This is a genomic window from Streptomyces sp. NBC_01463 (genome assembly GCA_036227345.1).
In the GTDB taxonomy this organism is placed as follows: Bacteria; Actinomycetota; Actinomycetes; order Streptomycetales; family Streptomycetaceae; genus Streptomyces.
Genome location: CP109468.1, coordinates 1441244 through 1555867, shown reverse-complemented (window position 1 = coordinate 1555867; position 114624 = coordinate 1441244). Strand labels below are relative to the sequence as shown.

Genomic DNA, 114624 nt, shown 5'->3' with positions numbered 1-114624 from the left:
GAGAGCGCGCCTGTGGGGGCGGGCCGCCCGGTCGGCCGAGCAGCCCGCCCCAGCCCGCCTCCCGGTCAGCGGCGGGCATATTCGCGGAAGCCGCGCCCCGTCTTGCGCCCGAGGCAGCCGGCGGCCACCAGATGCTCCAGGAGCGGGGACGGAGCGAGGCCCGGATCGCGGAACTCGCTGTGCAGCACCTTCTCGATGGCGAGCGAGACGTCGAGGCCGACGACGTCCAGGAGCTCGAAGGGCCCCATCGGGTAGCCGCCGCCCAGCTTCATCGCCGCGTCGATGTCGTCGAGGGTCGCGTAGTGCGACTCGACCATCTTGATCGCGTTGTTGAGGTACGGGAACAGCAGGGCGTTCACGATGAACCCGGCCCGGTCCCCGCAGTCCACCGGGTGCTTGCGCACCTTGCCGCAGACCTCGCGGACCGTGGCGTGCACGTCGTCCGCGGTGAGCACCGTACGGACCACCTCGACCAGCTTCATCGCCGGCGCCGGGTTGAAGAAGTGCATCCCGATGACGTCCTCGGGCCGCGTGGTGGCCCGGGCGATCGACACGACGGGCAGCGAGGAGGTGGTGGTGGCGAGCACCGCGCCCGGCCGGCACACCTTGTCCAGCGTGGCGAAGAGCTGCTGCTTGACCACCAGGTCCTCGGCGACGGCCTCGACCGCGAGGTCCACGCCGTCGAAGGAGTCCAGCGAGCCGGCCGCGGTGATCCGGGCGAGGGTCTCGTCCCGGGCCTCGGCCGTCAGCCGTCCCTTGGTGACCGACCGGTCGAGGGACTTCGCGATCCGGTTCTTGGCGAGGTCGGCCTTCTCCTGGCCGCGACCGGCCAGCACCACGTCGTATCCGGCCTTCGCGAAGACCTCCGCGATCCCCGAAGCCATCGTCCCGGAGCCCGCGACGCCCACCGAGCGCACGGTGCGTCCGCCACCCGTCCCGGCGTCCGCGGCCGGGGTCAGCGCGTCCGGCACCACACTCTGGCTGCCCGGCTCCGCGTACGTGTAGAAGCCGCGGCCCGACTTGCGGCCGGTCAGCCCGGCCTCGCTGAGCTGGCCGAGGACCGGCGCGGGGGCGTGCAGCCGGTCGTGCGAGGCGGAGTACATCGCCTCCAGGACGGTGCGGGCGGTGTCGATGCCGATCAGGTCGAGCAGCGCGAGCGGCCCCATCGGCAGACCGCAGCCGAGCTGCATCGCCGCGTCGATGTCCTCGCGGGAGGCGTAGTTCGCCTCGTACATCGCGGCGGCCTGGTTGAGGTAGCCGAACAGCAGACCGTCGGCGACGAACCCCGGCCGGTCACCGACCGCGACCGGCTCCTTGCCCAGCTGCCGGGCGAGCGCGGTGACGGCCTCGACGGCCGGCGGCGCGGTCAGCACGGACGAGACCACCTCGACCAGCTTCATCGCCGGCGCCGGGTTGAAGAAGTGCAGGCCGAGGACGCGCTCCGGGTGCTGCGACTCCGCGGCCAGACGGGTCACCGACAGGGCGTTGGTGCCCGTGGCGAGGATCGCGGTGGGCGAGACGACCGCGTCGAGCTCCCGGAAGACCTGCTGCTTGATCTCGTACGTCTCCGGAACCACCTCGATGACCAGCTCCGCGTCCGCGGCGGCCTGGAGGTCGGAGAAGGTACGGAACCGGGCGAGCACGTCGCGCCGCTCCTCCTCGGTGATCCGCTCGCGCTGCACGGCGCGGGCGGTGGAGGCCTCCAGGGAGGCGACGGCCTGGCGGGCGGCCGCTTCGCTGACGTCGATACCGATGACCTCGCGGCCGGCGCGGGTCAGGACCTCGGCGATGCCGGTGCCCATCGTGCCGAGGCCGACGACGGCAATGGTGCTGAACGGGGTGTCCATCACGGGACTCCAGGGATGAGTGACGGCTGAGGGACGCACGCGGGGCGCGGCCGATGAGAGGGGCCGAAGGGCCCGACCGGCGCATGGCGTACGGGAATTGCCTGTCGTGGTGCTCGGGTCCCGGGCGCGAACCGCACGCCGGGGACGGGAAGGGGCGACGGACTCTGTCCCGGAGTCTCGTCTCGCAAAGCTGCCGAACCGACAAACACTCCGGGTGGCTGCGTCACCAGGCCACCGGAGCCGGCGGGGGAGTGTCCCGCTCACATGAGGTTAACCGACGGGTAATGAGCGCGCCAGCCCCCGATTGTTGTGGCCCCCCTCACACCGAACGCCCCCGTCGGCACGCTGTGTGTCCACCGATACGCTGACGGTCATGGATGAGGAGTTCCGGTCACTGGCCCACCGGCTCGCGGACGAGTCGGGGGAGTCGGATGCCTACCGAAGACTGCTGGCCACCGATGACGACGAGGAACTGGCCCGGGTGCTCACCGAGCGCGAACGCCCGCTGTGGGCGCGCGAGATCGCCGCGTTCCGGCTGGGCTGCGGCGGCGACCGCCGCGCCTTCGAGCCCCTGGTGCTCCTGCTGAACCACCGCGACCCGGAGCGCTGCGTCGGCGCCGCCCACGCCCTGGCCCGCCTCGGCGACCCGCGCACGCCCCGCGCCGCGGCCGCCCTCGCCACCAACTCCCTGCGCACCGCCTACGCCCTGCACCCGGTCCGCCTGCTCACCGAACTGCGGGCCCCCGAATCCGTACCCGCCCTGATGTGCACGCTCTCCCGGCTGCTGGGACCGGACGAACCGCACTGGCGGGTGGCCCTGGCGTGTGTGGAGGGCCTGGGGCAACTCGGCGACACCCGGGCCCGTCCGGTCCTGGAGGCGGCACTGCCGCACCCCCGCCTCGGCGGCGCGGCCGAGGACGCGCTCAGCCGGCTGCCGTCGGGCTGAGGGGGCGTCAAGGCGCGTCCCCGTCGAAGGGGCCTCGGCACCCTTCGGCGCGCAAGCCCGCGCGTGCGTACGCAGAGCGGAGGGGCGTGCGCCGGAGCGGCCGTGACGGCCGGCCTCGCGCACGCCCCTCATGAGGTCACCGCCTCCGTCAGCCCCGGAACCCGAGCAGGCCGTGCAGCGTGCCGCCGCTCGCGTCCGTGCGGGATGCCGGTCGTGCGGACTTGGCCGTCACCGGCTTCGGGTCCGGCGTCTTCGCGCATACCGCGTCCACGTCCCCGCTACCGCCGCGCGGCACCGTCCCCTTGGCGAGATAGGCCGCCAGGTGGCGGTCCAGGCAGGCGTTGCCGCTCAGGGTGACGCCGTGGTTGCCGCCGCCCTCCTCGACGACCAGGCTCGAACCGGCGAGCTTGCGGTGCAGGGTGACTCCGCCCTCGTACGGTGTGGCCGCGTCCTCCGTCGCCTGGAAGAGCAGCACCGGCGGCAGCTTGTGGTTGGAGACCCGGACCGGGTTCAGCGGCTCCACCGGCCAGTCGGCGCAGGGGGCGTTGTACCAGGTGTTGCCCCAGGTCATGAAGGGCGCCTTGGCGTGGATGCGCAGGCTGTCGTTGCGCCAGACGTTCCAGTCGCGCGGCCACTGGGCGTCGCGGCACTGGACGGCCGAGTAGACCGAGTAACCGTTGTCGCCCTCGGCGTCGACCGCGCCGAAGCGCTCGTACGCCTTGACCAGGGCCTTCTCGTCCTTGTCGTTGACGTAGGCGGCGAACGCCCCGGCCAGGGCGGGCCAGTAGCCGTTGTAGTAGCCGCCCGGCAGGAAGGTGTCGTCCAGTTCGCCGGGGCCGACCTTCTTGCCCGCGGGATGCTTCCTGACCGCGTCCCGCATCCGGTACCAGGCCGCCTCGACCTTCGCCGGGTCGCTGCCCAGCTCGTAGGTGCTGTCGTACTTCGCCACCCAGGCCGCGAACGCCTTGTGGCGGCTGTCGAACGCGTAGTTCTGGGCCAGGTTGTCGTCGTACCAGACACCGTCCGGGTCGACGTTCGAGTCGAGGACCAGGCGCCGGACGCGGTCCGGGAACAGCTTGGCGTACACCGCGCCCAGGTAGGTGCCGTAGGAGTAGCCGAAGTAGTTCAGCTGCCGCGAGCCGGTCGCGCGCCGGATCACGTCGAGGTCCTTGGCCGCGCTGACCGTGTCCATGAACGGGAGCAGGTCCGGGTACTTCTCGCCGCAGGCGGCCGCGAAGTCGCGGGCGCGGTTCCGGTTCACCTGCTCGTCCCGCACGGAGTGCGGCACCGGGTCCGGCCGCACCGGGTCGAAGTACTTCGGCACGCAGTCCAGCGCCGGCCGGCTCTTCCCGACGCCCCGCGGGTCAAAACCGATCACGTCGTACTGGGCTGCCACCGCCTTCGGCAGCGAGGCGGCGACGAAACCCGCCATCGACAGACCGCTGCCGCCGGGGCCGCCCGGATTGACCAGCAGCGGCCCCTGGAAGGTCTTCGCCGTGTGCGGGACCCGCGACAGGGCGAGGGTGACCTGGCGGCCCGACGGGTCGTCATGGTCGAGCGGGGCGCGGACCGATCCGCACTGGAGCGTGGGGTACGACTCGGTGCCGCAGTCGGTCCACTTGACCGATGCGGCGCGCTGCGCGGCGGTGCCGGCGCTCGCCGGGGACGGCGCGGCGGTCACCAGACCGGCGACCGTCGCCCCGACGGCGAACAGAATTCCTGAACGGTTCGTCATATGGCCTCCCGTGGTGGGGGAACACGGCTGCGCGTGGCGCAGCCCCCGCCGGATGCTCCCCGCATTCGGAGGCGGAAGGACCTGTTCCGGTGAGAGATGACCCGTTTGCCCCGGGGCGTCACGCCCAGGTCAGAGCAGCGTCAGCTGAGTGGGCTCCGGACCGGCCGGCGGGGTCCGCTCCTCGCCGCGTTCCGGGAAGCCGCGCGGCGTGCCGTGGTGCGAGGGGCCGATGCCGTACTCGGCCGCCAGCTCGTGCACGTACCGGGTGATACGGCGCTGGTACCAGGTGGGGGCGTAGGCGCCGTCCGCGTAGAGCCGCTCGTACCGCCGGACCAGATGCGGATGGTGCAGGCCGAGCCACTCCATGAACCACTCGCGGGCACCGGGCCGCAGATGGAGGACGAGCGGGGTGACGGACGTGGCGCCCGCGGCGGCGACCGCGCTGACCGTGGCCCGCAGCTGGTCCGGCCGGTCGCCGAGGTAGGGGATGACGGGTGCCATGAGCACCCCGCATCCGATGCCGTGCTCGCTGAGGGTGCGGACGACGTCGAGGCGCCGCTCGGGGGAGGGCGTGCCGGGCTCCACGGTGCGCCACAGCTCCGGGTCGGTGAAGCCCACCGAGACCGAGACGCCGACCTCCGTGACCTCGGCCGCCTGTCGCAGCAGCTCCAGGTCGCGCAGGATCAGCGTGCCCTTGGTGAGGATGGAGAAGGGGTTCGCGTGGTCGCGGAGGGCGGTGAGGATGCCGGGCATCAGCCGGTAGCGCCCCTCCGCCCGCTGGTAGCAGTCGACGTTGGTGCCCATCGCGATGTGCGCGCCGTGCCAGCGGGCGGCGGAAAGCTCGCGGCGCACCAGCTCCGGGGCGTTGATCTTGACGACGATCTGCGAGTCGAAGCCGAGCCCGGTGTCGAGGTCCAGATAGCTGTGGGTCTTGCGCGCGAAGCAGTAGACGCAGGCGTGCGTGCAGCCCCGGTAGGGATTGACGGTCCATTCGAACGGCATCCGGGACGCACCGGGCACCCGGTTGACGATCGAGCGGGCCCGTATCTCGTGGAAGGTGATGCCCCGGAACTCGGGGGTGTCGAAGGTACGGGTCGTCACCGCGTCGGCGGCGAAGAGCGCGCCGGTACCAGGTGTGGTGGTCTTGGCGGGGTTATCGGCCAGATTGTCCCAGCGCATGGACGCCTCCTCGGTAGCACTGGTCCGAGAATAGAACACTTGTTCCCTTGATCGTTTTCTCCCCTTCGTCCCGGACCGGATTTTGAGCCGGGCTGCCGAGGTGGTTGGCTCAGCACACCCCGAACAACCGAGTGCTGGAGGAACAGCCATGGCGCAGGTCGAGGCCACGACAGAGCGGATCATCGCGGCGGACGCGGAAGCGGTGTTCGACGCGCTGGCCGACTACAAGGAGGTCCGCGGCAAGGTGCTGCCCGGCCACTTCAGCGAGTACGAGGTCCGTGAGGGCGGCGACGGCGAGGGCACCCTCGTCCACTGGAAGCTGCAGGCCACCAGCAAGCGGGTGCGCGACTGTCTGCTGGAGGTCAGCGAGCCGACCGACGGCCAGCTCGTCGAGAAGGACCGCAACTCCTCGATGGTCACCACCTGGACCGTCACCCCGGCCGGCGAGGGGAAGTCGCGGGCCGTCGTCTCCACCGTGTGGAACGGCGCCGGCGGCATCGGCGGATTCTTCGAGAAGACCTTCGCGCCCAAGGGACTTGGGCGCATCTACGACGAACTCCTCCAGAACCTCGCCACCGAGGTGGAGAAGTAGCGTCCGGTCCCGGCTTCCGGCCTCACCGGTTCGGGTGGTCTTTCCGGCCGGTCGGTTGTGCGCCGTAGTGGCTCTCACCGGGGGATAAGCCCCTGAATGCGCCCTCAGCGCCCCCTCGTCACGTTTGCCCTTGCTTGTTGCCCAATGCGCAAAATGGGCGGCGGCAGCGCGACGAGGGGAGCGGCACGTGGTGGGTGGCATCACTCTGGTGGAGGACGAGCCCGGCGGTACGGGGAGCGTCGAGGCGCGGCCCGCGGCCGCCCCGCCCCCGCCGCCCGCCGCGACGGGGTCCGTCGCCCCGGCCCCGCCCGGCGACGGTGCCGCGGACCGCCGCCGGATCCGCCTCGTCTTCATCGGTCTGATGCTCACGCTGCTGCTCGCGGCGCTCGACCAGATGATCGTGGCGACCGCGCTCCCGAAGATCGTCGGCGAGCTGCACGGCCTGGAGAAGATGTCCTGGGCGGTCACCGCCTATCTGCTCGCCTCGACGATCGGTCTGCCGATCTACGGCAAGCTCGGCGACCTCTTCGGCCGCAAGAGCGTCTTCCAGTTCGCCATCGTCGTCTTCGTCGTCGGCTCCGCGCTGGCCGGCTGGTCGCGCACCATGGACGAACTCATCGCCTTCCGGGCCATCCAGGGCGTCGGCGGCGGCGGGCTGATGATCGGCGTCCAGGCCATCATCGCGGACGTCGTGCCGCCCCGGGAGCGCGGCCGGTTCATGGGGCTCATCGGCGCGGCCTTCGGACTCGCCTCCGTGGCGGGCCCGTTGCTCGGCGGCTTCTTCACCGACCATGCCTCCTGGCGCTGGTGCTTCTACATCAACGTGCCTTTCGGCCTGGTGACGTTCGTCGTCATCACCGTCGTGCTGAAACTGCCGAAGCCCACGGTCCGGCCCCGGCTCGACATCCTCGGCGCCGTGCTGCTGGCCGCCGCCTCCACCTGTCTGGTGCTGCTGACCAGCTGGGGCGGTACGGAGTACGCCTGGGGCTCGCGCACCATCCTGGGGCTGGCCGCCGGAGCTGCCGGAACGACCCTGCTGTTCATCGCCGTCGAGCACCGCGCGCCCGAACCCATCATCCCGCTGCGGCTGTTCCGCGACTCGATCTTCAACGTCACGGCCCTGGTCGGCGCGGTCGTCGGGGTGGCGCTGTTCGGCGCGGCCAGCTATCTGCCGACCTTCCTGCAGATGGTCGACGGGGCCACCGCCACCGAGTCCGGCCTGCTGATGCTCCCGATGATGGGCGGCATCGTCGGCGCGTCCGTCGTCTCGGGCCAGCTGATCTCCCGTACCGGGCGCTACCGCGTCTACCCGATCGCGGGCAGCGCGGTCTCGGCGGTGGGCATGTGGCTGCTGTCCCGGCTGGAGACGGACACCCCGCGCTGGGAGTACAGCATCGCGCAGGCCGTCCTCGGCCTCGGGATCGGGCTGATCATGCCGGTGCTGGTCCTCGCCGTGCAGAACTCCGTGCGCCCCGCCGACCTCGGCACCGCGACCAGCGCCAACAACTACTTCCGGCAGATCGGCGGCAGCGTCGGCGCCGCCGTGTTCGGCACCCTGTTCGCCGGCCGGCTGGCCGACGCGCTCGCCGTCCGGCTGCCCTCCGGGGCCGGTCTGCCCGACCCCGAGTCGATCACTCCGCAGCTGGTCCACGCCATGGAGCCCGCGCTGCGTGACGCCTACATCCAGGCGTACGCCGACGCGATGCCCCGGATCTTCCTCTATCTCGTGCCGGTCCTCGTGCTCGGCCTGTTCTTCGCCTTCTTCCTCAAGGAGAAACCGCTGGTGTCCCACCACAGCCCCGAAACCGCAGCCGAGCCCGCGTCGATCCCCTCCGCCCGCACGGACCAGGGCCCCCCGCCGGCCGGATACCTCTCGGGCGTGCCGGTCTGCGGCAGCGTCCAGCATCCCGACGGTACGAAGGTCCCGCGCGCCGCCCTCACCCTCATCGACGTCCAGGGCCAGCAGGTCGGCCGGGGCGCCAGCGGGGACGAGGGACGGTACGCGCTGAGCGTGCCCGGGGCGGGTTCGTACGTCCTCATCGCCGCCGCCGGGGGCCACCAGCCGCAGGCGGTCAGCGTCACCGTGGGCGAACGGCCCGTGGAACTCGACGTGGTGCTCGGCGGGGCGGGCCGGCTGGCCGGGACCGTCGTGACGGCGGACGGTGTTCCCGTACGGGACGCGGCCGTCACCCTGACCGACGTACGCGGCGAAGTGGTCGCCTCCACCCGGAGCGGGCGGGAGGGCGGGTACGTCATCTCGGAGCTGGTCGCGGGGGAGTACACCCTCGCCGCCTCCGCGCCCGCGTTCCGGCCCGCCGCACTGCCCGTCAGCGTGCAGGCGGCCAGGGAGACCCGGCAGGACGTCGAGCTGGCCGGTGGCGCGGTGCTGCGCGGGATCGTCCGGGCCAGTGGCGGGCGGCCCGTCGAGGACGCCCGGGTGACGCTCCTGGACGCGGCGGGCAACGTGGTCGACACGCTGACCACCGGACCCGACGGGGCGTTCCGGTTCGTCGACCTGTCCACGGGTGAGTACACCGTGATCGCCGCCGGATACCCGCCGGTGGCGACCGTCCTCCAGGTCGCGGGCGGCGGGCGCACCGAACGGGATCTCCAGCTGGGGCACGAGGACTGACGCCAGGGGGGGGGCTGTCCCGGACGGTCCCCGGGTGTGGGTGGTGCGCCGGAGTGCGTGGGGCGCACCACCCCTGGGGGTGATTCCGTCGATGACCGGCGGACGCCGGACGGGGCGCCGTACCGTGGACGCACGGACCGCGGAACCTCGCGGTGAGGAAGGAGCCTTCCGCCCATGGACCTCGGTGTGCCGCCGCAGAGGACACCACAGCCGCGTGACGCCGCGGCGGGCCGCGTGCCGCTCGCCGTGGTCGTCGTCGACGCGGACGGACGGGTCTCGCACTGGTCGGCCGGTGCGAGGAGACTCTTCGGGGTCGCCAGGGAGGACGCCGTAGGGTGCCAAGCGGGTGAACTCCTGCCGGTGTCCGGGGCGTTACGGCAGCGGGGCGACCCGCTGCCGGACGGGGCGTACGAGGAGTTCGGTCCCGGCCCCGACAGCTCGCCGCCGATCGGCACCATCGGCTATCCGACGGCCGGCCGGGCCCGCGTGGACGACGCCGGCCGGGGCCGCCTCGACGTGCTGTGGTGGGCCTACCCGCTGGTCGGTCCCGGCCCCGAGCGGCTGCTCGTGCTCGCCGCCGACTCCGGGCCCCTGCGGCGTGGCGGAACCGACGGGGACACCGAGACGATCGCCCCCGGATTCGCCCTGCACACCGACTTCCCCGGCTACCGGGAACTCTCCGGGCGGCTGCCCGAGATCCTGCCCAGCATGAGCGTCCGGGAAGCCACCAGGATCGTCTCCCAGGTCCTCGAACTCGGCTATCCGGTACTGGAGTTCAGCCATCGCGACCGGATCCCCGTGACCCCCGACTGGGGAGTGCCGCGGCGCACCGGACACCGCGCGGCCGACGGCCCGCGGCACACCGGCCCGGAGACGCCCGCCCCGCACACCGCGCCCCGCCCCGAGCTGGACCTCGAATACGCGGCGGTCCGCGAACGGCTGGAGTTCCTCAACGAGGTCAGCGGCCGCATCGGCACCTCCCTCGACCTGGAACGCACCATCCGTGAGGTCACCAGCGCCGCCGTGCCCCGGTTCACCGACTTCGCGGGCACGCATCTGCGCGCCGCGGTCCTGGCCGGCGAGGGCTTCCCGGACGGGCCGCCCGACGTCACCACGGTCTGGCACCGCGTCTGGGTCGAGCACAACGACGAACCGGGCCGCTGGGACGACACCGTGCCCGTCGGCGAGTCCATCGCCTTCCCCGAGCACACGCCGTTCTTCCAGTGCATGGTCACCGGCGAACCCGTCATCGTCCCCCATGTCAGCGAGGAGTTGAGCAACCGCATCTCGGGCGAGTTCGAGAAGCGCGACCTGCGCCCGCTGATCACGCACCGCTCGCTGCTCATCGTGCCCCTCAAGGCCCGTGACGTGGTGCTGGGCTTCATGGTCCTGATGCGCCGCCCCGGCCGCGAACCCTTCGACGACATGGACCGCACCACCGGCGCCGAACTCGCCGCCCGGGCCGGGCTCGTCCTCGACAACGCCCGCATGTACACGTACCAGGAGAACGTCGCCGAGACCCTCCAGGACAGCATGCTGCCGCAGATCGAACCGCGCATGGCGGGCTGCGACATCGCCACCCGCTATCTGCCCGGAGCACGGCTCGGCAGGGTCGGCGGCGACTGGTTCGACTCGGTGAAGCTCCCCGGCTCCCGGACCGCCCTCGTCGTCGGCGACGTGATGGGGCACGGGCTCAACTCGGCTGCGATGATGGGCCAGTTGCGCACCGCCGTGCTGACGATGGCGACCATGGAGATGCCGCCCGCCCGACTCCTGCGCAACCTCGACGACCTGGCCCAGCGGCTCGGCGAGCAGTACCTCGCCACCTGCCTCTACGCGGTCTACGACCCGATCCGCTCCGAGCTCCAGATCGCCAACGCCGGACACATCCCACCGGTGCTGGTCCGCGCCGAGGACGGCCGGGCGGAGCTGCTCGACCTGCCGACCGGTGCGCCGGTCGGTGTCGGCGGGGTCGCCTTCGAGACCGCGACCGTGAAGGTGCGGCCCGGTGACCGGCTGGTGCTCTGCACCGACGGCCTGGTGGAGGTGCGCGGCCAGGACATCGGGGCAGGTCTCGCCGCCCTCTGCGCCTCCGCGGCCCACCCGGCCGCGTCGATGGACGACGCCTGCGACACGATCATCCGGGCCCTGAACCCCAGCGGCGGCCGGAAGGACGACGTCGCCCTGCTGATGGCCCGGCTCAACGGCATCCCCGACGGTGACGTCGCCGAGTGGCAACTGGCCCTGGACCCGCGCGAGGTGTCCCGGGCCCGCCGGCTCGTCCGTGGCAGGCTCCTGGACTGGGAGCTGCCGGACGCGGCCGAGGCAGCCGAGCTGATGGTCAGCGAGCTCGTCACCAACGCCGTGAAGCACGGCCGCACCCATCACATCGGCCTCCGGCTGGTCCGCACCGGCGCCCTGCTGTGCGAGGTCAGCGACGACGAGCCGGCCCCCGCCACACTCCTGGGCACCACCGCACAGGACGAGTCCGGCCGCGGACTGGTCGTGGTGAGCGGCCTCGCCAGGGAATGGGGCACGAGCGCCACGGCGCACGGCAAGACCGTCTGGTTCGAACTTGCGCTCCCCCGTCTCGCGCACCCCCAGTCGAACGCCCGGTGAAATGCCCCTTCACCAGGCCGCGGATCCGGTGCGGCCCCTTGCCCCGCGCCGCCGCGACCGGTAGTCCGGTGCGGGGCGAAAAGCCTCGGGACGGCCTGACTCGGGAGTGCGCATGGATGTGTCACAGGGATACCGCGAGGCGTGGGAGGGGTTCTGGTCGACGACCTCGGACACCCCCGGCGAGGCCATCTGGGACGCCGACCCCTCGCTGAGCGCCGTGCCGCACAGTGAGCGGCTCCTGCCGTACGCCGACGCCTCACTGCCCGTCGTGGACCTCGGCTGCGGAAACGGCACCCAGACCCGCTACCTCGCCACCCGCTTCCCCCGCGCCATCGGCGTCGACCTCTCGCACGCCGCCATCGGCCACGCCCGCCGGGCGGACCCCGACGGCGTCGCCGAGTTCGCCCAGCTGGACCTCGTGGACGGCGCAGCGGTGCGCGCCCTGCACGAGCGGACCGGCGATGTGAACGTCTACATGCGTGCGGTGATCCACCAGAGCGAACCCGAGGCCCGGCCGGCCGTGGCCGCTGCCGTGGCGACGCTGATCGGGCAGCGGGGCCGGGCGTTCGTCGCGGAGCTGACCCCGTCGTCCAAGACGGTGCTCCAGCAGGCCGCGCAGGGTCCGGACGGGCCGCCGGCGAAGCTGCGCCGGGTCTTCGAGCACGGGCTGAAGCCGGCGGGCGCCACCGATGAGGAGGTGCCGGACCTGCTGCGGGCGGCCGGACTGGCCACCCTGGACAGCGGCGACACGGTGCTCCCGCAGACCGAGTACCTGCCCGACGGAACCCGGATCGACCTGCCGGCGCGTTGGTTCGTCCTGGCCGCCGGCTGATCCGAGGACACCGGCCGGCCCCGACGGGGAACCCCGTCGGGGCCGTGCCGCCCCGGCGCACGTCAGCGCGCGGAGTCGTCCCGTACCAGGGCCATCAGCGCCCGCGCTCCCGGACTCATCGCCTGCGCGGCCGGAAGCACCATGACGCTCTCGTAGTACGGCTGGTCCGCCCCGTCGAGCGTGACCGCGACCAGCCCCCGGGCCTCGGGCTTGCGGGAGAAGTGGTGCGGCACCACCGCGATCCCCAGCCCCTCGTGCACCAGCTCCAGCAGGCTGTGCACGTCGTTGACCTCCAGCGCCACCGTGCGGCGCACCCGCGCCGCCGCGAACGCCTCGTCGGCCGCGCGGCGCGGGCCGAAGTCCGGATGGAAGTCGATGAACGCCTCGCCGGGCAGCTCGTCCCAGCCCGCCCGGTCCGCCGCCGCCAGCCGGTGGCCGGGGGCGCACAGCAGGACCATCGGTTCACGGGCCAGCGGGACCAGTTCGCCGCGCCACTCCACGGAGGACACCGTCGCCGCGAAGGCGATGTCCAGACGCCCGCCGGCCACCCCGTCCACCAGATTCGTCGTGCCCTCCTGGCGGAGCCGGATCTCCATGTGCGGGTGCGCGCGGTGGAAGGCGGCGAGCAGCCGCGGCAGGCTCACCCCGGCCACGCACTGCTCCACGCCCACCGACAGGGTGCCGCGCAGCAGCCCCCGTACGGCGTCGACGGCGTCCTTGGCCGCCCGCGCGCCCGCCAGCGTGCGCTCGGCCTCCACCAGCAGGGCGCGCCCGGCCTCGGTCAGCCGCACGCTTCGCGTGGTCCGGCTGAACAGCGGCGTCCGCAGCTCCTGCTCCAGGGCACGGACGGAGGCGGAGAGACCCGACTGGGACACCGCGACGCGCTCGGCGGCCCGGGTGAAATGCTGCTCCTGAGCGACGGCGACGAAATGTTCCAGCTGGCGCAACTCCATGATTGAGAAATATAGACGCTGAATCCAAGCGGAATCTCCTGTTGGACTACTGGATCGTTCTGCGCGAGCCTGGACCCCGCACGGCGTACCCGCACCTCGTCGTGAACCGGAACGAACGATCCCTCCCGTGGAGTCCCGCATGTACATCCCGTCCGCCGACCGCTACCAGGACATGCCCTACCGGCGCACCGGGCGCAGCGGTCTGAAGCTGCCCGCCCTCTCGCTCGGCCTGTGGCACAACTTCGGCGGTGACCGGACACCGGAGTCGCAGGGGCAGATCCTCCGCCGCGCGTTCGACCTCGGCATCACGCACTTCGACCTGGCGAACAACTACGGCCCGCCGCCCGGCTCCGCCGAGACGGCGATGGGCCGCGCGCTGGGCACGGACTTCGCCCGGCACCGGGACGAGATCATCGTCTCCACCAAGGCCGGCTACCTGATGTGGGACGGTCCGTACGGGGAGTGGGGCTCGCGCAAGAACCTCCTGTCCTCGCTGGACCAGAGCCTCACCCGCCTCGGCCTCGACTACGTCGACATCTTCTACTCCCACCGGCCCGACCCGGAGACCCCGCTCGAGGAGACGATGGGCGCCCTCCACTCGGCGGTGCAGCAGGGCAAGGCGCTCTACGTGGGCGTCTCCAACTACTCGGCCGAGCAGACCCGGGAGGCCGCCCGGATCCTGAAGGACCTCGGCACCCCGCTGCTCATCCACCAGCCGCGCTACTCGATGCTGGACCGCTGGGTCGAGGACGGTCTGCTGACGGCCCTGGACGAGCTGGGTGTCGGCTCCATCGCCTACTCGCCGCTGGAGCAGGGCATCCTCTCGGACCGCTACCTCCGCGGCATCCCGGAGGGCTCGCGGGCGGCGGGCAGCAGCCCCTTCCTGTCGGCCGCCGCGGTCACCCCCGAGCTGGTGGGCCGGCTGCGCGAGCTGGACCAGCTGGCATCCGAGCGCGGTCAGTCGCTGGCCCAGCTGGCACTGGCCTGGGTGCTGCGCGGCGGCCGGGTCACCTCCGCCGTGGTCGGGGCGAGCAGCGTGACCCAGCTGGAGAACAGCGTGGAGGCGATCCGTAACCTCGACTTCAGCGACAAGGAGCTCGCGAGGATCGAGAAGCTGCTGAAGGGCGCGAAGCGCCGCTGAGGCGAGGGAAGGCGCACGTACATGAAGATTCTGGTCGTAGGGGCAGGAGCCACCGGTGGCTACTTCGGAGCCCGTCTCGCGCAGGCGGGCAGGGACGTCACCTTCCTGGTCCGGCCGGGCCGCGCCGCCGCCCTCCGGGAGCGCGGCCTGCGCCTCACCGGGGTCGGGGAGACCGAGACCGTCACCCCGCGGCTCGTCACCGCTGACCAACTCTCCGGCCCCTACGACCTGGTGCTCCTCTCGGTGAAGTCCACGGCCCTGGAGCCGGCTCTCGACGACATCGCGCCGGCCGTCGGACCGGGGACCGCGATCGTGCCCCTCCTCAACGGCATGGCGCACCTGGCACGGCTCAACGAGCGGTTCGGCGACGAGGCGGTCCTGGGCGGCGTCGCCAAGATCATGAGCACGCTGAACGCCGAGGGCGACATCGTCCGCCTCGCCCCGCTCGCCGCGCTGGCGATCGGCGAGCAGCAGGGCGGGAGCTCCGCACGGGTCGAGGAGATCGCCGCCGTCCTCACCGACGCGGGCATCGACACCCAGCTGCCCAAGGACATCATCTCGGCCATGTGGAGCAAGTGGGTGCTCATCAGCACCCTGGCCGGGCTGACGTGCCTGATGCGCGGCACCACCGGCGACGTCGTGGCCGTACCCGGCGGGCGCGGCTTCGTCACCGCCCTGCTGGCCGAGTGCGCCGCCGTCGCGGCGGCCGCCGGCCACCCCGTGCGGGAGAAGGAACTCGCCGGTGTGTCCGCGATGCTCACCACGGAGGGCTCGGCGCTCACCGCCTCGCTGTTCCGCGATGTGAGCCAGGGCGCCCCGACCGAGGTCGAGCACGTCTTCGGTGACCTGGTGGACCGGGCGCGGCTCCTGTCCGTCGACACGCCGCTGCTCGATCTCGTCACGCTGAACCTGCGCGTCCACGGCCACCGCACCGCCTCCGCCGCCTGAGACTTGCGGGGCCGTACGCCAGGAGCCGCGGCCTTCAGTGGATTGGACCTCTGGAGGTCTCGGCGGCCCTGGCCTGCGCGTTCATCGGCGCGTACCGTGTGGCCGCATGAAGATCCTCGTCAGCGCCGACATGGAAGGCGCCACCGGTGTGACCTGGCCGGCGGACGTGCTTCCCGGCACGCCACAGTGGGAGCGGTGCCGCTCCCTGTTCACCTCGGACGTCAACGCGGCCGCCCTCGGCTTCTACGACGGCGGCGCCGACGAGGTGCTGATCAACGAGGCCCACTGGACCATGCGCAACCTGCTGCTGGAGCGGCTCGACGACCGGGTCCAGATGCTCACCGGCAAGCACAAGTCGCTGAGCATGGTGGAGGGCATCCAGCACGGTGACGTCGACGCCGTGGCCTTCGTCGGCTACCACACCGGCGCCGGCACGGAGGGCGTCCTGGCCCACACCTATCTGGCCAACTCCATCACCGGGGTCTGGCTGAACGGGACCAGGGCCAGCGAGGGACTCCTCAACGCCCATGTGGCCGCCGAGTACGGCGTCCCCGTCGTCCTCGTCACCGGCGACGATCTGACCTGCGTGGACGCCAAGGGGTACGCCCCCGACGCCCGCACGGTCGCCGTGAAGGACTATGTGTCGCGCTACGCGGCGGTCTGCCGCACCCCGGCCCGTACCGCCGCCGACATCCGTGCGGCGGCCAAGGAGGCGGTCGCGCTCGCCGGGCGGTACACGCCCGTCGACGGCGGCCCGTTCACCGTGGAGCTGGAGTTCGACGCCGAGCACCTGGCCGCGGCGGCAACGGTCGTGCCCGGCGTGGCGCCCTCCGGCGAGAGGCGTGTCGCGTACACGAGCGCGACGATGTACGAAGGTATCCGCACGTTCAAGGCGGTGACGACCATCGTGTCGTCCGCCGTGGAGGAGCAGTATGGCTGAGGCGAGCACCCCCCAGGACGGCGACGGCGTCGATGACCTCGCGCTCGACGAATCGGTGACGTTCACCTCCGAACTGATCCGCATCGACACCACCAACCGGGGCGGCGGCGACTGCCGCGAACGCCCGGCCGCCGAGTACGTCGCCGAGCGGCTCGCCGCCGCCGGGCTCGAACCGACGCTGCTGGAACGCACCCCCGGCCGCACCAACGTGGTCGCCCGCATCCCGGGCACCGACCCGGCCGCCGACGCGCTCCTGGTCCACGGTCACCTGGACGTGGTGCCCGCCGAGGCGGACGACTGGACCGTGCACCCCTTCTCGGGCGAGGTGCGCGACGGAGTCGTCTGGGGCCGCGGTGCCATCGACATGAAGAACATGGACGCGATGGTCCTGTCCGTCGTCCGGTTCTGGGCCAGGGCCGGTATCCGCCCCCGCCGCGACATCGTGATCGCCTACACCGCCGACGAGGAGGCCAGCGCCGACGACGGCTCCGGCTTCCTCGCCGATCAGCACGCGGCCCTCTTCGAGGGGTGTACGGAGGGCATCAGCGAGTCGGGCGCCTTCACCTTCCACGCCGGGCCGGCCATGCCGCTCTACCCCATCGCGGCCGGCGAGCGCGGCACCGGCTGGCTCAAGCTCACCGCCCACGGCAAGGCGGGCCACGGCTCCAAGGTCAACCACGCGAACGCGGTCAGCGCACTGGCCGCCGCCGTCGCCCGGATCGGTGAGCACGAGTGGCCGGTGCGCCTCACTCCGACGGTCCGCGCCGCACTCACCGAGATCGCCGCACTGCACGGCATCCACCCCGACCTCGACGCCCCCGGCTTCGACGTGGACGAACTCCTCGGCAAGATCGGACCGGCCGCCGAGCTCGTCGCGCCGACCGTCCGCAACAGCTCCAACCCGACGATGCTGGACGCCGGTTACAAGGTCAACGTGATCCCGGGCCACGCCACCGCCTACATCGACGGCCGGATGGTGCCCGGTGGCGAGGACGAGTTCCGCGCCACCCTGGACCGGCTCACCGGCCCCTCCGTCGACTGGGAGTTCCACCACCGCGAGGTGCCGCTCCAGGCACCGGTCGACTCGCCGACGTACGCCAAACTGCGCGCCGCCGTCGAGCGGTTCGACCCGGACGGGCATGTCGTGCCCTACAGCATGTCGGGCGGTACCGACGCCAAGCAGTTCTCCCGGCTCGGCATCACCGGATACGGCTTCTCGCCGCTGAAGCTGCCCGTCGGCTTCGACTACCAGGCCCTCTTCCACGGCGTGGACGAACGCGTCCCCGTCGAGGCCCTGCACTTCGGTGTCCGGGTCCTGGACCACTACCTGCGCACCGCCTGAACCACTCGGGGGAAACTCATCATGGAATCCACAGCGGCCTACGGAAGCTGGCCGTCGCCGATCGACGCCGCGCTCGCCGCCTCCCGCGACGGCCGCCCCGAGTACGTCGGAGCGGTCGGCGACGAGCTGTGGTGGACGGAGCCGCGCCCGGCCGAGGCCGGCCGCCGCGCCCTCGTCCGCCGGCTGGCCGACGGGACCACCACGGCGCTGCCCGCCCCGTGGAACGCCCGCAGCCGCGTCATCGAGTACGGCGGCCGGCCCTGGGCCGGCACCGAACGCGCCGAGGGCGGGCCGCTGATCGTCTTCGTCCACTTCGACGACCAGCGGCTGTACGCGTACGAGCCCGACGGCCCGCGCGCACCGTGGCCGCTCACCCCCGTCTCCGCCGTCGGTGGGGGACTGCGCTGGGCCGACCCGCGGCTGCACCCGGACCGGGGCGCGGCGGGCGAGGTCTGGTGCGTCCTTGAGGAGTTCACCGGCGAGGCGCCCACCGAGCTGCGCCGGGTGATCGCCGCCGTGCCGCTGGACGGATCGGCGGCCGGCGACCGGTCGGCGGTACGCGAACTCTCCGACGACCGGCACCGGTTCGTCACCGGCCCCGAGGTCTCGCCGGACGGGCGGCACGCGGCCTGGATCGCCTGGGACCACCCCCGCATGCCGTGGGACGGCACCGAGGTGATGCTCGCCGGTATCGGCGACGACGGCACCTTCCACGACGCCCGCACCTTCGTGGGCGGCCCGGAGGAATCCGTACCGCAGATCCACTGGACCGCGGACGGCCAGCTGCTGTTCGCCAGTGACCGCAGCGGGTGGTGGAACCTCTACCGCGCCGATCCGAACGGCTCCACCGTCGAACTCTGCCCGCGCGACGAGGAGTTCGCGGGGCCGCTGTGGAAGATCGGCCTCAACTGGTTCCGCCCGCTGGAGAACGGCCTGATCGCCGCGCTCCACGGCAAGGGGTCCACCACACTCGGCGTCCTCGACCCGGAGACGGGCGACCTCGTCGACATCGCAGGCCCCTGGACCGAATGGGCCGAGACCCTCGCCGTGCAGGGCAGCCGGGTCATCGGGATCGCGGCCGGCCCGCGCAGCGCGTACGAGATCGTGGAGCTGGACACGGCGACCGGGCACAGCCGCATCATCGGCGCACCCCACGAGGACGCGGTCGACCCGGCGTACTACCCCGAGCCCGTCGTCCGTACCTTCACCGGACCCGGCGGCCGCGAGATCCACGCCCAGGTCTACCCGCCGCACAGCCCCGACCGCACCGGCCCGGAAGGTGAGCTGCCGCCCTACGTGGTGTGGGCCCACGGCGGGCCGACCGGTCACGCCGCGCTCGTACTCGACCTGGAGATCGCCTACTTCACCTCGCGCGGCATCGGCGTCGCCGAGGTCAACTACGGCGGCTCCACCGGCTACGGCCGTTCCTACCGCAACCGGCTGCGCGAACAGTGGGGCATCGTCGACGTCGAGGACTGCGCCGCCGTCGCCGGGGCGCTCGCCGCCGAGGGCACCGCCGACCCGGACCGGCTCGCCGTCCGGGGCGGCAGCGCCGGCGGATGGACCACCGCCGCCTCCCTGACCGGCACGGACGTCTACGCCTGCGGCACGATCATCTACCCCATCCTCGACCTGACCGGCTGGGGCACCGACGAGACCCACGACTTCGAATCCCAGTACCTGGAGTCGCTCGTCGGCCCGCTCGCCGAGGTCCCCGACCGCTACCGCGAGCGGTCGCCGATCAGCCGCACCGACCGGCTCACCACACCCTTCCTGCTCCTCCAGGGCGAGGACGACCCGATCTGCCCGCCCGTGCAGTGCGAACGGTTCCTGGCCGCCGTCGAGGGACGCGGCATCCCGCACGCCTACCTCACCTACCCGGGCGAGGGGCACGGTTTCCGGCGCGCCGAGACCATGATCAGTGCGCTGGAGGCCGAACTCTCCCTGTACGCGCAGACCTTCGGCATCGACCGGACCGACGTGCCGCGGCTGGAGCTGGAGAAGTGACCCTCGCCCCCCTGACCCGTCCCGCCCGGCTGCGCGCGGGCGCCAGGGTCGCCGTCGTCTCGCCGAGCGGGCCCGTGCCCGCCGAACGGCTGGAGCCCGGTCTCGGCCTCCTGCGCGAGTGGGGTCTCGAACCGGTCGTCATGCCGCACGTGCTGGACGTGCACCCGGAGCTGGACTACCTCGCGGGCGCGGACGCCGTGCGGGCCCGCGACCTCCAGGACGCCTGGTGCGATCCCTCCGTCGACGCGGTGATCTGCGCGCGCGGCGGATACGGGGCGCACCGCATGGTCGACCTGGTGGACTGGGCGGCGATGCGCGCCGCCGGTCCCAAGGTGTTCGTCGGCTACAGCGACATCACCGTGCTCCACGAGGCGTTCGCCCTGCGGACGGGGCTCGCCACCCTGCACGGTCCCATGGTGGCGACGGAGACCTTCCAGAAGGACCCGCGGACCCAGGAGTCGCTGCGGGCCACGCTGTTCGAGCCGGAGACGGTGCTGACGCTGGGTCTCGAGGACGCGCGGGCCCTGGTGCCGGGCCGGGCGCGCGGTGTCACCTACGGCGGCTGCGTGAGTCTGCTCGCCGCCGACCTGGGCACCCCGCACGCCCGGACACCGGCCCGCGGCGGGCTGCTGGTCATCGAGGACACCACCGAGGACCCGTACCGGCTCGACCGCATCTTCACCCAGTTGCTGCGGGCCGGGGCCCTGGCCGGCGTGACCGGTGTGGCCTGCGGCTCCTGGGCGGGGTGCGAGCCGTACGCGGAGGTGCGGGCCGTACTCGCCGACCGGCTGGGGCCGTTGGGCGTTCCGGTCGTCGAGGAGCTCGGCTTCGGGCACGGGCCCACCGGGCTGACGATTCCGCTCGGCGTGCCCGCCTTGCTGGACGCTCCGGCGGACGGCGGACCGGCCACGCTCACGGTCGAGGGGCCCGCGCTGGTCTGAGCGCGCGGCCGGCGGCGCGGCCGGGGCCGGGCCGTGATGCGAAGAAGCTGAACAACTCTCAGGAAACGCTGTCCCGAGCGTTGACATCGCCATGACCTGTGTCACAGCATGAGCGCGGCCCAATACTTACCGGTCGGTAAGGTGTCCTCGGTGTGGAGGTCCTCGTGTCGCGTGCTGTCTCCGGTTCCCGCTTCCGTTCCCGGTCGAAGTCACTGTCCCGCAAACCGCTCGCCCTCGTCGCCGGAGCCGCGCTCGCCGCGCCCCTCGCACTCGCCGGCACCGCCCAGGCGGGAACAGCGGCCGCGGCGTCCGAATACACCGTCACCGCACTGAAGTTCACCGTGTCGGCGGGCGGGCGGTCCTGCACCGTGGACGCCGACCTCTACCGCCCGGCCGGGGCCGACGCCGCGCATCCGGTCCCCGCCGTCCTCGCCACCAACGGCTTCGGCGGCAGCAAGTCCGACGGCTCGACCGACGGCATCGGCAAGGCGTTCGCCTCGCGCGGCTACGCCGGACTCGTCTACTCCGGCCTGGGTTTCGGCAAGTCCGGCTGTCTCATCAGCCTCGACGACCCGCAGACCGACGGCAGGGCGGCCGCCGCCCTCGTCGACTTCCTCGGCGGGACCCGCGCAGCCGACGACGGCACGAAGGCCGACTTCGTCACCCAGGACGCCCCCGGTGACCCCACGGTCGGCATGATCGGCGGCTCGTACGGCGGAGCCATCCAGATGGCCACCGCGGCCGTCGACCCCCGCGTCGACGCCCTCGTCCCGCTCATCACCTGGAACGACCTCGCCTACGCGCTGGCCCCCAACAACGCCGGCCCGGCCACGGGTGTCTCGTCGGACACCCCGGGCGTCTTCAAGTGGCAGTGGACCAACGGCTTCTACCTGATGGGGGAGGGGCAGACGATCCTCAGCCCCAGCCTCGACCCGTCCCGCTTCGGCAGCCTCACCTGCCTCCACTTCGCCCCGCAGGCCTGCGACACCATCCGGCTGCTCAACTCCGGCCGCTACCCCGACGACAAGTCGGCCGCGATGCTCGACTACGCGCGCAGCGTCTCGCCCGTCTCCTATCTGAAGCGCGTCAAGGCGCCGACCCTCCTGATCCAGGGGCAGGCCGACAGCCTGTTCAACCTCAACGAGGCGACGGCCACGTACCGGACGCTCAAGGAGCAGGGCACCACCGCCAAGATGATCTGGCAGGCCTGGGGCCACAGCGGCGGCCAGGCGGAGGGCGAACTCGACCTGGCCCAGGGCAATCTGGAGAGCAGCTACGTCGGCGGGCGCATCCTCGCCTGGTTCGACCGCTACCTCCGCCACGAGACGAGGACCGACACCGGCCCCGAGTTCGCCTACTACCGCGACTGGCAGAGCGGCTACGGCACCGCGGCCGCCGTGCCCGGCCCGACCAGGAAGATGTACCTCTCCGGCGACGGCAAGCTCGTCGACAACCGCGCCAAGGTGGCCCGCGGCAGCCGCCAGTACACCAACTGGCTGGTGCCCACCAGTCATTCGGAGAGCTCCCTCGCGGGTCTCATCGGACTGCCCGACCCCAAGCCGTACGACACGAAGGGCACCTACCTCGGCTGGAGCAGCGACCCCCTGACCTCGGCCGTCGACGTCGTCGGCGCCCCGAAGGCCACCCTGAAGGTCGTCTCGCCGAAGACCGAGCGCGTGCAGAACAGCGGCGACGCCGCCGACAAGCTCGTGCTGTTCGCCAAGGTGTACGACGTGGCGCCGGACGGCTCCAGGACGCTGGTGAACCGGCTCGTCTCACCGGTCAGGGTGCCCGACGTGACCCGGCCCTTCACCGTGCAGCTGCCCGGCATCGTCCACCGGTACGAGACGGGGCACCGGCTCGAATTCGTGATCGCCGCCAGCGACACCGCCTACTTCGGCAACCGCGGCATCAAGCCGGTCACGGTCGTGAGCGCACCCGAGGACACCGGAGTGCTGGAGCTGCCGGTGGTCGGCGGTACGGCCGACTGACGCGGCACACCCCCCCGGGCCGTCACCCGAATGGCGGTACAGCACCGCCCCCCGGCCCCCGGATGGAGCCATCCTGGGGCTCCGGGGGCAGTGGTGCACCCGGTCGAGGGAAGGGGCCGCTTCATGAGCCCGAAGGATGTGTCGAGCGGTGGCAGGGGCAGTTCGGGCGCGTTCACACCGGCCCGCATCCTGGTCCTCGTCATCGCGGTCCTGTCGATCGTGTTCATCGCCGAGAACACCGACGAGGTCGAGGTCCGCCTCATCGTCCCGCTCGTGACCGCGCCGCTCTACGTGTGGCTGATCGTGATGTTCCTGGCCGGGATGGCGTGCGGAGCGTACGTCTTCCGCAGGCGGACCAAGTGACCTGCCCGGCGCCTCCCGGAACCGTGTGAGAGCGGGATCGGCCGCCCTGTCGTTTCGTCCGTTCGGCCTGGGCCTCTTCGAGGCTCAGGCCGCTTCGGCGGTCTGCGCCTCCAGCGCCGCGAACAGCCAGTCGTGTGCGGAGCCCGGCGTCGGCTCGGGCCGGCCGCCGGGCGGGGTGATCACCTCGGTGACCAGTTCCCAGTACCGGTCGATCCGCGGATCGTCGGCGAGCTGGCCGGCCAGCAGCCGGCGGAAGCCGGGGGTGTCACGGCCGCCGTACGCGCTCGCGTACGCGTCCACGAAGCTGTCCAGCTCCTCGCCGGGAACCGGCTCCAAGCCCTGGCGCAACGGGGCGCCCGCCAGTTCGTAGGCCTGGGCGAGGCCCGCGTACAGCACGGCGGGACCGCGGGACCCCGGGGCCTTGTGCGCCTCGGGCTGGCACGGTCCGGAGCCCGTGCACGGCTGGGTCACGAGCGCGTACAGCCGGGCGAAGGCCAGCACCTGGGCCGGTGCCGGGTCGCCGGGCGGCTGGGGCACCGCCGCCTCCAGGAACGCGGCCGTCGCCCGGGCCGGCATCCGCGGCGGCAGCCAGGCCCGCCAGAACCGGGCCAGCGCAGCGGTGTCCGGCGGGGCGCCCACCGCCCCGATCAGGCGCAACCGGTCGGCCCGGTCCCCGGGCGGGCACTCCAGCACCAGCCGCAGCCCGGCCTCCCGCCAGCGCAGGGCCGCGAGCTCCGAGCCCACTTCGCGCAGCTGCCCCGCGACGGCGTCCTCCAGCACGCGGTCCGCCGCGTCCTCCTCGTCCAGGACGCGCCGCACCTCGCGCACCGGCAGGCCGAGAGCGCGCAGGGAGCGGAGAAGGCGCAGCCGGCCGAGCGCGTCGGGGCCGTAGCGGCGGTGTCCGCCCGCGCTGCGGGCGGCCTCCGGCAGCAGGCCCCGGTCGGAGTAGAAACGGACGGTCTTGACGGTGAGGCCGGCGCGCTCCGCGAGCTCGCCGATGCTGCACAGTCCGTCGTGCGACAGGAACACTTGAACCTCCCTCCGGGGGAGCTTCTACCGTACCGGCGAGGGCGGCCGGAGCGTGTGACCGGTCCGCCGACCACGGATCGCGGAGGAGCGGACCATGACCGAATTCGTCCTGGTGGCAGGGATGTTCACCGGTGCACACGTGTGGGAGGAGACCGCCGCACACCTGGTCTCGGCGGGCGCCGGGGTGCACACGGTGAACCTGGCCGGTCTCGACGGGCGCCCGGGCGACGCCGTCGGCCTGGAGACGCACATCGAGGACGTGCTCGCGGTGATCGACTCGGTGGGCGCCGGGCCCGGCCGGGACGGGGGAATCGTCCTGGTCGCCCACGGCTACGGCACCTACCCGGTGCTGGGCGCCGCCGACCGGCGCGCGGAGCGCATCGGCCGGATCGTCTGCGTGGACACGGGCCCGGGCCAGGACGGGGTGCCGGCCCTGGCCACCGTGCCGGACCCGGCCCTGCGCGAGGAACTGGTCGCCCGGGCCGGTGCGGAAGGCGCTGGCGGGGACCTGGATCCTCCGGCCCGCGACGCGTGGCAGCGCTGGGGCAGCACCGCGGGCATCCCCGAAGCGGCGCTGGACCGGCTCACCGGCCTGGCCTCCCCGCAACCCCTGGGCACCCTCCTCCAGCCGCTGCGGCTGACCGGGGCGGTCGGCGCACTGCCCGTCACCGGGGTGCTGTGCGACGCGAACGGTTCGAGCATCGCGATGGTCCAGCAGCGGGTCGACTTCGGTGACCCGGCTCTGGTTCCGCTGGCAGGCCCCCTGGTGTCGTTCTTCGATCTCCCCACCGGACACTGGCCGATGCTGTCCCTTCCGGCCGAGCTCGCCGACGTACTGCTGCGGGCCGCCGCGGGCGAGGGACACCACCTCGTGCCGCCCGGCTCCGCCGAACCGCCCACCCACCTGCGGCCGTTCGTGCTGGACGTGCCGCAACTCCCGTCCGAGCGGCACGGGAACGTCGACCTCTGTCTGCCGGGCGCCGACGGCCCCCGGCCGGCCGTGGTGTTCGTGCACGGCGGACCGGTGCCCGCCGGGGTCGAGCCGACCCCGCGGGACTGGCCGCTCCTCCAGGGGTACGCCCGGTACGCGGCCTCGGAGGGGGCGGTCGGTGTGACACTCGATCACCGGCTGCACGACATGGCCGGCTATCCGCGGGCCGCCGCCGACGTGGCCGCGGCGGTGGAGCTGGTCCGGGCCGATCCACGGGTGGACCCGGACCGGATCGCGCTCTGGTTCTTCTCGGGCGGCGGCCTGCTGGCGGCGCACTGGCTGCGGGAGCCCCCGGCCTGGCTGCGCTGCCTGGCGGCCTCCTACCCGGTCCTGGTCCCGCTCCCCGCCTGGGGACCGGTGGACGCCAGGTTCCGCCCGGAGGAGGCGGTGGCGGGAGCGGGCACGCTGCCGCTGGTCATCACCCGGGTGGGGCGCGAGATGCCCGGGATCGCGGCCACGGTCGAGGAGTTCCTGACCGCGGCCACGAAGTACGGGGCGGACGCCGAGGTGATCGATGTACCGAACGGCCGTCACACCTTCGACGCCCTCGACCGGACGGAGGAGTCACGCGAGGCCGTGCGCCGCGCGATGCGCTCGGTGCTGGGACACCTGACGGGCTGAGCGCGCACCGGTGACCGAGGCGGTCCCGCGGTCACCGGGCCCTGCCCGTAGGCTCGTTGGTCATGCGTATGACGAGACCCGCACCCCGCACCCGGCGCCGTCTGGCGGCCGCCGCCGTCCTGGCCGCCGTGTTCGCCGCCGGCTGGTACCTGGGGCAGCCCGTCACTCCCGCACAGTGCGAGCGGGAGGCGGCGCGGGTGCGGTACAGCGATCACCTGGCGGCCGACCGGTTCACGGCCTGCGCGGACCGGCCGCGCCTGCGGGCCTGGTTCGCGGGCGACTGGCGTGGCTGAGGGACGCATACGTGGGCCGGACCGTCCGACGACGGTCCGGCCCACGTACGGGTACCCGGATCAGGGATTCCGGCGCAGCGCCACCACGTCGATCTCCACCAGGATGCCCATCAGCTCGGAGCCCACCGTGGTGCGCACCGGGCGCGGGTCACCGAAGTGTTCCCGGTAGACCTGATCGAAGCCCGCGAAGTCACGGTGCACGTCCTGGAGATGGACGGTCGCCTTCACCACGTCGTCGAGCGTCAGCCCGTCCGTGGCGAGCAGGGCGCTCACGTTCGCGAGGACCTGGCGGGTCTGCTCCTCGATGGTGTCGCCCAGCGCGCCCGTGACCGGGTCCTGCGGGCCGAACCCGGAGGTGAAGAGGTACGGACCCGCCGCGATGCCCTGGCTGTACCCGCCGATCGGCGCGGGCGCGCCGGCCGTCGTGACGGCGCGGCGTCCGGGGCGGAGGTGGTCCGTCGTCACTTGGTCAGGTCTCCTTCGCGTGCGTTGACCTCCGCGTAGTGGCGGAGCTTGTCCTCGTCGACGGTGACGCCGAGACCCGGTCCGTCCGGCACCCGCAGGCTGCCGCCCGCCAGGGTGAGCGGCTCGATGATGTCGTCCGCGTGCAGGTAGTACATGGAGTCGATGGCACGCGACAGCACCGGGGTGCTGGCGACGACCGCGAGGTGTGCGGCGGTCGCGATGCCCAGCTCGCCGCCGCTGTGCAGGTTCATGCCGAGGCCGAACGTCTCGCAGTGCGCGGCCAGCGCCTTCGTCGCCGCGATGCCGCCCCACTTGTAGACGTCACCGTGGATCACGTCGACCGCGTTGAGGCGCATCGCGGGCGCGAAATCCTCGAAGCGGACCACACACATATTGGTGCACAGCGGGATACGTACCTTCTGGCGGACCTGGCTCATCCCCTCGATCCCCACGCACGGGTCCTCCAGGTACTCCAGGTCCAGCTCCTCCAGGGCGATGCCGGCACGTATCGAGTCCGGCACCGACCAGGCGGCGTTCGGGTCGACGCGCAGATTCACCTCGGGCAGCGCGGTCCGTACCGCCCGCAGGATCGCGACGTCGCCCTGGACGTCCTTGGTGCCCTTGAGCTTCACGGCGGTGAACCCGCCCTCGGCCACCACCCGCACGGTGTGCTCGGCGAGCGCCCCCGGCAGGTCGCCCGCGGCGGCACCCGGTGCGTCGGCGCGGGTGATCAGCGCGGTCAGCGGCACCTCGTCGCGGACCGGGCCACCCAGCAGATCGGTCACCGACTGCCCGGTGGCCTTGCCCATGGCGTCCCAGCAGGCGACATCGATCGCGGCCAGGGCGGCGTAACCGAGGTACCCGTAGAAGAACGGCACCATGTGGTGGCGGCGGTGGAAGGACTCCAGGGCGAACGGGCTGGTGCCGATCAGGTCCTCGGCGAGGTCACGCACGATCGCGGCGACCGGCCGACCCCACATCGTCTCGCCCCAGCCCTCCACCCCGGAGTCCGTCCTGATACGCACCACGGTGCGCGTCTCCCCGGTCTTCGTCTCGAAGGAGCTGGTGAAGGGGTTGACCAGCGGCAGATTGACGACGTGGACGTCGACCTCGGTGATCTTCATGAACGGTTCCTTACGTGTGAAATCTGGGGGGACGGTCACGCGAGGGGGCGCGACGCGGCGTCGAAGGCCAGGACGGCGCGGGCGAGGCCCCGGGCGCGCCGGTCGAGCAGGCGCTCACCGTGCGCTGCGTCGGCGCCGGCAGCGTCGTCGGTGGCGCCGCCCACCCGCTCCCACTCGCCGTGCCGCTCCACGGTCAGCCCGGGATACGGCGGCTTGTCGAACAGGGGCGGCGGCTCGACCGGTGCGTGCCGGGCCCGCTCGGTGCGTACCAGGGCCGGCTGCGCGGCCAGCATCAGCGAGGTCTCGAACCAGCCGGCGTGCCCGGGCACCAGCTCGGCATGCCGCTCGTCCGCCGCGTCCGCCTCGGCGTCGGCCCCGGGCTCACCGGTGTCCGTGAGCGTCCAGTACGAGCAAGCGGCCGCCGTCACCTCGGCGCGCAGAGCGAACCGCTTGACCGCGAGCCGCATGATCTCGTCGTTGCCGCCGTGCCCGTTGACGACGAGCACCCGGCGGTAGCCACAGGCGGCCAGCGAGTCCAGGAGCTCGTCCAGGACCATGCCGAGGACCGGCGCGGACAGGGTCAGCGCCGCGGCGAACAGATGGTGCGGGCTGTGCCCGTACGGCAGCGTCGGCAGCCGGACGAGGCCGGGCACGTCCTCACCGGCGGCGGCCCGCTCCTCCAGCAGGGCCAGGGCCCGGGAGACGACGGCGTCGGCGAGCATCGTGTCCGTGCCCATCGGCAGGTGCTCGGCGTGCTGCTCCTGCGAACCGATCGGCAGCACGGCGATCGAGCCGGCGGCCGCGGCCCGCGTCTCGCGCCAGGTGGCCTCGGTCAGATTGCGGTGGGTCATGCCGCTGTCTCCCCGGTCCGGGGGCATGACAGAGTCGGCGCATGGCGCATGAACGTATTCCTTTGCGGTTGGTACCCGATCCGCAGCCGGACGAGCCGGCCGGGCGGGGCGTCGGTGTGCTGGGCGCCGTCGAGGTGCTGCCCGGACTGGTGCGTGCCGCGCTGCTCACCCGCGCCGGAGCCGTCCGTGAGCGGACGCAGGCCCGCTTCGACGCGGGCAGCGCCGACCCGGCCGCCGTCGACGCGGCGCTGCGGGAGGCGGCCGCGGTGTTCGCCGGCCAGGACCTGCTCGGCGTCGGTGTGGCCGCGGCCGGTGTGGTGGACCCGGTGGCGGGCCGGATCATCGAGGTGAACGACGCCCCGGCGCTGCGCGGCTACCCGGTCGCCGACCGGCTCGCGGAGCTGGCCGGTGCGCCCGTGCGGATCGAGCACCGGGCCCGGGTGCAGGTGCTCGGCGACCGCTGGTTCGGCGCGGGACGCGGCCGTCGCTCGTTCGCCTCCGTCGCGACCGGTGAGGTGCTCGGCGTCGGCATCCTGTACGAGGGTGAGGTGCTGGCCCCGGCTGGTGGCCGCAGCGGCGCCCATATGACGGTCACCGCGAGCGGCGAGCTCTGCACCTGCGGCCGGCGCGGCTGCTGGAAGACCGTGGCGACGACCCGCTGGCTGCGCGAGCGCGCCGCCGAACAGGGCTTCGCCCCCGAGGCGGCGACGCTCGCGGCCCTGACGGCTGCAGGCACCCCGGCCGCCGCCGGTCTCGTCGCGCGGTACGCGGAGAACCTGGTGCTCGGCCTGGCCACCGTCCAGCAGCTCTTCGCGTGCGGACTGTTCGTGCTGCACGGTGAGGCACTGGACGGCGGTGAGCCGTTCCGGGCCCTGGTCGAGTCCCGGCTGCGCGCCGATGTGCTCGGCGGCGGCGAGGTCCCCACCGTGGTCCTCGGCGAGCCGGCGGACACCGGCGCGCTGCTGGGAGCGGCGGGCCTGGTCCTGTCGGGGCCCCGGCCCTAGGGCGTGTTTCGGGAGTCCCGTCTGCTCGGCGACGCCTGGCAGGCACGCTCGCACCGCGCTCATGCCGGGACGCTCCCCAGGATCCGGCGGCCGGGGTCCGGCACCGGCACGGCGTCCAGCAGCCGCCGGGTGTACGGGTCCTCGGGCGCGGTGAACACCTGGTCGGCGGTGCCCGACTCGACGATGCGGCCCTGGCGCATCACGGCCACCCGGTCGGCGATCCGGCGGACGACGGCCAGGTTGTGCGAGATGAAGAAGTAGGTCAGGCCGAGCCGGTCCTGGAGCTCTGCGAGCAGGTCGAGGACGCGGGCCTGCACGGACACGTCGAGCGCGCTCGTCGGCTCGTCGAGCACGACCAGCCGCGGCTCCAGGGCCAGGGCCCGTGCGATGGAGATGCGCTGGCGCTGCCCGCCGGAGAACTCGTGCGGATACCGGTCCAGGATGCTCTCGTCCAGACCGACGGAGTCCAGCAGTTCGCCGGCCCGCTCCCGCACCTTCGCCCGGCCGCGCCGCCCGCGCGCCCACTCCTCGTGGGTGACGAGCGGCTCCCCGACGATGTCGGCGATCCGCAGCCGTGGGTTCATGCTGGAGTAAGGGTCCTGGAGCACGACCTGCATCTGCCGGCGCAGCGGCCGCAGTTCGGCGCCCTTCAGGGCCAGCAGGTCGGTGCCGTCGAACCGGACGCTGCCCGCGGTGGGTTCGAGCAGCCGCAGCAGCAGCCGGGTCAGTGTGGTCTTGCCGCAGCCGGACTCGCCGACCAGGGCGAAGGTCTCGCCCTCCATCACGGACAGGGAGACGTCGTCGACGGCGACGCTCGGCGGGCGGCCGGGGAACTCCTTGCGCAGGCCGTCGATCTCCAGCAGCGGTTTCGTGGTCATGCGACGGGCTCCAGTCGGGGAGTGGCGGCCAGCAGATCGCGGGTGTACGGGGCTGCGGGGCGGGTGAAGACCTGCTCGACACCGCCGGTCTCGACGACCTCGCCGTGCCGCATGACGACGACCCGGTCGGCGGTCTCGGCGACGACGCCCAGGTCGTGGGTGATCAGCAGGACGGCCATGCCGTGGCGTCGCTGGAGGCCCACCAGGAGCTCCAGGATCTGCCGCTGCACGGTCACGTCCAGGGCCGTGGTGGGTTCGTCGGCGATCAGGACGCGGGGCCGGGCCACGAGCGCGGAGGCGATCATGACGCGCTGGCGCAGGCCGCCGGACAGCTCGTGCGGGTACTGGCCGTAGCGCCGTTCCGGGTCGGGGATGCCGACCTCGTCCAGTGCGGTCAGCGCCGCCCGGCGGGCCTCGGCGCGGGAGTGGCCGCCGTGCAGCCGAAGCACCTCGGACACCTGGTCGCCCACCCGCTGCAAGGGGTCGAGGCTGGTCATCGGGTCCTGGAAGACCATGGAGATCTGCCCCCCGCGGACCTTGCGCAACTCCTTCTCGCGCAGGGCGAGTACGTCGCCGCCGTCGAGCAGTACCTGCCCGCCGGCGTACACGCACGGAGGCTCGGGGTTGAGGCGCAGCGCGGACAGCGCGGTGGCCGACTTGCCGCTGCCGGACTCGCCGACGACGGCGAGGGTCTCGCCGGCGTGCACCGCGAAGCTCACCCCGCGCACCGCGTGCACGGTCGAGGCGGCGAGGGCGAAGTCGACGCGCAGGTCCCGGAATTCGAGGACGGGTACGGACGGAGGGGTCTGTGCGGAGTCGGTCATCGGCGGTACGCCTTCGGGTCCGCGACGTCGCGCAGCGCGTCGCCCAGGATGTTGATGGACAGCGAGGTGAGCATGAGCGCGATGCCGGGGAAGACGGCGATCCACCAGGACGTGCCGAGGTAGAGCTGCCCGTCGGAGAGCATGCCGCCCCAGGTCACCGTCTCCTTCGGGACGCCGAGGCCCAGATAGCTCAGGGACGCCTCGGCGACGATGGCCGACGCGATGTGCAGGGTGCCGATCGTGGCCAGCGGGGCCATCACGTTGGGCAGCAGGTGCCTGCGCATGATCGCCATGTCGCCGACGCCGATCGCTCGGGCCTCGGTGATGAAGTCGCGGGTGCGCAGCGACAGCACCTCGGAGCGCACCACTCGGGCGTACGACACCCAGCCGGTGATGCCGATCACGAGGATGACGTAGCCGAGTCCCGAGCCGACGAAGCCGACGACGGCGAGCGCCAGCAGGATCGCGGGAAAGGCGAGCTGGACGTCCGCGACCCGCATGACGACGCGGTCGGTCCAGCCGCCGAGGTACCCGGAGGCCAGGCCCGCGATCGTCCCGATGACCCCGGCGAGCAGGGCCGCCCCGGCGCCGACGAGCAGCGAGACCCGGGTGCCGTAGACCACCCGGGAGAGCAGGTCGCGGCCGAGCTGGTCGGTGCCCAGGAGGTGGTCCGCACTGCCGCCGGACTGCCAGGCGGGGGGCTGGAGCCGGCCGAGGAGGTTCTGGGCGGCCGGGTCGGCGGGAGCGATCAGGGGCGCGAACAGGGCGCACACGATGATCAGCAGGAGGAAGAGGAGTGCGATCGCGGCCAGCCGGTTGCGCAGCAGCGAGCGCAGCACGGACGGCTGGGACGGTGCGGGGGCGGTTGCGGCGGTGGCCGCGGGGGCGGTGGTGATGGTCATCGGGAGTTCCTCACCCTCGGGTCGAGGAGGCCGTAGGACAGGTCCACGAGCAGGTTCACCGCGACGAACGTGGCGGCGAACAGCAGCACGGTGCCCTGTACCAGGGGGAAGTCGCGGTTGGCGATGGCCTGCACGGTCAGCTGGCCGACGCCCGGCCAGGAGAAGACCTGCTCGGTGAGGATCGCGCCGCCGAGCAGGCTGCCGACCTCCAGACCGACGACCGTCACCACGGGCAGCGACGCGTTGCGCAGGCCGTGCCGCAGCACCGTGCGCACCGGGCCGAGACCGCGGGCGCGGGCCGTGCGGATGTGGTCGGAGCCGAGCACATCGATCAATGAGGACCGCAGCAGCCGCGCGACGACGGCGACCGAGTAGACGGCCAGTGTGATCGACGGCAGGACGAGGTGGGCGAACGTGCCGTAACCGGAGGCCGGGAGCGCGTGCAGACCCACGGCGAACACCAGGATGAGCAGGATGCCCACCCAGAAGGCGGGCGTCGACTGGCCGATCAGCACGGCGGTGATGACACCGCGGTCCGCGGCCTTGCCGCGGCGCATCGCCGCGATCGTGCCCGCGGGCAGCGCGATCACCAGCGTCACCACGAGGGCGCCGGCCGCGAGCAGCAGGGTGGCCGGGATGCGGTCGGCGAGGACCGAGCGGACCGGCTGGTTGTAGAAGAGGGAGTTGCCGAAGTCGAAGCGCGGCAGGCCCCACAGGTAGTCCAGGTACTGCGTGACGAGCGGCCGGTCCAGGCCGAGGCTGTGCCGGAGCACCGTCTCCTGCTGGGCGGTGGCGTCCGGCGGCAGCATCACCTTCACCGGGTCGCCGGACAGGCGGACCAGGAAGAATGCGACGGTCGCCGTGCACAGCAGGACCAGCAGCGCGGTGCCCAGCCGCGCGGCGGCGGGCCGCAGCACGGTCCAGGCACGGCCGGGACCGGTGACGGAGGTGGCGGGCGCGGCGGGGGCGGTCAGGGTCCGGCTCATCACAGGGCCACCTTCGCGCTCGCCATGTCCAGCACTCCTGCCGCGCCGGGTGTCCAGCTCGGCCGGGTGTTGTGCACGTAGATGTTGTCGATCTGGTAGAGGGGCACGAACGGCGCCTCGTCCTTGATCAGTTGCTGGAGCTCGGAGAAGGCGCGGCGGCGCACGGCCGGGTCCACCGACAGCTCCTCGCGGTCCACGAGCTGGTCGGCGCGCTTGTGGTGCCAGCGGCTCTGCCGCCGGTCGCTGCGCACGTTCGACTGGAGCATGCTCTCGCCGTCCATGGTCCAGACGGTGGACGCGGCCAGGTACATCGGGCCGAGCGCACCGTGGTTGGAAGAGGTCAGGCGCTGGGAGTACGTGCCCGGGTCGAGCAGGTTCACCTTGGCGCGGATACCGGCCCGGGCCAGCAGGCCCGAGATCGCCTCGGCGACGTTCGCGTCCAGGTTGGACGCGGTGATCGACGTGGTGATGCCGTCGGGATGTCCGGCGTCGGCAAGGAGCGCGCGGGCCTTGGCGAGCGAACGCTGATACGGCTTCACGGAGGCGTCGAATCCGAAGGCGCCGCGCGGGATCATCGCCGGGACCTCGGTGGCGTTGCCGCCGAGCACCGCCTTGATGAGCAGTGGCACGTCGACGGCGTGGTTGAGCGCCTGCCGTACCCGCCGGTCGCGCAACGGCCCTTCGGTCAGGGTGTCGAGGGACAGGTACGAGGTGCGGATACCGGTGTGGTGGTCGATCCGCACGCCCGGGTATCCGGCCAGCTGCTCGGCGGCGTCCGGGGTCATGCCCGCCACGATGTCGACACCGCCGCTCTGCAAAGCGGCCAGCGCGGACGAGGAGTTGGGGGCGGGCACGAAGACGAGCTCGTCGACGTGCGGGCGGCCCTGCCAGTGGTGGTCGTAGGCGGCGAGGCGCAGTTCGTGGTCGCGCTGCCAGCGCCGGAACGTGAACGGGCCGGTGCCCACCGGGTGCGCGGCGAAGCCCTCGTCCCCGACCTTCGCCAGATAGCGCGGAGGCACCACCACGCCGCCGAACAGGGACAGTTTCGCGGGCAGGATCGGGTCGTGCACCGAGGTGCGGACGTCCACCGTGTACCGGTCGACGACGCTGACCGACTCGACGTAACGCAGCTCCACGATGGGCGACTTGGTGGCGGGGTCGAGCAGCCGCTCGATGCTGAACCGGACCGCCTCGGCATCGCACGGCTCGCCGTTGTGGAAGGTGACGCCGCGGCGCAGTTCGAACCGCCACACCTTCGGCTCGACGGCCTTCCAGGACAGGGCGATCCGCGGCTGGAGGGAGTTGTCGCGGCCCCGCGTGGTGAGCGTGTCGAACATGTTGATCAGGGCGTTCATCGACGTCATGTCGCCCTGTTTGTGCGGGTCCATCGTCTTGGGATCCCCGGTCTGGGAGACCCGCAGTACGTTGCCGGCGGAGGCCGCCGACGGGGCTCCGCACCCGGTCAGCAGGGCCGGGGCGGCGAGGGCGGGCACCGCGAGGCCACCCAGGCGCAGGGCCGAACGGCGGGAGTACCCGACGCGCGGGCCGCCTCCCCCTTCACATATTCGTTCCATTGGACAACACGCTCGTTCCGGTGAATGGAATGCAGTTCGGGTAAGGTAGGCCACATGGGGAAACCGGTCAACAGTCGTTCGCAGAAGCAGGCCTCCGCCGCAGCGCCCATCGGCGCCTCCGGAGGCCCGGGAGGGGACGCCGCGCCGCCCGTTCCCGGACCGGTCGACAAGGCGATGGAGGTCCTGGCGGCTCTCGCCGGGGCGGGTGCGCCGCACCGCCTCGCCGACCTCGCCCGCCGGACGGGCCTCGCCAAGCCCACCGTGCACCGGCTGCTGCGCTCGCTCGCCGCGACGGGGTACGCGGAAGCGGCGTCGGGCGGCAGCTACCGGCCGGGTCCCCGGCTCCTCGGGCTCGCCGCGGGCGCGCTCGCCGACGATGCCGCGATGCGCAGGGTCGGCCCGGTCCTGGACGAACTCCGCGTACGCACCGGCCTGTTCGCCTCGTACGCGGTGCGCGACGACCGCACCGTCATCCACCTGGACGTCCGCGCGCCCGCCCAGGGCCTCGGGCTCGACCTGGCCCCCGGCTTCCATGAACCGGTGACCGCGGGCGCGGCGGGCCTCGCCCTGCTGGCCGCCCTGCCGCCCGAGGAGAGCGAGCCGCTGTCGGCAGGACCCGACGGCACACCCGCCGATGACGCGACGCGCGCGGCCCTGACCGCCGCGGCCCGTGACGGCTACGCCTTCGACGGCACGGACGCCTGGCTCGACCGGCGCGCGCTCGCCGCCCCGGTGCGCGACGCGACGGGCCGCGCGGTCGGCGCCGTCGTGCTGACCGGCCTCGCCTTCACGCTCGACGAGGCCGCGGCACAGCTGTACGGACCGATGGTGCGCTCCGCCGCGGCCGCGGTGTCGGCGAGCCTGGCCGCGCAGCCCGGCGCCCGGCTCGGACTGGTCGCCGGCGACGGCGCCCCATGGGGCACAGGCGGAGCCGAGGCGGCCGGGGCGGGGGAGGCGCGATGAGCGCCGAAAGCCCGCGGACAACCTCCGCCGCCGCCCGTCGCCGCCTGCTGGAGGACGGCCGGGCGTCCGGCCTCTACTCGGGCGCCGCCTGGTCGCTGGGCGACGCGGCAGGACCGTACGACCGAGGCTGGACCGGCACCCGCGCACTCGAAGGGCCGGCGCTGGACGGCCACGACCTGTGGGACCTCGCGTCCGTGACGAAGCCGATCGTCGGTCTGGTCGTCATGGCACTCGTCGACCGGGGCGTCCTCGGTCTCGACGACACGGTGGCCCACCACCTGCCCCGCTACTCGGACAGTCCGCACGCCGCCCGCACGGTCGCCCAGCTCCTCGACCACACCGCGGGCCTGCCCGGCGGCGTCCCGCTCTACCGGGACCACCCCACGCGCGCGTCACTGCTCCGGGCGCTCGGCCCGCTGCCGCGCAACGCCGAGCCCGGCACACGAGTGACGTACTCCTCCCAGGGGTTCATGCTGCTCGGCCTCATCGCCGAACAGGCCGCGGGCCAGGGCCTGGAGCAGCTGATGGCCGACCTCGTCGGCGCGCCCCTCGGCCTGACCGGCACCGGTTTCCGCCCCGGACCGGCCGACCGGAGCCGCGCGGTGGCCACCGAGGATTGCCCGTGGCGCGGCCGGACCGTCGTCGGCGAGGTGCACGACGAGAACGCCGTGGTCCTCGGCGGAGTCGCCGGGCACGCCGGCCTCTTCTCCACCCTCACCGACCTGGAGCTCCTGGCCCGCTGCCTGCTCGACGGGGGCGCACCGCTCCTGGAGCCGGACACCCTCACCCTGATGACGACACCCCGCACGGACCACCTCAACCTGCGCCGGACACTGGCCTGGCAGGGACAGGACCCGGTCGGCTCACCGGTGGGCGACACCTTCGGCCCGGCCTCGTACGGCCACACGGGCTTCACCGGCACCAGCCTGTGGATCGACCCCGAGGCCGGCCGCTACGCGATCCTGCTCACCAACCGGGTCCACCCCAGCCGCGAGGAGCGCGGATTCGTGGCGCTGCGGCGGGAGTTCCACACGATCGGAGGGTGACGGACGGATTCCTCTCCTGCGGATGAGGCGGCCCCCTGCGCCGGGGGCCGCCTCATCCACCGTGGGCTACTGCTACTGCTACTGCTACTGCTGCTGAGCCGGCCAGTCCGCGAACCGGGCGCCGCCGACACGGGCGCCGGGGCCGGGGAGGCGTGGAGACGGAACCACGGGTGCCCGGCCGGTCCGGGTGGCTCCGTCAGCCGAACTGGCCGGGCTGGTAGCTCCCGGCGGGCTGCTGGTTGATCACGTTGATGCGGTTGTAGGCGTTGATGACGGCGATCAGCGAAATCAGCGCGACGAGCTGGTCCTCGTCATAGTGCTTGGCGGCGTTCGCCCAGGCCTCAGCCGTGACGCCACCAGAGGCATCGGCGATCCTGGTGCCCTGCTCCGCCAGCTCCAGGGCCGCACGCTCGGCCTCGGTGAAGACGGTGGCCTCCCGCCAGGCGGCGACCATGTTGAGGCGCGCCGGTGTCTCCCCGGCGGCGGTGGCGTCCTTGGTGTGCATGTCGGTGCAGAAGCCGCAGCCGTTGATCTGGCTGGCGCGGATCTTCACCAGTTCCTGGGTCACGGACGGCAGGCCCGAATCCGAAACGATCTTGCCCGCCGAGTTGATGTGCTTCAGCACCTTGCCCGCGAGGGGATTCCCGAAGTAGTCGAGACGCGATTCCATGGTCTTCTCCTGGCCGAGTTGCAGATACGCACTACTGACAGCGCGGGCCGCGGAAATGTGACAGGGGCCCGCGGCCGGTGCCGCGCATGCCGTCGTCGTCGCCGTCGGAGAGGGAGCCGGCCGACGCCGGCCTGTGGTTCCCGCCGTGACCGGAGGCGGCTGTGTCCCGGTCGGGAGCGAGCCAGGGTGACGGCCCTCATGACACGTGTCCGTGCGGCACGTGTCCGGACACGTCAAGCGGTCAAGGAGGCGGCGTAGGGCGCCAGCTTGGCGGGGTTCATCACCCACATGATCCGGTCGATCCCCTCTGCCGACACATCGAGGGAGAGCAGGGCCACGGGCTCCCCGCCGACCGAGACGAGAGCGGCCTGCTGCCCGTTGGCCTCGACCCACCGCACCTGCGCCGGGGGCCAGAAGCGCGGCGCGAAGGCGACCAGGTACCTGGAGACGTGGGGGAGTCCGACGACCGGGATCCTGGAGGCGCCTCGTATTCCGCCGCCGTCGGAGATGCTGACGACATCAGCCGTGAGCACGTCTTCCAGCGCCGCCAGATCGCCCGTCTGCGCGGCGTTGAGGAACACGGTCAGGAGCCGTCGGTGCTTGGCCGGGCTGACGCGGTCCCGGCGCTCGGCGGCCAGGTGCTTGCGCGCACGGCTGACCAGTTGGCGGGTGTTGGCCTCACTCGTCTCCAGGATGTCCGCGACCTGCTTGTACGGGTAGTCGAAGGCCAGCCGCAGGACGTAGGCGGCCCGCTCCGGCGGGTTCAGCTTCTCCATCAGCAGGAGCAGGGCCAGTTCGAGCGCCTCTGCCCGCTCGGCGCCCAGATACGGGTCGGCCAGGGTGCTGACCGGTTCGGGGAGCCACGGACCTGCGTACGACTCCCGCCGCACCCGGGCGGACTGGGCGACGTTGATGGCCAGACGTGTCGTGACCGTGGTCAGGAAGGCCGCCGGTTCATGGACGTCGGCGCGGTCCGCCTTCTGCCACCGCAGCCAGGCTTCCTGGACGATGTCCTCGGCCTCGGTGACGCTGCCGAGCATGCGGTACGCGATACCGAAGAGCCGCGGGCGTACCGAGAGGAAGTCCTTCGTCGCCCGCTCGAGGGAGTTGGCATCGGCGCCGTCGTGCATGGTCGTCCTTCCGGCCGCGTCCGCCTGATGCTACAAGTCCGCCCGCGGAAGGTACGGCCTCGACCGGCCGACCGGACGCAACCATTCAAGGGCGGGGGATCCGGTCGCGAGCGAGGAACCTGCGGGTGACGGCGCCCCGGATGAGCGTACGAACGTGTTGTGCCGTACTGCCGACGCCATGCAAGCGGACGACCGGACTCCGGCGTCCGTGCGGGGCGATTCTCGTCCCATCAGCGGGAACCCGGCGGTCGTGCGGTGAAAGCGGAATGTTTCTCGAACATTGAATGATCATGAATGCGCACATTTTTAGTTGAAGATACCAACTAATCGGGTCTTAACCTTCACAACTCCGGGGAACGTTTAGGGGTCCGCCCGCGTGATGCGGGTCCTGGGCGACCTTGACCTCCTGGATTCCGTGCGGCAGGGTATCCCGGGGTCGGAACGCACATTGGAGTTGTGTGTTCCCGTACCCGCACTGCTGAAATGCCCGCAGAACTGCTGCTTTTGATCGCCATGTGACGTCAAGGGAGCTTTGGTGAGTTCAGTGCACGACGAAACCGCGATGGATAAGAAGCAGTCGCTTGCGGGCATGCTGGCACGTGCACGTGCCAAGATCACTGAAGGACCCCGGCCGCGCCAGGACCGGAACAATATTCCGCTCTCGCATTCGCAGAATACCCTGTGGTTCGTCGACCGGTTACGGACCGGGATGTCGACCTATAACGTCGCATTCCTGTTCCGGCTGGAGGGTGATCTCGATGTCGAGGCCCTCACCGGGGCACTCACCAGTATCGTCATGCGCCACGAGGCGCTGCGGACCTATGTGCTCGTGGAGAACGACGAGTACTTCCAGGGCATCGTGGATTCCCCCGAGATCGTCATCGAGAGGACGACCGCGGAATCCGAGAGCGAAGCCGGCCGGCTCATGGACGAACTCGCCGCGACCGCGCTCGACCTGACGGAGTTTCCGCTGTGGCGGGCCACTCTGGTCACCGTCGGTCCCGGCCTCCACTACTTCGGCTTCCTTGTGCACCACATCATCTTCGACGGTGTGTCGACGTCGATCTTCTTCGAGGAACTCGAGCGGGAGTACAACGCGCGGCGGATCGGCGCCCAGCCCAAGATCGAGCCCCCGACCGTTCAGTTCGCCGACTTCAGCGTGTGGCAGCGCAAGCGCATGAGCGCGGGGGCCTGGCAGGAGAGCGTGGACTACTGGGCGGGCGCACTCCGAGGCGTAGATGTCATGGACATACCAGGTGACCGGCCTCTCCCGCCCGAGACAACGTACGCCGGCTCCGCGGAGGTGGACACCTGGCAGGGTCTGGCGGCGCAGGTGAACGATCTCGCCTCGTCCCTGTCGACCACGCCGATCACCGTCTATGCGACGGCGATGGAATGCCTCTACAACAGATACTCCGGATCCGAGGACGTCATCTTCGGAATGCCGACGGCCAACCGTACCGAAGCCGAATGTGAGAGAACCATCGGCTTCTTCATCAACATGCTGCCATTACGCTGCCGGATCGACCCCAACGCGACGTTCCGGGAATGCCTGTCGGACGTACAGCGGCGCTTCCGTGAGGCACAGTCCCACGGGCAGCTCCCGCTCGAAGAGGTCATAGCGGGAGCCGGCGTCAAACGTGAGTCATCGCGCTCCACCTTGTTCCAGTACACGCTGACGATGAACGAGTGGGCCGAACCGCTCAGGCTCGACGGACTTACCGCGACCGAGAACGAGCCCGACACCACGCACGCGAAGTTCTTCCAGTCCTGGACGGTCACGCAGCACGGTGCGGATCTGGAGATCCATACCGCGTACAACACCGATATCTTCGACGCGGCGACGATCGCCACCATGCAGCGCGTATTCGTCGGAATACTGCGCAGGGCCGTTTCCCTGCCGGATATCAGTATCAAACAGTCGTGGGCCCATGACGAGGAATCCCGTGCGGTGCAGGCGGTTGTCGGAAAGGGCCGCGTGGCGCCGTCGCCCACCGGAAACGTCTTCACGCATTTCTGTGCCGTCGCGGACGAGCACGCCGAGCGCCCGGCCGTGAGCACCCCCGACGCGACGTTGACCTACGGTGCCCTGCGGCGCCGGGCGGAGGCGCTCCGTGCCCACTTCGCCTCGCTCGGCATCGGTGCCGGCGACCGGGTGGGCGTCGCGCTCGAACCGTCCCCCGACTTCCCCGCGACCGTGCTGGCACTGATGGCCCTGGGCGCCGCGTACGTCCCGATCGACGCGATGAACCCGCCGGGCCGCATCGAGTCGATCGTCGGCAACGCCGGGCTGCGGAGCGTGGTCTGCGACGCGACGACGGCCGGTGTCGCCCCCGCGCTGGAGTTCCGGCTGCCCCCGGACCTCCCGGACGCGGCGCCCGCGCCCGCGGAGAGCCCCGGCAAGGACGCCGTCGCCTATCTGATGCACACCTCGGGAAGCACCGGCACACCCAAGGGTGTGCTCATCACCCACGACAACATCCTGGGGTTCATCCGCAACGTACGCACACTCTTCGAGCTCACTCCGGAGGATCGTTTCCTCGGCTATGCCTCGTGCGGGTTCGACGTGTCGGTCTTCGAGATGTTCGGCGCCCTGCTGACGGGTGCGTCGCTCCACTTCGTACCGTCCGCGACACGCCTCGACATGGCGGGCGTCCAGCGGTTCCTGGAGGAGCACCGCGTCACGGTGACCGACCTGCCGCCGTCGGTCATGAAGCTGCTCGATCCCGCCCCGCTCAGTGACCTGCGCATCGTGTTCGTCGGCGGCGAGGCCTTCTCGCACGAACTCGTACGGGCCTGGGGCAAGGGCCGCCGCATCTTCAACGGATACGGCGTCACCGAGTGCACCGTCACCAGCATCGTCGAAGAGCTGAAGGAACCGCTGTCGCCCGCCGCCCTGCCCATGGGCGGACCGATGGACAACCACGTGGCGTACGTGCTGGACGCACAGAACCGGCCCGTGCCCCAGGGCGTCATCGGGCAGCTGGCCATCGGCGGGGTCGGGCTCGCCGCGGGGTACTGGAACCGTGACGAGGACAACCGGCAGCGTTTCATCCCCGACCCGGTGGGCGACGACCCGTCGGCGCGGCTCTACCTGACCGGCGACCTGGCACGGCACAACGGTGACGGCCGGCTGGTGTACGTCGGACGGGCCGACAAACAGGTCAAGATCAACGGTGTGCGCATCGAGATCGGTGAGATCGAGAGTGCCATCCGCGCCGCCCGCGGAGTGCGCAACGTGTTCGTGCAGGTCCAGCAGGACGAGGACCACAAACGTGTGGTCGCCTACTGCGCGACCGGCGGAGCGCCCGACGTCTCCGAATCGGCGCTGCGTGACCACTGCCGCAGGCACCTGGTGTCCACGATGGTGCCCAGCAGGTTCGTCCTGCTGGACGAACTCCCCATCAACGGGAGCGGCAAGATCGACGAACGCGCGCTGCCGGGGGTCGGAGCCGCCGCGGAGCCGGAGCCGACGGACCGGCTCACCGATGTCGAACGCAAGATGATGACCCAGGCCTTCGGCGCGATCCTCGGCAGGACCGACTTCGCGAAGAACGTCAGCTTCTTCGACCTGGGCGGTACGAGCCTCCAGGCCGCCCAGCTGGTGTCCAAGATCAAGAAGATCTTCGCGACCGACATCTCGCTGGCGGCGTTCTTCGCGGACTCCAGCGTGCAGAGCCTGGCCCTGGAGGTCGAACGCTCCAGGCTGGCCAGTCTGTCCCCCGATGAACTCCAGCAGGCCATCGATCAGATGACAGAAGAGGACGTCACCCGGCTGCTGTCCGAGTGAGTACCCCAGGACATGGATCGCGACGGCAGCAGGGAACGTGTGATGCAACGTGAAGGCGAGCGCCTGAACGCCTATCTCCGTACGAGGTCGGCGACGGCGGAATCATCCTCTCTCATCGAACTGAGCCGCTCGGCGGCCTCCGGCCGGGTGCTCCTGTTCGCCCACCCGGTGGGCGGCAGCCTGCTGGCCTACCAGCCCCTGGTCCGCAGACTCGGCGACCACCGGTGCTTCGGCATCGAGGCGTCGTCGCGGACGCTCGCCGACGGCGGGCCCGCCGAGTCGGTGCAGGAGCTTGCCCGGCGCTATGTCGAGAGCCTGGGCGAGGACTGCCCCGAGGTCGACGTGGTCTGCGGCTGGTCCTTCGGCGGCGCACTCACCTGGGAGATCGCCTGCCTGCTCGCGGCACGCGGGAACCGCCCGAAGGTGGTGCTCCTCGACTCCACCTGGGCGACCGGGAAGGTCCCGGAGTGGACGCCCGCCGAAGCGGTGCAGGGCTTCCTGCACGACGCGTTGAGGCTCAGCGGGCGCGACGACGAGGTCACGGCGGACACGAGCGACGAAGCCGCCGCGGTGCTCGACATGGACCCGGAGACGTTCGCCGAACGGCTGGAGATCTTCGCGCACAACCGGCGGCTGGTCGGCCGGTGGCGGCCCACACCGGGGGACCTCGACGTCGTCTCCGTACGGGCCGTGGAGTCCCTCATCTCCGACTGGCACACGGCGACCACGGGCGACGTCCGCCTCCACGATCTGCCCGGTGACCACTACAGCCTGCTCGGCGACGCCGACAACGTCGCCGTGATCGAGCAGATCATCAGGGACGAGCGACCCGTCACCGCCCCGGGCGAGCCGGAACGGCGCGCCGAGGAACGGGAGTTCGACGCGTCAGATCTACACGCGTCATTGGCGAAACTCGTGGACACCCCGCGCTGGCGTGATCTCGTGATCCGCGCCAGGCGGATGGACCCGGAAGCCATCTCCGAGGCCTACCGTGAGCTCGGCCGGCGCGGACTGCTCACGCCCGACTGGCCCCGGGAGTCCGGCGGCGGGGGCATGCCGACGCGCGTTGCCATCGAGCTGTTCGAGGGCTTCTGCGCGACCGGACTGCCGGACCTCGTCCACGCGCTCACCGTGCAGATCGTCGGCAACTTCGTCCTCAAGTCCGGTTCGGACCGGCTGAAGCGCGAACTGCTCCCGCGCATCAGCAGGGGCGAGGAGTTCTCCACCGTCCTCTACAGCGAGCCGCGCGCCGGCAGCGACCTCGCCGCGCTCCGCACCAGGGCCGAGCGGCGCGGCGACCGCTACGTCCTCAACGGCGTCAAGGTGTTCAGCATCTACAGTGACCTCGCGGGCTCCGCCCTGGTGGCCGCGCGCACCGGACAGGGCGGGAACAAGTACGACGGCATCACGCTCTTCGTCATCGACCTGGCGGCCGACGGCGTGAGCGTCGAGCTCGTCGAGACGGTGCAGCGCGAACGGATGTGCCGGGTACGCCTCCAGGACGTCGAGGCCGAGAGCTGGCGCCGGGTGGGCGAAGAGGGCCGCGGATGGGCCCTGCTGGACGGGGCCCTGGCCATCGAACGCACCGGCATCGACCACGTCGTCAGGGCGGCCCGGTGGCTGAACGCCCTGCGCGGGGCGACCGGACTGCCCCGGGACCTCGAACGGCTCGAAGGGCAGGTCGAATGCGCCACCACCCTGGCCCGCTCGGCGACCGAGGTCTTCCTGCGGGACGACGTCAGGGCGATCGACACCGCCGTCGCCAAGCTGTACACGAGCGAGACGTGCCAGCAGGTCGGGCACGAGGTGCTGCGCCGCTGGAGCTCGCTCGGCAGGGCATCCGGCACCGATGAGCTGGTCCACGAGGAGCTGTTCTCGGCGCTGACGGAGTCGCCCGGCCTCACCCTGTCCGCCGGTACCTCGGAGATGATGCTGTCCACCATCTCGGCGGATCTCAAGGAGGAGTTCTCCGGGCGCTGTCTGGGGATCCTGAACCGCTTCGGCGGCGAGGTGGCCGACACCGTCCTGGAGGTCCTGGAGCCCGTCGGCGCCGGCGTCAGGGTGGAGCCCCTGTTCGCCGATTCACCGGCCCGGCGCGCGGCCCTGGCGAAGACCCTGTCCGACCTCGGCTTCGACGGGATCGAGCGCCCCGAGGACGAGGGCGGTCTCGGTCTCGGCCTCACGCTCGGCTGCGCGATCAGCCTGAGCACGGGCTACCTCGGCTACGAGAACGCCTACCGGCCGTGCCGCCCGCCGGAATCCGGCGACACCTCCCACGGCTGCGGGGAACCCGCGTGCCGGCTGCGTCACGCGGCCTACGTGCTGGGACTCGGCATCGGGCTGTTCCGTTGTGCGTGGGAACACGCATGTGCCCGCGAGCAGTTCGGCCGGCAGCTGGTGGAGCTCGACGCGCTGATGTTCCCGCTGATCCGCGGCTACGCCGAGCTGAACGCCCTGAGTGTGCGGCTCCGGGAACTCGCGGACAACGTGGCGGACGTGGACGAGGCTGCCGTGCGGCGGTTCGAGCTCGTGGAACAGGACGCCATGGTGCGCGTCGTCCGCGGCGCGATGCAGGTGCTGGGTGCCCAGGGCATCACCGAATGGTCGGTCGCCTCGCGTTTCTACATGAAATGCGCGGAGAACATCGGCCTGCTCGACCGCGAAGGCACGGTGACGGACGGATAACCCGGACTGCGGTTCCGGCGGCAGCGCCGCCGACGATCCCGGCCCCCACCGGATCGTACGAGTGTTGTTCGAGTGTCGTGCATTCCCTGCGAAGGCGGTCTTTCGATGCGAGTTTCTCTCACGGGTCCTGAACCCTCGGACATGATGACGGCTGACCTCTACGAGGAGTCGCAGTACGCGACACGGAACATGCATTCCGTGTGGCGGGATCTGCGCAAGAGCGACGGACTCCAGCCGCAGCGGACCCCCGACGGCCAGGAATTCCTCGCGGCCCTGCGCTACTCCGACGTCCGCGAGATCCTGGGCGACCACAAGGCCTTCTCCTCCGCGTACAGCACCATGCTCACGGTGCGCGGGGACGGCGACGTGGCGGCGGGGGCGGCGATCCACCTCACGGACCCGCCGCTGCACGCCGGCATCAAACAGCACTTCACCCCGCTGATGACGGTGCAGGCGACGCAGCGCCTCCAGCAGGGCATCACGGACCGCATGGCCGAGCTGTTCGAGACGGTCCGCGGCCGTGAGACGTTCGACTTCTGCGAGGCCATGATCACCCTGCCCATGACGATCACCGGGCTGCTGATGGGCATTCCGCAGCAGGAGTGGGCCGTCACGGGCCGGGCGACGGTGCGTGCGATGGGCGGAGTGGACACGGACCGGTCGGAGTACCAGCGCCGGTTCGACCTCTTCGAGGCGCACACGACCATCATGTCCGTACTCGGAGGCGTCCTGGAGGACTCCCCGCCCGCCGACTCGGTGAGCGGCCGCTGCCCGGCCACGGCCCAGGTGGTGGGGGACACGGACCGGGACGTGCCGCTGCTGAACGCGTACGCGTTCCTCATGGGCGCCAATCCGACCGTGCCCCAGACGATCAACCAGACGCTGATCCTGCTGGCCGGCGACGACGAGCTGTGGTCCTGGTTCGCACGCCAGGAGGAGACGGACCAGAGGTTCATCGACGAGGCGCTCCGCTGGGCGAGTCCGGTCAACCATGTGCTGCGGCGCGCCACCGCGGACACCGTGATCGCCGGGACCGAGGTGCCGGAGGGGGCCCTGGTCTCCGCCTGGATCGGCTCGGCCAACCGGGACGAGGAGGTGTTCGCCGATCCGTTCCGGTTCATTCCGGACCGCTCCCCGAACCGCCATCTGGCATTCGGACTCGGCGTCCACCGGTGCATCGGACAGCACGTCGCCGCACTCGGCATGAGGATATTCTTCGATCTCTGGCGAAAGAACGTGCGATCCGTGTCTCTCGACGGTGATCCCCGGCATCTCATTTCGAACTTCCTGAACGGCGTAACCTGTCTGCCGCTGGCAGTGACCTGGAAGTAACCGGCCCCGGTGAAAAAGGTCGACGATTGCATACGCGGAAGGCAGAACCGATGAGCGATTTCGAAACCAAAGTGGTCGGACCGAATGACTGGCCCGAGGTCGGCACGTTCTTCCGGCCGAAAGGTCTCGTGGAGAACTGCTGGTGCACCTACTTCCGCATGACCGCCAAGGAACGCTCCTCCTGCGGATCCGCGGCACGCGAGGAGAAGCTGCGCGACCTGGTCGAGTCCGGTGAACGGGTGGGCGTCATCGGCTCGGTCGACGGCGTGCCCGTCGGCTGGATCGGAGCCGGCCCCCGGCCGGCCTTCCCGAGGCTGCGCACGTCCCGTGCGGCGAAGCTCTTCAAGGGCGAGGACCCGGAGCGGATCTGGTCCATCGTCTGTCTCTACCTGGCCCGCGAGCACCGGCACCAGGGACTGGCCAGGGTGCTCATCGACCGGGCGGTGGAGTGGGCCCGGGACGAGAAGGCCGAACTCATCGAGGCGTACCCCGAGGACGACCGGAAGCCCGAGTTCGAACGCGGCAGCTTCCACGGCAGGGTCAGCACCTTCGAGTCCTGCGGATTCACCGTCGTCGAGCCCCGCCTGCAGCGCAGAGCGCTCGTACGGAAGGAACTGCGTTGACCGTTCACCAGATACTCGCGCTCGACCCCTTTCTGAACAACCAGGCGGCGACCACACCGGAGAACCTCACCGAAGGCCGGCTGAACGTCTGGCGCAACTCGCTCCCGGCCCAGCCCGCGCCCCTGGACATCGTCGTGGACGACGTCCCGCTGCGCAGCGCCCCGCTCGACGGCCGCGGACCGGACAACGTCGTGTGCTCCGGCCAGCGGATCGAGGTCCCGGAGCGGCGGTGGGACTGGCTCTACGTCATCGGATGCGGCGAACGCCGGGTCAGGGACGTCGTCACCTGGCACTTCTCCAACGGCACGGTGGACCGGGACCAGTTGGCGCTCTCCGACCTGTGGGAGGGCCGCTCGGACTTCGGTGAGGATCTCGCGCTGCGCACCGACGTCATCCACTACCCGCACCACGTGCAGGAACGCATCGGGATCACCCTCTGGTGCCAGCGCGTCCCGGTCACGTCGCGAAAACCGCTCGGCGCCATGTCGCTGCCCAGGAATCCGGCCGTGCACCTCTTCGCCATGACGCTCGTCGGCCGGCAGGCGGGCGTCGACTCCGCAAGTGATCCGCAGATACGGGGGAGCCGGCCGTGAACGCAGGCACTACGACCGAAGCGACAGCGCGCCCGGCCCGGTGGGACGGCGTCACCGGTACCTACCCGCAGTGGTACGAGGACCCGTTGAGCTGCCTGCACACCACGCTGGGCAGCGTCCTGATGGAACACGGGCTGGAGCCGGTCGACGTGCTCGGCGCGGCCTGCGAGTTCGCGTTCGCGCCCGGCGATGTCATGTGCGAGGAGTTCTACCGTCCCGCGCAGAGCAGCCGCGGAGTGGCGGCCGACCTCTGCCCGTACCACGACGTGGAGTCCGCCTGGACGACGGGATCGGACGCGGACGACCTGATCCGCCTGATCGAGACGCACTCCGGCGTCATCGTGGCGGTGGACAACTACCACCTGCCCTTCCGTCCCGCCTTCCACGACGTGCACGCCGCGCACCTCGTCGTGGTGCCGGGCTGGCGCCGGACGCCCGCGGGCGACGTGGAGTTCTACGTCTCCGACGCGCAACCACCCGGATTCCAGGGATGGTTGTCCGCGGAGCACTTAGTGAACAGCTGGACGTCCGGCAATCCGTCGGACACCCAGGACGTGTTCTTCTCCAGCCGGGAGATCGGCGGCCGCGTCCTGACGACGAAGGTGCGCCCGCAACCGGACGGATCCGGCACCGTCCCGACCGCGCAGGCGGTCCGGGGCAACCTCGACCGCTGGACCAACGGTACGGCCGGCCCCTCGGACCGGGTGTGGACCGGCCGGGCCGGACTGCGCCGCTTCGTGGAGCGCCTGCAGGACAGCTGCGGCGATCCGGAGGCACTCCGCAGCGCCTACACGTTCGGCTGGACGATGCAGGCGCAGGCCTTCCTGCACGGCCGGTTCGCTCAGGAACGCGCGCACCGGACACGGCAGTCCCCCCTCCTCGAAGTGGCCGCGTCCGCGGACCGGGTCGTGTCGGCGTGGTCCAACGTGCGGCTGCTCAGCGCCCACGCGGCACGGACGGACGGCATCACCGAGCTGATCCCGCGTCGCGGCGCCGAGCTGGTGCTCGCCTACGAACAACTGGCCGCCGACTGGCGGCTCGTCCTCGCGGGTGAAGGGGCGGACCCCCGATGAACAGCGGACCGACGGGCGAACTGGCCCTCACCGGAGGCGAACCGGTCCTGGGCGAGCTCGCGCCGGTGCACTGGCCGAGAACGACGGACGCGGACCGCGCGGCGGTGCTCTCCGTGCTGGACTCGAACGTCCTGGTCTCCGACCGGACGGCCCAGGAGACCGCCGTCGAACGGCTGGAGCGGTCCTGGGCGCACTACCTGGGCGTGCGGCACTGCGTCGGCGTCAGCAACGGAACCACGGCCATCGAACTGGCCCTCCTCGCACACGGGGTGGGCCCCGGCGACGAGGTCGTGGTGCCCGCCCTCACCTTCGTCGCGACGGCGATGGCCGTGGTGCACGTGGGGGCGACCCCGGTGTACGCCGACGTCGACCCGGTCACCTTCACCATGACCCCGGACAGCCTGGCCGCCGAGATCACGGAACGGACCAGGGCCGTCGTCCCGGTCCACCTGCACGGTCTCAGCGCCGACCTGGTCGCGATCGGCGACATCGCGCGCCGCCACGGCTGCGTGGTGATCGAGGACGCCGCGCAGTCCCAGGGAGCCCGCTACCTGGGCGTCCCGTCCGGCGCGTCCGGCAACACGGCCACGTTCAGCCTGCAGATGACGAAGAACCTCCCCACCTGCGGGGAAGGGGGACTCGTCGTGACCGACGACGAGCGCGTCGCCGAACGGATGCGCCAGCTGCGCCAGTTCGGGGAGACGATCCGCCCGGACCGTCCGCGCCGCTACGTGAGTCACCGGCTGGGCTTCAACGCGAAACTCAACAACGTCCAGGCGGCGTACACATCGAGCCAGCTGGAGCGGTTCGACGCCTACCGCGCGGCCCGCCGGTCCAACGTCACGGCCTTCCTGTCCCGGCTGCGCCCCCTCGACGGACTGACCTGCCCGTCGGAGCCGGACGGATACGAGCACGCGTGGCACATCCTGCGCTTCGTCGTCGACTTCGGGCGGCTGCTGCCCGGCGTGGACACCGCGACGGCACGGAACCTGCTGATGCGGGCCCTGCGCGCGGAGGGGATGCCGGTCACCAGGTACCAGATGATGCCGGTCCCCGAGCAGCCGGCGCTGCGCACCCTGTGCCGCCAGACGCCCGCCTCATGGCCCGTCACCCAGGACGTCATCGACCGCAGTTTCACCCTTCAGCAGCGGCATCTTCCGCCCGACGCGGGCCCGTTGCTCCAGAGCTTCGCCGATGCCGTCGAGAAGGTCTGGTCGCACCGGGAGATCCTGGCGAAGCTCGCGGAAGGTGCGGACCGCTGACCGGGACCGAGCACCTTCCGAGCATCGCGCAGATGGAAGTCCGCGCACGCGCCGTCCGTGAGCACATCGTCGACATGTGCACGGGCCCCGAAGGCGGACACCTGGGCGGTTCGATGTCCGCCGTCGAGATCCTGGTCGCGCTCTTCTTCCACACGATGAACATCGACTCCGACGACCCCGAGTGGAAGCAACGGGACGTCTTCGTGCTGAGCAAGGGCCATGCGGCGATGGCCCTCTACGCCACCCTCGCCGAGCGGGAGTTCATCACCCGCGAGGAGGTCTCCACCTTCTGCCGGCCTGGCAGCAGGCTCGCCACGCACGGCAACGTCACCGTCCCCGGGGTCGAGTTCGCCACCGGCTCCCTCGGACACGGGCTCGCGCTGGCCAACGGCACGTCCTGGGCGCAGCGCCAGGCCGGCCCGGCACCCGCGCACACGTTCGTGCTCCTCGGTGACGGAGAACTCCAGGAAGGGACGGTCTGGGAGGCGGCCCAGGTGAGCCGTGCCCTGGACGCGACCAACCTCGTCGCGGTGATCGACGTCAACCGCTTCCAGCAGACCGGGGCCGTGCACGAGGTGAGCGACGGCGCACCGGTGGCCGACCGCTGGGCCGGCTTCGGCTGGCACACCGTCGAGGTGGACGGCCACGACCTGGCGGCACTCTGCTCGGTCCTCGACGATGCGGTCCGTACGCAGGGGCCGACGGCGGTGGTCTGCCGCACGGTCAAGGCCAGGGGCGTGGGAGCCCTCGCGGGCCGGGCCTCCTCCCACTTCGTCCGGCTCGACACCGAGAGGAAGCGGGCGCGCGTCAGGGCCAGCATGAGCCCCGCCGCTCCAGCGGCGACCGCGACCGCGAAGGGGGAGCCCGGCCATGCCTGAGATCACGCCGGAACGGGTGAGCACCCGGGCGGTCTTCGCGGACGCCCTGCCGGAACTCGCCGTACGCCACAACGTGCTGGTCGTCGACACCGACACGGGCAGCATCAAGCCGACACCCGAGATGGACTACCTCAACGTCGGCATCGCGGAGAACGCCGCCATCGGGCTCGCCGCCGGTGCCGAGCACTGCGGACGGCGCGCCCTGGTCTGCACGTTCGCCGCCTTCTCGGTGAGCCGGGCGTTCGAGTTCATCAAGCTCGACATCGCCTATCCGCGGCGCCGGGTGTGCATCGTCGGCACCCACGGAGGCGCCAGCGGCGGCTGGCTGGGGCCGACGCACCACGCCACCGAGGACCTGGCGCTGATGAACGCCCTGCCGCACATGCGGGTGGTCGTCCCGGCCGACGCCCGCCAGGCCGTCGCGCTGCTGGAACAGTGCCTGGAGTACGACGGCCCGGCCTACCTGAGACTCGGACGCAAGGCCTCGCCGGTCTTCGCCGACCTGCCCGCACCGGAGCTCGGCATCCCCCAGGAGGTCCGCCCCGGCAGCGACATCGCCCTGGTGGCCACGGGACCGGAGATCCTGGCCACGGCCCTGGAGGTCGCACAGGGGCTCGCCGGGGCGGGCTACAGCGCCCAGGTCATCAACGTCCACACCGTCGACCCGGAATCCGCCGGAGCCGCCGGCCGGGCCGTGTCCGAGCAGTGCCGGTGGCTGGTCACGCTGGAGGAGGCGTGGACATCCGGCGGCATGGGAGCGCAGGTCGCCGCGGCGGCCGGAGCCCGCGGCATCCCGTGGCTCCCGGTCGGCGTGACCGGCTTCCTCCCGCCCGGCAGCCACACGTCCTTGCTGGAGGCGAGCGGACTCACCACCGAATCCGTTCTCCGCCAGGTGCTGAGTTTCGTCACCCACCCGAAGTGATCGAGAAAGGACCGAAGAGATGGATACGGAGTGCGTCAGCTGCACCGGCACACTGCAGATACCGGCGGACAGCTATCAGGGGGAGATAGTGAGCTGCCCCGGGTGTTCGGCCGAGCTGGAGATCCATTCGACGCAGCCGCTGCAGCTGGCGATTGCGCCCGAGCCCGAAGAGGACTGGGGTGAATGAGCCGGGGAGAGCGCCGATGCCGGTCGGGGTCCTGCTGTCGACCGTCCGCTACGAGGAGCGGCGGCTCCTGTCCGAGCTGGAGCGCCGCGATGTCACGGTGCTCCGGCTGGACGCCCGCGCCATGTCGTTCGGACCGAAGGACACCGAGGGGCTGCGGGGGATGACGGTCCTCAACCGTGAGATCTCCAGCCAGCGTGCGGCGCTCGCGGCGGAGTCGCTGGAGGCCTTCGGAGCCCGGCCGCTGAACGACGCGTCGGCGACCCGGGTCTGCGGCAACAAATGGTCCACCTACCTGCGGTTGACGCAGTGCGGTGTGCCGACCCCGGTGACCCTGCTGGCGCCGACACCGGAGACCGGCAGGGAGGCCATCGCCTCGATCGGCTACCCCGCCGTGATCAAACCCCTGAGCTCGTCCTGGGGGAACCGGGTCGGTCTGATCACCGACCAGTACGCGGCCGACGCCGTCCTGGAGACCTGCGCCGCGCTGCCGTCGGCGGTCGCGAGAACGGTGATCGTCCAGGAGGCGGTCCGGCCCGGTTCGCCGGACATCCGGGGGATCGTGGTCGACGGCGTCTGCCTGGGCCTGATCACCCGGTCGGGCGGCGACTGGCGGAACAACGTGGCCAGGGGAGCGACGGTCGAGCAGCACGCACCGGACGAGGAGCTCGGGCGGCTGTGCGTGCGGGCCGCCGCAGCCGTGGGCGCGAGGATCGCCGGTGTGGACCTGGTCGAGCGCGCGGACGGGGCACACACGGTGATCGAGGTGAACTCCCGGGTGGAATTCCAGGGATTCGAGCGGGCGACGGGTGTCGACGTCGCCGCACGCATGGTCGAGGCCTGCACAGCCGAGATGATCGAGGTGAAGGAACCGGTATGAAGCGCATCGCAGTTGTGGGCGGCAGGGGGTTCGTGGGAGGTGAGCTGCTGCGCCTGCTCGTCCACCACCCCGGGGTCGAGGTCGCCGCGGTGACCTCCGACACCCACGCCGGCCGTGCCGTGGAGAACGCGCACCCACCGCTGCGCGGGAGCGGTCTCCGGTACAGCAGGCGCGAGGACCTGGAGCCGGTCGACCTCGTGTTCCTCGCCGGTGTCCACGGCTCCACGGCGAAGATCCTCGACGGCATGGCGGCGCTCGCCCCGAAGATCGTCGACCTGACGGCCGACTTCCGGATCGAGGACGCCGCGCTCATGGAGCGCTACTACGGCTGGAGCCGTCAGGGCGAGCAGGCGAAGGCGTTCGTCCGCGGTCTGCCCGAACTGCACCGCAAACAGATCGTCGACGCGGACCGGGTCGCCGTCCCGGGCTGCATGGCCACCAGCGCGATCCTGAGCCTCGCACCGCTCGCGGCCCGGGGCCTCCTGACGGACGTGCAGGTCGACGCGCGGACCGGCAGCAGCGGCGGCGGCGCCTCGGGAGGCGACGGCAACTCCCACGCCCTGCGCAGCGGAGTGATGCGGGTGTTCGCACCCTTCGACCACCGTCACGAGGCCGAGGTGTCCGAGGCGCTCCGGGTGGACGCGTCGATGACGGTCACCGCGACCCCGCAGGTGCGCGGCGTGCAGACGCTGACGAAGGTCGCGGTCGGCGAGGTGAGCGAGCGCGAGCTGCTCACCATGTACCGCGAGGACTACGGCGCGGAGCCGTTCGTCCGCCTGGTCAACAGCCCGCGGGGGACGTACCGCTACCCGGACCCGAAGGTCCTGCTCGGCTCGAACTACTGCGATGTCGGCATCGTCGCCGACCACCGCGGCAAGGCCCTCGTGATGGGGAGCCTCGACAACCTGATGAAGGGGGCCGCGGGCGGCGCGGTGCAGTGCATGAACCTCATGCTCGGTCTGCCGGAGACGTCCGGGCTGACCTTTCCCGGTCTGCACCCGGTGTGACCATGACGAGAATCGTGGTGAAGTGGGGCGGCAGCCTCCAGGAGAACAGCGGGGCGATCGCCGACGACATCGCCTCCCTGTGGCGCGAGCACGACATCATCGTGGTGCACGGCGGCTCCCGGGACATCGACGACACCGTCAGGGAACTCGGGCTGCCGCGGCGCACCTTGAGGTCACCGGACGGCATGGTCACGCGGTACACCGACGCGCCGACCCTCACCGCTCTCATGATGGCGATGCGGGGGCGGACCCAGCCGCGGATCATCGCGGAGCTGGCGGCGCGCGGCGTCGAGGCCGTGGGGCTGTCGGGCATGGACGGGGGACTGATCCGCACCGAACGCAAGACGGCGGTCCGTGCGGTGTTCGGTGACAGCGTGCGCGTGGTGCGCGACAACTTCGCCGGCCGCGTCGTCGGTGTGGACACACGTGTCCTGGAGGCCCTGCACACCTGCGGCATGGTTCCCGTCGTGTGCCCGCCGGGCATGACGGCCGACGGGCAGGCGACCAACGTGGACGCGGACCGGATGGCCTGCGCGATCGCGGCGGCGTGGCGCGCGGACCGGCTGCTGCTCTTCACGGACACACCGGGGGTGCTCGCCGACCGCGACGATCCCGCCTCCACCATCGCCTCACTGAGCCGGGACGACGCCCGGAAGCTGGTGCCGGAACTGAGCGGCGGCATGCGGATGAAGGTCGCCGCCGCGGTGGAGGCACTGGGCGGGGGCGCACAGGCGGTTCAGGTCTGCGACGGCCGGGTCCACGCCCCCGTCGCGGCGGCTCTACGAGGGAGCGGAACCCTGATCGGGAAGGGCCGGGACACATTATGACGACTCATCATGCGAGACCCGAGGAAGGACAGCTGACCGACCACGACGCGGTCGCGCTGCTGGCCGAGGTGGTGGCGATACCGTCCGTCTCCGGCAGCGAGCAGAAGCTGGCGGAGCGGCTGCGGGACTTCGCCGCCGGGTACGGCGCGGAGAGCTACCTGGACGACGCGGGGAACGTGCACGCGCTGGTCGGGCACGGAACGCGCACGGTGATGCTGCTCAGCCACCTGGACACCGTGCCGGGCGAGGTTCCCTTCGAGCACGGCGAGAACCTCATCCGCGGCCGCGGGGCCGTCGACGCCAAGGGCCCGCTGACGGCCATGCTCGTCGCGGCGCTCACCAGCCGTCACCTCGGCATCCGGATCCACTGGGTGGGCGTGGTCGAGGAGGAGACGCTGTGGTCGCGGGGCGCGGAGCACGTCCGTACGACCGTGCCGGTCCCCGACGCCGTGATCGTGGGGGAGCCGAGCGGGGCCTCGTCGGTGACCATCGGCTACAAGGGAATGGTCGAACTCGAGGCGCGCTGCGATGTCCCGCGTACACACACCGCGACCCCCGGACCGAAGGCCAGCGAGATCCTGGTACGCGCTCTGGCCCGGCTCTTCGACACGTACGGGACGCGGGGGAACGACCATTTCAAGGACGTGGGAATGGTCGTCAGGGACGGCCGTTTCGAACCGTTCTCCAGTGTGTGTTCGCTGGTGTTCCGCACCCCGCCCGGAACAACGGCCGAGGGGCTGCGGCGCGACGTCTCCGCGGTGCTCGGCGAGGCGGTCGACGTGTCGGCCGTGTACGAGGTGCCCGCCGTCATGGTGGCGCGGAGTTCGGTGTGCGTACGGGCACTGTCCCGCGCCATCGTCCTCGAAGGGCTGCGGCCCAACCACAAACTCAAGACCGGCACGAGCGACATGAACACGTTGAGCAGGACCTGGAACGTGCCGATGGCCACGTACGGGCCGGGGGACTGCCATCAGGACCACACCGACAACGAACACATCCTGATCCAGGAGTACCTCGACGGAATGCACATCCTGCGGACCGCCCTGAGCGAACTGGACCGAACTCTCCCGGAGGCAGCCTCATGACGGATCAGCCGAGTCTTCTGGCGCTGTGGTGTGTTCCGCGCTCGCGGTCGACCGCCTTCGAGCGTGCGATGTACGAGCGCGGTGACTTCCTCGTCGTCCACGAACCGTTCTCACGGGTGTGCGACTTCGGTGAGGCGGAAGTCGCGGGCCGTACGTGCACGAGCCAGGAGCAGGTGATGGCAGCGCTGGCCGAAACGGCGGCGGACCGGCCGGTCTTCTTCAAGGACACGACCGACTTCCGCCTCGACCGGCTCGGCGCGAGCCCGGACTTCCTGCGGCGGTGCCGCCACGCCGCGATGGTCCGCAACCCCCGCGACACCGTGCGCTCGCACCTCGTCATGCAGTCCGACGCCACGTCACCGGCCATGGGGTTCGGGCACCTGTGGGACATCGTCTCCACGGTGACGTCCGCCGGGCATCCGATGCACCTCGTCGACGGCGACCGGGTGGCCGGTGACGCCGAGGCGGAGATGCGGCGCTACTGCACTGCCATGGGGATCGACTTCCTCGCCGAGGCGCTCGACTTCAAGAAGGAGCCGCCGGCGAGCTGGAAGACGACGGAACGCTGGCACGCCGGTGCCAGCGAGTCGAACGCCCTCGGCGTCGCCCCGGCCGGGAGGAAGCAGTTCCCGGAGAACCTGGAGCAGACCGCTCTCGCCTTCGAGCAGGATCAACTGCCTTACTACGAACGGATCACGGCGACCCTGGGCGGAGGCGGCGCCTAGTGCCACGCGCCGCCTTCCGGCCGGTCGGGCCGATCCCGGCAAGCGCCGAACGGTGTACGGGCCAGGACATTAGGTTGTCATGAGCGCTGAAGCCCGACGGCCCGGTCCGGACCGGGCCGACGGCCGCACGCGTCCGCCGGTCACGGCGGACCGCCGAATGGTGCTCGACCCCACAGAGCAATGCGTAAGCGCAAGGACGACAGAGGAGCGGACATGACGTTGGGCCGTAGTTTCACCAAACTGTGGTGGTCTCAGGGGCTGTCCAACCTGGCCGACGGCCTGGTGCTGGCGGCTGTGCCTCTTCTCGCCGTGACGATGACCCGGGACCCGCTGCTGGTCTCGGGCATGACGGTGGCGCAGTTCCTGCCGTGGCTGATCTTCACCCTGCCGGCCGGGGCGCTCGCCGACCGCATCGACCGGCGTCTCATCATGGTGTGGGGAAACGCGATCCGCGCCGTCGGTTTCGGTCTGCTCGTCCTGACGCTCGTGGCCGATCTGCGCAGCATCCTCATCCTGTACCTGGCCGTGTTCCTCGCGGGAACGGCCGAGACACTGGTGGACAACGCGGCGCTGACGGTGCCGCCGCGGCTGGTCAAACGCAGCGACCTGGAGCGGGCCAACGGCCGCCTGTTCGCGACCCAGTCGGCCATCAACAACTTCATCGGGCCGACGGCGGGCGCCGCCCTGTTCGCCATGTCGGCGATCATGGTCTTCTCCTCCACCGCGGGGCTCTTCGCCCTCGGCGCCCTGGCCGCGCTCACCCTGCCGCGGATGCTGCCCACCGCGAGTGACACCAGCGGTTCCAAGCACACGCCAGGAGAGGTCGTCCGCAGCATCCGGGAGGGCTGGTCCTACTTCTGGAACCACCGGCTGCTGCGACGGGTGGCGTTCATCTCCGGCTCGATCAACCTGTTCTCCTCGGCGACCGGTGGTCTGCTCGTCCTGCTGGCGACGGGTCCCCTGGGCGTCTCCGAATCCTGGTACGGCATCTTCATCGCGGTGCCGGCCGTGGGCGCCGTCATCGGTTCGCTGATCGCGGCGAGGGTCGTCCCGGTCATCGGCGGCGGCCCGGTCACCTGGCTCGCCGCGCTCGTGCCCGCCGCCAGCTTCGTCGTCCTCGGCCTCAGCGGCAGCATCATCCTGTCCGAGGTCATCATGTTCTTCGCGGCCATCGCCACGGCCCTGAACCAGATCGTGGTCAGCACGCTCCGCCAGGCCGCGGTCCCCGACGAACTGCTCGGCCGGGCCACCGCCGGATACCGCCTGATCGTGCTCGGCGCCGTGCCGGTCGGCGCGGTGCTCGGCGGCGGGCTGGGCCGCTGGCTGGGCCCGGAGTCCACCTTCGTCGTGTGCGGCATCGGACTGACCCTCGCCGCGTTCGTGTTCGCCTCACGGGTGTCGACCCGGGCCCTGCGGGAGGCCGAGCGCGATGCCGAGCCCACGACCACGACCGCCGAACAGATCTCCTGAACACCGCCCGCACGTCCGGAAAAGAGCGCACCCCGATGAGCCTGACCCTGTCCCACACGACCGTTGACTCACGTGACCCGTACGCCCAGGCCCAATGGTGGTGCGAGATGGCGGAGTTCACCCCGAAGGAGGGGGTGCGGCCGGGGTCCGACGAGTGCTACGTCGTCACCGAGCACGGGTACACGGTCCTCTTCATCCTCGTGCCCGACGGCAAGCAGGTGAAGAACCGCATGCACTTCTGCATGCGCCCCGAGGGCGATGCCCAGGACGCGGAGGTGGCACGCGCGCTCGCGCTGGGCGCGAGTGTCGTCACCGACTTCCGCTCGTCGGACGGCTGGGTGGTCATGGCCGATCCGGAGGGCAACGAGTTCTGCATCCTGGCCGGCCGGTAGAAGACCGGCGGACCCCGCGCGACGACAGGCCGAACAGCCACGACCGGCCGAACAGCCACGACAACCCGAGCAGACGAGAACAGGAGATCCCGTGACCGAGAACCGCGATGTCGTGTGCAAGGCCGCGTACGAGCAGCCGGCCGACGAACTGGAGGAGCAGGTCGCCGCCGTCATCGCCGAGGTGCTGGACGTCGACCTGGTGGGCCGGCGCGACAGCTTCTACGACTTCGGCGGCACGTCCCTGGCGGCCATCCGCATCTGCGCCCGCATCGAGCGCCGTCTCGGACTGCGTGTCGACCCGGCCTGGCTGCTCGAACACGACGAGCTGGCCGACTTCGCCGAGCAGATCCGGCTCGGTGCGGCGTGACCGGGCCGCAGCAGCTGCCGCCGCTGCGCACCGTGCACGCCGCGGTGGCCGCGTACGCCGAGCAGGCACCCCACGACCTCGCCCTGGTCCAGGGCGAGGAACGCGTCGACTACCGGACACTCACCACGGCGGCGAGGGTGGTGGCCGGCCGTCTCGCCGCCTGGGGTGTGCGGCCGGGAGACATCGTCCCGCTGCTGGTCCCGCGCGGCGTCCACCTGATAGCCCTCCAGCTCGGCGTCCTGATGAGCGGCGCGGCGTACGCCACCCTCGACCCGCGCTGGCCGGCCGGCCGTATCGCGTCCATCCTCGCCCAGCTCGACGACCCGGTCGTCGTGGGCCTGTCCGGCGGCGAGCCGCCCGGTGTCACCCGCACGCTCGACGCCGTGCCGCTGTCCGGGATCGCGGACAGCGCGGGACCCGCGCTCTTCGAACCGGTGCGGACCGCGCTGGACGATCCGGCCATGGTGTTCTTCACCTCCGGCAGCACCGGTGTCCCCAAGGGGGTGCTCATCCCTCACCGCGCGGTCACCCGGATGTTCGGCCCGGGCGGACTGGACGGATTCGGGCCGGGGCACATCACGGCTCAGGTCGCGCCCGGGGCCTGGGACATGTACGCCTTCGAGCTGTGGGGCCAGCTCACCACCGGCGGCGCCTGCGTCGTGGTCGACGAGAACCACCTGATGCCCAGCCGGTTACGCACCCTCGTCGCCGGCCAGGGCGTCGACACGGTGTGGCTGACGACCTCGCTGTTCAACCTGATCGTCGACGAGGACCTGGGCGCGTTCGAGGGACTGGGGACGCTGTACGTCGGGGGCGAGAAGCAGTCCCCGCGGCATGTGGCGCTGTTCCTGGAGCGCTTTCCCGGGCTGCCGCTCTGGAACGGGTTCGGCCCGGCCGAGAACTGCATGCTGACGACCGTGCACCGGATGGGCCCGGCCGACAGCGCGGCGCCCGCCGGCATCCCGGTGGGCGTGCCCGTACCCCACACCACGGTGCTGCTGCTGCGGGAGGACGGATCACCCGCACCCCGCGGCGAACGCGGCGAGATCGTCGCGGCCGGCCCCGGCGTGGCCCTGGGATACCTGAACAACGAGACACAGACGCGCGAGCGGTTCCCGGTCCTGGAGATAGCGGGCGAGAAGCGCCGCGTCCTGCGGACCGGCGACATCGGCATGGTCGACGACGACGGGATTCTGCACTACTACGGCCGTCGCGACCGGCAGATCAAGCTCAGCGGGAACCGGATCGAACTCGGTGACGTCGAGGCGGCCGCGTCGGCGATCCCGGAGATCCGGACCTGCGCCGCCGTCGCCCGCACCGACCCCGGCGGGACCGTCGCGCACATCCTGCTCGTCTACACCCTGGTCGACGGCGCCGGACCGGCTCCCCGGGACATACGCAAGGAACTCACCACGAGACTTCCCGCGTACGCCGTCCCCGGCAGGTTCGAGCAGGTGGACGAGCTGCCGCTGCGCGACAACGGCAAGGTCGACCTGCAGGCTCTGGAGAGGCGCACCGCCTGATGCGTGAGTACCCGCAGACCTTCGAGCAAGAGGCGCTCTGGATCGCCGACCAGTTCATGGGGGACCCCTCCCCGTTCCTGGAGACCTGGGCCCAGTACATCGTGGGGCCGCTCGACGTCCCCGCGCTGGAACGGGCCCTGGCCTCGCTGGTCGAACGGCACGCGGTGTTCCGCACCGGGTTCACGCTCGGCGAGCAGGGCGCGGTGCAGTGCGTCGACCCGGCCGGTGCGGTCCCCCTGGAACGCCTCCCGTGGCCCGGCGGCGAACTGCACGAGACCTTGCGGCGGGCCGGGCAGCGACCGCTGGACCTGACCGTGTCACCGGCCCGGCTGACCCTGTACGACCTGGCGCCGGACGAGTACGTGCTGCTGCTCCAGATCCACCATGTCGCCGTCGACGACGCCTCCCTGGTGCTGCTCGACCAGGAACTGTCGGCCCTGTACGCCGAGGAGGCCGGGGGCGGTCCGGCCGGACTTGCACCGCCGGGGCTGTCGCTCGGCGAACACGCGGTCCGGGCCCGGGCGGCCGGGATCGCGCCGGACGACCTCGCGTTCTGGGCCGCGTTCCTGGACGGGGCGCCCGTGCTCACCCACCTGCCGCCCCGGCCCCGCCCGCTCGCCGCCCGGCGTGGCTCCGCCTGTGAGTGCGTGCGCGCCACCGTCCCCGCCGCGCTGGGTGACGCCGTACGCACGGCGGCACGCGCGCTGCGCACCACACCGCACGTGCTGATGAGCACCTGCATGGCGGTGACCGCGGCCGCGGTGAACGGTGCGGACGTGGTGATCGGGAGCCCCGTGTCCCGCCGCGGCGAACCTGATCTCGACACCGTCTTCGGCTGTCTGACCGATCTCCTGCCGGTGCGGTACCTGGTCCCCGCCACCGCCACGTTCGGCGAGGTGTGCACCGCGGCGAAACGCCGGTCGTTGGACGTGCTGCGGCACCGCAACGTGCCCTACGCCCGGATCGGCGGCGGCGTCACCCGCAAGCGGGGCGTGCTCTCCGGCGAGCACCTGGGCCGCATCTGCCTCGTCCTCGACCAGTCACCGAGCCGGCTGGACCTGCCGGGGCTGCGGTGCGAGCGGGTGCACGTGGGGGGAGCGTCGGCGAAGTTCGACTGGCTCCAGTACGTCGTCGCGGACGGCAGCGGCTGGGACGTACGGGCCGACTACGCCACGGACTACTTCACCGAGGACGAGGCGGCGCTCATGCTGCGGCAGTGGCTGACCGCGCTGACGACGGCCGCCGACGACCCCGGCGTGCCGGTGCGCGAGCTGTTCGACCGGCTGGCCGCGCTGGCATGACACACACCCCGCGGTCCGGGAACTCCCCTGTCCCCGGCCCGGGTCGCACCCCCACGACTGCTCTTCGCACAGGTCGATCTGCCGCAGGCGGACAACGCTGGACCTCCAGAAAGAGAGCGACACCGGTGAAAACGGAGCTGCGAACCAGCCTGACCACGCGCGACTGCGCGTGCGGTGGGACGGTATGGCTGACGGGCCTGCCGAGCTCGGGAAAGACGACGATCGCCCACGCCGTGGCCGACCGGCTGCGCGACGAGGGGCGCAGGGTGGAGGTGCTCGACGGCGACGAATTCCGCCGGACCCTCTCCGCGGGCCTCGGCTTCGGCCGCGCCGACCGGCACACGAACGTCCAGCGCATCGGACTGGTCGCGGAGGTGCTCGCCCGCAACGGCGTACTGGTGCTCGTCCCGGCCATCGCCCCCTACGCGGACAGCCGGCAGGCCGTGAGGGAACGTCATGACGCCTCGCACACGCCCTACTTGGAGATCCACGTCGCCACGCCCTCGGACACCTGCGCCCAGCGCGACGTGAAGGGACTGTACGCCAGGCAGGCCGCCGGCGAGCTCACCGGACTGACCGGCGTCGACGACCCCTACGAAGCACCGGACAAGCCCGACCTGCGCATCGACGCGCACGAACAGTCCGTCACCGAATCCGCGTCGGCGCTGCTGGGCCTGCTGGCGGAGAGGCGGCTGATATGAGCTCCCGCCCCGGCGACCTGTTCGCGGACCACTGCTCCGCCCTCAGCCACCTGGACGCCCTGGAGTCCGAGGCGGTGCACATCCTCCGCGAGGTGGAGGGCGAGTTCGAACGGCCGGTGATCCTGTTCTCCGGCGGCAAGGACTCCATCGTCATGCTCCACCTGGCGCTGAAGGCGTTCGCACCGGCGGCGGTGCCGTTCCCGCTGCTGCACGTGGACACCGGGCACAACTTCCCCGAGGTCATCGCCCACCGCGACCGCGTCGTGGCGGAACACGGGCTGCGCCTGCACGTCGCCTCCGTGCAGGAGTACATCGACGCCGGGAAGCTCCGCGAGCGCCCCGACGGCACCCGCAACCCGCTCCAGACGGTGCCGCTGACGGAGCGGATCCGCAGCGAGCGGTTCGACGCGGTGTTCGGCGGCGGGCGGCGCGACGAGGAGAAGGCGCGGGCCAAGGAAAGGGTGTTCTCGCTGCGCGACGAGTTCTCCCAGTGGGACCCGCGCCGCCAGCGCCCCGAACTGTGGCAGCTGTACAACGGCCGGCACGCGCCCGGCGAACACGTACGCGTCTTCCCGCTGTCCAACTGGACCGAACTGGACGTGTGGCAGTACATCGCCCGCGAGAACATCGGCCTCCCCGAGATCTACTACGCCCACAAGCGGCCCGTCTTCCGGCGCGGCTCCATGTGGCTGACCGCGGGCGACTGGGGCGGCCCGGCCGGCGACGAGACGGTCGAGACCCGGCTGGTCCGCTACCGGACCGTGGGTGACATGTCGTGCACCGGCGCGGTCGACTCCGAGGCGACGACCATCGAGGGCGTCATCACCGAGATCGCCGCGTCCCGCCTCACCGAACGGGGCGCCACCCGCGCCGACGACAAGCTCTCCGAAGCGGCGATGGAAGACCGCAAACGCGAAGGGTACTTCTAGACATGAGCGGAAACAGCACCACCGCCCGGGAGCCGGCCGCCCCGTCGGCCGCCACCCTGCTGCGCTTCGCCACCGCGGGCTCCGTCGACGACGGCAAGTCCACCCTCGTCGGACGTCTGCTGCACGACTCCAAGTCGGTGCTCGCCGACCAGATGGAGGCCGTCGAGCACGCCTCCCGCTCGCGCGGCTCCGGCGCACCCGACCTGGCGCTGCTCACCGACGGACTGCGCGCCGAGCGCGAGCAGGGCATCACCATCGACGTGGCCTACCGCTTCTTCGCCACCGCCCGGCGCAGGTTCATCCTCGCCGACACCCCGGGCCATGTGCAGTACACCCGCAACATGGTCACCGGCGCCTCCACGGCCGAACTGACGGTCGTCCTGGTGGACGCCCGCAACGGCGTCGTCGAACAGACCCGCCGCCACGCCGCCATCGCCGCCCTGCTGCGCGTCCCCCACGTCGTCCTCGCCGTCAACAAGATGGACCTCGTCGGCTACCGGGAGGCCGTCTTCGCCGCCATCGCCGAGGAGTTCACGGCGTACGCCACCGAGCTGGGCGTCCCCGAGGTCACCGCCATCCCCATCTCGGCACTGGCCGGGGACAACGTCGTCGAACCCTCCGCCCGCATGGACTGGTACGGCGGTCCCACCGTCCTCGAACACCTGGAATCGGTCGAACCGGCGGACCGGGCGGCGGACATCTCCTCCAGGTTCCCCGTCCAGACGGTCATCCGGCACGAGGGGGAGCGGTACTACGCGGGCCAGCTGCTCACGGGCCGCCTCCGGGTCGGGGAGACGGTGACCGTGCAGCCCTCCGGCCGCGTCACCACCATCACCTCGCTCGACGTCCTCGGCCGGCCGGCGGACGCCGTGTCGGCGGGCTCGTCCCTCAGCGTCCGGCTGGCCGACGAACTCGACGTCGGACGCGGCGACATGCTCACCGCCGGGACTCAACCGCCCCGGATCGCCCGGGAGATCGACGCGACCGTGTGCCATGTCGCCGACACACCGCTCACCGTCGGCCAGCGGGTGCTGCTCAAACACACCACCCGCACCGTGAGAGCGATCGTCGAGGACATTCCGTCGCGGCTCACGCTCGACGACCTCTCCCAGCACCCGCACCCGGGCCGGCTCGTCGCCAACGACATCGGCCGCGTCAGGGTCCGTACGGCCGAGCCACTCGCGCTCGACTCCTACGCGGACTCCCGGCGCACGGGATCGTTCCTCCTGATCGACCCGGCGGACGGCACCACGCTCGCCGCTGGCATGGCGGGCGACGCCTTCGCGTCCGCGACGGTGCCGGCGGACGCGGGCGCGGACGGATGGGACTTCTGAGACCGGCTCCCGGGCCGGCGGCGCACCAACTCTCGTCCACCGGGGGGCCATGTGCGCTGCCGGCCTCCGCCGGTGGCCACCGCGGGAGCGGGCGCGCCACCGACAGGTGCGTCACACGTGCCGGGTCCTACTCGTTCGGGTCCCAGCCCGCGAGCTGATCCATCGGCTCGGTGTCGCCGGTGGTCTCCAGGCCCTCGAACGGGGCGCGCTCGTAGAAGTAGAGGACCAGTTCGCTCGCCGCGCCCCGAATCGTCATGTCGCCCGGCTCCGCGCCGGCGGCGAGGCCGTCGCAGCGGACGCCGTCGGCGTCGAGGGTCAGACGCCAGGAGCGGCCCTCGGTCGCGTGCAGGTCGATGGTCGCCGGCTTGAACGGCCAGGGTACGGACGTGGCCGCGACGGTCGTCAGGAACTCGTCGACGCCCTCGACCGCGACGTCCGTCGGCAGCGGCTGTGCGGCGCCCCGGACGAGCTGGACGTCGTAGGTGTGGACGGCTATCTCCTGGATCTGGTGCCGGGCCACGGCTCCGCTGGTCTCCGGGGCCTGGGACCGGCCCCACCAGGTCCAGCAGCCGCGGTCCGGGCCGGCCTCGCGCAACGCGCCGAGCATCAGCTCGGTCGACTCGGCGAGCCAGGCGTCCAGGGCTTCGCGGTCGCGGGGCGCGGTCGGGGCGCCCTTCGGGTCCGTCTTCGCCGGCGGCTCGGCGCCCGGGCCCGCCGCGACGATGGCGGCCTGGCGGCGGCGGCCGTCCCCGAGGTGCTGCGCCAGCTCGCGCAGCGTCCAGTCCGGGCAGGTCGGGACCTGGACGTCAAGATCGGGGGAGGAGGCGATCGCGGCGCGGAACGCGGCCGAGCGGTCTTCTATCAGCCGCAGGACCTGGGGGAACTCCAAGATGTTTTGCACGTCGGCTGTCTATCACGGCGCCCCGGCCGCCGGGTATCGGATTTGTTCGGACGAACGCGTCGACGGCCGGGCGGAGCGCCGACGCCGATTCGTCAGCGTGCCGGACCGTTCCTTCGGTTGAACAACCTTGCAGAGAAAGGCAGTTCACGCGCTCCCCGTTGTGGGCGGATACAGCGCGGGCCGGTGGCCCGCACCCCGCTGCCCGCGACGGCGGCGGGCAGCGCGGCATGGGCAGAACACGGGGCCGGGGTTCATCGGGTGATCGGCGTGGCGCCGGTCGCGGCCAGAGTCATGGACCAGAGCCGGGCCGCCTCGTCGGGAGCCGTGGCGTGTGCGCGGACGCCGCCGTCGTCCATGGGGGTGCCGGTGGCGGATGCGTGTGCGACGTCGCAGTCCTCCAGATAGAGGCCGCCCCGGCCGTCGAGGAGCGGGGACGTCGCGGCCCACAGGCCGGTGGCGGCGCCCTGGGAGGGGGACTTGAATCCCTCGCCGACGACATGGCCGTGCTCGTCCACCCAGCCGCGGTCGATCTGGTCCCGGAGCGTCATCTCCCGCTGCAGCCCCGTGATGATCTTGCCGGGGTGGAGGGCGAAGGCCCGGACGCCGTCGCGTCTTCCGACGGCGTCGAGGTGCACGGCGAACAGGGCGTTGGCGGTCTTGGCCTGGCCGTAGGCCAGCCACTTGTCGTAGCCGGTGCGGAAGTGCGGATCGTGCCAGCGGATGCCGGTCAGGGTGTGACCGGCCGAGCTGTTGACGACGACGCGTGCGCCGTCCGCGGCGGCCAGGAGGGGGTAGAGCTCTGCGGTGAGGGTGAAGTGACCGAAGTGGTTGGCGGTGAGCTGGCCTTCCCAGCCGGGCCCGAAGCGTCGCTCCGGGGTGGCCATGACTCCGGCGACAGCCATCAGGAGGTCGATCCGGCCGGTCCGGTCGCGGATGTGTGCGGAGGCCGATCGGACGCTTGCGAGGTCGGTCAGGTCCATGGGGACGACCTCGCAGTCCTTCACCTCCTTCAGAGCGGTACGGGCGACGTCGGGGCGGCGGGCGGGAACGATGACCCGGGCACCGGCGGCCGTAAGGGCCCGCGTGGTCTCCAGGCCGAGTCCGGAGTAACCGCCGGTCACCACGGCCGTCCTCCCGGAGAGATCGAGGCCGGCCACGATGTCCTGGGCGGTGCTGGAGGCGGAGAAGGGCGAGCCGAGCGGCCGCTGATCAGTAGTCGTCATGCCGCTGACGCTACGATCTGGAGTGAGGTCTAGATCAAGCCCAGGGAATGAGCGGCATGACAACCCCCGAGACCGCGGTGCCGTCGCTGAGCATCGGCGAGGCAGCCGAGCGGACCGGACTGAGCGTGCATGCCCTGCGCTTCTACGAGCGCGAGGGACTGCTCGTCGGACCGGTCCGGCGCACGTCGGGCGGCCGGCGGCGCTACACCGACTTCGACATCGAATGGCTGCTGATCTGTGTCAGGCTCCGCGAATCCGGCATGCCACTCGCCGATCTCAAGCACTTCGCCGAACTGGTACGCCGCGGACCGGGCAACGAGGCGGAGCGTCTGCGGTTGCTCGACGCCCATCGGCAGCGCGTCGACGCGCAGATGGAGGCGCTGGAGGAGGCCCGGTCCGTCATCGCCTGGAAGGTCGGCGTCTATGCCGAGCACCTCGCCCGCGGTGAAGCCGACGGGCTCTGGGACCCGACAGCCTGAGGCCGGGTACGGACGGTCGTCGCGCATGCGGAATGCGGCGCCCGGAAGAAGGCGGGTACCGCCACCCGGTCAAGCCGCGACGACACCGGCGGGGCGGTCTTTCGGCCGATCCGGCCGACGTGTCGGAGCGCGAGCCGAGACAGCGTCAGGGCGGGGTATCACCAGGGCACTACGCCGGCGTCGTTGAAGAACCCGCCGGTCGGACCGTCGTCGGGCAGGGTCGCCAGCTTGACGGCGATCGCCGCGCCCTGTTCCGGGGTGCGCACGCCGCGGAAGCCGTTGAGGTCGGTCGCGACGTAGCCGGGGCAGCCGGTGTTGATCAGGATGTTCGTGCCGCTCAGCTCCCGGGCGTACTGGAGGGTGACGGCGTTCAGGAACGTCTTGGACGGTGCGTACGCCACGGCCACCGGACCCGTCGTCTGCTCGGCAGCGGTTCCCGACTGCCGGGTCAGGGAGCCGACACTGCTGGACATGTTCACGATCCGCGGTGAGGCGGACCGCCGCAGCAGCGGCAGCATCGCGTTGGTGACGCGGATGACGCCGATCACGTTGGTCTCCACGACCGTCCGGATGGTGGCGGGATCGACCCCGGTGGGTTCCTGCGGCATGCCGCCGGTGATGGCGGCGTTGTTGACGAGTACGTCGAGGCGCCCCGCCCGCTCCTCGATCAGCCGCGCGGCGGCGGTCACGCTCGTGTCGTCGGTGACGTCCAGTGGTACGCCGAACGCCTCGACGCCCGCAGCGCGCAGCTTCTCCACCGCGGCCATGCGGCGCCGGTCGTCGCGGGCGCCCACACCGACGCTCCAGCCGAGGGCACCCAGACCCGCGGCGATCTCGTAGCCGATTCCCTTGTTCGCGCCGGTGACCAGCGCAGTCCTTCGTTCGCTCATGGGGACGATGCTGCCCCCGGAGACCGGCGGCGGTCCAACACCGATGGGGTGGGCGGCGATACCTTCCGGGTATGGATCCGGAGTAGCGTGGCCGCATGGAGACCCGGGAACTGCGGTATTTCGTCGCCGTCGCCGAAGAGCTGCACTTCGGGCGCGCCGCACAGCGGCTCGGGATCGCGCAGCCGCCGCTGTCCAGGGCGATCCAGCGGCTCGAACGCCGGCTCGGGGCATCCCTGCTGGACCGGACCAGCCGCACCGTCACGCTGACCGAGGCCGGATCGGTGCTGTTGACCGAGGGCCGCGCTGCGCTCGACGCGGTCGACGCCGCGGAGCGCCGGACCCGTCGCGCCGCCCTGTCCGTGACCGGCCGTCCCGGCCTGGTCCTGGTCACCAAGGCCAGTGCGTCCAGCGAACTGCTGGCGGAACTGCTGGCCGCCTACGCCGCCGAACCCGACGCGGTCCCCGTCGACGTCATCCTGTGCGGCCCGGCCGAGCAGGAACGGCAGCTGCGCGAGGGGCGGGCCGACGTGGCGCTGCTGCACCGGCCGTTCGACTCGACGACCGGGTTCCACACCGAGGAGCTCGGCACGGAGGGCCAGGTCGCGGTCCTGCCGGCCGGGCATCCGCTCACCGCTCGGGCCCATGTGCGCATGGCCGACATCACCGGGCTGCCGGGCCTGCCCCTGCCCCGTTGGCCGGCCTCCGACGGCAGCTACCCGGCCGGCCCCGGCCCGCGGGTCCGCGACCACGCGCAGCTGTTGCAGCTCGTCGCGCTCGGCCGTGCCTGCGCGGTCTCACCGGAGTCGTGCCGGGCCCAACTGCACGCGGACCTCGCCGCGGTGCCCGTGCTGGACGCGCCGGCGGTCACCACCGTCATCGCCTGGCCACCTCACAGCCGGTCCAGAGCCGTAGCCGACCTCGTCCGCACCGCGACCCGTCTCCCGCGCTTCGACCGGGAAGGCGCACCGGGCCGGCAGGGGTCCGGGCCCGTCTCGCCACCGTCGTGAGGTGCGGGAGCTGACCGGGAGAGAACCTCCTGGTCAGAGGTGCCGACGCCGGGACCGGCCCACGGTCACACCGTCCCCGGCCCCCGCCGCCCCTTGTAATTGATCTTCATCGTGTCCATGTCCGTCGCCGTCGACCGCAGCTCGCCGTGGCCGTAACCGGCCTTCCGCAGCGCCGTCTGCGCGCGGTCCTCGGCGATCGCGGCCGCCATCTCGTCACCGTCCTGCGCGTCCGACACGACCACGTAGCGGAAGCTGAAGTGTTTGAGCACCCGGTCGTAGGTCAGCGAACCCTCCTCGCTGAACTGCATCGCGGCCAGCCCGTGCTGCTCGACCTCGGCCAGCAGCCGCTCGCGCGCCTCGTCCGTCAGCCCCTCCCACGTGCCGCGCACGATCACTCGGTAGGTGTGCTGCGTGCTCATCGTGTCCCGCCCGTTCCGTTTCGTGTACCGCACAACGCCTGCCCGGGGAGCCTACGGCGCCGGGGGCGGGGCGGAAACGGAATATCGGGCGGCGCGGCGACGGGCGGCTTTGCCGAAGTCTGATGGCTGATCCCCTGGTCCGCGCGGCGTCGAGCGTGTTCCATGGTCATCGGGGGGCGCCCGGACCTGCGGCGGCCCGCGTGAGGGAGCGAGGTTGCCTTGGCCACCACCGTACGACGTACCGTCCTGACCCTGCCTGCGGCGGCGCCGGGGCCGGAGAATCCGCTGCCCGCGCTGCGGCCGCTGGACGAGATGCATGTCGTCGACGACCGCGACCGGGCGGCCCTGCCCCGTGACATGGCCCGGCAGATCGGGCACGAACCGCTCGCCACCGTCCTTCCCGTGCGCATCCTCGACGGCTACGGACGCGAGCGCACCCCGACCGACCTCGACGCGATCGTCATCGAGAACGACCGGCTGCGCGCCACCGTCCTGCCCGGACTCGGCGGACGCGTCCACTCCCTCTTCCACAAGCCGACCGGCCGCGACCTCGTCTACGCCAACCCCGTGCTCCAGCCCGCCGACTTCGCACTCAACGGCGCCTGGTTCTCCGGCGGCATCGAGTGGAACATCGGCGCGACCGGCCACACCACCCTGTCCTGCGCCCCGGTGCACGCCGCCCGCGTCCCGGCGCCCGACGGTGGCGAGATGGTCCGGCTCTGGGAGTGGGAGCGGCTGCGCGACCTGCCGTTCCAGGTCGACCTGTGGCTGCCCGAGGACTCCGACTTCCTCCACGTCGGCGTGCGGATACGCAACCCGCACGAGCACCCCGCCCCCGTCTACTGGTGGTCCAACATCGCCGTCCCGGAGGGCGAGCGCACCCGGGTGCTGGCACCGGCCGACGAGGCCTGGCACTTCGGCTACGAACGGACGCTGACCCGGGTCCCGGTCCCCGAGTCCGGCGGAGTCGACCGTACGTACCCGCTGCGCGGCGACTTCCCCGCCGACTACTTCTACGAGGTGCCCGACGGCGCCCGCCGCTGGATCGCCTCGCTCGACGAGGACGGCCACGGGCTCGTCCAGACCTCCACCGATCTGCTCCGGGGCCGCAAGCTGTTCCTCTGGGGCAGCGGGCCCGGCGGCCGCCGCTGGCAGGAGTGGCTCACCGAGCCCGGCACGGCCGGCTACGCGGAGATCCAGGCAGGACTCGCCCGCACCCAGCTGGAACACGTACCGCTGGAGCCGGGCGGCGAGTTCAGCTGGCTGGAGTCGTACGGGCCGCTGGCCGCGGACCCCGCGACCGTGCACGGCGACGACTGGGCGGCAGCCCGCGCCGAGACGGAGCAGCGGCTCGCGGCGGTGCTCCCGCGTGCCGACGTGGACGCCGCGTACCGGGCCTGGCGGCGCTGCGCCGACACGGAACCGGGCGAGGTCCTCGCCACCGGTTCGGGCTGGGGCGCCCTCGAGGTGCGGCGCGCCGGGTACAAGCTGCCCGGCACCCCGTTCGCGGAGTCCACGCTCGGCGAACAGCAGGCCCCCTGGCTGGAACTGCTGGAACAGGGCTCGTTCCCCGAACCCCGCCGCGTCGCTCCGCCCGGGCCCACCCTCGTCTCCCCGCACTGGCGCGACATGCTGGAGACGGCATCCGCCGAACCGCTCACCGAATACCACCTCGGCGTCGCCCAGTGGCACTCCGACGACCGGGCGCAGGCGGTCCGCAGCTGGGAGCGCGGTCTCGCGCTCGCCCCGTCGCGCTGGCCGCTGCTGCGCTGTCTCGCCGTCGCGGCCCAGGAGAGCGGCCAGCAGGACCGCGCGGCCGATCACTACGCGGAGGCGTTCGACGACCTGTGCGCGGAGCGCCGCGACGACGGCGAGAGCTGGTCCGCCGCCACGGCCGCCCTCGGCCGGGAGGCGATCGAGGCACAGCTGACGGCGGGCCGCACCGCCGAGGCGCGCACGGTCTGGGACGGCCTGCTGCCGGAGCTGCGCCTCCGGGGCCGCTTCCGCCTCCTGGAGGCGCGCCTCCTGATCGCGGAGGGGGACCGGGCGGCGGCCCGCGCCCTGTTCGACGCGGGACTCGAGGTCGCCGACCTCCGGGAGGGCGCCGAGATCCTGGACGAGGTGTGGGCCGAACTCACCGACGAGCCGCTGCCGGACGCGTACAACTACCGGATGCGGCCGCGGGAGTGAGGAGCCTGGGCCTCTCCCGGTTCTGAGGGCTGTCCCGCCAGGAGTTGCGGGACAGCCCTCAGCCGGCGGCGCGGTTGCGGTCGACGTACTCGAAGACCGAGCCGTCCGGGTGCACCGCGATCAGATTGCGGCCGACCGGGGTCGGGACGGGGCCCGCGATGACGTGGGCGCCGACCCGGGTCAGTGAGGCGTGGGCCTCGTCGACGTCCTTCACGGCGATCGTCGCGGTCACCTTGCGCAGGATCTCCAGCTCGGACTCGGGACCGCTCATCAGCAGAAAACAGCTGACGGCGGCGACGGAGACCCCGCCGCGCTCGAAGCGCTGCGCCGAACTCGCCGTCAGGTCCTCGTAGAAGGCCACCGCGGCCTCCAGGTCGTCGACGCAGATACGCAGCGTGGTTCCCAGGATTTCCATGCCGAACAGGGTAGTTGGCCGGTCAGCGGTGTGTGATCGATTCGGCGGAGGGGAGCGGGACGCCCCGGACGCGGCGCGCGGCCGGCACCCGGGGCGGTGGTCCCCGGACGGCCCTCAGGCCCGGCAGAGGACCTCGCCGTGCGGGACCATGAACCAGCCGTCGTCCTGCGCACCCCAGGTGCGCCAGGCCTCCGCGAGCGCGGTCAGCTGCTCCTGCGTCGCATGGCCGCCGTCGACCGCGCGTGCGGCATAGGCCGAGCCGACCGTACGGTCCGCCCACAGGCCGCTCCACCAGTCCCGGCTCTCCGGGGTGGCGAAACACCAGGAGGCGGCCGTCGGCGTGATGTCGGTGAAGCCCGCCTCGCGCGCCCAGGAGAGCAGTCGGCGTCCCGCGTCCGGCTCCCCGCCGTTGGCCCGTGCCACCCGTCGGTACAGCTCCAGCCAGGCGGTCATCTCGGGGGACTCCGGGAACCAGCTCATCGCCGCGTAGTCGCTGTCGCGGGCCGCGACGAGGCCACCGGGCCGGCAGACCCGCCGCATCTCGCGCAGCGCCTGCACCGGGTCTCCTACGTGCTGGAGCACCTGGTGGGCGTGGACGACGTCGAACGAGTCGTCCGGGAAGTCCAGGGCGTGGACGTCAGCGACGGCGAACTCGACGTTGTCCAGACCCCGTTCGGCGGCCTCCGCGGCCGCCTTGTCCAGGATCTCCCGGGTGGTGTCGACGGCCGTCACCCGGCCGGGGGCGACCAGCGCGGCCAGGTCCGCGGTGATGGTGCCGGGTCCGCAGCCCACATCCAGCACGGCCATGTCCGGGCGGAGTTCACCGATGAGGTAGGCCGCGGAATTGGCGGCGGTACGCCAGCGGTGCGAGCGCAGCACCGACTCGTGGTGGCCGTGGGTGTAGACGGCGGTCTCCTTCGGCATGACCGTGCATCCTCTCTCGGAACTCTCGGAACTCTCGGAACAGTCGGCTCTCAGGGCTCTCGGAACTCTTGGAACGCGCACCGGGAAAGCGCTGATCGGTAGGGCCACCGTACGCCTGAATGCCGAATGGTGAGATCCGTATCTTGCTATGTGGACACGGTGGTGGTGCGGGAGTACGCGACGGGGGCGGCCGACTCCGCGTCGGCCGCCCCCTGTTCGGCCGACTCCGCGTCGGCCGCCCCCTTTTCGGCCGACTCCGCGTCGGCCGTTCCTTCCGTTCGCCCGGACCGGGCCGGTCTCACACCGTCATCGGGCAGTACACCGTGAGCGCCTCCGGAAGCTTGTCGATCATCAAGTCGCTGTGGCTGTGCGCCACTTCACCGTCGTACGCGTACGGGGTCCCCGGTCGCAGCCCGGAGATGCGCACGCGGTGGCGGCGGACGGCGGCGTGTATGGGGGAGCGGGTCAGGGGACCGGCGACGGCGGCCGCCAGCAGCCTCAGGCCGGGCGTGCGGCCGCCGTGCACGACCCGTACGTCCAGCAGCCCGTCCGCGAGGTTGTGCCGCCGGCCCGGCGCCGGGCCGACCCGCTGGAACATGCCGTTGCCGATGAACAGCAGCCACAGGGGCCTTCTGCGGCCCTGCAGTTCCGCCTCCAGGGGGCGCTGGCCCCGCAGCACCTTGGCGGCGGCGAGGACTCCGGCCGGCCAGCCGCCGATCCGTGGCGCCCAGTGCTCGCGGGTGCGGACCAGTTCCGGGTAGACGCCCAGGCTGAAGGCGTTGAGGAAGTAGCCGTGGGCGCCCCCGGGGCCGTCCGGACCGGGCCGGAAGCGGCCCAGGTCGACCCGGACCGCGCTGCCCGTGCCGAGCGCGGCGCAGGCGTCGGCCACGGTCTCGATGCCCAGGTCGTACGCGAAGTGGTTCAGCGTCCCGCCGGGGAACACGGCGAGCGGCAGACCGTGCACGGCGGCCACCGAGGCGGCCTGGTTGACCGTGCCGTCACCGCCGCACACCCCCAGCGCCCGGCCGCGCCCGGCGGCCTTCTCCAGTTCGGAGGAGAGCTCGGCGGGAGGGCACTCCACCACCTCGGCCCGCGGCAGGGCCTCGCGGACCAGGGATGCCGTCGCCGTCGCCGTACCCGACTCCTGGTTGACGACGACGACCAGGTCCTGGCCGTCCGGCAGGGCGGGCGCGTGTGCGGGCGGCCTGCCCGGCGCGGGCAGCTGCCCCCGGGTCGGCACGACGCCGCGCAGTGCGAACGCCGCCCCTATGCCCAGTGCGGCACCGGCCAGCACATCGCTCGGATAGTGCACCCCGGTGTAGACGCGGGAGGCGGCCACCGACAGGGCGACAGGGGCGATGACCGCACCCCAGCCCTTCGACTCGAGCGCCACCCCGGTGGCGAACGCGGCGGCGGACGCGGCGTGTCCCGAGGGGAAGGACGTGGTGACCGGCTGGCGCTTCAGCTGCCGTATCACCGGCACGGCGTCCAGTATCGGACGCTCCCGGCGGACCGCCCCCTTGCCGACCGTGTTGATCGTGGCCGAGGCCACCGCCAGTGAGGCGAGCCCGCGCAGGGCGGCCCGCCGCGCCCGGGCGCTGCCACCGAACGCGGCCATGCCCGCGGCGGCGCCGAACCACAGCAGCCCGTGGTTGGCGCTGCGGCTGAGCCGGGGCAGCACGGGCCCGGCGGCCGGCCAGTGCCGCTGGGCCAGGTTCTGGAACACGGCCAGATCGCATCGGTGCATGACGCTCCGCAGGCCGGCGGGGTGTGAAGGGGTGCTCGGTGACGACATGGAACAGCGAATACCCTGCCGGGCCCCGCCGAACCGGCAGGCGCGCCCGAACCGTGCGCACCGGCCTTCGCGCACGGGGCACCACAGGGTCCCATTGACCTGGCATTTCTGCACGAAAGTGAACAAATCCTCCCGGATTCCGTGTGTGCCGAGTGCCGCACGTCACCTCGTCATTGCCCCGGCAAGTCCGCCACGCTTAGCCTGTGTTCGTGATGCCGGTCACTGGCCGGAATGTCGAACACGAGAGGGTGGTGCACGACCATGGGGCGACTCGTCCCCGCGGTGACCAGGGCGCTCGACGTACTCGAACTCTTCCTCCAGGGCGACGGTACGCTCTCCGCGCCCGAGGTCACCCGCAAGCTCCAGCTTCCGCGCACCACCGTCCACGAGCTGCTGACCACGCTCGCCGCCCGCTCGTACCTGGTCACCGTCCCCGACCAGCCCGGCCGCTACCGCCTCGGCGTCCGCACCTACCAGCTCGGCAGCCGGTACGCCGAGCAGCTCGACCTCGCCGCCGAAGGACAGCAGGTGGCGCGGCAGGTCGCCGAGACGTGCGGGGAGACCGTCCATGTGGCGATCCTGGAGGGGGCCGACGTCATCTACATCGCCAAGGTGGACTCCACCCACGCGGTCCGGATGGTGTCCGCGGCAGGCCGCAAGCTGCCCGCCCACTGCACGTCCGTCGGCAAGATGCTCCTCGCCGCCCTGCCCGACCGGGAGCTCGACGCCCGGCTCGACGGTCTCGAACTGACCGGGATGACCCCCAACAGCATCACCGACGAAGGGGAGCTGCGCGCCGCGCTCGCCACCGTGCGGGAGCGGGGCATCGCCGTGGAGCACCGGGAGTCCAACCCCGACGTGAGCTGCGTCGCCGCGCCCGTACGGGACCGGTCGGGCCGGGTCGTCGCCGCGCTCTCCGTCTCCGTGCCCATGATCCGCTGGAGCGAGGAGCGCGAGGGCGAGCTGGCCGGCCTCGCGGCCGAGGGCGCCGAGGCGCTCTCCGGCCGGCTCGGACACCACCGGAGCAGGCCGTGAACCACCCGCGCATCGAGGTCGCCGTACGGGAGCACGCCGCGCTCGGCGAAGGGCCGACCTGGGACCCGGCCGGCCGGCGGCTGATCTGGGTCGACATCCTGTCCGCCCGCGTCCACACCTACGACCCGGAGAGCGGCCGGCGGACCGTCATGGCCACCGAACAGCACGTCGGCGCCGCCAAGCCCCGGGCCGGCGGCGGGCTCGTCGTCAATCTGCGCGACGGCATCGGGCTGTACGACACGGACGGTGCCTTCCGCTGGCTGGTCCACGACGCCGAGCCCGGGCGCCGCGGCAACGACGCCGCGGTCGCACCGGACGGGGCCCTCTGGGCGGGCACCATGCGCTACGACGAGACGGAGACCGGCGGCAGCCTCACCCGGATCGCGCCCGACGGCGCGGCCACCCGGGTGCTGCCACTGGTGGCGTGCAGCAACGGCACCGGATGGAGCCCGGACGGCCGGCTGATGTACTACATCGACACCCCGACCCGCCGGATCGACGTCTTCGACGTGGACGGTGAACAGGTCACGGGGCGCCGCCCGTTCGCGACCGTGGAGGAGGGCGTGGGATATCCCGACGGCCTCACCGTCGACGCCGAGGGGGCCGTCTGGGTCGCCCTGTGGGACGGCGCCGCGCTGCGCCGCTACACCCCCGACGGCAGGCTGGACCGCGTCGTCCGTCTGCCGGTGCGCCGGCCCACCGCCTGCGCCTTCGGCGGCCGGGACCTGCGCGACCTCTACGTCTCCACCGCGCGCACCGGCCTCACCCGTCCGCACCCGCTCTCGGGGTCACTGCTCGTCCTGCCGGACGCCGGGCAGGGGACGGCCGCCACCGCCTTCGCGGGCTGAGCCGGCGGGAGCGGCCGGGCGGGTCCGGGGTCCGGACCCGCCCGGCCGCGGCTCACTCCGCCGGGAACCGGCGCAGGGTGCCCGGCAGCCGGGAGCCGAGCGGCGACATGTTCCCGGCAGCGCCGTGCCGGGCCAGCAGATCCAGGACGAGCCGCCCCCGCCGGACCCGCTCGCGCGCCGTGTCCAGGGCGACATCGCGCAGATGGGCGCCGTACGGGTAGATGCCGGGCGCCCTGGACAGGCCGAACTTGAGGTAGAGCGGGGCGCCGCGCCGGATCAGCTCGGCCGCCTCGTACATCCGCACATAGCCGCCGAGATCGTCCGGTGCCTCGATGTACAGGTCCATCGGAGCGGCCGACACCCGCCGGATCTCCGTGAAGTGAGCGAGCGTCAGGTCGGACGGGATGTTGACCGAGTCCGCCCCGAGCTGCTCGAACACGGCGAACGACGCGGGGTTCACCGGCCCGATCAGGGCGGACACCTTGAACGTCGTGTCGGCGGGCAGCACGCCCTGCGCCCGTAGCCGGTGCAGGGTCCAGAGCACCCCCTCGTCCGCCACGAGCAGACACCTCACGCCGAGCGCGGAGGCCCGCAGGGCGTCCTCGACACAACCGGCCAGGGCGTCGTGGCCCCGGGCGCGCAGCCCGGCCCCGCCCGAGTCGGTGCGGAACGAGGCCCCGGTGTCCCAGCTGCCGCGCGGACCGGTGAACAGGCAGAGCTCGATGCCGCGTTCGGCGCAGCCCTCCACCATGTCGGTGATCTCGGCGTCACTGAGCATCCAGATGCCGCTGCCCTGGCTGATCCGGTGGACGGGGACGTCGAGGCGTGCGCTCTCCTTCAGTACGACGGACAGCGCCTCGGGACCCTCCACGGACGGGATCTCGGTCCGCCAGGTGCCGCCGTCGGGAAAGGTGTGCGCGGAGGTGTCGGCCGGGTCGGGGGCGGGGGCGCCGAGCCCGAGCGCGGTGAGCGAGGGCTCACCCGGGCGCCGGACGCCGACGGGGGATGCGGAGGTCATGAGCGACCTTTCGTGTTCGGTGGGTCGTTCGGTGAATCGTTCGGCGGGCCGGACGAGGTTCGGGTGAATGGGCGACGGGCGGGGTGCCGTGGACCGCAGGGCTGCCGGGGGCGGCGGCGCGCGGCTGACGCGGACACCCCCTACGGACGCATCAGCACCTTGCCCGTCCCCGCGCCGCCGCCCCCGACCAGCGCCACGGCGTCCGCGAACCGCTCCAGCGGGAACTCGTGCGTGATCAGCGCCGCCGGATCCAGCAGCCCCGCGGTGAACGCCCGCACCGCGTACGACCAGGACGCGGAGGACGCCCCGAACACGCTGCGCACCGTGAGCTGGCTCAGCGACAGATGCACCGGGTCGATGCCGGTGGCCCCCGGCGCGAACATTCCGGTCAGCACGACCCGGCCGCCGCGCCGCGCGAGCAGGCAGGCGTCGGCCGCGGTGGTCGCGGCCCCGGCCGTCTCCACGACCAGGTCGTAGCGCCCGTGCACCTCGCCGGCCTCCTTGGGTGCCAGTACCTCGCTCGCCCCGAAGTGCAGTGCCTGGCGCGCCCGTTCGTCCCGTGGGTCGATCACCGTCAGTTCGCCGGGAGACACCGCGGCCAGCAGCTGGACGGTGAGCAGCCCGAGGGTGCCCGCGCCCACCACGGCGATCCGCTCGCCCGGCTCCGGCGCCCCGGCCCGCACCGCCGCGGCGACCACGGCCGCGGGCTCCAGCAGCGCGGCGGCGCGCAGGTCCGCGTCGTCGGCCAGCGGGTGCAGCAGCCGGGCGGGCACCACGACATGGTCGGCGAACGCCCCGGGCCGGGTGAAGCCCGTCTCGTCGTACCCCGAGGTGCACAGCGAGGTCTCGCCGCCGCGGCACCGCTCGCAGCTCCCGCAGGAACGGAATCCCTCGGCGACGGTACGCCGGCCGGTCAGGGCCGGATCGACGCCGGGGCCCACCGCCTCGACCGTGCCCGACCACTCATGACCGGGCACCACCGGATAGCGCACATAGCGCGGATCGCGATGGCCGTCGTACACCTCCCGGTCGCTCATGCAGATGCCCGCGGCGGCCACCTGGACCCGGACCTCGCCCGGACCGGGCTCCGGAATCGGCCCCGAGGTCAGCCGGTGCCGGCCCGGCCGGTCGACGACGACCGCCCGCGACGGGACGGGTGCGGTGCTCACTTGGGCTGCCTCTTCTCCCAGCCGTCGGCCCACAGATCGAACCGGGCCTGCTGCTGCGGGAACTCGGCCGCGGCGTCCACATCGAGCTCGACCCCGAGACCGGGGGCGTCCGACAGCTCGAAGCAGCCGGTCTCCGGGTCGACCTGCGGGGCGCCCTTCACGACCTTCTTGATGTCCGCGTCCGCGAAGTCGTTGAAGTGTTCGAGGATCTTGAAGTTGGGTGTGCAGCCCGCGACCTGGAGGCTGGCGGCCGTCAGCACCGAACCGCCCACGTTGTGCGGGGCGATCAGCATGTAGTGCGTCTCGGCCGTCGCGGCGAGCTTCCGGGTCTCCAGGATGCCGCCGATGTGGCCGACGTCGGGCTGGATGATGTCGGCGGCCTGCGACTCGAAGAGCTCGCGGAACTCGACGCGGTCGTGGATGCGCTCGCCCGTCGCGATCGGCAGATCGACCTTGCCCGCCACCTTCGCGAGCGCCTTGAGGTTCTCCGGCGGCACCGGCTCCTCCAGCCAGGCGGGTTCGAAGGGCGCCATCTCGTGCGCGATCCGCACCGCCGTCGACGGGCTGAACCGGCCGTGCATCTCCAGCATCAGCTCGGTGCCGGGACCGATCGCGTCGCGCACCGCCTCGATCAGCGAGACCGCGTACCGGGTCTCCTCCTGGCCGAGCTCGAAGTGGCCCGTCCCGAACGGGTCGATCTTCAGCGCCCGGTAACCGCGCGCCACGACCCCCGACGCCGCCTCGTGGTACGCCTCCGGGGTCCGCTCGGTGGTGTACCAGCCGTTGGCGTACGCCTTGACCCGGTCGGTGACCCTGCCGCCGAGCAGCTGCCACACCGGCACGCCGAGCGCCTTGCCCTTGATGTCCCAGCAGGCCATCTCGACGACCGCGATGCCGGACATCACGATCTCGCCGGCCCGCCCGTAGTCCCCGTACTTCATCCGGCGTACGAGGTCCTCGACGGCGAACGGATCCGTACCGGCGATGTGGTTGGCCTCCGCCTCGCGCAGATAGCCGATCAGCGCATCGGTGCGGCCGAGCATCCGGGTCTCGCCCACGCCGGTGAGTCCCTCGTCGGTGTGGACCTGCACATAGGTGAGGTTGCGCCAGGGTGTTCCGACCACATGTGTGCTGATTCCGGTGATACGCACGGGAGTTGCCCCTCGACTTGTTCGATATTTCGGCACTCGTTCGAAATCCTGGCGTGACCGTAATGACGCGGCGGGGCGAGTGTCAATGGGGCCGTCGCGTCCCGGTGCGCCTCCCGGGCCCCCGGACGCTTCGCGGTAGCGCAGGCGCCCCGCGCCATTCCCTCGTATAAAGGGCCGGAGAGCGAGGCGGCGGGACCAGGGAGCGAGCGGCGGCGAAGGAGGCCCGGATGGGCCGGGAGCGGACCGGACGGCAGGGACCCGGCACGCCCGGCGTCCGGGAGGACCGCGGACCCGTGCGGTACGGACCGCCCGCGCCGGGCCCCGGACTGCCGGTGCTGCCGGAGCTGGCCGAGGTGCTGGCGGCCGCGGCGGGGGACGGCGCCCCCGAACCGGCCGGCGGCTCGGCGGCCCTGCGCGAGGCCGCCCGCGCCTACTGGGACCGGCGCGGACTGCACGGCGGCGCCGAACACGTCGCCGCCGCGCCCGGCACCTCCCCGCTGATCCTCGCCCTGATCGCCGCGCACGGCGGCGACGTCCTGATGCCACGCCCCTGCCCCGCCTCCTGGATCCCGCAGGCGCGGCTGCTCGGCCGGCCCGCCTATCACGTGCCGACGCCCGCCGAGTGCGGCGGCGTGCCCGACCCGTACGCCCTGCTGGAGACCGTGCGCCGGGTGCGGGCCGAGGGCGGCCGGCCGAGGCTGCTGCTGATCTCGGTGGTGGACGACCCCACCGCCACCGTCGCCCCGCCGGAACTGGTGCGCGAGGCCTGCGAGGCCGCCGTCGCCGAGGGGCTGCACATCGTCAGCGACGAGACCTGGCGCGACACCCTGCACCGGCCGCACGACACCGTGCTGCTCAGCCCGGCCGAGATGTGCCCCGACGATGTCACGGTCGTCTCCGACCTGGCGGGCGCGCTGACCCCGTCGGCCTGGCCGGTCGCCGTCGCCCGGTTCCCAGACACCCCGCGGGCCGCGGTGCGCCACGCCCGTACGCTCGACATCCTCACCGCGCTCGGCGCCCTCGTCGCGGGCCCGGTCGCCGCGGCGGCCGCCCACGCGCTGCGCGAACCGGACGCCGTCACCGAACGGGTCCGCAGGGCCGCCGCGCTGCAGGCCCGGGTCGCCGCCGCGGCCCATCAGGCGGTGCTCGCCTCCGGCGCGCTCGCCCGGCCCCCGCAGGCCGGCCGCCACCTCTACGCGGACCTCGGCCCGCTCCGCTCCCGGCTCGCCGCCCGCGGCGTCACGGACTCGCTGGAGCTGGAGGAATACCTCACGGACCGGCTCGGCGCACCGGTCCCCGGCGGCCACCGCTTCGGTGACGAACTGGGCGCGCTGCGGGTGCGGCTGGGCACCGGATCACTGCTCGGATCGACCCCGCGGCAGCAGCTGGAGTCGCTCACCGCGGTGGAGCCCCTCGAATTGCCGCACGTCGCGGCAGCCCTGAGCATTTTCCGAGCAGCCCTCGACGAACTCCGCTGACGCACGGCGCCGACGCGCCCCGGGACGGGAGTCCTCCGATGACGGAACAGCCAGAGCGCCCCCTCGGCCCGGAACCGCACCGGGCGTGCCGCGGCGAGGTGGTCACCCCGCGACCGCTCGGCGAGGTGCGCTCCTGGCCCCGGAGCTTCGCCGACCGGCTCACCGCACCCCTGCCCGGCGTCACCGGCATGTCCCGGCTGGCCCGCGAGCACGCCATCCGGCCCAACGCCGAAGGGCTGCGCGGCATCCACCGGCTGCCGTACGCCCCCGAGCCGCTCCCCGCCGTCCCGGCCGGCACCACCTGCGTCACCTGGGCCGGACACGCCAGCTGGATCATCCGCACCGGCGGACTCACCGTCCTGGCCGACCCGGTCTGGTCCCGCCGCATCCTCGGCACCCCGGCCCGGATCACCCCCGTCGGCGTGCCCTGGGAGGAACTGCCGCCGGTCGACGCCGTCGTCATCAGCCACAACCACTACGACCACCTCGACGCCCCCACCCTGCGCCGGCTGCCCCGCCACACCCCGCTCTTCGTCCCGGCCGGGCTGGGCCGCTGGTGCCGCCGCCGCGGCTTCGTCACGGTCACCGAACTCGACTGGTGGGAGTCGGCGGAACTGGACGGAGTCCGCTTCGGCTTCGTGCCCTCGCATCACTGGTCCAAGCGCACCCTCACCGACACCTGCCGCTCCCTGTGGGGCGGCTGGGTGATCGAGGACACCGCGGCACCCGGCCGGGGACAGCGGATCTACTTCGCCGGGGACACCGGCTACGGCCACTGGTTCACCGAGATCGGCCGCCGCCACCCCGGCATCGACCTCGCCCTGCTCCCGATCGGGGCGTACGAGCCGCGCTGGTGGCTCGCCGACGTGCACACCGACCCGGAGGAGGCGGTCCGGGCGTACGAGGATCTCGGCGCCCGCGCCATGGCGCCCATGCACTGGGCGACGTTCCTGCTCTCCGCCGAACCCGTCCTCGAACCCCTCACCCGGCTGCGCACCGCCTGGCAGCGGGCCGGCCATCCGCGCGAACACCTCTGGGACCTGCCGATCGGCGGCTCGCGCATCCTGCACCCGGCGCACGAGCCCCGCACGGTCAGCGGCTGAACCGGCCGGTCACCGGCCGGACCGCGCCCGCAGCCTGCGCCACACCGCCGGCGCCCCGCTGATCAGCAGCGTCAGCCCCACCGCCGCCACGACGCCCTGCCACGGCTCCGGGAACAGCGAGCCGCCGAGGATCCCGATCAGCTGGTACGTGGCGGCCCAGGCCAGACAGGCCGGCACATCGCCCCGGGCGAACCGCCGCAGCGGCATCCGGCCCAGCAGACACGCCAGCATCACCGGGATCCGCCCCGCCGGCACCAGCCGGGACAGCACCAGCACCATCGCACCGTGCTCGTCGAGCTTCTGCTGCGCCTGCGCGAGCCGCTCCGGCGCGGCCCGGTCACTGATCGCCCGCAGCCACTTGGAACCGTTCTTCGACCGCACCCCGCGCTGCCCCAGCCAGTACAGGCAGACGTCGCCGAGGAACGCCGCGGACGACGCCACCGCGAAGACCACCAGCAGCGCGAACGGCGCCGACTGATGGAACGCCACCACGGCCGCCGAGCTCACCAGCGCACCCGTCGGCACCACCGGCACCAGGGCGCCCAGCGCCACCAGCAGGAACAGGGAGGGGTAGCCGACCGCCTGCTGCGTCGACTCCGGGGGCAGCTGCGCCGTCTGCCGCAGGAAATCCAGGATCACCCGGCAGCCCCCGGCCGCACGTGCTCACCGTGCTCCAGCCGGTGCACCGCCACCCCGGGCGCCCGCAGCGCCGCCTGCCGCACGAACTCGTCACCCGGCGAGTGGAACTCGTGGGGCCGGACCCCGTCCATCCCGATCGGCCAGTACGTGCCGTAGTGCACCGGCACGGCCGCGCGCGGCGCCAGCAGGGCCAGCGCCTCGGCGGCGCGCCCCGCGTCGAGATGGCTGTGACCCAGGTACGGCCCCCAGCCGCCGACCGGCAGCAGCGCCACGTCGACCGGGCCGACGGCCCGCGCCATGTCGTCGAAGAGCCCGGTGTCCCCGGCGAAGTAGGTGCGCGCCTCGCCCTCCACCACGTACCCGAGGGCGGGGGAGCGGTGCGGGCCGACCGGAAGCCGCCGCCCGTCGTGCATCGCGGGCACGGCCCGGACCAGCACCTCGCCCACCCGCACCTCGTCGCCCGCCGCCACCTCGGTAATCCGGACCCCGCGCACCCTGCGCAGCAGCCTGAGCCCCGGAACCGCCCGGACCGCACCCAGCGGAACGATCAGCCGGGCGCCCGGGCGGACGCGTGCCAGGGACGGCAGATGGAGATGGTCGGAGTGCAGATGCGAGATCAGGACGACATCGGCGACCGCGGCCGCCGGACCGGGCAGCGCGCCGCGGCGTCGCCGCAGATGCGCGAAGCGCCGTACGAAAAGGGGGTCGGTCAGGACCCGCACACCGGAGTCCTCGATCGTGCAGGTGGCATGACCCCACCAGGTGATCTCCACCGGCACGTGCCGCCTCCTGTTCACCGGACCTGCCGACGAGCCTACGGGCAGGCCGTGACTTTCAGTCGGTGAGCCCCAGCGTGCCCGCCGCCTGGACGGCCAGCCAGACCTCCGCCAGCGCCCCCGTCGACGCCATGTCCCGGCCGGCCAGCGCACCGAAGCGGCGCAGCCGGTAGGCAAGGGTGTTCGGATGGATGTGGAGAGCGGCGGCGGCCGTCTCCGTACGGCGGTCGCGCTCCATCCAGGTGCGGACCGAGACCAGCAGCTGCGAGTCGTGGGCCGCGTCGTAGCGCAGCACCTCCCCGAGCACGTGCTCGACCAGCGCCGTCAGCACCGCCGGGTCGCCGGGCAGCCAGCGGCCCGTCGAGTCGTCGCCGTAGCGGACCACCGGCCGGCCCGACTCGACGGACTTCGACACCGCCCACAGCGCCTCCCGCCGCGCCACCCGCAGGGCGTCGCCGGGCAGGAACGGGCGGCTCATCCCGGCCGCCGCATCGGGCAGCCCGCCGATCTCCCCGGCCAGCTCCGGAGAACCCAGCACATAACGGTCCTCGCCCCACGTCAGCAGCAGATGCGGATGATCCTGGAGACAGCGCAGCAGCGCCTCCTCCGTCGCCTGCCGGATCACGAACAGCACCGTGTCGCCCTCGATCGCGTGCCGCGCCAGCCGGCGCCGGGCCGTCTCCGGGTCGAGCACCTCCTGCAGGAGTTCCGCCAGGGTCTCCGCCCCCTCGCGCCGCAGCGTCTCGCGCTCGGTGCGCACCATCGCGACACGCAGCGCCGCCACCGTGGCGATGTGCTGGACGACCGCGAGCCCCGCGGGCTGCGCGCCCTCGCGCTCGTACGCCACCAGGAAGCCCGCCGGACCGCCGGGCGCGGGCACCGGCAGCACGAAGCCACCCGGGACGGTCGGCGGCGCGTCCGCCGATGCGGGCAGCACCCCGGGCCCGGGTACCGGCACCCCGGGCAGCAGCGGCCGCCCCTGCGGCGTGCAGAGGTACACGTCGTATCCCGACAGCCGCTCCAGCCGGCGCAGCAGCGCCGGCGTGTCCAGGTCCTCCGCCACCAGCCAGCGCAGCGAACCGAAGACCTGGAGCTGGGCGCCCAGCCGGTGCCGGGCGTCCTCCTGCACCGAGGCGGCCACCTCCTGGGACACCGCGATGAAGGGCACGGCGAGCGGCACCTCCAGCACCGGGAAGCCCCGCTCCTCGGCTGCCCGGAAGAACGCGTCGTGCAGCGGCGGCATGTGCAATTGCGCCGAGAGCGCCAGGGCGGCCACCCCGGCGTCGTCCAGCCGCTCCAGATACGCCCGCTGCCCGGCGGCCGTCCGGGGCACCGCAAGGCCCGCCGTCATGATCACCTCGGCGCCGAGCAGCCACGGCGTCGGATCGGCGAGCTCGCTCGCATGCGCCCAGGAGACGGACCGCCCCAGGCCCCCGCTGCCCGCCTTCACCGTGAGCTGGAGCGCGGGGAACGAGAGGAGATCCTCGACCGTCAGTTTGTTGGTGGCCACAGACAACAGCCTATCTGTCTGTGACTTCCACAATTGCCCAGGTGGGCCGGGCCCCACACACTGAGGGGCCGGCCCCCGCATGAACAGCACGAACAGTAGGTGGAGCACCCGTGACGACCTCGATCACCGAAGTCGAGACCAACGGTGTGGAGCGGATCCCCGACGCGGACCGCACCGCCCGTCCCGTCGACCTCTTCCGGCTCGCCTTCGGCGGTGCCAACACCTTCGCCACCTGTGTGCTCGGCGCCTTCCCGATCCTGTTCGGCCTCTCCTTCTGGCAGGGCCTCGCCGCGACCGTCCTCGGCCTCGTCGCCGGAGCGCTGCTGCTCGCGCCGATGTCGCTGTTCGGCCCGCGCAACGGCACCAACAACGCGGTCTCCTCCTCCGCCCACCTCGGCGTGCACGGCCGGGTCGTCGGCTCGTTCCTGTCGCTGCTCACCGCGGTCGCGTTCTTCTCGATCTCGGTGTGGTCATCCGGCGACGCCCTCGTCGGCGGCGCGCACCGGCTCGCGGACGTCCCCGAGTCCGACCTCTCGTACGGCGTCGCCTACGCGATCTTCGCCGGGCTCGTCCTGGTGGTCTGCGTCTACGGCTTCCGCTTCATGCTGCTGGTCAACAAGATCGCCGTGGTGGCCGCCTCCGCACTGTTCGTGCTGGGCGCCTTCGCGTTCGCCGGGGACTTCGACGCCGGGTACGCGGGCTCGTTCGCCTCGACCGGTGACCCGCTGTTCTGGCCGTCCTTCGTCGGCGCCGCCCTGATCGTGCTGTCCAACCCGGTCTCCTTCGGCGCGTTCCTCGGCGACTGGTCCCGCTACATCCCGGCCGACACCCCGCGCCGCCGCGTCATGGGCGCCGCCTTCCTCGCCCAGACCGCCACCCTGCTGCCGTTCGTCTTCGGCCTCGCCACCGCGTCGATCATCGCCACGAAGGCCGCGAAGTACGTCGACCCGGCCGCCCCCAACTACGTCGGCGGACTGCTCGCCATCTCGCCCGGCTGGTACTTCCTGCCGCTCTGCCTGATCGCCCTGATCGGCGGCCTCTCCACCGGCACCACCGCGCTGTACGGCACCGGGCTCGACGTCTCCAGCGTCTTCACCCGCTTCAGCCGGGTGCAGTCGACGTTCTTCATCGGCGCCCTGTCGATCGCCTTCATCTTCGTCGGCCGCTTCGCGCTCAACCTCGCGCAGTCCATCTCCACCTTCGCCACCCTGATCATCACCTGCACCGCCCCGTGGATGATCGTCATGGCGCTGGGCTACCTGACCCGGCGCGGCTGGTACGACGCCGACGCGCTCCAGGTCTTCAACCGCAGGCAGACCGGCGGCCGCTACTGGTTCAACCACGGCTGGAACTGGCGCGGCCTGGCCACCTGGCTGCTCTCCGCCGGGGTGGCGCTCCTGTTCACCAACCTGCCCGGCCAGTTCGTCGGCCCGCTCGGCGACCTCGCCAACGGCACGGACATCTCACTGCCGGTCGGTCTCGGCCTCGCCGCGGTGCTCTACCTCGTCCTGCTGACCGTCTTCCCCGAGCCGCGCGGGGTGTACGGCCCTGACGGCCCCCGCTTCGTCCGGGCCTCGGACACCCCCGTCCCGCCGATCAGCGGCGCCGACGACGCACCGGCCCCCGCACCGGCCGCGGCGCTCTGATCCCCGTAACACCACCCCCGCACCCCCTCCAGGAGCCGTCCATGAGCACGCCCGTCCGGGACACCGAGCAGGTCGGGGCCGCAGCCGACGCGCTCGTCGCCGCCTTCGCCGAGGGCCGCCTCGACGACTACTTCGGCGCTTTCGCCCCCGACGCGACCTTCGTCTTCCACTCGACGCCGCAGCGGCTCTCCTCCACCGCCGAGTACCGCGCGCTGTGGCAGGAGTGGATCGACCAGGACGACTTCCGCGTCCTCGGCTGCACCTCCACCGGGCAGCTGATCCAGCACTTCGGCTCCACCGCCGTCTTCACCCACGACGTGGAGACGACCGTGTCCACATCGGCCGGGCAGGAGACGGTCCACGAGCGCGAGACGATCGTCTTCGCCCGCGCCGCCGACGGCAGCTGGCCCGCCGTCCACGAGCACCTGTCCGCCCGCACGGCCGGCTGACCGTACCCCCGGCCACGGCCCGGTACGTCCGCCCGACCACGAGAGAAACCGGTTCCTCCCGTATGACCCTCACGTTCCGCAACTTCATCGACGGTGTCCCCGCGGACGCCTCGGACGGCCGCACGCTCGACGTCGTGGACCCGGCCACCGGCGAGGTCTACGCGACCTCCCCGCTCTCCTGCGCCGACGAGGTCGACGCGGCCATGGCGGCCGCGGCGGCCGCGTTCCCCGTCTGGCGCGACACCACCCCCTCGGTGCGCCAGCTGGCCCTGCTGCGGATCGCCGACGCGATGGAGGCGCGGGCCGACGAACTGGTCGCCGCCGAGAGCCGCGACACCGGCAAGCCGCTGCACCTCACCCGCAGCGAGGAACTGGCCCCCGCCATCGACCAGGTCCGCTTCTTCGCGGGCGCCGCCCGGCTGCTGGAGGGCCGCTCGGCCGGCGAGTACATGGAGGGCATGACCTCGATCGTCCGCCGTGAGCCGGTCGGCGTCTGCGCGCAGGTCGCGCCGTGGAACTACCCGCTCCTGATGGCCGTCTGGAAGTTCGCCCCGGCGCTCGCCGCGGGCAACGCCGTGGTGCTCAAGCCCTCGGACACCACCCCCGCGTCGACCGTCCTGATCGGCGAGATCATCGGCGGCGTCCTGGACTCGCTGGACCTGCCCAAGGGCATCTTCAACGTCGTGTGCGGCGACCGGGAGACCGGCCGGCTGATGGTGGAGCACCGGACCCCGGCGATGGCCTCCATCACCGGTTCGGTCCGGGCCGGCATCCAGGTGGCGCAGAGCGCGGCCATCGACGTCAAGCGGGTCCACCTGGAGCTCGGCGGCAAGGCGCCCGCCGTGATCTTCGAGGACGCGGACCTGACGAAGGCGGTCGACGACCTCGTCGTCGGCGGCTTCTTCAACGCCGGACAGGACTGCACGGCCGCGACCCGCGTCCTGGTCCACGAGTCGATCCACGACGAGTTCGTCACCGCGCTCGCCAAGGCGGCGGCCGGCACGAAGACCGGGCAGCCGGACGACGAGGACGTGCTCTACGGCCCGCTCAACAACGCCGGACAGCTCGCCCAGGTCAGCGGCTTCATCGACCGCCTCCCCGAGCACGCCACGGTCGAGGCGGGCGGCCACCGCGTCGGTGACAAGGGCTACTTCTACGCCCCGACCGTCGTCTCCGGGCTCAAGCAGGACGACGAGATCATCCAGAACGAGGTGTTCGGGCCGGTCATCACCGTCCAGTCCTTCACCGACGAGGCCCAGGCCGTCGCGTACGCCAACGGCGTCGACTACGCCCTCGCCTCCTCGGTGTGGACCAAGGACCACGGCCGCGCCATGCGGATGTCCAGGAACCTCGACTTCGGCTGCGTGTGGATCAACACCCACATGGCGCTGGTCGCCGAGATGCCGCACGGCGGATTCAAGAAGTCCGGCTACGGCAAGGACCTCTCCGCCTACGGCTTCGAGGACTACACCCGCATCAAGCACGTCATGACCTCGCTCGACGGCTGAGGGACGGCCGGACCGGCACCTCCTCCTCCGGGCCACGGGCGGCGGGCGCGCGACACTCTCAACGGCGCGCGCCCGCCGCCCGCGCGCCTCCTGACGCCTGACGTGCGCCTTCTTGCGCGGGATCCGGCGGGTAGGGTCGGGGAACGCCTAGCACGGGGGGTACGGCCATGGGGGACGTACGGGTGGCGGCCATCGCCAGTCTCACTCCGCTCGAAGAGCTCGACAGCGATCCGTTCCTCGTGGACACCCGCAGCCAGCACGCCATGTGCGCCCGGTGGGCCGCCGACCAGGGGTACGTCGTCACCCGGCAGCTGCGCCTCTACGGACTGCGCCCCGACCACCACGCCCTCTGGGCCGACGTCGAGGGCGGCGAGATCGAACTCTTCGTCGCCCCCACCGACCAGGTGCTGGCCCGGGCCGTCGCCTCGGTGCCGCAGTTCGCCGCCGAGTGCGAGCGGCGCGGCGTACGCCTGGAGATCGCCGGCCTCGACGAACCGCGCTACAGCCCCCGTACGAAAGCCAGCGTGCACCGCAGACTCTCCATGCCGACCGCGGGGTACGACGGCTGCTGACGGGCACGCCGCCCACGCTGTGAAAAGCTGGGGACGGGTCCGGAACGGCGGGACCCGGACGTGAGGTGGCGGCGGCGTGGGTGACGGGCGATGGCGAACAGCCGGCAGCGCCCTGATGCGAGTGATTGTGGTGTGGGCGGTCTCGACGTTCACGATGCTTGTGCTCGCCGGGATTCTGCCGGACTTCCAGCTCCAGTCGGACGACGGCGACAGCGTGACCAAGACCGCGTTCACCGCGGCCTGGGGCGCGGGCGCCTTCGGTCTGCTCTCGGCACTCGTCTGGCCGCTGCTCGTACGGGCCCTGCTCATCGTGCCGGCCCTCGTCCTCGGCATGCTGGTCTTCTTCCTCAACGGATCGCTGCTGCTCATCGCGATCCGGCTCATCCCGGACGGCCGCGGCACCGCCGCCCCCGAGACGGCCGTCGTGGTCGCCGCCGTGATGTCCGCCGTCGCCTCGGCCACCTCCACGGCCCTCGCCGTCCGCGACGACAACGCCTACCGCCGCAGGCTCTCGCGCCTGGCGGAGCGGCGCAGACGCCGCAGCGGCACGGGCGGCGCCGACGACGAGGGGCCGCCCGGCACGGTCTTCATCCAGTTCGACGGAGTCGGCCACGACGTCCTCGCGAAGGCCGCGGCCGACGGCCTGATGCCGACCGTCGCCGGCTGGCTTGCCGGCACCGGGGGCCACCGCCTCACCCCATGGCGAACCGACTGGTCCAGCCAGACCGGAGCCAGCCAGCTCGGCATCCTGCACGGCAGCAACCACGACGTCCCCGCCTTCCGCTGGTACGAGAAGGAGACCGGCGACGTCATGGTCTCCAGCAGACCGGCGAGCGCCCTCGAACTCCAGCGCCGCGCCATCGTGCGCACCCACGACGGCGGACTGCTCACCCTCGACGGAGCCAGCCGCGGGAACCTCTTCAGCGGTGGCGCCGACCAGCTCGCGCTCGTCCTGTCGATGGCCGCCAGGCGCGGCAAGGGCCGGCGCTCCCGGGCCGGGTACTTCGCCTACTTCTCCGACCCCGCCAACGCCGTCCGTACCGCACTGTCCTTCGTCGCCGAGGCCGGGCGCGAGATCGGCCAGTCGACCCGGGCCCGGATCCGCAAGGACACCCCCCGGATCAAGCGCGGCGGGCTCTACCCCTTCATCCGGGCCTTCGCGACCGTCGTCGAACGCGATGTGGTGGTCGCCGCCGTCATGGGGGACATGTTCGCCGGACGGACCGCCGTCTACGCCGACCTGGTGGCGTACGACGAGGTGGCCCACCACTCGGGACCGCGCAGCCGGGACGCGGAGAAGGTCCTCACCCGGCTGGACCGCTCCCTCGCCCTGATCGCCAAGGTCGCCGAGCACACCCCGCGCACCTACCGTGTCGTGCTCCTGTCCGACCACGGCCAGAGCCCGGGGGAGACCTTCGCCGGGGCGTACGGACTGACGCTCAAGGACCTGGTCCGGGCGGGCAGCGGACTGCCGGTGCCACGCAGGGCCCAGCGCACCCGGAGCGGATCCGAGGCACGCGACGCCGTCCGGATCGCACTGCACCGGCCGGTCGCCCCGGGGCAGGAGGAACACGTGGCCACACCCTCCGACCCGGTCGTCCTCGCCTCCGGCAACCTCGGGCTGATCTCCTTCCCCGACATCGAGGGCCGCGCCTGCCTGGAGGAGGTGGAGCGCCGCCACCCCGCCCTGCTCGGCACCCTCGCCAGCCATCCCGGCATCGGTTTCCTGCTCGTCCGCAGCGAGCGCGACGGATCGGTGGTGCTGGGGCGCGGCGGCGCACGCGTCCCGGTGGCGGAGCTGAAGGACGGACAGGGCCCGCTCGCCCCCTTCGGCCCGGGTGCCGCCGACGCGGTCCGGCGCACCGACACCTTCCCGCACGTCGCCGATGTGATGGTCAACTCGATGTACGACCCGGACACCGGCACCGTGCACGCCTTCGAGGAACAGATCGGCTCGCACGGCGGCCTGGGCGGCGAACAGTCCCGGCCCTTCCTGCTGTGGCCGCGCGGCATGACGGACCCCCTGGACGCGGCCGCCGCCGAGGACGGTGAGCGGGTGGCCGAACTGGTCGGCGCGGAGTCGGTGCACCGGGTCCTGCGGCGCTGGCTGCGCGAGGTCTCCGGACCGCAGGTGCCGCTGCGGCGGGCCGTGCGCGGTACGGACGGCGGCCTCCTGGGCGACGGCTCACCGGAGAGGGACGCGGGTACCGGCGCCAAGCCCTCGGCCCCCTGAGTCCGGGGCCTGAGCTTCTTGCACCGGGCTCAGGCCGACTGCCGCCTCACCAGCGTCGGATGGAAGATCACCGACGGCGCCGGCACCCCCGGGCTGCCGATCTGCTTCAGCAGCAGCCGGGCCATCTCCGCGGACATCTCCTCCACCGGCTGCCGCACCGTCGTCAACGGCGGATCGCAGGCCAGCGCCGCGCTGCTGTCGTCGAACCCGACGAGAGCGACGTCCCCGGGAACGTCCTTGCCGGCCCGCAGCAGCACCGGGATGGCGCCCAGGGCCATCAGGTCCGAGGCGATGAACACCGCGTCCAGGTCCGGCCGGTCCGCGAGCAGCCGCCGCATCGCCCCCGCCCCGCCCGCATGCGTGAAGTCGCCCTCGGCGGCCGCGACGTCCTCGATGCCGTGCGCGGCGAGCGCGTCCAGGAAGCCCGAGAGCCGCGCCTGACCGGCCGGCATGTCCTGCGGTCCCGACACGGTGCCGATCCGGTGCCGGCCCAGCGAGGCCAGGTGATCGGCAGCCAGCTGGGCCCCGGCCCGCTGGTCCGCCTCCACATAGGTGATCGGCGTCGGCCTGCGGGGCTGTCCGGCGAGCACGGCGGGCAGCCGTGTGTCGTGCAGCAGCCCGGGGAGCGGATCCTCCGCGTGCGACGAGATCAGCACCACCCCGTCGACATGGCCGTGGCGCAGATAGGACAGCAACTGGTCGCGGGACTCCTGGTCGTCGGCCAGCATCAGCACCAGCTGGATGCCCGCGGGCCGCAGCACCTCCAGCAGCCCGCTGACCACCCGCCCGAAGTACGGGTCGGAGAACATCCGGCCGACGAACGGCTCGGACACGGACCGGCGCTCCCGTTCGGAGACGACGAGCGCGATGGAGTCGGTGCGCCGGGTGACCAGGGAACGGGCCGCGCGGTTGGGCACGTACCCGGTGGCGTCCACGGCCTCCTCGACCATCCGTCGCATCGCCGGGTCCACGGTGGTCGCCCCGTTGATCACCCGGGACACCGTGGCCCGTGACACCCCGGCCACCAGGGCGACGTCCTCCAGGGTGGCGGGACGGGCGGGCAGGGGCGTGTCGGCAGTCATGCAGTCTTTATACCGGGTGGTACGAGCGGCGCGGAAACAGTTGTGGAGGCCTTGGGCGTACGGTGACCTGGGCATCAGCCGGAGTTCGCCGACGGGCCCGGGAGCCGGTCGAGTTCGGCCCGGCGGGCCGACACCAGGGCGGTGGCGAGACGTCTGGCGTCGGCGCGGGTGCCCGCCTTCGTCTCGGAGCGCGACACCTGTGCGGACTGGCTCAGATGGTCCCGGATCTGTGCCACGAGGAAGCGGTCGAAGGCGGCGCCCTCGACGGCGCGGGCCCGTTCGAGATCGCGCTCCGTCACCATCCCCGGCATGTCGTGCCCCGCGTGCACATTGGTGTCCGGGAGCCCCATCCGGGACAGCAGCGGGCGCAGCCGGGCGAGTTCGCCGTTCTGCGCCGTCCGCAGGCCCGCCGCCCAGGTCCGCACCCGGGGATCGGCGGCCCGCTGCCCGGCGAGCGTCAGCAGCGCCACGGCCTGCTCGTTCATCGGCGTCATCAGCTGGACCCAGGCGGCGTCCGTCGGATCGGCCGGGGTGGCGAGCGGAGGAGCGGTGGAAGGGGGAACGGCGGAGGAGGGAGCGGCGGACGAGCGGCCCGGTGGGGCCGGGCTCTTCGCGTCCGCCGGGTCCCCGCAGCCGGCCAGGAGGAGGAGCAGGGACAGCGCTGCGAGTGTGCGGGCCGCCTTCATCACGAGGTCCTCGGGGAAGGGCCCGCCCGGGGCGTGGGGCCCCGGACGGGCGTCGGACGGGTGCCGGACGGTCAGGGGGTGCCGTCGGCCCCGCACTTCACGATGGCGTTGATGCAGTCGCGGACCCGCTGCGCCATCTCGGCCTCGGGCCACACGTTGAAGAAGTCGCCGTGCATCGTGTAGCCGGGACCGGACGCCAGCCGGAACCGCGCGGGGTCACCGTTGACGGGATACCGCAGCACCTGGCGGAGCTTGGGAACCGGCACCGGGTGGGTCGACGGGCATTCACCGCCGACCGGGTACGCCATGTGGCTCTTGTGGTCGGCCGAGTCGAGGTCCCTGCCGTTCCAGCACTGCGGGAAGTCCAGATACGACTCCAGCATCGCGCCCGCCGGGCAGTTCACGAAGTCGTGCGACGGGTTGACCTCGCCGTGGTGCAGACACGACCAGCGCGAGATCGTGTTGTCGTCCGGACCGGTCGCCTTGGCGTTCCCCGCGACGATGCGCAGGCCCCGGGGGAAGGGCTGGATCCGCTGGATGACATCGTCCCGGACCCCCTCACCGAGGTAGTAGAAGGTCGTCCCGGTGGGTTCGACCTCCTTGTCGCCGTCGTACAGGGTCGGCACCCAGTACGACGACAGGTCCGTGTCGGGTGCGCAACTGGTCCTGGCCTTCTCCAGCGAGGCGAGGTCGGAGTTGCCGTTCGTCGAGTCGTTGCCGAAGAAGCTGTGCATGTGCGAGGCCCCGGGCAGTCCCGGGAAGACGATCGGGTCGTCGGGGGCCCGGTGGGTGTACGGGCACTCGGCGAGGAACTCGGCCACCCGCACGACGTCGGCGGCCGCCTTGGGGGCGGCCCCGGCCGTCGTGCCGGGCCCCGCCGATGCGTTGCCCGTGGTGGCCTGGAGGAAGGAGACGGCGAGTGCGGCGGCGACGAGCGCCGCGGTGCGGTACCGGCGGGGCGGAAGGGGTCTGCGGTGGCTGTCTTCGCCGGTGCGTCGTTGACGGAAGAAGAGCACGGCACTCCTGTTCGAGGGGAAGTGGGGGTTTCCTGACCATACGAGAGAGCGCTCTCTCGGAGGAACGTAAAAGCGTGTCTCAGGCATGTCAATAGAGTGCGCAGACCTGCAATTTCCTTCCCCTTGAACGTAGTTGGAAGCCCTCTGAGCTGGGAGAGCGCTCTCTTGAGTGAGGTTTCCACGGATGACGGCGCATAGGGGACGGGCGGGGGAACGGGAGGGGTCCGAAGCGGCCCGCAGTCGTCGTCCGACACCTGCCACCAGGGCGTTGTCAGTGGTGGACGGCAGGATGGGGGCATGACGACGAACTCAGCTGTTGTGCTCGCCGATACCGCCGCCTACGCCGCCGCGGTCGAAGAGGCGTCGCAGGCCGCCGCCGCGTACTACGCCACGGGCGAGAGCGTGCTCGACGACGACGCGTACGACCGGCTGGCGCGCGGGATCGCCGCGTACGAGGAGGACCACCCGCAGGAGGTGCTGTCGGAGTCGCCGACCGGCAAGGTGGCCGGAGGCACCGCGGTCGGGGACGTGCCGCACACCGCCCCGATGCTCTCCCTGGACAACGTCTTCTCCGCGGAGCAGTTCGCCACCTGGACCGCCTCGCTGGAGCGCCGGATCGGCCGCCCGGTCGCCGCCTGGAGCGTCGAGCCGAAGCTCGACGGCCTCGCGGTCGCGGCCCGTTACCGCGCGGGCCGGCTGGAACAGCTGGTCACCCGGGGCGACGGCACCGCCGGCGAGGACGTGTCGCATGCGATCGGCACCGTCGTCGGCCTGCCCGGGCAGCTCACCGAGCCCGTCACGATCGAGATGCGCGGCGAGATCCTCATGACGGCCGAGCAGTTCGAACAGGCCAACGCGCTGCGTACGGAACACGGCGGCGCCCCCTTCGCCAACGCGCGCAACGGCGCGGCGGGCACCCTGCGCGCCAAGGACCGCGCGTACACGGTGGAGATGACGTTCTTTGCGTACGGAGCGCTCGCGCTGCCCGATTCGGGCGAGCTGACCGCCACGCTGGCCGAGCTGCCCCACAGCGAGACCCTGGCCTACGTGGCGAGCCTCGGCGTGCACACCGCGGCGGACACGGCGGTGGCACCGCTCACCGTCACCACCGTCGAGGACGCCCAGGCGCGGGTCGAGGAAGTCGCCTCGCTGCGCGCCTCGTTGTCCTTCGGCATCGACGGCATCGTCATCAAGGCGGACCTCGCCGCCGACCAGCGCGAGGCGGGCTCCGGCACCCGGGCGCCGCGCTGGGCCATCGCCTACAAGCTGCCGGCCGTCGAGAAGATCACCCGCCTGCTCGGCGTCGAGTGGAACGTGGGCCGTACCGGCATCATCGCGCCGCGCGCCGTGCTGGAGCCGGTCGAGATCGACGGATCGACCGTCAGCTTCGCCACGCTGCACAACCCCGCCGACATCACCCGCCGCGACCTGCGCATCGGCGACCATGTGATGGTCTACAAGGCGGGCGACATCATCCCCCGCATCGAGGCCCCCGTCGCACATCTGCGGACCGGTGACGAGCAGCCCGTCGTCTTCCCCGAGGCCTGTCCGCAGTGCGGTTCGGAGATCGACGCGAGTGAGCAGCGCTGGCGCTGCGTCCGTGGCCGCGACTGCCGCCTGGTGGCCTCCATCTCGTACGCGGCGGGGCGCGACCAGCTCGACATCGAGGGGCTCGGTGCGACGCGGGTCGTCCAGCTCGTCGACGCCGGTCTTGTCGCCGACTTCGCCGACCTGTTCACCCTGGAGCGCGAACAGTTGCTCGCCCTGGAGCGGATGGGGGAGACCAGCACGGACAATCTGCTCGCCGCGATCGACGCGGCACGGGCACAGCCGCTCTCCCGGGTCTTCTGCGCCCTGGGGGTGCGCGGCACCGGGCGCTCCATGTCCCGCCGGATCGCACGCTACTTCGCGGACATGGACCGGATCAGAGCCGCCGACGTGGAGTCGCTCCAGCGGGTGGACGGCATCGGCAAGGAGAAGGCCGCCGGCGTCGTCGCGGAACTGGTGGAGCTCGCCCCGCTGATCGAGAAGCTGGTCGCCGCCGGGGTCACCATGACCGAGCCGGGCGCGACCCCGCCGCCGGAGCCCGGCGAGGAGGACGGCGCGGCGGACGGCGCGGACGGTGCGGGTGCGGACGGGCGGCCACTGGCCGGGATGACCGTGGTGGTCACCGGAGCCATGACGGGCGCCCTGGAGAAGCTGTCGCGCAATCAGATGAACGAGCTGATCGAGCGCGCCGGCGGCAAGTCCTCCTCCAGCGTCTCCAAGCGCACCACGCTCCTGGTGGCCGGTGAGAAGGCCGGCTCCAAGCGTGACAAGGCGGAGGGGCTCGGCGTGCGGATCGCCGGACCCGAGGAGTTCGCGGAGCTGATCGCGGAGTTCCTGACGGCCGAGGCGTGACCGCGGACCGCCGGACGCGGGAGGGGTGCACCGGCCCCCGGGCGTCCGGCGGTACGGGCGCGCACGGCACGGCGTCCGTCCGGCGTGGGTTCTCCCGGCGCCGGAAGCCCCCAACGCGGGGTGCCGTTCGCGGTTCTTCGCGCGAGCGCGGGCCGTCGGTGAGCGGCCGGTTCCTCGTGGAGGTATCCGCTCCCTTCGATTTCGCCTGGGAGTGGCTTTCTTTGCCTCCCTATTGCATAGTGAGGGTTCGGCCAGGCCTCGCTATCAGCGGGTCACTGGGTGTGTGAACGGCCGCGTCAGCGGGCCGGGGGTGAGGGGCGATGCGTTCTTTGCGCGACGGACAGCGGCACGTTCGCTCCGGTCACCGGCAGCACGCGCGGCACGAGGGTGTCACCCGCGGGCTCGCCCTCGACCTCGGCAGCTCACGCACCCGCGCCTGGGTCCCCGGACAGGGTCTCGTCGCCGACACCGGAGCCGGTCCGGCCGGTGCGGACGGGCACGCGACCCGCCCGGTCCGGCGCGGACGCATCGTCGACGCGGAGTCCTGCGGCCGGATGCTCGGCAGGATCGCCGACACGGCCCTCGGCGCCGACCGCGGCGACACGGTCATCGTCCTCAGCCACCCGGTCCTCGCCGGGTCCGAACACCGCACCGCCGCACGGGACATGCTCCGCGCGCTCGGTCCGTCGAGCGTCATCGTCCTGGACAGCGCCAGGGCGGCCGCCGCCTGTGGCGGACCGCAGGACGGCGGCCCGCTCCTCGTCGTCGACATCGGGGCCGAGCTGACCGAGGCCACCCTCCTCGTCGACGGCATGGTCCGGGACGCCCGCCTGGCCGAGACCGGGATCAGCGACCTGGAACCCGGCGAGGCCCCCACCGCCGTCGTCCGGACCGTCCTGGACATGGTCATGGACATGTGGCACCAGGACCGGCACGGCGCACTCCTCGGAGCCCTGCGCAGAGGCCCGTTGCTCGCCGGAGGCGGTGCGCTGCGCCCGGACGTCACCAACCGGATCGCGGTCCGCCTCGGCGTGCCGGTCCGGCTCACGGACGACCCCGCGACCACGGTGGTGCGCGGTGCCGGGCTGATCCTCGGCTCCGTGCTCCGCCACGCCACGGTCGCACCGGTCCCGCCCGGCCGATCCGGGTGACCGCCCTCCCGGGGCCGCCCCGGGGGAACGCGTCTCCCCGGGGCCTGCCGGACACCCCGGCACACCGCGGACGCGTGGCGGCCGCACGGCAGTTCCTCGCCGCCCTGCTCCTCGCCGTCCTCACCGTCGCGGGCGGCGCACCCGCCGCCGCGGGAGCCGGAATCCCCGCCCGTTCACCGGCCGGCCCCGCGCACCTCGCCGGCGACCGGACCGGCACCCCGGCGACCGCCCAGCACGCCGACCGGTCCGTGCGTCCCTCCGCCGGCCGCTCGCGGAGCGACCGTGACAGCCGGACCGTCCGCCGCACCGGTGCGGCCACCGCCGCCGGAGTCCACCGCGCCGGACCGGCGGCGGCGCCCCAGCCGTGGGCCGCGCCGGAACACCCCCGTCCCCCGCAGCACCTTCCGCCGCCGGGCACCGGCACCCTGCCGCCCTCCCCGCCCGGCATCCCGCTTCCGCCTCCCGTCCCCGGGCCCGCCGTCGCCGCACCCGCCGCGGCCGCCGACCGCTTCCGTGCCGCGCTCCCCGGGGTGCGAGGGCCTCCGAGGGCGGCCGTCCACCGGCCGGGGGACCTGCCACAACAGGTCCCGCCCCTCAATCCCGCCGGGCCGGTCCCGCCTCCCTAGAGCCCGTCGGGCCGTCCGGGGCGGCGGCCGCCCGGCACCCCTCGGAGGAAACACGCATGACCCGCGCCACCACGGTGCGGGCGGTTCTGGCCGCGGCCGTACTGCTCGTCTCCGTGCTCATCACGCTGACCATGTCCCCCAGACTCGGCCTCGATCTCCAGGGCGGCACCCGCATGGTGCTGCAGGCCGAGGACTCCGGCACCGCGAAGGCGGACCGGGAGAGCACCGACCGCACCCTGGAGGTGCTGCGCAAGCGCATCGACTCGCTCGGGGTCACGGAGCCGACCCTGACCCGGTCCGGCGAGGACCGGATCATCGTCGAACTCCCGGACGTCCAGGACCCCCGCGAGGCCGCCGAGGTCATCGGCCGCACCGCCCAGCTCACCTTCCACGCGGTCCGGGCACCCGGCACGAGCGGCGGCGGGCCGACGCTCCCCGACGAGCAGGGCCGCGCCCTCGCCCTCGGCCCCGCCGCCCTCTCCGGCGCGGGCGTCAAGGAGGCGACCGCCGCGTTCGACGCCCAGCAGGGCGCCGGCTGGACCGTCTCCCTCGACTTCCACAAGGACGCCGGACGGGACTGGACCCGGCTGACCGGGGAGGCGGCCTGCCATCCCGTCCAGGACGAGCGGCGCCGGGTCGCCATCGTCCTCGACCAGCAGGTGATCTCCTCGCCACAGGTCTCCCCGACCGTCGCCTGCGGCACCGGCCTGCCCTCCGGTTCCACGCAGATCACCGGCTCCTTCGCCGCGGACGAGGCCCGCGAACTCGCCCTGCTGATCCAGGGCGGTGCGCTGCCCGTGCCCGTCGAGATCGTCGAGCAGCGGACGGTCGGACCGACGCTCGGGGCCGCGGCCATCGACGCCAGCGCCCGGGCCGCCCTCATCGGCGCCGCGGCCACGGCCCTGTTCATCACCGTCGTCTACCGGCTCTTCGGTGCCCTCGCCGCGGTGGCCCTCGCCGCCTACGGAGTCATCTCGTACGCGGCACTCGTCGCCCTCGGCGTCACCCTCACCCTGCCGGGACTCGCCGGGTTCGTCCTCGCCATCGGGATGGCGGTCGACGCGAACGTACTCGTCTTCGAACGGGCCCGGGAGGAGTACGCGCTGCGTCCGGGCCGGTCCCTGCGCACCTCGCTCACCGCCGGGTTCCGGCACGCCTGGAGCGCCGTCGCGGACTCCAACGTGACGACGCTCATCGCGGCCGGACTGCTCTTCTTCCTCGGCTCGGGACCCGTCAAGGGCTTCGGTGTGACGCTCGGCATCGGCGTACTCGCGTCGATGTTCTCCGCACTCGTCATCGCCCGCGCGCTCACCGAGACGGCCGCCCGTTCCCGGTTCGTCAGCGACTACCGGGGGGTCAACGGCATCGCGAGCCCCGGCCGGGTGCGGACCTGGATCGCCCGCCGCGATCCCCGGTTGATGCGCTCGCCCCGCCGCTGGCTGCTGATCTCCGCGGCCCTCATTGCGGTGGCGGTCGCGGGCATCGTGGTGCGGGGCGTCAGCCCGGGCGTCGAGTTCACCGGCGGCCGGCTCGTCGAGTACGCGACCAGCCGCCCCGTCGACGTGGAGACCGCGCGCACCGCGCTGGCCGGTGCGGGCTTCGCCGACGCCGAGGTCACCACGGCGGGCGCCGGTGACATCTCGGTCCGGACCGGGGACCTCGACAACGACGGCGAACACACGCTGCGCGCAGCCCTCGCCGAGGTGGGCGGCGAGACCAGCAAGGTCCGGGACGAACTCATCGGCCCCAGCCTCGGCGACGAGTTGCGGCGCAACGCCCTGATCGCCCTGGCCATCGCCGTACTCGTCCAGCTGGGCTATCTGGCGATCCGGTTCCGTTGGACGTTCGCCGTGGCCTCGGTCGGGGCGCTCGTCCACGACGTGATCATCCTGGTCGGCGCCTTCGCCTGGCTGGGACGCACCGTCGACGGCATCTTCCTGGCCGCGCTCCTCACCGTGATCGGGTACTCCGTCAACGACTCGGTCGTCGTCTTCGACCGCGTCAGGGAGCTGTGGGCCAGGGCCCGCAGCGAACCACTCGCCGATGTGGCGAACCGGGCCGTACTCCAGACCGTGCCCCGAACCGTCAACACCGGAATGGGGGCCCTGTTCATCCTCACCGCGCTGGCGGTGCTGGGCGGCGACTCCCTCGCGGACTTCGCCCTCGCCCTGCTGATCGGCATCGTCGTCGGGACGTACTCCTCCGTCATGACCGCCGTCCCGGCCGCGCTCGTGCTGGAGCGCGGCAGCAAGGCCCCGCCGCCCGCCCGGATCAGGGCCCCGCGCGGCAGGTCCGGGGCCGGGCGCCGCGACCCGCACGACAACGGGGCGCGCGTGTAGCCGCGCAGCCGTCGCCCCCACGCCGTACGAGGGTGGTGTGGGGGCGTCGCGCGGGCCGCCCGTCCCCTCATGCGGGCGGGCGGGCGGGCGGGCGGCGCGCGCGACGCGGCCTGTCGTCAGGAAGCGAGCGACCGCAGATACGCGGCAGTGGGCGCGTCGGCCGGCAGCAGTGTCTCGATCGCCAGCTCCGCCACCGTCACGTCCATCGGGGTGTTGAACGTCGCGATGGACGCGACGAAGGAGAGCACCTCCCCGCCGTGCTCGATCACCAGGGGCAGTGCGAACGGTACGGAGGACGAGGGCGCGGCCCAGGCCCCGTCATCGCCCGGCTCCGCCGCCACCGGATAGCCCGCCACCTCCTCGTACAGCTCACGCAGCTCCGCCGAACGGACCAGCGCGATCTGACGCTCCATCTGGGCCAGCAGATCGGCCCGCCACTCCCGCAGATTGCGGATCCGCGGCGCGAGCCCCTCCGGGTGCAGGGTGAGCCGCATGGCGTTCAGCGGCGGCGTCAGCAGATGGTCCGCCACCCCGTCCAGCATCCGGGTCATCCCCCGATTGGCCGCCACCACGGTGTAGAGGCCGTCGACGACGAACGCCGGGTACGGGTCGTACCCCTGGAGCAGCCGGTCCAGGCCCTCGCGCAGCGCCCCCATCGCCGGGTCGTCGAGTGAGGTCTCCGTGTAGCGCGGGGCGTACCCGGCGACGACCAGCAGGGCGTTGCGCTCCCGTACGGGCACATCCAGGTGCTCGGCCAGCCGCAGGACCATCTCCTCGCTGGGACGGGAGCGGCCCGTCTCGATGAACGAGACGTGCCGGGCCGAGGAGTCGGCCCGCAGCGCCAGCTCCAGCTGACTGATCCGGCGACGCTCCCGCCAGCTGCGCAGCAGCGGCCCTACCCCCGTGTCAAGCGCGACAGTTGTCATACGGAGACCGTAACGTCACCGGCATCGTCGACCAGCGAGGACCTACCGAAGGAGCCGTCGTATGCCCGCCGCACCGCTGTCGCAGAACGAGATCGAGGACGGGCTGCGCGAGCTGCCCGGCTGGACCCTGGAAGGGGACCGGATCACCTGCACCTACCGACTCCCGTCGCACTTCGCCGCCGCCGGCCTCACCGTGCACGTCGCCCGGATCCAGGACGAGCTCGACCACCACTCCGATCTGACGCTCGGCTACAACACCGTCGCGCTGTCCGTGAACTCCCACGACGCGGGCGGGAAGGTCACCGCGAAGGACCTGGCCCTGGCCGCCAGGATCGCGGCCGTCGCACCGGGCCACGGGGCCGAGTAGCCCGGATCCCACCTTCGGGGCACGGCTCATGACGGTCTCTCACTTCAGGGTGCGGCGCCGAACCGGGGGTGCGCGGCGAGCCAGCGCGTGTAGCTGTCGCTGCGCGCCACCGCCTGGGCGTACGCCGCCCGGGTGTGTCCGCTCACCGCTCCGGCCGCCGCCGAGGCGGCCGCCGAACGAGGGTGCCAGCCCAGCAGATGGCGCCAGCTGAGCGGCGAACCGGTGACCGGCCGCGTCACCACGCCCGGCGTCGGCGGGAACGTCGCCCGGCACAGGCCGACCGCGCGCCCCACCTGCACCAGATGGACGACGGACACCGTGTCCGTCTCGTACACCGACACAGGGCTGAACCCGGCCCGCGCACAGGCGGCCACGAAGCAGTCCGCGAAGCAGCCGTCGCCGGGCACGTCCGCCCAGCACTCGTCCGCCAGCGCGGAGAGCTCCAGTTCGTCCTCCCCGGCCAGCGGATGGGTCTCCGGCAGCATCACGAACACCGGATCGATCCCGATGACCTGCCATTCCAGTCGGTCGGCCACCGGCGGCGGACTCTCGCCGCACGCACCGATCAGGGCGAAGTCGAGTCGTCCGTCGACGAGTTGGGACGCCAGCTCGGCCACCGACCAGGAGGTGTACGTGGAAACGGGTGCGGCCGGGTGCGCAGCGGCCAGCCGGTCGACGAGCCCTCCGAGCAGCGGTCCGTGCGTACCTCCCAGCCGGAACCGCTCCATCGTCCCGAACGCGTTGGCGAAGCGCACCGCCTCCTGCTGGAGTTCGCTGACGGCGGGCAGCACCACCCGCGCCCGCTCCAGCACCAGCTCGCCCAGGAGTGTCGGCCGGGCACCCGTGTGGTCCCGGTCGAACAGCGAGCCGCCCAACGCCTTCTCGATCCGGCGCAGTTGTGCGCTCAGGGCGGGCTGGGCGAGCCCGAGAGCGGCGGCCGCCTTGGTGAGGCTCCCGGTGTCGGCGATGGCACGTACGGTTCGCAGATGGCGCAACTCCAGCTCCATAACCGCAAGTTATGGCCCCGTTGGCCCGCTGGCAATCGTGACCGGGTGTTTCGCTTCCCGTCAGAGCGCCGAGGTGTGGGACAGGAACAGGACGGCCGTCGACAGGACGAGCATGCCGAGGCAGTTCAGCCAGAACTCCTGCTTGAGGAACCGCGCCCGGTAGTGGGCGTAGGCGGCGCACAGGAAGTAGGCGATCACCGCGAGGTTGGTCGTCATGGCGACCCCGTCGTAGCGGAGTCCGGCGACGAGTCCGGCTGCCGCCAGGAACTTGATGACGACGAGCGTCCACCACCAGTCGCGGGGGAAGTTCACCCCGTCCAGGCACTTCTGGATGAACACCGGGGGACGCACCGACATGAGCGCGTCGGAGAAGAGCGCGACGGCGAGCAGTGCGGTGGGCCACCACGGGTCGGGAGTGCTGATCATGGTTGAACTCCTTGGTGGTTGACGCCTGTGGGGCGGACGACGAAATGGATGACTTCCCGGAACCCTGCGAGCGCGGTCTGCCGGTCGAGGGCCCCGTTGCCGATGGTCATGAGGATGCCCAGGTAGCTGAAGTAGATGGTGCGCGCGCCGGCCCCCGCCTCGGTGGCGGAGAGCGGAGTGCGGGCCAGCAGGGTCTCCAGTTCGGTGAGCAGGGCCAGGGCGAGAGCCCGGAAGACCTCGGAGTCGTGGCTGCCGCGGACGATGACGGCGGCGTACTCACGGGACAGGTCGAGGTCGAGGGCGAAGTAGGTGAGGAAGGGTTCGACGAGATCCAGCACCGCCTGGGCCGCCGCGGCCGGGGACAGCGGTGTCACGTCGCCGGGCCCGGCCGCGTCCTCGCGGCCGTGGTGCACGGCGGCGATCCAGGTGTCGAAGATGGCGACGAGCAGTGCGTCCTTGTCGCCGACCGACATGACGGTGCCCGTGCTCACCTCGGCGTCAGTGGCGATCTGCCGGATCGTGCTGGCGCCGAACCCCTGCTCACGGAAGAGGCGTTCGGCCGATGCCAGTACCTTGCGCCGTGTCGCCTCCCGTTGCGTCGCCCTTGACTGAACAGGTTCAGTGAACATGTTCAGGATCATAGGTATCAGGCGTGACGCGCACAAGACTGTGAGACATGACGCGCACCAGGTGTCCGGGTGTCGGCGTCGTCGCTGCCGCGCGTCGTGAACGATCGGTGTTCTAAGGTCATGAGCATGCTCGACTACAACGACGAGGCGGCCACCTACGACGCCAGCCGCGGCGGCGTGCCGCGGGCCGAGGCGGCCGCGGCCGCGCTGCTCGGCCTGATCCCGGCGAGCACCCGCTCCCTGCTGGACATCGGCTGCGGGACCGGCCTGGTCACCGAGCGGATCGCCGCCGGCCGCCCCGGACTTCGGGTCACCGGCTCCGACGCCGCGCTCGGGATGGCCCTGGTCGCCCGGCAGCGCGTCGGCGACGTGGTCCTCGCCGACGCACGCCAACTGCCCCTGCGTGAAGGCGCGGTCGACGCGGTGACGGCGGTCTGGCTGCTGCACCTGCTGCGCGGGGAGGGCGATGTCCGGGCCGTGGTGGCCCAGGCGGCTCGGGTGCTGCGGCCCGGCGGCGTGTTCGTCACCACCGTCGACAAGGACGCGTCGCACGACGTCGGCAGCGACATCGACGAGGCGTTCGCCCCGTACCTGGTGCCGACTCCGTCCGACGGGACCGAGCGGATCGTCGAGTACGCCGCGGCCGTCGGCCTCGACGTCGTGGGAAGCGCTCGTTTCGTCGGGCACGGACAGGGCCGCACCCCGCTGAGCGCCGCCCGCGGTGTGCGGCGCGGTTACTACGTCTCGCGCCTGGTGCTGCCCGGTACGGAGGCCGAACGGCTCGCGCGGGTCCTGGCCGGGCTTCCGGAACCCGACCGGCGGCGAGCCGAACCGGACTACCGGCTGCTGGCGTTCCGGCGGCGGACGGGCGGGTGAGGCGAGGGGCGCCACCGAGGGCTCGTCCAGGCCCTGTCCGGCCGATCATGGCCGGGGGCGCTGCGCCGGCCCGCACGGCAGGCCCTGACCCGGCCGTTTCGTTCGACGCATCATGACGAGGACCGACCCATGAGCAGCAGCACCCGGATCCGCCTGATCGAGCCCGCCGACGCCGCTCCGATCGCCGCCCACCGGACGCGGGACGCCGAGGCGTTCCGGCGGTGGGAGCCGGCCCAGCCGGCGGGCTTCTTCACGCCGGAGGGCCAGGCGGAGCGGATCGAGGGCCTGCTGGCCGGATACCGCGCCGGAACGGTCTGGCCCGGTGTGGTGCTCTGCGACGACCAGGTGATCGGGCAGGTCACCGTCGGGACCATCCTGCCCCAGCCGCACCTGCGCCGCGGCTCCGTCGGATACTGGACGGCGAGCGTCGCCCAGAACCAGGGTCACGCCGGTCGTGCCGTCGAGCTCGTGCTCCGGGTCATGACCGACGAACTCGGCCTGCACCGCGCCGAGGCGTCCACCAACCTGGAGAACCTGCCGTCGCAGCGGGTGCTGCGCCGCAACGGGTTCAGCCCGTACGGCGTCTCGCACTCCTCGATCCTTCTCGACGGGAGCTGGCGGGACGGGCTGCTGTGGGAGCGCATCCTCGGCGACTGAGCCGGCGGATGCGAGATGCCCGGTGCGGCGACCGGTCGACGGCGACGCGCGAGGGGCTGCCGAGCCGAAAGCGCCGGTCCGGCTACCGTGAGTGACTGGGCGGCGGCCCGGCCGCGGATGTCGAGAACGTGGCGGCTGCTCCGTCCCAGGGACACAGCGGCCACGAGCGGCCGCCCGACAGCGGAGGACGACACGTCATGAACCCCGAACAGATCGCGCAGGAGATGGCCGACGCCCACGAACTGCTGAGCCAGGCGTCAATGGCGCGGCTGGCGTACAACGGACCCGACGGGCTGCCGCGCGTCGTCCCGATCGGGATCTTCTGGACCGGCGACGAGATCGTCATGTCCACCGCGGCCACGGCGCCCAAGGTGGCGGCGCTGTCCGCCCGGCCAGAGGTCGCCCTGACCATCGACGCCGGCGACAGCCCCGGCTCGGCCAGGACCCTGTCGGTGCGTGGCCTCGTCCACCTCACCCTCGTGGACGGGGTGGTTCCGGAGTACCTCGCGGCCGCGCGCAAGAACTTCGACGCCGAGTACGCGGCCGAGTTCGAGCGGAACTGCCGGGCCATGTACGACCGGATGGCGCGTATCGCGGTCGAGCCGACGTGGGCACGGTTCTACGACTTCGGTACCGGCCGGGTGCCGCAGTTCCTCGCCGACCTCGCCAGGAAGGCGAGCTGACCGCGGCCCACGCCCCGTTCACGCGTCCTACGCCTTCCACGCCCCGTCCCGCGCGGCCTCGGCGGCGAAGGCGGCGAACGGCTTCGGGTCCCGGCCCAGCACCCGCTTCACCCCGTCCGTCACCGGCGCGTTGTGCCCGTCCAGCAGGAACGTGAACAGCGCCGCCAGGAAGCCCGCTTCGTCCTCCGGGACGCCGTACCGCGCCAGCAGGTCCGCGTACTGAGGTCCCGTCACCGCCGCATAGCGCACCGGTCGTCCCGTCACGCCGGTGAGCTCGGCGGCCACCTCGGCGAAGGTCAGCGCCCGTGGGCCGGTCAGCTCGTGCACCGCGCCCGCGCCGGCGTCCCCGCACAGGGCCGCGACCACCACGTCGGCCAGGTCGTCGACGTCCACGAACGGCTCGGCGCTCCCGCCCGCCGGGAACACCACCTCACCACCGAGCACACCGTCGAGCAGGGCACCCTCGCTGAAGTTCTGGGCGAAGAACGCCGAGCGCACCACCGTGAGTTCGGCCTCGGCCGCCGCGGCGCGCAACGCCTCCTCCGCGATCACGGCCTGCGGCTCGCCCCGCCCCGACAGCAGCACCAGCCGCCGCACCCCGCACCGGCCGGCGATCCGCCCGAAGGCCGTCACCGCCTCCGGCGCACCGGGCGCCGCCAGATCGGGGTAGTACGCCACGTACGCCGATTCCGCACCGCTCAGCGCGGCCTCCCACCCCGACGGATCCGCCCAGTCGAAGGGCACATCGCCGCGGCGCGATCCGGAGCGCACCGGCACCCCGCGTGCCGCCAGCCGTTCCACCACCCGGCGGCCCGTCTTGCCCGTTCCGCTCGTCACCAGCACCGGCCGCGCACCGTACGTTTCCTGCTTCTGGTTCTCCGTGTTCCGTGTCATGACCCAAGACTCCCCGGACCGCACCGCCCGCTCCATCCCTCAGCCGCTCAGCTCCCTACGCACGCGTCTAGGCTGCTGCGCATGGACGCACTCGCCGGACTGCTGGACGGGCCGCGGGCCCGGGGCGCCTTCCTGCTGCGGATGGTGATGGAACCGCCCTGGTCCGTACGGATCGAGGACCGGGCCCCGCTCTGTCTGATGTCCGTGACCTCGGGCGAGGCGTGGATCGTGCCCGGGGGCGGGGCGGAGCCCGTGCTGCTGGGGCCCGGTGACCTGGCGGTCGCCCGCGGCCCGGAGCCGTACACCGTCGCCGGCCGGCCCGCCACCGAGCCGCACGCGCGGATCGGGCCCGGCGGTGTCTGCACCACCCTGCGCGGCGAGCCGCTGTCCCAGTCCATGGATCTGGGAGTACGCACCTGGGGCAACGCCCCGGACGGTTCGGCGGTGATGCTCGTCGGCACCTACCTGATGGAGGGCGAGATCAGCGGACGGCTCCTCGACGCCCTGCCGCCGCTGCTCGTCCTGCCCGCGGGCAGCGGCCGGAGCGGACCGCTGCTGCACCTGCTCGACGCCGAGATCGCGCGGGACGAGCCGGGGCAGAGCGTGGTGCTCGACCGGCTGCTCGACCTGTTGCTGATCGACGCCCTGCGCACCTGGTTCTCCCGGCCCGGAGCCGAGGCCCCCGCCTGGTACCGGGCCATGGGTGATCCCGTCGTCGGGCAGGCGCTGCGGCTGCTCCAGAACGAGCCGGCCCACCCGTGGACGGTGTCCGCGCTGGCCGGCCGGACCGGCGTCTCCCGGGCCGGGCTCGCGCGCCGCTTCACCGAGCTGGTGGGGGAGCCCCCGATGGCCTACCTGACCGGCTGGCGGCTCGCCGTCGCGGCGGACCTGCTCCGGGAGACGGACGCGACGGTCGAGGCGGTGGCGCACCAGGTCGGCTACAGCCAGGCGTTCGCCTTCAGCACCGCTTTCAAACGGGTCAGGGGCGTCAGCCCGCAGGAGTACCGCAGGGGCGTCGGCTTGCCGGACCGGCAACAAAGTTTGCCCCCTGGCTGAGGTGTGGTGAACCTGAGGGCATGAGCAACCACACCGGGCACGGTCACCACCACGGCCACCAGAGCAGCGAGCACGGCCACCACGGCACCGCGCACGCGCACGCGCACCACCACGATCCGGCCGCCCCCGACTGGGACGTCATGGCTCCGCTGCTGGAGCAGAACGCCGAACTCAGCAGCGAGCAGTACACGGAGGCGGCCCGCTGGATCGCCGGACTGCCGGATGCGCCGAAGGTCCGCAGGGTCCTGGACATCGGCAGCGGTCCCGGCGTGATCTCCTGCCTGCTCGCCGAGGCGTTCCCCGAGGCGGAGGTCGTCGCCGTCGACAGCACCCCGGCCCTGCTGGAGCGCACCCGCGACCGCGCCGAGCGGCTCGGGCTCGGCGGCCGGGTCACCACGCTGCACGCCGACATCCCGGACGCGCTCGCGGAGCTGGGGCAGGCGGACCTGATCTGGGCGGGCAACGCGCTGCACCACATGGGCGACCAGCGCGCCGTGCTGGCCGGGTTCGCCGCGCTGCTGCGCCCCGGTGGCACGGTCGCCCTCGTCGAGGGCGGACTGCAGCCGCGCCAGCTCCCGCGCGACCTAGGCTTCGGCCGGCCCGGGCTGGAGGCCAGGATGGAGGCGGTGCAGGCCGAGCTCTTCGAGGAGATGCGCGCGGACCTGCCGGACGCCCGGCGGGAGAACGAGGACTGGGCGGCCCTGTTCGCCGCGGTCGGTCTGACGCCGCAGGGCACCCGCAGCTTCCTGCTCGACCTTCCCGCACCGCTCGGCGACGTGGCGCGCGACCACGTCATCGCCGAGTTCACCCGCCGCCGCGACGGGCTGGCCGACCGGCTCGAAGCCGACGACCACGCCGTCCTGGACCGGCTGCTCGACCCGGAGGACCCGGCCGGGCTGCGTCAGCGCCCGGACACCTTCCTGCTGCTGGCCCGCACGGTCCACCTGGGCCGCCGCGCCTGAGCACCGGGTCCCTCAGGACGTGCCGGACACCGGCTCCAGCCGCCACCACTGGCCGGGGGAGTCGGTGTCCTCCCACTGCCGCACGGGCGCACCCCGCACCGTGCTGCCGTCGGCGACCTCCAGGACCAGTCCGCTGACGAAGCTGACCAGTGTCACCGTGCCCGGCGCCTCCAGATGGCGTTCGACCAGCCACTCCTGGGCGCCGAAGTTGTTCGCCCGCCACTGCTGGACCACGGCGCCGTTCTCCGTGGACGCGCCGCGCACGTCCAGCCGCTTGCCGCTGTGGACGTTGACCACATGGTGCAGGGCGGCGCCCTCGTGGACCGGGGCGAACTCCCAGAGCTGGGCCGCCGAGCCGTCGGCGTCGTTCTGCTGCACCGGCGCGCCGCCGCCCTTGGCCGCGTCCCGCACCTCCAGCACCAGCCCGCTGCCCACGTTGCGCAGCCGGTGCGGCCCCGCCCCGACGACGGGCGCGGTGTCCCCGGTCATGTCCGGTCCCTTCGTACGGCGAACCGCCGCCCGGCCACGGGCCGGACGGCGGTTACGGGTGGATCAGCGGTGCGACGGCACGGCTCAGGCGCCGAGGTTGAACTCGCCCGGGTGCGCACCCAGGCGCTTGCCCTCGTCGAGCGCCGCGAACGCGGCCAGGTCGTCGGCGTCCAGCTCGAAGCCGAACACATCGATGTTCTCCGCGATCCGCGACGGCGTCACGGACTTGGGGATCACCACGTTGCCCGTCTGCAGGTGCCAGCGCAGCACCGCCTGGGCCGGGGTGCGGCCGTGCTTCTGCGCGACCGCGACGACCGTCGGGACCTCCAGGAGGCCCTTGCCGGAACCCAGCGGCGACCAGGCCTCGGTCGCGATGCCGTGCTCGGCGTGCAGCGCGCGGGACTCGGCCTGCTGGAGCTGCGGGTGCAGCTCGATCTGGTTGAGCACCGGCACGACGGAGGTCTCGCCGAGGAGGCGCTCCAGGTGCTCGGGGAGGAAGTTCGACACACCGATGGCCTTCGCGCGGCCGTCGGCGTAGATCTTCTCGAACGCCCGGTACGTGTCGACGTAGGCGTCCTTGGCCGGGACGGGCCAGTGGATGAGGTAGAGGTCCACGTAGTCGAGGCCCAGCTTGTCGAGCGAGGCGTCGAAGGCGCGGAGCGTCGAGTCGTACCCCTGCTCGGAATTCCAGAGCTTCGTCGTCACGAAGAGCTCGTCACGGGAGACACCGGAGGCGGCGATGGCCTTGCCGGTGCCCGCCTCGTTGCCGTAGATCGCGGCGGTGTCGATGCTCCGGTACCCGGACTCGATGGCCGTGGCGACCGCCGCCGTGGCCTCGTCGTCCGGCACCTGCCAGACTCCGAAACCGAGCTGCGGCATCTCGACGCCATTGTTGAGGGTGAGGGAGGGGGCCTGGCTCACGAGCGGTCGATCCTTACGTTGTGGGGGTGGGACTTCCCGTTTGAACGATCAAGACGGCCCGCACATTCCCGTCCGGGGCCGGATTCATCGGAACGGTACTACCGCGGGCCCCGCCGGAGCGGCACGTCCGGCGCGCCGGGCGCGGAAGCGGGGCGGATCAGCGGTAGAGCGCGTCCACCTCGGCCGCGTACGCCGTCTCGATCGCCTTGCGCTTCAGCTTCAGCGACGGAGTCAGCAGACCGTGCTCCTCGGTGAACTGGTGGGCCAGGATCCGGAACGTACGGATCGACTCGGCCTGCGAGACCGCCGTGTTCGCGGCCACCACCGCCCGCCGGACCTCCATCTCCAGATCCGGGTCCCGCACCAGGTCGCCCGGGGACATCGGCTGGCGGCCCTGCATGGCGAGCCAGTGCTCCACGGACTCCTGGTCCACGGTGACCAGGGCCGCGATGTACGGCCGGTCGTTACCGACCACGATGCACTGCGCCACCAGCGGATGCGCCCGCACCCGCTCCTCCAGACCGGCCGGCGAGACGCTCTTGCCGCCGGACGTCACCAGGATCTCCTTCTTCCGGCCGGTGATCGTCAGATAGCCGTCCTCGTCCAGCGCCCCGATGTCCCCGGTGGACAGCCAGCCGTCGTTCAGCACCGCGTCGGTGGACTTCGGGTCGCCCAGGTACCCGGAGAACACGTTGCGCCCGTACACCCAGATCTCGCCGTCCTCGGCGATGTGCACGGTCGTGCCGGGGATCGGCTGCCCCACCGTGCCGTACCGGGTGCGCTCCGGCGGATTCGCGGTGGCCGCGGCCGTCGACTCGGTCAGCCCGTACCCCTCGTACACGGTCACGCCCGCACCCGCGAAGAACAGCCCGAGCTGCCGCTCCATGCCGGAGCCGCCGGACATGGCGTGCCGGATCCGGCCGCCCATCGCCTCGCGGACCTTCTTGTACACGACCTTCTCGAAGAACTGGTGCTGCATCCGCAGCCCGGCCGACGGACCGGGGCCCGTGCCGAACGCCCGGGCCTCCATCGCCTCCGCGTACTTCACCGCGATGTCCACGGCCTTGTCGAACGGGCCGACCCGGCCCTCCGCCTCGGCCTTGCGCCGGGCACCGTTGAAGACCTTCTCGAAGATGTACGGCACCGCCAGGATGAACGTGGGCCGGAACGTCACCAGGTCCGGCATCAGCGCCTTCGCCGACAGCTCCGGCTGATGGCCCAGCTTCACCCGGCCGCGGATCGCCGTGACCTCCACCATCCGCCCGAAGACGTGCGCCAGCGGGAGGAAGAGCAGCGTCGAGGCCTCGTCACCCGGCTTCGAGTGGAAGACCGACTCCCAGCGGGAGGCCATCGTCTCCGTCTCGAACATGAAGTTGGCGTGCGTGATCACACAGCCCTTCGGGCGTCCCGTCGTGCCCGAGGTGTAGATGACGGTCGCCACCGAGTCGGGCGTCACCGCGCGCCGGTGCCGGTGCACGACCTCGTCCTCGACATGGGCGCCGGCCTCGACCAGTTCCGTCACCGCGTCGGCGTCCAGCTGCCACAGCCGCTTCAGCTGCGGCAGCCGGTCGATCACCGAGGCGATCGTCATCGCGTGGTCCTCGTGCTCGACCATCACGGCCGACACCTCGGCGTCGTGCAGCATCCACAGGACCTGCTCGGCCGAGGACGTCGGATAGACCGGTACGGACTGCGCGCCGACCGCCCACAGGGCGAAGTCGAAGAGGGTCCACTCGTACCGGGTGCGGGACATCAGGGCGACCCGGTCGCCGAACCGCACCCCGTGTGCGATCAGCCCCTTGGCCAGTGCCAGCACCTCGTCGCGGAACGTCGCCGATGTGACGTCCCGCCAACGGCCGTCCGTGTCTTTCCGGCCGAGCGCGACCCGGTGCGGATCCTCCTCGGCGTAGTCGAACACGACATCCGCGAGCCCGCCTACGTGGGGCGCGGCCGCCATGGGTGGGACAGTGAACTCACGCAATGACCTGCTCCTTGTGGCGCTCCGCACAGCGCCGTGACGCTACCCCACCGGACGCCGCCGCGGGAGAGCCCGGAGGTGTCCGGACCAGGTGGCATCTGCACTGGTCAGGTGCTGAAATCCGGCCAGATGGGCAAGGCCCGGGCGTGCTTCTGACCAAGGAGTAAGTAGCTCGCGCGGGAATCTCCACCGAATCTGTACGCCGCGATCACCGGGTTCTGTACGGGTACGGGGGATCGGTCCGCATCTGTCTGGACCTGCCGGGCCGGGCCGGACCGCCGGGGGCCGCCGCGTACCGCCTATTCTCCCCCGCCCCGCAGCCCGTCATGCGCGGTCCCGCGCACTGATCGGACCGATTCCGCGCGGCGGACGGATCAGCCGGTCGCCGCCCGCCAGGATCGCCGCCGCCAGCGCGTCCGCGGCCTGCTGCGCACCGTCCCGCCGGCGGCCGTGCAGCAGCACGAAGTCCACGTCGCCGAGGTCCGGCAGCCCCGCCCGCGCCGTCACCGGGGCCAGCCCCGGGGGCACCAGGCCGCGGCTGTGCGCCATCACGCCGAGCCCCGCGTGAGCGGCCGCGACCAGCCCGCTGAGGCTGCCGCTCGTGCACGCCACCCGCCAGGAACGGCCCTGTTCCTCCAGCACCTCCAGCGCCCGGGCCCGGGTGATGCCCGGCGGCGGGAACAGGATCAGCGGCACCGGACGGTCCGGATCGATCCGCAGCCTCGGCGCACCGATCCAGACCAGCGCGTCCTGCCAGACCAGCTCCCCGTGGGTGTCCCCGGTCCGCCGCTTGGCTAGCACCAGGTCGAGCCGGCCGGCCGCCAGCCGCTGGTGCAGCGTCCCCGACAGCTCCACGGTCAGCTCCAGCTCGACCTCCGGATGGTCCCGGCGGAACGACTGGAGGATCTCCGGCAGCCGGGTCAGCACGAAGTCCTCCGACGCCCCGAAGCGCAGCCGCCCGCGCAGCCGGGTCCCGGTGAAGAAGGCCGACGCCCGCTCGTGGGCCTCCAGGATCGTCCGGGCGAAGCCGAGCATCGCCTCGCCGTCCACCGTGAGATCGACCCGGTGCGTGTCCCGGGTGAACAGCTGACGCCCGGTGGCGTCCTCCAGCCGCCGCACGTGCTGGCTGACCGTGGACTGCCGCACCCCGAGCCGGCGGGCGGCCGCGGTGAAGCTCAGCGTCTGGGCGACGGCGAGGAAGGTGCGCAGCTGCGCGGGGTCGTACATGCGGAAAGGCTATCGCGATCCGTGATGACAGTCAGAGCGGTATACCGGATTCCCGATGGGGCGGATCGGGAGCAGGATGGGGAGGGCACGACCATGAACGAGAGAACACGTGGAGCACATGAGCCGCCGCACCCTGCAGTTGCCGTCCTGGCTGCCGATCGACCCGTACATCCTGGCGTTGATCGGCACCGTCGTGCTCGCGGCGCTGCTGCCGGCCTCCGGCGCGGCCGCGGACGTGGCGGGCGGGGCGTCCACCGGGGCGGTCGCGTTCCTCTTCTTCCTCTACGGCGCGCGGCTCTCCACCGCCGAGGCGCTCGAAGGACTCAAGCACTGGCGGCTCCACCTCACCGTCCTGGCCTGCACGTTCGTCGTGTTCCCGCTGCTGGGACTGGCGAGTGGGGGACTCGTGCCGTACGTGCTGACGCCGCAGCTGCAGAGCGGCTTCCTCTTCCTCTGCCTCGTCCCCTCGACGATCCAGTCGTCCATCGCCTTCACCTCGATCGCCCGCGGCAACGTTCCCGCCGCGATCTGTGCCGGATCCTTCTCCTCGATCGCGGGCATCTTCATCACCCCGCTGCTGGCGGCCGCGCTCCTCGGCAACAGCGG

General features: G+C 72.3%; 103 protein-coding genes (1 of these 103 running past the window's edge). 63 read left to right on the top strand and 40 right to left on the bottom strand.

Translation table 11 applies throughout. The features are described 5' to 3' along the window. Positions 1 to 65 precede the first annotated feature (65 nt). On the bottom strand, positions 66 to 1847 hold the full coding sequence (locus OG521_06705) for a 3-hydroxybutyryl-CoA dehydrogenase (GenBank protein WUW20501.1): 1782 nt from the start codon (positions 1845 to 1847) through the stop codon (positions 66 to 68). Between the two features lie 373 nt (positions 1848 to 2220). Between OG521_06705 and OG521_06700 the strand changes: the two genes are divergently transcribed. Next, a complete protein-coding gene (locus OG521_06700) occupies positions 2221 to 2793 on the top strand; it encodes an adenylosuccinate lyase (protein WUW20500.1) in 573 nt (190 codons plus the stop codon). A 148-nt stretch (positions 2794 to 2941) separates the two neighbouring features. Here OG521_06700 and OG521_06695 read toward each other — a convergent pair whose 3' ends face one another. Together OG521_06695 and OG521_06690 are read right to left on the bottom strand one after the other, a co-directional pair. Beyond that, on the bottom strand, positions 2942 to 4528 hold the full coding sequence (locus tag OG521_06695; protein ID WUW20499.1) for an alpha/beta hydrolase: 1587 nt from the start codon (positions 4526 to 4528) through the stop codon (positions 2942 to 2944). Between the two features lie 129 nt (positions 4529 to 4657). After that, on the bottom strand, positions 4658 to 5707 hold the full coding sequence (locus OG521_06690; GenBank protein ID WUW20498.1) for an Rv2578c family radical SAM protein: 1050 nt from the start codon (positions 5705 to 5707) through the stop codon (positions 4658 to 4660). A 148-nt stretch (positions 5708 to 5855) separates the two neighbouring features. Between OG521_06690 and OG521_06685 the strand changes: the two genes are divergently transcribed. The 4 genes from OG521_06685 (at position 5856) to OG521_06670 (ending at position 12382) form a co-directional block, all read left to right on the top strand. Then, positions 5856 to 6299, top strand: a complete 444-nt coding sequence (locus OG521_06685) for an SRPBCC family protein (GenBank protein ID WUW20497.1) — start codon at positions 5856 to 5858, stop codon at positions 6297 to 6299. A gap of 187 nt (positions 6300 to 6486) precedes the next feature. Beyond that, positions 6487 to 8931, top strand: a complete 2445-nt coding sequence (locus OG521_06680) for an MFS transporter (protein WUW20496.1) — start codon at positions 6487 to 6489, stop codon at positions 8929 to 8931. A gap of 174 nt (positions 8932 to 9105) precedes the next feature. Then, a complete protein-coding gene (locus OG521_06675) occupies positions 9106 to 11550 on the top strand; it encodes a SpoIIE family protein phosphatase (protein WUW20495.1) in 2445 nt (814 codons plus the stop codon). Positions 11551 to 11662: 112 nt separating this feature from the next. Continuing rightward, a complete protein-coding gene (locus OG521_06670; GenBank protein WUW20494.1) occupies positions 11663 to 12382 on the top strand; it encodes a class I SAM-dependent methyltransferase in 720 nt (239 codons plus the stop codon). Between the two features lie 62 nt (positions 12383 to 12444). Here OG521_06670 and OG521_06665 read toward each other — a convergent pair whose 3' ends face one another. Further along, a complete protein-coding gene (locus OG521_06665; GenBank protein ID WUW20493.1) occupies positions 12445 to 13335 on the bottom strand; it encodes a LysR family transcriptional regulator in 891 nt (296 codons plus the stop codon). A 139-nt stretch (positions 13336 to 13474) separates the two neighbouring features. On the opposite strand from OG521_06665, the gene OG521_06660 reads away from it, so the two are divergent. The 8 genes from OG521_06660 to OG521_06625 all read left to right on the top strand — a co-directional run bounded on the left by OG521_06660 (position 13475) and on the right by OG521_06625 (position 23008). After that, the gene (locus OG521_06660) at positions 13475 to 14476 is read left to right on the top strand and encodes an aldo/keto reductase (GenBank protein ID WUW26590.1); all 1002 of its coding nucleotides are present in this window, start codon (positions 13475 to 13477) and stop codon (positions 14474 to 14476) included. Positions 14477 to 14497: 21 nt separating this feature from the next. After that, positions 14498 to 15424, top strand: a complete 927-nt coding sequence (locus tag OG521_06655; GenBank protein ID WUW20492.1) for a ketopantoate reductase family protein — start codon at positions 14498 to 14500, stop codon at positions 15422 to 15424. Between the two features lie 106 nt (positions 15425 to 15530). Beyond that, on the top strand, positions 15531 to 16364 hold the full coding sequence (locus OG521_06650) for a M55 family metallopeptidase (GenBank protein ID WUW20491.1): 834 nt from the start codon (positions 15531 to 15533) through the stop codon (positions 16362 to 16364). Continuing rightward, the gene (locus OG521_06645) at positions 16357 to 17706 is read left to right on the top strand and encodes a M20/M25/M40 family metallo-hydrolase (GenBank protein ID WUW20490.1); all 1350 of its coding nucleotides are present in this window, start codon (positions 16357 to 16359) and stop codon (positions 17704 to 17706) included. The genes OG521_06650 and OG521_06645 overlap by 8 nt, the downstream gene beginning before the upstream one ends. A 21-nt stretch (positions 17707 to 17727) precedes the next feature. Further along, positions 17728 to 19713: a prolyl oligopeptidase family serine peptidase gene (locus tag OG521_06640; protein ID WUW20489.1), complete on the top strand. Its 1986-nt coding sequence runs from the start codon at positions 17728 to 17730 to the stop codon at positions 19711 to 19713. Then, positions 19710 to 20654 carry an LD-carboxypeptidase gene (locus OG521_06635; protein WUW20488.1) on the top strand — a complete coding sequence of 315 codons (945 nt, stop codon included), beginning with the start codon at positions 19710 to 19712 and terminating at the stop codon, positions 20652 to 20654. Before OG521_06640 ends, OG521_06635 begins: the two co-directional genes overlap by 4 nt. 164 nt (positions 20655 to 20818) lie before the next feature. Next, positions 20819 to 22645, top strand: coding sequence for a CocE/NonD family hydrolase (locus tag OG521_06630; protein WUW20487.1), 1827 nt, complete (start codon positions 20819 to 20821; stop codon positions 22643 to 22645). 123 nt (positions 22646 to 22768) lie between these two features. Further along, on the top strand, positions 22769 to 23008 hold the full coding sequence (locus OG521_06625; GenBank protein ID WUW20486.1) for a LapA family protein: 240 nt from the start codon (positions 22769 to 22771) through the stop codon (positions 23006 to 23008). A gap of 84 nt (positions 23009 to 23092) precedes the next feature. Here the strand turns inward: OG521_06625 and OG521_06620 are convergent, their stop codons facing one another. Then, positions 23093 to 24037, bottom strand: a complete 945-nt coding sequence (locus tag OG521_06620; protein ID WUW20485.1) for a MerR family transcriptional regulator — start codon at positions 24035 to 24037, stop codon at positions 23093 to 23095. A gap of 94 nt (positions 24038 to 24131) precedes the next feature. Between OG521_06620 and OG521_06615 the strand changes: the two genes are divergently transcribed. Together OG521_06615 and OG521_06610 are read left to right on the top strand one after the other, a co-directional pair. Further along, positions 24132 to 25649, top strand: a complete 1518-nt coding sequence (locus tag OG521_06615) for a dienelactone hydrolase family protein (GenBank protein WUW20484.1) — start codon at positions 24132 to 24134, stop codon at positions 25647 to 25649. 62 nt (positions 25650 to 25711) lie between these two features. After that, positions 25712 to 25942 (top strand): hypothetical protein, encoded by a 231-nt coding sequence (locus OG521_06610; protein ID WUW20483.1) that lies wholly within the window; start codon positions 25712 to 25714, stop codon positions 25940 to 25942. Between the two features lie 60 nt (positions 25943 to 26002). On the opposite strand, the gene OG521_06605 is transcribed toward OG521_06610, so the two are convergent. From OG521_06605 to OG521_06595, 3 genes are read right to left on the bottom strand one after another with little or no spacing between them, the layout of a single operon-like run. Then, the gene (locus OG521_06605; GenBank protein ID WUW20482.1) at positions 26003 to 26407 is read right to left on the bottom strand and encodes a Rid family hydrolase; all 405 of its coding nucleotides are present in this window, start codon (positions 26405 to 26407) and stop codon (positions 26003 to 26005) included. Continuing rightward, complete coding sequence (locus OG521_06600; protein WUW20481.1) at positions 26404 to 27531, bottom strand: isomerase; 1128 nt, start codon at positions 27529 to 27531, stop codon at positions 26404 to 26406. The genes OG521_06605 and OG521_06600 overlap by 4 nt, the downstream gene beginning before the upstream one ends. 35 nt (positions 27532 to 27566) lie before the next feature. Continuing rightward, the gene (locus OG521_06595; GenBank protein WUW20480.1) at positions 27567 to 28382 is read right to left on the bottom strand and encodes a creatininase family protein; all 816 of its coding nucleotides are present in this window, start codon (positions 28380 to 28382) and stop codon (positions 27567 to 27569) included. 41 nt (positions 28383 to 28423) lie between these two features. Between OG521_06595 and OG521_06590 the strand changes: the two genes are divergently transcribed. Then, positions 28424 to 29386, top strand: a complete 963-nt coding sequence (locus OG521_06590; protein WUW20479.1) for an ROK family protein — start codon at positions 28424 to 28426, stop codon at positions 29384 to 29386. 59 nt (positions 29387 to 29445) lie between these two features. On the opposite strand, the gene OG521_06585 is transcribed toward OG521_06590, so the two are convergent. From OG521_06585 to OG521_06565, 5 genes are read right to left on the bottom strand one after another with little or no spacing between them, the layout of a single operon-like run. Beyond that, positions 29446 to 30264, bottom strand: coding sequence for an ATP-binding cassette domain-containing protein (locus OG521_06585; GenBank protein ID WUW20478.1), 819 nt, complete (start codon positions 30262 to 30264; stop codon positions 29446 to 29448). Further along, the gene (locus OG521_06580; protein WUW20477.1) at positions 30261 to 31088 is read right to left on the bottom strand and encodes an ABC transporter ATP-binding protein; all 828 of its coding nucleotides are present in this window, start codon (positions 31086 to 31088) and stop codon (positions 30261 to 30263) included. The genes OG521_06585 and OG521_06580 overlap by 4 nt, the downstream gene beginning before the upstream one ends. Next, positions 31085 to 31990 carry an ABC transporter permease gene (locus OG521_06575; GenBank protein ID WUW20476.1) on the bottom strand — a complete coding sequence of 302 codons (906 nt, stop codon included), beginning with the start codon at positions 31988 to 31990 and terminating at the stop codon, positions 31085 to 31087. Before OG521_06575 ends, OG521_06580 begins: the two co-directional genes overlap by 4 nt. Beyond that, positions 31987 to 32976 carry an ABC transporter permease gene (locus OG521_06570; GenBank protein WUW20475.1) on the bottom strand — a complete coding sequence of 330 codons (990 nt, stop codon included), beginning with the start codon at positions 32974 to 32976 and terminating at the stop codon, positions 31987 to 31989. Before OG521_06570 ends, OG521_06575 begins: the two co-directional genes overlap by 4 nt. Next, entirely contained in the window at positions 32976 to 34550 is a 1575-nt protein-coding gene (locus OG521_06565; protein ID WUW20474.1) for an ABC transporter substrate-binding protein, read from the bottom strand. The genes OG521_06570 and OG521_06565 overlap by 1 nt, the downstream gene beginning before the upstream one ends. 54 nt (positions 34551 to 34604) lie before the next feature. Here OG521_06565 and OG521_06560 point away from each other — a divergent pair, with 54 nt between their 5' ends. Next, positions 34605 to 35513, top strand: coding sequence for a helix-turn-helix domain-containing protein (locus tag OG521_06560; GenBank protein WUW20473.1), 909 nt, complete (start codon positions 34605 to 34607; stop codon positions 35511 to 35513). Then, positions 35510 to 36559, top strand: coding sequence for a beta-lactamase family protein (locus OG521_06555; GenBank protein WUW20472.1), 1050 nt, complete (start codon positions 35510 to 35512; stop codon positions 36557 to 36559). Before OG521_06560 ends, OG521_06555 begins: the two co-directional genes overlap by 4 nt. 196 nt (positions 36560 to 36755) lie before the next feature. Here the strand turns inward: OG521_06555 and OG521_06550 are convergent, their stop codons facing one another. Both OG521_06550 and OG521_06545 read right to left on the bottom strand, forming a co-directional pair. Beyond that, positions 36756 to 37229 (bottom strand): carboxymuconolactone decarboxylase family protein, encoded by a 474-nt coding sequence (locus OG521_06550; protein WUW20471.1) that lies wholly within the window; start codon positions 37227 to 37229, stop codon positions 36756 to 36758. A gap of 233 nt (positions 37230 to 37462) precedes the next feature. Beyond that, the gene (locus tag OG521_06545) at positions 37463 to 38359 is read right to left on the bottom strand and encodes an RNA polymerase sigma-70 factor (GenBank protein WUW20470.1); all 897 of its coding nucleotides are present in this window, start codon (positions 38357 to 38359) and stop codon (positions 37463 to 37465) included. A gap of 589 nt (positions 38360 to 38948) precedes the next feature. Between OG521_06545 and OG521_06540 the strand changes: the two genes are divergently transcribed. From OG521_06540 to OG521_06435, 22 genes are all read left to right on the top strand, one after another. Continuing rightward, positions 38949 to 42149, top strand: a complete 3201-nt coding sequence (locus OG521_06540; GenBank protein ID WUW26589.1) for an amino acid adenylation domain-containing protein — start codon at positions 38949 to 38951, stop codon at positions 42147 to 42149. Between the two features lie 42 nt (positions 42150 to 42191). Beyond that, complete coding sequence (locus OG521_06535; GenBank protein ID WUW20469.1) at positions 42192 to 44834, top strand: thioesterase domain-containing protein; 2643 nt, start codon at positions 42192 to 42194, stop codon at positions 44832 to 44834. 141 nt (positions 44835 to 44975) lie between these two features. After that, on the top strand, positions 44976 to 46166 hold the full coding sequence (locus OG521_06530) for a cytochrome P450 (protein ID WUW20468.1): 1191 nt from the start codon (positions 44976 to 44978) through the stop codon (positions 46164 to 46166). A 50-nt stretch (positions 46167 to 46216) separates the two neighbouring features. Beyond that, a complete protein-coding gene (locus OG521_06525) occupies positions 46217 to 46789 on the top strand; it encodes a GNAT family N-acetyltransferase (protein WUW20467.1) in 573 nt (190 codons plus the stop codon). After that, a complete protein-coding gene (locus OG521_06520) occupies positions 46786 to 47382 on the top strand; it encodes a hypothetical protein (GenBank protein ID WUW20466.1) in 597 nt (198 codons plus the stop codon). Before OG521_06525 ends, OG521_06520 begins: the two co-directional genes overlap by 4 nt. After that, the gene (locus tag OG521_06515) at positions 47379 to 48455 is read left to right on the top strand and encodes a BtrH N-terminal domain-containing protein (GenBank protein ID WUW20465.1); all 1077 of its coding nucleotides are present in this window, start codon (positions 47379 to 47381) and stop codon (positions 48453 to 48455) included. Before OG521_06520 ends, OG521_06515 begins: the two co-directional genes overlap by 4 nt. Next, positions 48452 to 49717 carry a DegT/DnrJ/EryC1/StrS family aminotransferase gene (locus tag OG521_06510; protein WUW20464.1) on the top strand — a complete coding sequence of 422 codons (1266 nt, stop codon included), beginning with the start codon at positions 48452 to 48454 and terminating at the stop codon, positions 49715 to 49717. Before OG521_06515 ends, OG521_06510 begins: the two co-directional genes overlap by 4 nt. A 32-nt stretch (positions 49718 to 49749) precedes the next feature. Further along, the gene (locus OG521_06505) at positions 49750 to 50595 is read left to right on the top strand and encodes a transketolase (GenBank protein ID WUW20463.1); all 846 of its coding nucleotides are present in this window, start codon (positions 49750 to 49752) and stop codon (positions 50593 to 50595) included. Continuing rightward, on the top strand, positions 50588 to 51517 hold the full coding sequence (locus OG521_06500; GenBank protein ID WUW20462.1) for a transketolase: 930 nt from the start codon (positions 50588 to 50590) through the stop codon (positions 51515 to 51517). Before OG521_06505 ends, OG521_06500 begins: the two co-directional genes overlap by 8 nt. Before the next feature lie 203 nt (positions 51518 to 51720). Further along, on the top strand, positions 51721 to 52581 hold the full coding sequence (locus OG521_06495) for a RimK family alpha-L-glutamate ligase (protein ID WUW20461.1): 861 nt from the start codon (positions 51721 to 51723) through the stop codon (positions 52579 to 52581). Continuing rightward, positions 52578 to 53588, top strand: coding sequence for an N-acetyl-gamma-glutamyl-phosphate reductase (argC, locus tag OG521_06490; protein WUW20460.1), 1011 nt, complete (start codon positions 52578 to 52580; stop codon positions 53586 to 53588). Before OG521_06495 ends, argC begins: the two co-directional genes overlap by 4 nt. A 2-nt stretch (positions 53589 to 53590) precedes the next feature. Beyond that, positions 53591 to 54415 carry a [LysW]-aminoadipate kinase gene (locus OG521_06485; protein ID WUW20459.1) on the top strand — a complete coding sequence of 275 codons (825 nt, stop codon included), beginning with the start codon at positions 53591 to 53593 and terminating at the stop codon, positions 54413 to 54415. After that, the gene (locus tag OG521_06480) at positions 54412 to 55500 is read left to right on the top strand and encodes a M20/M25/M40 family metallo-hydrolase (GenBank protein WUW20458.1); all 1089 of its coding nucleotides are present in this window, start codon (positions 54412 to 54414) and stop codon (positions 55498 to 55500) included. Before OG521_06485 ends, OG521_06480 begins: the two co-directional genes overlap by 4 nt. Beyond that, the gene (locus tag OG521_06475; protein ID WUW20457.1) at positions 55497 to 56225 is read left to right on the top strand and encodes a sulfotransferase family protein; all 729 of its coding nucleotides are present in this window, start codon (positions 55497 to 55499) and stop codon (positions 56223 to 56225) included. Before OG521_06480 ends, OG521_06475 begins: the two co-directional genes overlap by 4 nt. A gap of 213 nt (positions 56226 to 56438) precedes the next feature. Further along, entirely contained in the window at positions 56439 to 57695 is a 1257-nt protein-coding gene (locus tag OG521_06470) for an MFS transporter (protein ID WUW20456.1), read from the top strand. Between the two features lie 35 nt (positions 57696 to 57730). Continuing rightward, entirely contained in the window at positions 57731 to 58087 is a 357-nt protein-coding gene (locus tag OG521_06465) for a VOC family protein (GenBank protein ID WUW20455.1), read from the top strand. A gap of 91 nt (positions 58088 to 58178) precedes the next feature. After that, complete coding sequence (locus tag OG521_06460) at positions 58179 to 58454, top strand: phosphopantetheine-binding protein (protein WUW20454.1); 276 nt, start codon at positions 58179 to 58181, stop codon at positions 58452 to 58454. Further along, positions 58451 to 59977: an AMP-binding protein gene (locus OG521_06455; protein WUW20453.1), complete on the top strand. Its 1527-nt coding sequence runs from the start codon at positions 58451 to 58453 to the stop codon at positions 59975 to 59977. The genes OG521_06460 and OG521_06455 overlap by 4 nt, the downstream gene beginning before the upstream one ends. Further along, positions 59977 to 61278 carry a condensation domain-containing protein gene (locus OG521_06450; GenBank protein WUW20452.1) on the top strand — a complete coding sequence of 434 codons (1302 nt, stop codon included), beginning with the start codon at positions 59977 to 59979 and terminating at the stop codon, positions 61276 to 61278. The genes OG521_06455 and OG521_06450 overlap by 1 nt, the downstream gene beginning before the upstream one ends. 125 nt (positions 61279 to 61403) lie before the next feature. Next, positions 61404 to 61979 carry an adenylyl-sulfate kinase gene (gene cysC, locus OG521_06445; GenBank protein ID WUW20451.1) on the top strand — a complete coding sequence of 192 codons (576 nt, stop codon included), beginning with the start codon at positions 61404 to 61406 and terminating at the stop codon, positions 61977 to 61979. Continuing rightward, positions 61976 to 62908, top strand: a complete 933-nt coding sequence (gene cysD / locus OG521_06440; GenBank protein ID WUW20450.1) for a sulfate adenylyltransferase subunit CysD — start codon at positions 61976 to 61978, stop codon at positions 62906 to 62908. The genes cysC and cysD overlap by 4 nt, the downstream gene beginning before the upstream one ends. 2 nt (positions 62909 to 62910) lie before the next feature. Beyond that, positions 62911 to 64242, top strand: a complete 1332-nt coding sequence (locus OG521_06435; protein WUW20449.1) for a GTP-binding protein — start codon at positions 62911 to 62913, stop codon at positions 64240 to 64242. A gap of 127 nt (positions 64243 to 64369) precedes the next feature. Here OG521_06435 and OG521_06430 read toward each other — a convergent pair whose 3' ends face one another. Both OG521_06430 and OG521_06425 read right to left on the bottom strand, forming a co-directional pair. Continuing rightward, on the bottom strand, positions 64370 to 65143 hold the full coding sequence (locus OG521_06430) for a maleylpyruvate isomerase family mycothiol-dependent enzyme (GenBank protein ID WUW20448.1): 774 nt from the start codon (positions 65141 to 65143) through the stop codon (positions 64370 to 64372). A 251-nt stretch (positions 65144 to 65394) separates the two neighbouring features. Then, positions 65395 to 66366, bottom strand: coding sequence for an SDR family NAD(P)-dependent oxidoreductase (locus OG521_06425; GenBank protein ID WUW20447.1), 972 nt, complete (start codon positions 66364 to 66366; stop codon positions 65395 to 65397). 56 nt (positions 66367 to 66422) lie between these two features. Between OG521_06425 and OG521_06420 the strand changes: the two genes are divergently transcribed. Continuing rightward, on the top strand, positions 66423 to 66845 hold the full coding sequence (locus tag OG521_06420; protein ID WUW20446.1) for a MerR family transcriptional regulator: 423 nt from the start codon (positions 66423 to 66425) through the stop codon (positions 66843 to 66845). A gap of 158 nt (positions 66846 to 67003) precedes the next feature. Here OG521_06420 and OG521_06415 read toward each other — a convergent pair whose 3' ends face one another. Then, positions 67004 to 67735 carry an SDR family oxidoreductase gene (locus tag OG521_06415; GenBank protein ID WUW20445.1) on the bottom strand — a complete coding sequence of 244 codons (732 nt, stop codon included), beginning with the start codon at positions 67733 to 67735 and terminating at the stop codon, positions 67004 to 67006. A gap of 95 nt (positions 67736 to 67830) precedes the next feature. On the opposite strand from OG521_06415, the gene OG521_06410 reads away from it, so the two are divergent. Then, positions 67831 to 68742: a LysR family transcriptional regulator gene (locus OG521_06410; protein ID WUW20444.1), complete on the top strand. Its 912-nt coding sequence runs from the start codon at positions 67831 to 67833 to the stop codon at positions 68740 to 68742. A gap of 65 nt (positions 68743 to 68807) precedes the next feature. On the opposite strand, the gene OG521_06405 is transcribed toward OG521_06410, so the two are convergent. Further along, positions 68808 to 69161 (bottom strand): DUF6204 family protein, encoded by a 354-nt coding sequence (locus OG521_06405; GenBank protein WUW20443.1) that lies wholly within the window; start codon positions 69159 to 69161, stop codon positions 68808 to 68810. A gap of 219 nt (positions 69162 to 69380) precedes the next feature. Between OG521_06405 and OG521_06400 the strand changes: the two genes are divergently transcribed. Further along, entirely contained in the window at positions 69381 to 71351 is a 1971-nt protein-coding gene (locus OG521_06400) for a DUF5107 domain-containing protein (GenBank protein ID WUW20442.1), read from the top strand. A 58-nt stretch (positions 71352 to 71409) separates the two neighbouring features. Here OG521_06400 and OG521_06395 read toward each other — a convergent pair whose 3' ends face one another. The 3 genes from OG521_06395 to OG521_06385 all read right to left on the bottom strand — a co-directional run bounded on the left by OG521_06395 (position 71410) and on the right by OG521_06385 (position 74485). Then, entirely contained in the window at positions 71410 to 71766 is a 357-nt protein-coding gene (locus OG521_06395; GenBank protein ID WUW20441.1) for a VOC family protein, read from the bottom strand. 114 nt (positions 71767 to 71880) lie between these two features. Next, positions 71881 to 72690 carry a class I SAM-dependent methyltransferase gene (locus OG521_06390; protein WUW20440.1) on the bottom strand — a complete coding sequence of 270 codons (810 nt, stop codon included), beginning with the start codon at positions 72688 to 72690 and terminating at the stop codon, positions 71881 to 71883. A 298-nt stretch (positions 72691 to 72988) separates the two neighbouring features. Continuing rightward, positions 72989 to 74485 carry a phosphatase PAP2 family protein gene (locus OG521_06385; GenBank protein ID WUW20439.1) on the bottom strand — a complete coding sequence of 499 codons (1497 nt, stop codon included), beginning with the start codon at positions 74483 to 74485 and terminating at the stop codon, positions 72989 to 72991. 261 nt (positions 74486 to 74746) lie between these two features. Between OG521_06385 and OG521_06380 the strand changes: the two genes are divergently transcribed. Next, positions 74747 to 75520 (top strand): IclR family transcriptional regulator, encoded by a 774-nt coding sequence (locus tag OG521_06380; protein WUW20438.1) that lies wholly within the window; start codon positions 74747 to 74749, stop codon positions 75518 to 75520. Further along, positions 75517 to 76368, top strand: coding sequence for an SMP-30/gluconolactonase/LRE family protein (locus tag OG521_06375; protein ID WUW20437.1), 852 nt, complete (start codon positions 75517 to 75519; stop codon positions 76366 to 76368). Before OG521_06380 ends, OG521_06375 begins: the two co-directional genes overlap by 4 nt. 52 nt (positions 76369 to 76420) lie before the next feature. On the opposite strand, the gene OG521_06370 is transcribed toward OG521_06375, so the two are convergent. From OG521_06370 to OG521_06360, 3 genes are all read right to left on the bottom strand, one after another. Further along, on the bottom strand, positions 76421 to 77386 hold the full coding sequence (locus OG521_06370) for a hypothetical protein (protein WUW20436.1): 966 nt from the start codon (positions 77384 to 77386) through the stop codon (positions 76421 to 76423). 140 nt (positions 77387 to 77526) lie between these two features. Continuing rightward, positions 77527 to 78555, bottom strand: coding sequence for an alcohol dehydrogenase catalytic domain-containing protein (locus OG521_06365; protein ID WUW20435.1), 1029 nt, complete (start codon positions 78553 to 78555; stop codon positions 77527 to 77529). Continuing rightward, on the bottom strand, positions 78552 to 79706 hold the full coding sequence (locus OG521_06360; protein WUW20434.1) for a mandelate racemase/muconate lactonizing enzyme family protein: 1155 nt from the start codon (positions 79704 to 79706) through the stop codon (positions 78552 to 78554). The genes OG521_06365 and OG521_06360 overlap by 4 nt, the downstream gene beginning before the upstream one ends. Positions 79707 to 79933: 227 nt before the next feature. Between OG521_06360 and OG521_06355 the strand changes: the two genes are divergently transcribed. Continuing rightward, positions 79934 to 81184 (top strand): aminotransferase class I/II-fold pyridoxal phosphate-dependent enzyme, encoded by a 1251-nt coding sequence (locus tag OG521_06355; GenBank protein ID WUW20433.1) that lies wholly within the window; start codon positions 79934 to 79936, stop codon positions 81182 to 81184. Positions 81185 to 81222: 38 nt separating this feature from the next. Next, positions 81223 to 82287, top strand: a complete 1065-nt coding sequence (locus tag OG521_06350; GenBank protein ID WUW20432.1) for an MBL fold metallo-hydrolase — start codon at positions 81223 to 81225, stop codon at positions 82285 to 82287. A gap of 9 nt (positions 82288 to 82296) precedes the next feature. On the opposite strand, the gene OG521_06345 is transcribed toward OG521_06350, so the two are convergent. The 3 genes from OG521_06345 to OG521_06335 are packed head-to-tail and all read right to left on the bottom strand — an operon-like array spanning position 82297 to position 85212. Continuing rightward, the gene (locus OG521_06345) at positions 82297 to 82923 is read right to left on the bottom strand and encodes a VTT domain-containing protein (GenBank protein ID WUW26588.1); all 627 of its coding nucleotides are present in this window, start codon (positions 82921 to 82923) and stop codon (positions 82297 to 82299) included. Then, complete coding sequence (locus OG521_06340) at positions 82923 to 83705, bottom strand: MBL fold metallo-hydrolase (GenBank protein WUW20431.1); 783 nt, start codon at positions 83703 to 83705, stop codon at positions 82923 to 82925. Before OG521_06340 ends, OG521_06345 begins: the two co-directional genes overlap by 1 nt. Positions 83706 to 83760: 55 nt before the next feature. Further along, complete coding sequence (locus OG521_06335) at positions 83761 to 85212, bottom strand: PucR family transcriptional regulator (protein ID WUW20430.1); 1452 nt, start codon at positions 85210 to 85212, stop codon at positions 83761 to 83763. Between the two features lie 110 nt (positions 85213 to 85322). Between OG521_06335 and OG521_06330 the strand changes: the two genes are divergently transcribed. From OG521_06330 to OG521_06310, 5 genes are all read left to right on the top strand, one after another. Beyond that, positions 85323 to 86858, top strand: coding sequence for a cytosine permease (locus OG521_06330; GenBank protein WUW20429.1), 1536 nt, complete (start codon positions 85323 to 85325; stop codon positions 86856 to 86858). Between the two features lie 41 nt (positions 86859 to 86899). Beyond that, positions 86900 to 87307, top strand: a complete 408-nt coding sequence (locus tag OG521_06325) for a nuclear transport factor 2 family protein (GenBank protein ID WUW20428.1) — start codon at positions 86900 to 86902, stop codon at positions 87305 to 87307. Between the two features lie 62 nt (positions 87308 to 87369). Beyond that, complete coding sequence (locus tag OG521_06320; GenBank protein WUW20427.1) at positions 87370 to 88815, top strand: gamma-aminobutyraldehyde dehydrogenase; 1446 nt, start codon at positions 87370 to 87372, stop codon at positions 88813 to 88815. Between the two features lie 167 nt (positions 88816 to 88982). Beyond that, positions 88983 to 89387 carry a hypothetical protein gene (locus OG521_06315; protein WUW20426.1) on the top strand — a complete coding sequence of 135 codons (405 nt, stop codon included), beginning with the start codon at positions 88983 to 88985 and terminating at the stop codon, positions 89385 to 89387. A gap of 115 nt (positions 89388 to 89502) precedes the next feature. Continuing rightward, on the top strand, positions 89503 to 91620 hold the full coding sequence (locus OG521_06310; protein ID WUW20425.1) for a phage holin family protein: 2118 nt from the start codon (positions 89503 to 89505) through the stop codon (positions 91618 to 91620). A 29-nt stretch (positions 91621 to 91649) separates the two neighbouring features. Here the strand turns inward: OG521_06310 and OG521_06305 are convergent, their stop codons facing one another. The 3 genes from OG521_06305 to OG521_06295 form a co-directional block, all read right to left on the bottom strand. Further along, positions 91650 to 92702 (bottom strand): LacI family transcriptional regulator, encoded by a 1053-nt coding sequence (locus OG521_06305; protein WUW20424.1) that lies wholly within the window; start codon positions 92700 to 92702, stop codon positions 91650 to 91652. Positions 92703 to 92776: 74 nt separating this feature from the next. Then, complete coding sequence (locus OG521_06300) at positions 92777 to 93388, bottom strand: DUF305 domain-containing protein (protein WUW20423.1); 612 nt, start codon at positions 93386 to 93388, stop codon at positions 92777 to 92779. 71 nt (positions 93389 to 93459) lie between these two features. Beyond that, positions 93460 to 94404 (bottom strand): DUF1996 domain-containing protein, encoded by a 945-nt coding sequence (locus OG521_06295; GenBank protein WUW20422.1) that lies wholly within the window; start codon positions 94402 to 94404, stop codon positions 93460 to 93462. 297 nt (positions 94405 to 94701) lie between these two features. On the opposite strand from OG521_06295, the gene ligA reads away from it, so the two are divergent. From ligA to secD, 4 genes are all read left to right on the top strand, one after another. Next, the gene (ligA, locus tag OG521_06290; protein ID WUW20421.1) at positions 94702 to 96804 is read left to right on the top strand and encodes an NAD-dependent DNA ligase LigA; all 2103 of its coding nucleotides are present in this window, start codon (positions 94702 to 94704) and stop codon (positions 96802 to 96804) included. Between the two features lie 320 nt (positions 96805 to 97124). Continuing rightward, entirely contained in the window at positions 97125 to 97955 is an 831-nt protein-coding gene (locus tag OG521_06285) for a rod shape-determining protein (protein ID WUW20420.1), read from the top strand. Positions 97956 to 98029: 74 nt separating this feature from the next. After that, positions 98030 to 98581, top strand: a complete 552-nt coding sequence (locus OG521_06280) for a hypothetical protein (protein ID WUW20419.1) — start codon at positions 98030 to 98032, stop codon at positions 98579 to 98581. A 56-nt stretch (positions 98582 to 98637) separates the two neighbouring features. Further along, positions 98638 to 100920, top strand: a complete 2283-nt coding sequence (gene secD, locus OG521_06275) for a protein translocase subunit SecD (protein ID WUW20418.1) — start codon at positions 98638 to 98640, stop codon at positions 100918 to 100920. 116 nt (positions 100921 to 101036) lie between these two features. On the opposite strand, the gene OG521_06270 is transcribed toward secD, so the two are convergent. Beyond that, complete coding sequence (locus OG521_06270) at positions 101037 to 101846, bottom strand: helix-turn-helix transcriptional regulator (protein WUW20417.1); 810 nt, start codon at positions 101844 to 101846, stop codon at positions 101037 to 101039. A 61-nt stretch (positions 101847 to 101907) separates the two neighbouring features. Between OG521_06270 and OG521_06265 the strand changes: the two genes are divergently transcribed. Then, complete coding sequence (locus OG521_06265; protein ID WUW20416.1) at positions 101908 to 102213, top strand: 4a-hydroxytetrahydrobiopterin dehydratase; 306 nt, start codon at positions 101908 to 101910, stop codon at positions 102211 to 102213. A 44-nt stretch (positions 102214 to 102257) separates the two neighbouring features. On the opposite strand, the gene OG521_06260 is transcribed toward OG521_06265, so the two are convergent. From OG521_06260 to OG521_06250, 3 genes are read right to left on the bottom strand one after another with little or no spacing between them, the layout of a single operon-like run. Continuing rightward, the gene (locus OG521_06260; GenBank protein WUW20415.1) at positions 102258 to 103220 is read right to left on the bottom strand and encodes a LysR family transcriptional regulator; all 963 of its coding nucleotides are present in this window, start codon (positions 103218 to 103220) and stop codon (positions 102258 to 102260) included. A gap of 60 nt (positions 103221 to 103280) precedes the next feature. Further along, the gene (locus OG521_06255; protein ID WUW20414.1) at positions 103281 to 103646 is read right to left on the bottom strand and encodes a DoxX family protein; all 366 of its coding nucleotides are present in this window, start codon (positions 103644 to 103646) and stop codon (positions 103281 to 103283) included. Then, entirely contained in the window at positions 103643 to 104275 is a 633-nt protein-coding gene (locus OG521_06250) for a TetR/AcrR family transcriptional regulator (protein WUW20413.1), read from the bottom strand. Before OG521_06250 ends, OG521_06255 begins: the two co-directional genes overlap by 4 nt. Before the next feature lie 126 nt (positions 104276 to 104401). Between OG521_06250 and OG521_06245 the strand changes: the two genes are divergently transcribed. The 3 genes from OG521_06245 to OG521_06235 all read left to right on the top strand — a co-directional run bounded on the left by OG521_06245 (position 104402) and on the right by OG521_06235 (position 106491). Then, on the top strand, positions 104402 to 105151 hold the full coding sequence (locus OG521_06245; protein ID WUW20412.1) for a class I SAM-dependent methyltransferase: 750 nt from the start codon (positions 104402 to 104404) through the stop codon (positions 105149 to 105151). 129 nt (positions 105152 to 105280) lie between these two features. After that, positions 105281 to 105808 (top strand): GNAT family N-acetyltransferase, encoded by a 528-nt coding sequence (locus tag OG521_06240; GenBank protein ID WUW20411.1) that lies wholly within the window; start codon positions 105281 to 105283, stop codon positions 105806 to 105808. 197 nt (positions 105809 to 106005) lie between these two features. After that, positions 106006 to 106491, top strand: coding sequence for a pyridoxamine 5'-phosphate oxidase family protein (locus OG521_06235; protein ID WUW20410.1), 486 nt, complete (start codon positions 106006 to 106008; stop codon positions 106489 to 106491). A 27-nt stretch (positions 106492 to 106518) separates the two neighbouring features. Here the strand turns inward: OG521_06235 and OG521_06230 are convergent, their stop codons facing one another. After that, entirely contained in the window at positions 106519 to 107385 is an 867-nt protein-coding gene (locus OG521_06230) for an NmrA family transcriptional regulator (GenBank protein WUW20409.1), read from the bottom strand. Positions 107386 to 107466: 81 nt separating this feature from the next. On the opposite strand from OG521_06230, the gene OG521_06225 reads away from it, so the two are divergent. Further along, on the top strand, positions 107467 to 108441 hold the full coding sequence (locus tag OG521_06225; GenBank protein ID WUW20408.1) for an AraC family transcriptional regulator: 975 nt from the start codon (positions 107467 to 107469) through the stop codon (positions 108439 to 108441). A 20-nt stretch (positions 108442 to 108461) separates the two neighbouring features. Then, positions 108462 to 109403, top strand: coding sequence for a class I SAM-dependent methyltransferase (locus tag OG521_06220; GenBank protein WUW20407.1), 942 nt, complete (start codon positions 108462 to 108464; stop codon positions 109401 to 109403). Between the two features lie 12 nt (positions 109404 to 109415). Here OG521_06220 and OG521_06215 read toward each other — a convergent pair whose 3' ends face one another. The 4 genes from OG521_06215 to OG521_06200 form a co-directional block, all read right to left on the bottom strand. Continuing rightward, the gene (locus tag OG521_06215) at positions 109416 to 109892 is read right to left on the bottom strand and encodes an RICIN domain-containing protein (GenBank protein ID WUW20406.1); all 477 of its coding nucleotides are present in this window, start codon (positions 109890 to 109892) and stop codon (positions 109416 to 109418) included. An 84-nt stretch (positions 109893 to 109976) separates the two neighbouring features. Then, complete coding sequence (locus OG521_06210; protein ID WUW20405.1) at positions 109977 to 110813, bottom strand: aldo/keto reductase; 837 nt, start codon at positions 110811 to 110813, stop codon at positions 109977 to 109979. Between the two features lie 157 nt (positions 110814 to 110970). Further along, entirely contained in the window at positions 110971 to 112770 is a 1800-nt protein-coding gene (locus tag OG521_06205; protein ID WUW20404.1) for a long-chain fatty acid--CoA ligase, read from the bottom strand. 345 nt (positions 112771 to 113115) lie between these two features. Then, entirely contained in the window at positions 113116 to 114018 is a 903-nt protein-coding gene (locus OG521_06200; GenBank protein WUW20403.1) for a LysR substrate-binding domain-containing protein, read from the bottom strand. A gap of 118 nt (positions 114019 to 114136) precedes the next feature. On the opposite strand from OG521_06200, the gene OG521_06195 reads away from it, so the two are divergent. Further along, positions 114137 to 114624, top strand: partial view of a bile acid:sodium symporter gene (locus tag OG521_06195; protein WUW20402.1) — the beginning only. The gene runs 541 nt beyond the window's last position; only the first 488 of its 1029 coding nucleotides appear in the window; it begins with the start codon at positions 114137 to 114139; the stop codon falls past the right edge of the window.

Excerpts from the sequence above, each read along its gene's own strand:
- OG521_06705 (WUW20501.1), bottom strand. The coding sequence starts at position 1,847 with ATGGACACCCCGTTCAGCACCATTGCCGTCGTCGGCCTCGGCACGATG.
- OG521_06700 (WUW20500.1), top strand. The coding sequence starts at position 2,221 with ATGGATGAGGAGTTCCGGTCACTGGCCCACCGGCTCGCGGACGAGTCG.
- OG521_06695 (WUW20499.1), bottom strand. The coding sequence starts at position 4,528 with ATGACGAACCGTTCAGGAATTCTGTTCGCCGTCGGGGCGACGGTCGCC.
- OG521_06690 (WUW20498.1), bottom strand. The coding sequence starts at position 5,707 with ATGCGCTGGGACAATCTGGCCGATAACCCCGCCAAGACCACCACACCT.
- OG521_06685 (WUW20497.1), top strand. The coding sequence starts at position 5,856 with ATGGCGCAGGTCGAGGCCACGACAGAGCGGATCATCGCGGCGGACGCG.
- OG521_06675 (WUW20495.1), top strand. The coding sequence starts at position 9,106 with ATGGACCTCGGTGTGCCGCCGCAGAGGACACCACAGCCGCGTGACGCC.
- OG521_06670 (WUW20494.1), top strand. The coding sequence starts at position 11,663 with ATGGATGTGTCACAGGGATACCGCGAGGCGTGGGAGGGGTTCTGGTCG.
- OG521_06665 (WUW20493.1), bottom strand. The coding sequence starts at position 13,335 with ATGGAGTTGCGCCAGCTGGAACATTTCGTCGCCGTCGCTCAGGAGCAG.
- OG521_06660 (WUW26590.1), top strand. The coding sequence starts at position 13,475 with ATGTACATCCCGTCCGCCGACCGCTACCAGGACATGCCCTACCGGCGC.
- OG521_06655 (WUW20492.1), top strand. The coding sequence starts at position 14,498 with ATGAAGATTCTGGTCGTAGGGGCAGGAGCCACCGGTGGCTACTTCGGA.
- OG521_06650 (WUW20491.1), top strand. The coding sequence starts at position 15,531 with ATGAAGATCCTCGTCAGCGCCGACATGGAAGGCGCCACCGGTGTGACC.
- OG521_06645 (WUW20490.1), top strand. The coding sequence starts at position 16,357 with ATGGCTGAGGCGAGCACCCCCCAGGACGGCGACGGCGTCGATGACCTC.
- OG521_06640 (WUW20489.1), top strand. The coding sequence starts at position 17,728 with ATGGAATCCACAGCGGCCTACGGAAGCTGGCCGTCGCCGATCGACGCC.
- OG521_06625 (WUW20486.1), top strand. The coding sequence starts at position 22,769 with ATGAGCCCGAAGGATGTGTCGAGCGGTGGCAGGGGCAGTTCGGGCGCG.
- OG521_06615 (WUW20484.1), top strand. The coding sequence starts at position 24,132 with ATGACCGAATTCGTCCTGGTGGCAGGGATGTTCACCGGTGCACACGTG.
- OG521_06610 (WUW20483.1), top strand. The coding sequence starts at position 25,712 with ATGCGTATGACGAGACCCGCACCCCGCACCCGGCGCCGTCTGGCGGCC.
- OG521_06600 (WUW20481.1), bottom strand. The coding sequence starts at position 27,531 with ATGAAGATCACCGAGGTCGACGTCCACGTCGTCAATCTGCCGCTGGTC.
- OG521_06595 (WUW20480.1), bottom strand. The coding sequence starts at position 28,382 with ATGACCCACCGCAATCTGACCGAGGCCACCTGGCGCGAGACGCGGGCC.
- OG521_06590 (WUW20479.1), top strand. The coding sequence starts at position 28,424 with ATGGCGCATGAACGTATTCCTTTGCGGTTGGTACCCGATCCGCAGCCG.
- OG521_06585 (WUW20478.1), bottom strand. The coding sequence starts at position 30,264 with ATGACCACGAAACCGCTGCTGGAGATCGACGGCCTGCGCAAGGAGTTC.
- OG521_06580 (WUW20477.1), bottom strand. The coding sequence starts at position 31,088 with ATGACCGACTCCGCACAGACCCCTCCGTCCGTACCCGTCCTCGAATTC.
- OG521_06575 (WUW20476.1), bottom strand. The coding sequence starts at position 31,990 with ATGACCATCACCACCGCCCCCGCGGCCACCGCCGCAACCGCCCCCGCA.
- OG521_06570 (WUW20475.1), bottom strand. The coding sequence starts at position 32,976 with ATGAGCCGGACCCTGACCGCCCCCGCCGCGCCCGCCACCTCCGTCACC.
- OG521_06565 (WUW20474.1), bottom strand. The coding sequence starts at position 34,550 with ATGGAACGAATATGTGAAGGGGGAGGCGGCCCGCGCGTCGGGTACTCC.
- OG521_06560 (WUW20473.1), top strand. The coding sequence starts at position 34,605 with ATGGGGAAACCGGTCAACAGTCGTTCGCAGAAGCAGGCCTCCGCCGCA.
- OG521_06555 (WUW20472.1), top strand. The coding sequence starts at position 35,510 with ATGAGCGCCGAAAGCCCGCGGACAACCTCCGCCGCCGCCCGTCGCCGC.
- OG521_06550 (WUW20471.1), bottom strand. The coding sequence starts at position 37,229 with ATGGAATCGCGTCTCGACTACTTCGGGAATCCCCTCGCGGGCAAGGTG.
- OG521_06545 (WUW20470.1), bottom strand. The coding sequence starts at position 38,359 with ATGCACGACGGCGCCGATGCCAACTCCCTCGAGCGGGCGACGAAGGAC.
- OG521_06540 (WUW26589.1), top strand. The coding sequence starts at position 38,949 with ATGCTGGCACGTGCACGTGCCAAGATCACTGAAGGACCCCGGCCGCGC.
- OG521_06535 (WUW20469.1), top strand. The coding sequence starts at position 42,192 with ATGCAACGTGAAGGCGAGCGCCTGAACGCCTATCTCCGTACGAGGTCG.
- OG521_06530 (WUW20468.1), top strand. The coding sequence starts at position 44,976 with ATGATGACGGCTGACCTCTACGAGGAGTCGCAGTACGCGACACGGAAC.
- OG521_06525 (WUW20467.1), top strand. The coding sequence starts at position 46,217 with ATGAGCGATTTCGAAACCAAAGTGGTCGGACCGAATGACTGGCCCGAG.
- OG521_06510 (WUW20464.1), top strand. The coding sequence starts at position 48,452 with ATGAACAGCGGACCGACGGGCGAACTGGCCCTCACCGGAGGCGAACCG.
- OG521_06505 (WUW20463.1), top strand. The coding sequence starts at position 49,750 with ATGGAAGTCCGCGCACGCGCCGTCCGTGAGCACATCGTCGACATGTGC.
- OG521_06500 (WUW20462.1), top strand. The coding sequence starts at position 50,588 with ATGCCTGAGATCACGCCGGAACGGGTGAGCACCCGGGCGGTCTTCGCG.
- OG521_06495 (WUW20461.1), top strand. The coding sequence starts at position 51,721 with ATGCCGGTCGGGGTCCTGCTGTCGACCGTCCGCTACGAGGAGCGGCGG.
- argC (WUW20460.1), top strand. The coding sequence starts at position 52,578 with ATGAAGCGCATCGCAGTTGTGGGCGGCAGGGGGTTCGTGGGAGGTGAG.
- OG521_06485 (WUW20459.1), top strand. The coding sequence starts at position 53,591 with ATGACGAGAATCGTGGTGAAGTGGGGCGGCAGCCTCCAGGAGAACAGC.
- OG521_06480 (WUW20458.1), top strand. The coding sequence starts at position 54,412 with ATGACGACTCATCATGCGAGACCCGAGGAAGGACAGCTGACCGACCAC.
- OG521_06475 (WUW20457.1), top strand. The coding sequence starts at position 55,497 with ATGACGGATCAGCCGAGTCTTCTGGCGCTGTGGTGTGTTCCGCGCTCG.
- OG521_06470 (WUW20456.1), top strand. The coding sequence starts at position 56,439 with ATGACGTTGGGCCGTAGTTTCACCAAACTGTGGTGGTCTCAGGGGCTG.
- OG521_06465 (WUW20455.1), top strand. The coding sequence starts at position 57,731 with ATGAGCCTGACCCTGTCCCACACGACCGTTGACTCACGTGACCCGTAC.
- OG521_06450 (WUW20452.1), top strand. The coding sequence starts at position 59,977 with ATGCGTGAGTACCCGCAGACCTTCGAGCAAGAGGCGCTCTGGATCGCC.
- cysD (WUW20450.1), top strand. The coding sequence starts at position 61,976 with ATGAGCTCCCGCCCCGGCGACCTGTTCGCGGACCACTGCTCCGCCCTC.
- OG521_06435 (WUW20449.1), top strand. The coding sequence starts at position 62,911 with ATGAGCGGAAACAGCACCACCGCCCGGGAGCCGGCCGCCCCGTCGGCC.
- OG521_06425 (WUW20447.1), bottom strand. The coding sequence starts at position 66,366 with ATGACGACTACTGATCAGCGGCCGCTCGGCTCGCCCTTCTCCGCCTCC.
- OG521_06420 (WUW20446.1), top strand. The coding sequence starts at position 66,423 with ATGACAACCCCCGAGACCGCGGTGCCGTCGCTGAGCATCGGCGAGGCA.
- OG521_06415 (WUW20445.1), bottom strand. The coding sequence starts at position 67,735 with ATGAGCGAACGAAGGACTGCGCTGGTCACCGGCGCGAACAAGGGAATC.
- OG521_06410 (WUW20444.1), top strand. The coding sequence starts at position 67,831 with ATGGAGACCCGGGAACTGCGGTATTTCGTCGCCGTCGCCGAAGAGCTG.
- OG521_06405 (WUW20443.1), bottom strand. The coding sequence starts at position 69,161 with ATGAGCACGCAGCACACCTACCGAGTGATCGTGCGCGGCACGTGGGAG.
- OG521_06395 (WUW20441.1), bottom strand. The coding sequence starts at position 71,766 with ATGGAAATCCTGGGAACCACGCTGCGTATCTGCGTCGACGACCTGGAG.
- OG521_06390 (WUW20440.1), bottom strand. The coding sequence starts at position 72,690 with ATGCCGAAGGAGACCGCCGTCTACACCCACGGCCACCACGAGTCGGTG.
- OG521_06385 (WUW20439.1), bottom strand. The coding sequence starts at position 74,485 with ATGTCGTCACCGAGCACCCCTTCACACCCCGCCGGCCTGCGGAGCGTC.
- OG521_06380 (WUW20438.1), top strand. The coding sequence starts at position 74,747 with ATGGGGCGACTCGTCCCCGCGGTGACCAGGGCGCTCGACGTACTCGAA.
- OG521_06370 (WUW20436.1), bottom strand. The coding sequence starts at position 77,386 with ATGACCTCCGCATCCCCCGTCGGCGTCCGGCGCCCGGGTGAGCCCTCG.
- OG521_06355 (WUW20433.1), top strand. The coding sequence starts at position 79,934 with ATGGGCCGGGAGCGGACCGGACGGCAGGGACCCGGCACGCCCGGCGTC.
- OG521_06350 (WUW20432.1), top strand. The coding sequence starts at position 81,223 with ATGACGGAACAGCCAGAGCGCCCCCTCGGCCCGGAACCGCACCGGGCG.
- OG521_06325 (WUW20428.1), top strand. The coding sequence starts at position 86,900 with ATGAGCACGCCCGTCCGGGACACCGAGCAGGTCGGGGCCGCAGCCGAC.
- OG521_06320 (WUW20427.1), top strand. The coding sequence starts at position 87,370 with ATGACCCTCACGTTCCGCAACTTCATCGACGGTGTCCCCGCGGACGCC.
- OG521_06315 (WUW20426.1), top strand. The coding sequence starts at position 88,983 with ATGGGGGACGTACGGGTGGCGGCCATCGCCAGTCTCACTCCGCTCGAA.
- OG521_06310 (WUW20425.1), top strand. The coding sequence starts at position 89,503 with ATGCGAGTGATTGTGGTGTGGGCGGTCTCGACGTTCACGATGCTTGTG.
- OG521_06305 (WUW20424.1), bottom strand. The coding sequence starts at position 92,702 with ATGACTGCCGACACGCCCCTGCCCGCCCGTCCCGCCACCCTGGAGGAC.
- OG521_06300 (WUW20423.1), bottom strand. The coding sequence starts at position 93,388 with ATGAAGGCGGCCCGCACACTCGCAGCGCTGTCCCTGCTCCTCCTCCTG.
- ligA (WUW20421.1), top strand. The coding sequence starts at position 94,702 with ATGACGACGAACTCAGCTGTTGTGCTCGCCGATACCGCCGCCTACGCC.
- OG521_06285 (WUW20420.1), top strand. The coding sequence starts at position 97,125 with ATGCGTTCTTTGCGCGACGGACAGCGGCACGTTCGCTCCGGTCACCGG.
- secD (WUW20418.1), top strand. The coding sequence starts at position 98,638 with ATGACCCGCGCCACCACGGTGCGGGCGGTTCTGGCCGCGGCCGTACTG.
- OG521_06270 (WUW20417.1), bottom strand. The coding sequence starts at position 101,846 with ATGACAACTGTCGCGCTTGACACGGGGGTAGGGCCGCTGCTGCGCAGC.
- OG521_06265 (WUW20416.1), top strand. The coding sequence starts at position 101,908 with ATGCCCGCCGCACCGCTGTCGCAGAACGAGATCGAGGACGGGCTGCGC.
- OG521_06260 (WUW20415.1), bottom strand. The coding sequence starts at position 103,220 with ATGGAGCTGGAGTTGCGCCATCTGCGAACCGTACGTGCCATCGCCGAC.
- OG521_06255 (WUW20414.1), bottom strand. The coding sequence starts at position 103,646 with ATGATCAGCACTCCCGACCCGTGGTGGCCCACCGCACTGCTCGCCGTC.
- OG521_06250 (WUW20413.1), bottom strand. The coding sequence starts at position 104,275 with ATGTTCACTGAACCTGTTCAGTCAAGGGCGACGCAACGGGAGGCGACA.
- OG521_06245 (WUW20412.1), top strand. The coding sequence starts at position 104,402 with ATGCTCGACTACAACGACGAGGCGGCCACCTACGACGCCAGCCGCGGC.
- OG521_06240 (WUW20411.1), top strand. The coding sequence starts at position 105,281 with ATGAGCAGCAGCACCCGGATCCGCCTGATCGAGCCCGCCGACGCCGCT.
- OG521_06235 (WUW20410.1), top strand. The coding sequence starts at position 106,006 with ATGAACCCCGAACAGATCGCGCAGGAGATGGCCGACGCCCACGAACTG.
- OG521_06230 (WUW20409.1), bottom strand. The coding sequence starts at position 107,385 with ATGACACGGAACACGGAGAACCAGAAGCAGGAAACGTACGGTGCGCGG.
- OG521_06225 (WUW20408.1), top strand. The coding sequence starts at position 107,467 with ATGGACGCACTCGCCGGACTGCTGGACGGGCCGCGGGCCCGGGGCGCC.
- OG521_06220 (WUW20407.1), top strand. The coding sequence starts at position 108,462 with ATGAGCAACCACACCGGGCACGGTCACCACCACGGCCACCAGAGCAGC.
- OG521_06215 (WUW20406.1), bottom strand. The coding sequence starts at position 109,892 with ATGACCGGGGACACCGCGCCCGTCGTCGGGGCGGGGCCGCACCGGCTG.
- OG521_06205 (WUW20404.1), bottom strand. The coding sequence starts at position 112,770 with ATGGCGGCCGCGCCCCACGTAGGCGGGCTCGCGGATGTCGTGTTCGAC.
- OG521_06200 (WUW20403.1), bottom strand. The coding sequence starts at position 114,018 with ATGTACGACCCCGCGCAGCTGCGCACCTTCCTCGCCGTCGCCCAGACG.